97 protein-coding genes and 3 tRNA genes (1 of these 100 running past the window's edge) are annotated in these 115343 nt (G+C 63.0%); 43 read left to right on the top strand and 57 right to left on the bottom strand.

The annotated features are described in order from the left end of the window. The 8 genes from JAO73_RS12690 to pseC form a co-directional block, all read right to left on the bottom strand. Positions 1–793, bottom strand: the 5' end (the start) of a protein-coding gene (locus tag JAO73_RS12690; RefSeq protein ID WP_198977395.1) for an NAD-dependent epimerase/dehydratase family protein. It extends 1151 nt beyond the left edge of the window; 793 of the gene's 1944 nt are visible here — the first part of the coding sequence; the start codon lies at positions 791–793; the stop codon falls past the left edge of the window. Next, complete coding sequence (locus JAO73_RS12685; RefSeq protein ID WP_198977394.1) at positions 777–1367, bottom strand: GNAT family N-acetyltransferase; 591 nt, start codon at positions 1365–1367, stop codon at positions 777–779. Before JAO73_RS12685 ends, JAO73_RS12690 begins: the two co-directional genes overlap by 17 nt. A gap of 96 nt (positions 1368–1463) precedes the next feature. Continuing rightward, complete coding sequence (locus JAO73_RS12680) at positions 1464–2210, bottom strand: class I SAM-dependent methyltransferase (protein WP_190922072.1); 747 nt, start codon at positions 2208–2210, stop codon at positions 1464–1466. Between the two features lie 95 nt (positions 2211–2305). Further along, entirely contained in the window at positions 2306–3202 is an 897-nt protein-coding gene (locus tag JAO73_RS12675) for a class I SAM-dependent methyltransferase (protein WP_198977393.1), read from the bottom strand. Between the two features lie 14 nt (positions 3203–3216). Then, positions 3217–3966 (bottom strand): cytidylyltransferase domain-containing protein, encoded by a 750-nt coding sequence (locus JAO73_RS12670; RefSeq protein ID WP_198977392.1) that lies wholly within the window; start codon positions 3964–3966, stop codon positions 3217–3219. A gap of 6 nt (positions 3967–3972) precedes the next feature. Beyond that, positions 3973–4779 carry an SDR family NAD(P)-dependent oxidoreductase gene (locus tag JAO73_RS12665; RefSeq protein WP_198977391.1) on the bottom strand — a complete coding sequence of 269 codons (807 nt, stop codon included), beginning with the start codon at positions 4777–4779 and terminating at the stop codon, positions 3973–3975. After that, the gene (locus JAO73_RS12660) at positions 4761–5675 is read right to left on the bottom strand and encodes an aldo/keto reductase (protein WP_198977390.1); all 915 of its coding nucleotides are present in this window, start codon (positions 5673–5675) and stop codon (positions 4761–4763) included. Before JAO73_RS12660 ends, JAO73_RS12665 begins: the two co-directional genes overlap by 19 nt. Then, the gene (gene pseC, locus JAO73_RS12655) at positions 5665–6849 is read right to left on the bottom strand and encodes a UDP-4-amino-4,6-dideoxy-N-acetyl-beta-L-altrosamine transaminase (RefSeq protein ID WP_198977389.1); all 1185 of its coding nucleotides are present in this window, start codon (positions 6847–6849) and stop codon (positions 5665–5667) included. The genes JAO73_RS12660 and pseC overlap by 11 nt, the downstream gene beginning before the upstream one ends. 152 nt (positions 6850–7001) lie before the next feature. On the opposite strand from pseC, the gene JAO73_RS23380 reads away from it, so the two are divergent. After that, entirely contained in the window at positions 7002–8798 is a 1797-nt protein-coding gene (locus JAO73_RS23380; RefSeq protein ID WP_198977388.1) for a T9SS type B sorting domain-containing protein, read from the top strand. A 3-nt stretch (positions 8799–8801) separates the two neighbouring features. Here the strand turns inward: JAO73_RS23380 and pseB are convergent, their stop codons facing one another. Beyond that, positions 8802–9821 carry a UDP-N-acetylglucosamine 4,6-dehydratase (inverting) gene (pseB, locus tag JAO73_RS12645; RefSeq protein WP_198977387.1) on the bottom strand — a complete coding sequence of 340 codons (1020 nt, stop codon included), beginning with the start codon at positions 9819–9821 and terminating at the stop codon, positions 8802–8804. A 218-nt stretch (positions 9822–10039) separates the two neighbouring features. Between pseB and JAO73_RS12640 the strand changes: the two genes are divergently transcribed. Both JAO73_RS12640 and JAO73_RS12635 read left to right on the top strand, forming a co-directional pair. Continuing rightward, positions 10040–11512, top strand: coding sequence for an MBOAT family O-acyltransferase (locus JAO73_RS12640; RefSeq protein ID WP_198977386.1), 1473 nt, complete (start codon positions 10040–10042; stop codon positions 11510–11512). Then, the gene (locus JAO73_RS12635; RefSeq protein WP_198977385.1) at positions 11509–12441 is read left to right on the top strand and encodes an SGNH/GDSL hydrolase family protein; all 933 of its coding nucleotides are present in this window, start codon (positions 11509–11511) and stop codon (positions 12439–12441) included. The genes JAO73_RS12640 and JAO73_RS12635 overlap by 4 nt, the downstream gene beginning before the upstream one ends. 3 nt (positions 12442–12444) lie before the next feature. Here JAO73_RS12635 and JAO73_RS12630 read toward each other — a convergent pair whose 3' ends face one another. Together JAO73_RS12630 and JAO73_RS12625 are read right to left on the bottom strand one after the other, a co-directional pair. Further along, complete coding sequence (locus tag JAO73_RS12630) at positions 12445–14136, bottom strand: DUF6044 family protein (protein ID WP_198977384.1); 1692 nt, start codon at positions 14134–14136, stop codon at positions 12445–12447. Positions 14137–14189: 53 nt separating this feature from the next. Next, positions 14190–15518 (bottom strand): glycosyltransferase family 4 protein, encoded by a 1329-nt coding sequence (locus JAO73_RS12625; RefSeq protein ID WP_233169187.1) that lies wholly within the window; start codon positions 15516–15518, stop codon positions 14190–14192. Positions 15519–15653: 135 nt separating this feature from the next. Here JAO73_RS12625 and ffh point away from each other — a divergent pair, with 135 nt between their 5' ends. The 3 genes from ffh (at position 15654) to JAO73_RS12610 (ending at position 19034) form a co-directional block, all read left to right on the top strand. After that, entirely contained in the window at positions 15654–17021 is a 1368-nt protein-coding gene (gene ffh / locus JAO73_RS12620) for a signal recognition particle protein (RefSeq protein ID WP_198977383.1), read from the top strand. Between the two features lie 435 nt (positions 17022–17456). Further along, entirely contained in the window at positions 17457–18185 is a 729-nt protein-coding gene (locus tag JAO73_RS12615) for a cytochrome b/b6 domain-containing protein (RefSeq protein ID WP_198977382.1), read from the top strand. A gap of 15 nt (positions 18186–18200) precedes the next feature. Further along, on the top strand, positions 18201–19034 hold the full coding sequence (locus JAO73_RS12610; protein WP_198977381.1) for a molybdopterin-dependent oxidoreductase: 834 nt from the start codon (positions 18201–18203) through the stop codon (positions 19032–19034). Positions 19035–19096: 62 nt separating this feature from the next. Here JAO73_RS12610 and JAO73_RS12605 read toward each other — a convergent pair whose 3' ends face one another. Then, positions 19097–19420 carry a hypothetical protein gene (locus JAO73_RS12605; protein WP_198977380.1) on the bottom strand — a complete coding sequence of 108 codons (324 nt, stop codon included), beginning with the start codon at positions 19418–19420 and terminating at the stop codon, positions 19097–19099. A 78-nt stretch (positions 19421–19498) separates the two neighbouring features. Then, positions 19499–19672 carry a DUF2256 domain-containing protein gene (locus tag JAO73_RS12600; protein ID WP_198977379.1) on the bottom strand — a complete coding sequence of 58 codons (174 nt, stop codon included), beginning with the start codon at positions 19670–19672 and terminating at the stop codon, positions 19499–19501. A 133-nt stretch (positions 19673–19805) separates the two neighbouring features. On the opposite strand from JAO73_RS12600, the gene JAO73_RS12595 reads away from it, so the two are divergent. Further along, the gene (locus JAO73_RS12595; protein ID WP_198977378.1) at positions 19806–20558 is read left to right on the top strand and encodes a class I SAM-dependent methyltransferase; all 753 of its coding nucleotides are present in this window, start codon (positions 19806–19808) and stop codon (positions 20556–20558) included. Between the two features lie 15 nt (positions 20559–20573). Beyond that, positions 20574–21002, top strand: coding sequence for an acyl-CoA thioesterase (locus JAO73_RS12590; protein WP_198977377.1), 429 nt, complete (start codon positions 20574–20576; stop codon positions 21000–21002). Positions 21003–21009: 7 nt separating this feature from the next. On the opposite strand, the gene JAO73_RS12585 is transcribed toward JAO73_RS12590, so the two are convergent. Next, the gene (locus JAO73_RS12585) at positions 21010–21576 is read right to left on the bottom strand and encodes a DinB family protein (RefSeq protein ID WP_198977376.1); all 567 of its coding nucleotides are present in this window, start codon (positions 21574–21576) and stop codon (positions 21010–21012) included. Between the two features lie 91 nt (positions 21577–21667). Between JAO73_RS12585 and JAO73_RS12580 the strand changes: the two genes are divergently transcribed. Beyond that, entirely contained in the window at positions 21668–23119 is a 1452-nt protein-coding gene (locus tag JAO73_RS12580) for a hypothetical protein (protein WP_198977375.1), read from the top strand. Positions 23120–23269: 150 nt separating this feature from the next. Here the strand turns inward: JAO73_RS12580 and JAO73_RS12575 are convergent, their stop codons facing one another. Beyond that, complete coding sequence (locus tag JAO73_RS12575; RefSeq protein ID WP_190922105.1) at positions 23270–24253, bottom strand: pyruvate dehydrogenase complex E1 component subunit beta; 984 nt, start codon at positions 24251–24253, stop codon at positions 23270–23272. A gap of 72 nt (positions 24254–24325) precedes the next feature. Next, positions 24326–26137, bottom strand: coding sequence for a tetratricopeptide repeat protein (locus JAO73_RS12570; RefSeq protein ID WP_198977374.1), 1812 nt, complete (start codon positions 26135–26137; stop codon positions 24326–24328). Positions 26138–26299: 162 nt separating this feature from the next. On the opposite strand from JAO73_RS12570, the gene JAO73_RS12565 reads away from it, so the two are divergent. Beyond that, positions 26300–26518 (top strand): PspC domain-containing protein, encoded by a 219-nt coding sequence (locus tag JAO73_RS12565; protein WP_046242767.1) that lies wholly within the window; start codon positions 26300–26302, stop codon positions 26516–26518. Between the two features lie 50 nt (positions 26519–26568). On the opposite strand, the gene JAO73_RS12560 is transcribed toward JAO73_RS12565, so the two are convergent. The 5 genes from JAO73_RS12560 to hutH all read right to left on the bottom strand — a co-directional run bounded on the left by JAO73_RS12560 (position 26569) and on the right by hutH (position 32032). Then, on the bottom strand, positions 26569–26841 hold the full coding sequence (locus tag JAO73_RS12560) for a hypothetical protein (protein ID WP_198977373.1): 273 nt from the start codon (positions 26839–26841) through the stop codon (positions 26569–26571). A 72-nt stretch (positions 26842–26913) separates the two neighbouring features. After that, positions 26914–27951: a glycosyltransferase family 2 protein gene (locus JAO73_RS12555; RefSeq protein WP_317191226.1), complete on the bottom strand. Its 1038-nt coding sequence runs from the start codon at positions 27949–27951 to the stop codon at positions 26914–26916. 7 nt (positions 27952–27958) lie between these two features. Continuing rightward, a complete protein-coding gene (locus JAO73_RS12550) occupies positions 27959–28297 on the bottom strand; it encodes a YbaB/EbfC family nucleoid-associated protein (RefSeq protein ID WP_190922108.1) in 339 nt (112 codons plus the stop codon). A gap of 107 nt (positions 28298–28404) precedes the next feature. Continuing rightward, positions 28405–30096 (bottom strand): T9SS type B sorting domain-containing protein, encoded by a 1692-nt coding sequence (locus JAO73_RS12545; RefSeq protein WP_198977372.1) that lies wholly within the window; start codon positions 30094–30096, stop codon positions 28405–28407. A gap of 442 nt (positions 30097–30538) precedes the next feature. After that, positions 30539–32032, bottom strand: coding sequence for a histidine ammonia-lyase (gene hutH / locus JAO73_RS12540; RefSeq protein WP_198977371.1), 1494 nt, complete (start codon positions 32030–32032; stop codon positions 30539–30541). A 437-nt stretch (positions 32033–32469) separates the two neighbouring features. On the opposite strand from hutH, the gene JAO73_RS12535 reads away from it, so the two are divergent. Then, positions 32470–34170 (top strand): T9SS type A sorting domain-containing protein, encoded by a 1701-nt coding sequence (locus tag JAO73_RS12535; RefSeq protein ID WP_198977370.1) that lies wholly within the window; start codon positions 32470–32472, stop codon positions 34168–34170. Between the two features lie 92 nt (positions 34171–34262). Here the strand turns inward: JAO73_RS12535 and hisS are convergent, their stop codons facing one another. Further along, positions 34263–35696 carry a histidine--tRNA ligase gene (hisS, locus tag JAO73_RS12530; protein ID WP_198977369.1) on the bottom strand — a complete coding sequence of 478 codons (1434 nt, stop codon included), beginning with the start codon at positions 35694–35696 and terminating at the stop codon, positions 34263–34265. Positions 35697–35871: 175 nt separating this feature from the next. Between hisS and JAO73_RS12525 the strand changes: the two genes are divergently transcribed. Beyond that, a complete protein-coding gene (locus tag JAO73_RS12525) occupies positions 35872–36627 on the top strand; it encodes a helix-turn-helix domain-containing protein (RefSeq protein WP_198977368.1) in 756 nt (251 codons plus the stop codon). An 86-nt stretch (positions 36628–36713) separates the two neighbouring features. Continuing rightward, positions 36714–37085: a hypothetical protein gene (locus JAO73_RS12520; RefSeq protein WP_198977367.1), complete on the top strand. Its 372-nt coding sequence runs from the start codon at positions 36714–36716 to the stop codon at positions 37083–37085. Positions 37086–37176: 91 nt separating this feature from the next. On the opposite strand, the gene JAO73_RS12515 is transcribed toward JAO73_RS12520, so the two are convergent. The 6 genes from JAO73_RS12515 to JAO73_RS12490 form a co-directional block, all read right to left on the bottom strand. Beyond that, positions 37177–39123, bottom strand: coding sequence for a M28 family peptidase (locus JAO73_RS12515; RefSeq protein WP_198977366.1), 1947 nt, complete (start codon positions 39121–39123; stop codon positions 37177–37179). A 324-nt stretch (positions 39124–39447) separates the two neighbouring features. Further along, complete coding sequence (locus JAO73_RS12510; protein ID WP_198977365.1) at positions 39448–41982, bottom strand: outer membrane beta-barrel protein; 2535 nt, start codon at positions 41980–41982, stop codon at positions 39448–39450. 463 nt (positions 41983–42445) lie between these two features. Next, positions 42446–43894 (bottom strand): toxin-antitoxin system YwqK family antitoxin, encoded by a 1449-nt coding sequence (locus tag JAO73_RS12505; protein ID WP_198977364.1) that lies wholly within the window; start codon positions 43892–43894, stop codon positions 42446–42448. A 120-nt stretch (positions 43895–44014) separates the two neighbouring features. Next, the gene (locus JAO73_RS12500) at positions 44015–45199 is read right to left on the bottom strand and encodes an acetyl-CoA C-acyltransferase (RefSeq protein ID WP_198977363.1); all 1185 of its coding nucleotides are present in this window, start codon (positions 45197–45199) and stop codon (positions 44015–44017) included. A 138-nt stretch (positions 45200–45337) separates the two neighbouring features. Further along, positions 45338–46354 (bottom strand): hypothetical protein, encoded by a 1017-nt coding sequence (locus tag JAO73_RS12495; protein WP_198977362.1) that lies wholly within the window; start codon positions 46352–46354, stop codon positions 45338–45340. Continuing rightward, a complete protein-coding gene (locus JAO73_RS12490; RefSeq protein ID WP_198977361.1) occupies positions 46351–47316 on the bottom strand; it encodes a VWA domain-containing protein in 966 nt (321 codons plus the stop codon). The genes JAO73_RS12495 and JAO73_RS12490 overlap by 4 nt, the downstream gene beginning before the upstream one ends. 170 nt (positions 47317–47486) lie before the next feature. On the opposite strand from JAO73_RS12490, the gene JAO73_RS12485 reads away from it, so the two are divergent. From JAO73_RS12485 to ppk1, 11 genes are all read left to right on the top strand, one after another. Then, positions 47487–47574, top strand: a tRNA-Ser gene (locus JAO73_RS12485). 80 nt (positions 47575–47654) lie between these two features. Next, a tRNA-Pro gene (locus JAO73_RS12480) sits at positions 47655–47728 on the top strand. A gap of 21 nt (positions 47729–47749) precedes the next feature. Further along, positions 47750–47823, top strand: a tRNA-Arg gene (locus JAO73_RS12475). 287 nt (positions 47824–48110) lie between these two features. Further along, positions 48111–49556, top strand: coding sequence for a T9SS type A sorting domain-containing protein (locus JAO73_RS12470; RefSeq protein ID WP_198977360.1), 1446 nt, complete (start codon positions 48111–48113; stop codon positions 49554–49556). A gap of 227 nt (positions 49557–49783) precedes the next feature. Then, positions 49784–51778 carry a DNA topoisomerase (ATP-hydrolyzing) subunit B gene (gene gyrB / locus JAO73_RS12465; RefSeq protein ID WP_198977359.1) on the top strand — a complete coding sequence of 665 codons (1995 nt, stop codon included), beginning with the start codon at positions 49784–49786 and terminating at the stop codon, positions 51776–51778. 67 nt (positions 51779–51845) lie between these two features. Beyond that, positions 51846–52229, top strand: coding sequence for a RidA family protein (locus tag JAO73_RS12460; RefSeq protein WP_198977358.1), 384 nt, complete (start codon positions 51846–51848; stop codon positions 52227–52229). A 113-nt stretch (positions 52230–52342) separates the two neighbouring features. Further along, positions 52343–52939 carry a biliverdin-producing heme oxygenase gene (locus tag JAO73_RS12455; RefSeq protein WP_198977357.1) on the top strand — a complete coding sequence of 199 codons (597 nt, stop codon included), beginning with the start codon at positions 52343–52345 and terminating at the stop codon, positions 52937–52939. After that, positions 52921–55227 carry an ATP-binding protein gene (locus JAO73_RS12450; RefSeq protein ID WP_198977356.1) on the top strand — a complete coding sequence of 769 codons (2307 nt, stop codon included), beginning with the start codon at positions 52921–52923 and terminating at the stop codon, positions 55225–55227. The genes JAO73_RS12455 and JAO73_RS12450 overlap by 19 nt, the downstream gene beginning before the upstream one ends. 9 nt (positions 55228–55236) lie before the next feature. Further along, positions 55237–55683 (top strand): response regulator, encoded by a 447-nt coding sequence (locus JAO73_RS12445; protein WP_198977355.1) that lies wholly within the window; start codon positions 55237–55239, stop codon positions 55681–55683. A gap of 11 nt (positions 55684–55694) precedes the next feature. Continuing rightward, positions 55695–56915, top strand: coding sequence for a sensor histidine kinase (locus JAO73_RS12440; RefSeq protein WP_198977354.1), 1221 nt, complete (start codon positions 55695–55697; stop codon positions 56913–56915). A gap of 112 nt (positions 56916–57027) precedes the next feature. Then, positions 57028–59379: a polyphosphate kinase 1 gene (gene ppk1, locus JAO73_RS12435; protein ID WP_233169186.1), complete on the top strand. Its 2352-nt coding sequence runs from the start codon at positions 57028–57030 to the stop codon at positions 59377–59379. Positions 59380–59496: 117 nt separating this feature from the next. On the opposite strand, the gene JAO73_RS12430 is transcribed toward ppk1, so the two are convergent. The 5 genes from JAO73_RS12430 to JAO73_RS12410 form a co-directional block, all read right to left on the bottom strand. Beyond that, positions 59497–60483: a Ppx/GppA phosphatase family protein gene (locus JAO73_RS12430; protein ID WP_198977353.1), complete on the bottom strand. Its 987-nt coding sequence runs from the start codon at positions 60481–60483 to the stop codon at positions 59497–59499. A gap of 72 nt (positions 60484–60555) precedes the next feature. Further along, entirely contained in the window at positions 60556–64281 is a 3726-nt protein-coding gene (locus JAO73_RS12425; RefSeq protein ID WP_198977352.1) for a BamA/TamA family outer membrane protein, read from the bottom strand. 66 nt (positions 64282–64347) lie between these two features. Next, the gene (locus JAO73_RS12420) at positions 64348–64902 is read right to left on the bottom strand and encodes a metal-dependent hydrolase (protein ID WP_198977351.1); all 555 of its coding nucleotides are present in this window, start codon (positions 64900–64902) and stop codon (positions 64348–64350) included. Positions 64903–65068: 166 nt separating this feature from the next. After that, positions 65069–65317: a hypothetical protein gene (locus JAO73_RS12415; protein ID WP_198977350.1), complete on the bottom strand. Its 249-nt coding sequence runs from the start codon at positions 65315–65317 to the stop codon at positions 65069–65071. A 53-nt stretch (positions 65318–65370) separates the two neighbouring features. After that, positions 65371–66060, bottom strand: a complete 690-nt coding sequence (locus JAO73_RS12410) for an SIR2 family NAD-dependent protein deacylase (protein WP_198977349.1) — start codon at positions 66058–66060, stop codon at positions 65371–65373. A gap of 225 nt (positions 66061–66285) precedes the next feature. Between JAO73_RS12410 and JAO73_RS12405 the strand changes: the two genes are divergently transcribed. After that, complete coding sequence (locus JAO73_RS12405) at positions 66286–66666, top strand: SPW repeat domain-containing protein (RefSeq protein WP_198977348.1); 381 nt, start codon at positions 66286–66288, stop codon at positions 66664–66666. A 108-nt stretch (positions 66667–66774) separates the two neighbouring features. Here JAO73_RS12405 and JAO73_RS12400 read toward each other — a convergent pair whose 3' ends face one another. Both JAO73_RS12400 and JAO73_RS12395 read right to left on the bottom strand, forming a co-directional pair. After that, positions 66775–67368, bottom strand: a complete 594-nt coding sequence (locus tag JAO73_RS12400) for a nitroreductase family protein (RefSeq protein ID WP_198977347.1) — start codon at positions 67366–67368, stop codon at positions 66775–66777. A gap of 173 nt (positions 67369–67541) precedes the next feature. Continuing rightward, positions 67542–68258 carry a pirin family protein gene (locus JAO73_RS12395; RefSeq protein WP_198977346.1) on the bottom strand — a complete coding sequence of 239 codons (717 nt, stop codon included), beginning with the start codon at positions 68256–68258 and terminating at the stop codon, positions 67542–67544. 166 nt (positions 68259–68424) lie between these two features. Between JAO73_RS12395 and JAO73_RS12390 the strand changes: the two genes are divergently transcribed. Further along, a complete protein-coding gene (locus JAO73_RS12390; RefSeq protein WP_233169185.1) occupies positions 68425–69087 on the top strand; it encodes an HAD family hydrolase in 663 nt (220 codons plus the stop codon). A gap of 93 nt (positions 69088–69180) precedes the next feature. Here JAO73_RS12390 and JAO73_RS12385 read toward each other — a convergent pair whose 3' ends face one another. The 3 genes from JAO73_RS12385 to topA all read right to left on the bottom strand — a co-directional run bounded on the left by JAO73_RS12385 (position 69181) and on the right by topA (position 76733). Continuing rightward, a complete protein-coding gene (locus JAO73_RS12385) occupies positions 69181–72963 on the bottom strand; it encodes a M4 family metallopeptidase (RefSeq protein WP_198977345.1) in 3783 nt (1260 codons plus the stop codon). A 336-nt stretch (positions 72964–73299) separates the two neighbouring features. Next, positions 73300–74160, bottom strand: a complete 861-nt coding sequence (locus JAO73_RS12380; RefSeq protein ID WP_198977344.1) for a DUF4846 domain-containing protein — start codon at positions 74158–74160, stop codon at positions 73300–73302. 68 nt (positions 74161–74228) lie between these two features. Then, the gene (gene topA, locus JAO73_RS12375) at positions 74229–76733 is read right to left on the bottom strand and encodes a type I DNA topoisomerase (RefSeq protein ID WP_198977343.1); all 2505 of its coding nucleotides are present in this window, start codon (positions 76731–76733) and stop codon (positions 74229–74231) included. A gap of 279 nt (positions 76734–77012) precedes the next feature. Here topA and JAO73_RS12370 point away from each other — a divergent pair, with 279 nt between their 5' ends. The 7 genes from JAO73_RS12370 (at position 77013) to JAO73_RS12340 (ending at position 86559) form a co-directional block, all read left to right on the top strand. After that, positions 77013–81458, top strand: coding sequence for a methyl-accepting chemotaxis protein (locus JAO73_RS12370; RefSeq protein ID WP_233169184.1), 4446 nt, complete (start codon positions 77013–77015; stop codon positions 81456–81458). A 37-nt stretch (positions 81459–81495) separates the two neighbouring features. Next, the gene (locus JAO73_RS12365) at positions 81496–82023 is read left to right on the top strand and encodes a chemotaxis protein CheW (protein ID WP_198977342.1); all 528 of its coding nucleotides are present in this window, start codon (positions 81496–81498) and stop codon (positions 82021–82023) included. Between the two features lie 63 nt (positions 82024–82086). Further along, complete coding sequence (locus JAO73_RS12360; protein ID WP_223827426.1) at positions 82087–82488, top strand: response regulator; 402 nt, start codon at positions 82087–82089, stop codon at positions 82486–82488. 105 nt (positions 82489–82593) lie between these two features. Beyond that, complete coding sequence (locus JAO73_RS12355) at positions 82594–84234, top strand: chemotaxis protein CheA (protein ID WP_198977341.1); 1641 nt, start codon at positions 82594–82596, stop codon at positions 84232–84234. A 104-nt stretch (positions 84235–84338) separates the two neighbouring features. Continuing rightward, complete coding sequence (locus JAO73_RS12350; protein ID WP_233169183.1) at positions 84339–84923, top strand: chemotaxis protein CheC; 585 nt, start codon at positions 84339–84341, stop codon at positions 84921–84923. A gap of 175 nt (positions 84924–85098) precedes the next feature. After that, on the top strand, positions 85099–86193 hold the full coding sequence (locus tag JAO73_RS12345; RefSeq protein ID WP_190922141.1) for an agmatinase family protein: 1095 nt from the start codon (positions 85099–85101) through the stop codon (positions 86191–86193). Between the two features lie 27 nt (positions 86194–86220). After that, on the top strand, positions 86221–86559 hold the full coding sequence (locus JAO73_RS12340; RefSeq protein WP_233169182.1) for a phage holin family protein: 339 nt from the start codon (positions 86221–86223) through the stop codon (positions 86557–86559). A gap of 75 nt (positions 86560–86634) precedes the next feature. Here the strand turns inward: JAO73_RS12340 and JAO73_RS12335 are convergent, their stop codons facing one another. The 5 genes from JAO73_RS12335 to JAO73_RS12315 all read right to left on the bottom strand — a co-directional run bounded on the left by JAO73_RS12335 (position 86635) and on the right by JAO73_RS12315 (position 93192). Beyond that, complete coding sequence (locus JAO73_RS12335) at positions 86635–87501, bottom strand: DUF4349 domain-containing protein (protein ID WP_198977340.1); 867 nt, start codon at positions 87499–87501, stop codon at positions 86635–86637. A 131-nt stretch (positions 87502–87632) separates the two neighbouring features. After that, the gene (locus JAO73_RS12330; protein WP_198977339.1) at positions 87633–88496 is read right to left on the bottom strand and encodes a DUF4349 domain-containing protein; all 864 of its coding nucleotides are present in this window, start codon (positions 88494–88496) and stop codon (positions 87633–87635) included. Between the two features lie 160 nt (positions 88497–88656). Continuing rightward, positions 88657–89961 (bottom strand): UDP-N-acetylglucosamine 1-carboxyvinyltransferase, encoded by a 1305-nt coding sequence (murA, locus tag JAO73_RS12325; RefSeq protein WP_198977338.1) that lies wholly within the window; start codon positions 89959–89961, stop codon positions 88657–88659. A 147-nt stretch (positions 89962–90108) separates the two neighbouring features. Beyond that, the gene (locus JAO73_RS12320; RefSeq protein ID WP_198977337.1) at positions 90109–90822 is read right to left on the bottom strand and encodes a DUF4290 domain-containing protein; all 714 of its coding nucleotides are present in this window, start codon (positions 90820–90822) and stop codon (positions 90109–90111) included. A 126-nt stretch (positions 90823–90948) separates the two neighbouring features. Beyond that, the gene (locus JAO73_RS12315; RefSeq protein WP_190922146.1) at positions 90949–93192 is read right to left on the bottom strand and encodes an ATP-dependent helicase; all 2244 of its coding nucleotides are present in this window, start codon (positions 93190–93192) and stop codon (positions 90949–90951) included. Positions 93193–93294: 102 nt separating this feature from the next. On the opposite strand from JAO73_RS12315, the gene JAO73_RS12310 reads away from it, so the two are divergent. Continuing rightward, the gene (locus tag JAO73_RS12310; RefSeq protein WP_198977336.1) at positions 93295–93873 is read left to right on the top strand and encodes a DUF3109 family protein; all 579 of its coding nucleotides are present in this window, start codon (positions 93295–93297) and stop codon (positions 93871–93873) included. 113 nt (positions 93874–93986) lie between these two features. Here JAO73_RS12310 and JAO73_RS12305 read toward each other — a convergent pair whose 3' ends face one another. Beyond that, entirely contained in the window at positions 93987–94445 is a 459-nt protein-coding gene (locus JAO73_RS12305; RefSeq protein WP_190922148.1) for a peptidylprolyl isomerase, read from the bottom strand. Between the two features lie 174 nt (positions 94446–94619). On the opposite strand from JAO73_RS12305, the gene JAO73_RS12300 reads away from it, so the two are divergent. Further along, the gene (locus JAO73_RS12300) at positions 94620–95252 is read left to right on the top strand and encodes a fasciclin domain-containing protein (RefSeq protein ID WP_190922149.1); all 633 of its coding nucleotides are present in this window, start codon (positions 94620–94622) and stop codon (positions 95250–95252) included. 154 nt (positions 95253–95406) lie between these two features. On the opposite strand, the gene rsgA is transcribed toward JAO73_RS12300, so the two are convergent. The 5 genes from rsgA to JAO73_RS12275 all read right to left on the bottom strand — a co-directional run bounded on the left by rsgA (position 95407) and on the right by JAO73_RS12275 (position 100499). Next, entirely contained in the window at positions 95407–96366 is a 960-nt protein-coding gene (gene rsgA, locus JAO73_RS12295; protein ID WP_198977335.1) for a ribosome small subunit-dependent GTPase A, read from the bottom strand. Continuing rightward, on the bottom strand, positions 96363–97616 hold the full coding sequence (locus tag JAO73_RS12290; RefSeq protein ID WP_198977334.1) for a 3-deoxy-D-manno-octulosonic acid transferase: 1254 nt from the start codon (positions 97614–97616) through the stop codon (positions 96363–96365). Before JAO73_RS12290 ends, rsgA begins: the two co-directional genes overlap by 4 nt. A 46-nt stretch (positions 97617–97662) precedes the next feature. Continuing rightward, positions 97663–98247 carry a peroxiredoxin gene (locus JAO73_RS12285; RefSeq protein ID WP_190922152.1) on the bottom strand — a complete coding sequence of 195 codons (585 nt, stop codon included), beginning with the start codon at positions 98245–98247 and terminating at the stop codon, positions 97663–97665. A 158-nt stretch (positions 98248–98405) separates the two neighbouring features. Further along, positions 98406–99179 carry an enoyl-CoA hydratase-related protein gene (locus tag JAO73_RS12280; protein ID WP_198977333.1) on the bottom strand — a complete coding sequence of 258 codons (774 nt, stop codon included), beginning with the start codon at positions 99177–99179 and terminating at the stop codon, positions 98406–98408. 21 nt (positions 99180–99200) lie between these two features. Beyond that, positions 99201–100499, bottom strand: a complete 1299-nt coding sequence (locus JAO73_RS12275) for an aspartate kinase (RefSeq protein ID WP_198977332.1) — start codon at positions 100497–100499, stop codon at positions 99201–99203. 191 nt (positions 100500–100690) lie between these two features. Here JAO73_RS12275 and fbp point away from each other — a divergent pair, with 191 nt between their 5' ends. Then, on the top strand, positions 100691–101752 hold the full coding sequence (fbp, locus tag JAO73_RS12270) for a class 1 fructose-bisphosphatase (RefSeq protein ID WP_198977331.1): 1062 nt from the start codon (positions 100691–100693) through the stop codon (positions 101750–101752). Between the two features lie 71 nt (positions 101753–101823). Here the strand turns inward: fbp and JAO73_RS12265 are convergent, their stop codons facing one another. From JAO73_RS12265 to yihA, 3 genes are all read right to left on the bottom strand, one after another. Next, the gene (locus JAO73_RS12265; RefSeq protein ID WP_198977330.1) at positions 101824–102450 is read right to left on the bottom strand and encodes a DUF5606 family protein; all 627 of its coding nucleotides are present in this window, start codon (positions 102448–102450) and stop codon (positions 101824–101826) included. Between the two features lie 97 nt (positions 102451–102547). Further along, positions 102548–103009 (bottom strand): energy transducer TonB, encoded by a 462-nt coding sequence (locus JAO73_RS12260; protein WP_198977329.1) that lies wholly within the window; start codon positions 103007–103009, stop codon positions 102548–102550. A 79-nt stretch (positions 103010–103088) separates the two neighbouring features. Beyond that, positions 103089–103709, bottom strand: coding sequence for a ribosome biogenesis GTP-binding protein YihA/YsxC (gene yihA, locus JAO73_RS12255; RefSeq protein WP_198977328.1), 621 nt, complete (start codon positions 103707–103709; stop codon positions 103089–103091). 433 nt (positions 103710–104142) lie between these two features. On the opposite strand from yihA, the gene JAO73_RS12250 reads away from it, so the two are divergent. The 4 genes from JAO73_RS12250 (at position 104143) to JAO73_RS12235 (ending at position 108898) form a co-directional block, all read left to right on the top strand. Continuing rightward, positions 104143–106398 carry an OmpA family protein gene (locus JAO73_RS12250; RefSeq protein ID WP_198977327.1) on the top strand — a complete coding sequence of 752 codons (2256 nt, stop codon included), beginning with the start codon at positions 104143–104145 and terminating at the stop codon, positions 106396–106398. Positions 106399–106572: 174 nt separating this feature from the next. Next, complete coding sequence (gene ubiE / locus JAO73_RS12245; protein ID WP_190922160.1) at positions 106573–107301, top strand: bifunctional demethylmenaquinone methyltransferase/2-methoxy-6-polyprenyl-1,4-benzoquinol methylase UbiE; 729 nt, start codon at positions 106573–106575, stop codon at positions 107299–107301. After that, positions 107250–108053 carry a type IX secretion/gliding motility protein PorT/SprT gene (gene porT, locus JAO73_RS12240; protein ID WP_198977326.1) on the top strand — a complete coding sequence of 268 codons (804 nt, stop codon included), beginning with the start codon at positions 107250–107252 and terminating at the stop codon, positions 108051–108053. Before ubiE ends, porT begins: the two co-directional genes overlap by 52 nt. A 95-nt stretch (positions 108054–108148) precedes the next feature. Beyond that, positions 108149–108898, top strand: coding sequence for an SDR family NAD(P)-dependent oxidoreductase (locus JAO73_RS12235; protein WP_198977522.1), 750 nt, complete (start codon positions 108149–108151; stop codon positions 108896–108898). Between the two features lie 9 nt (positions 108899–108907). On the opposite strand, the gene JAO73_RS12230 is transcribed toward JAO73_RS12235, so the two are convergent. Both JAO73_RS12230 and cdd read right to left on the bottom strand, forming a co-directional pair. Beyond that, complete coding sequence (locus JAO73_RS12230) at positions 108908–109558, bottom strand: alpha/beta hydrolase (protein WP_198977325.1); 651 nt, start codon at positions 109556–109558, stop codon at positions 108908–108910. A 5-nt stretch (positions 109559–109563) separates the two neighbouring features. Next, positions 109564–110061, bottom strand: a complete 498-nt coding sequence (gene cdd, locus JAO73_RS12225) for a cytidine deaminase (protein ID WP_198977324.1) — start codon at positions 110059–110061, stop codon at positions 109564–109566. Positions 110062–110159: 98 nt separating this feature from the next. Here cdd and JAO73_RS12220 point away from each other — a divergent pair, with 98 nt between their 5' ends. From JAO73_RS12220 to JAO73_RS12210, 3 genes are all read left to right on the top strand, one after another. Continuing rightward, a complete protein-coding gene (locus JAO73_RS12220) occupies positions 110160–111503 on the top strand; it encodes a saccharopine dehydrogenase family protein (protein ID WP_198977323.1) in 1344 nt (447 codons plus the stop codon). 45 nt (positions 111504–111548) lie between these two features. Next, the gene (locus JAO73_RS12215; protein WP_198977322.1) at positions 111549–112502 is read left to right on the top strand and encodes a hypothetical protein; all 954 of its coding nucleotides are present in this window, start codon (positions 111549–111551) and stop codon (positions 112500–112502) included. Between the two features lie 66 nt (positions 112503–112568). Continuing rightward, positions 112569–113261 (top strand): ATP-binding cassette domain-containing protein, encoded by a 693-nt coding sequence (locus JAO73_RS12210; protein ID WP_198977321.1) that lies wholly within the window; start codon positions 112569–112571, stop codon positions 113259–113261. Positions 113262–113344: 83 nt separating this feature from the next. Here JAO73_RS12210 and JAO73_RS12205 read toward each other — a convergent pair whose 3' ends face one another. The 3 genes from JAO73_RS12205 to JAO73_RS12195 form a co-directional block, all read right to left on the bottom strand. Continuing rightward, positions 113345–114070 carry a tRNA1(Val) (adenine(37)-N6)-methyltransferase gene (locus tag JAO73_RS12205; RefSeq protein WP_317191225.1) on the bottom strand — a complete coding sequence of 242 codons (726 nt, stop codon included), beginning with the start codon at positions 114068–114070 and terminating at the stop codon, positions 113345–113347. A 12-nt stretch (positions 114071–114082) separates the two neighbouring features. Then, positions 114083–114547, bottom strand: coding sequence for a ribonuclease HI (rnhA, locus tag JAO73_RS12200; RefSeq protein ID WP_190922168.1), 465 nt, complete (start codon positions 114545–114547; stop codon positions 114083–114085). Between the two features lie 96 nt (positions 114548–114643). Beyond that, positions 114644–115204: a MarC family protein gene (locus JAO73_RS12195; protein ID WP_190922169.1), complete on the bottom strand. Its 561-nt coding sequence runs from the start codon at positions 115202–115204 to the stop codon at positions 114644–114646. Positions 115205–115343 lie beyond the last annotated feature (139 nt).

Genomic DNA, 115343 nt, shown 5'->3' with positions numbered 1-115343 from the left:
GGAAGTTCTGCTTCAGCACGTCCACAACGTCGGCCACGCGCCTAGCCCGGCCGGTACCGAGGTTGATGATGCCCGCCACGGTTTCGGCCGCCGCCAGGCGCAGCAGGCCCTCGGCAGTGTCGGCGGCGTAGAGGTAGTCGAAAAACGACTCGGCGCCATACACCGTGATTTCCTCGCCGGCCAGCAGCATGCGCACCCAGCGCGAGGTGATGTCGCGGCCGTTGCGCCCGTAGCCGCGGTAGATGCGCGGAATGGCCGTGCTGAACTGCGCGCCCCGGTAGGTTTGCAAAAAGCGCAGCTCAATTTCGTGGGCCAGCTTGGCCATGCCCGTCAGGTTGCGCGGCAGGATGGGGTCGGTTTCGCGCAGGCTGCGGGGCTGGGCCGGCACGTCGGCGAAGTTGTAGAGCGCCGGGTCGTAGATAAGGTAGCTGCTGGCAAACACCACGCGGCGCAGCGTGGGCAGGTCTTTCTGCACCGTCATGAGGTGGTGGCTCAGGCGCACGTTGTGCTGGAAATTCTCTTCCCAGAAGCCGTAGGTTTCGGTGGAGCGCTCAAACGTGGCGGCCAGGTGGATGAACACCTCGGGCGCAAACACGCCAATTTCCTGCTCGGTGAGGAAGTTGAGGTCGCCCTGCCGGTACTGAAAGCGGGCCGGAAAGTCGGCGGGCCGGGGTTTGAGGTCGCCCACCAGCACGTCGATGTTGGCGGGCAGCGCGGCCAGCAGGCGCACCATTTCCTGGCCGATGACGCCGGCGCCGCCACTGATGAAAATTCGTTTAAAAGGCAGAACCAAAGGCTGTGGCATAGTCGGCGGCCAGCTGGCCGTGCATCAGTGAGTCGGCAAAAGTACCCGGCGCAAGCTGCACGTGCTGCCGCAAACGCCCTTCGAGCCGGAAGCCCGCTTCTTCGAGAATGGCCACGTGCGCCGGGCGGATGTCGTAGGTCTCGGTAAACAAGCGGTTGAATTTTAAGCCTTCAAACGCCACCCGCCCCAGCAGCCGCAGGTGGGCCAGAAAATCCTGCCGGTACGTGGCCGCATCGGCCGCCCGGACGGGGTCGACCAAAAACGACACCTCCGCCCGCAAATCCGGCCAGGAAATGTGCACTAGGCCGCCGTAGGCAATCAATTGGCCGGCGTGCAACAGCGAAAACAGCAGCTGCCCAGGCCGCTCCTGCTCAAACAGCGGCAGCACCACGCGCTGAAAATAGGCTTCCTGCTGCTCGGCCGTGAGGGGCGCGGCCTGGCGCAGCACCGGCAGCTGGGCGTTGCGCCAAGCGCGGATGGACTCCCGGTCCTCGTAGCGAATGGGAATGAGCTGGTAGTCGTTCCAGCGGTAGTCGGCGGCAGGGAGGGGGCGGTAGGTCATGGTTAGTTGTCAGTTGCTCGTTGTTAGTTGTCGGGTCACAAATCAACCAGCTGACATGGCTCTGACAACTGACAACGAGCAACTGACAACTAAACCCTACACCACCAGATACGAAATCAGCGGGTTGAGCGGGCTGCGGCGCAGCGCGTAGTTGGCCACGCCGAACACCTCGTCAAACGCCAGCGTCTCGCCGGGAAATTCGGGGCAGTTCAGCTCGTCGAAGGCCACGATGGCGCCCTTGGTGAGGCGCGGCCGGATGGCTTCGAGGCAGGCCTTGGTGGGGGCGTAGATGTCGAAGTCGAAATAGGCGAAGGCGATGACGGTTTCGGGGTGGTCGCGCAGGTAGCGGGGCACGGTTTCGGAAGCGTCGCCGGCCACCAGCTCAAACTTGCGCTTGTGCGGAATGGGGCTGTCGGCCTCGTGCAGGGCCAGAATCTGGGTGAGGTAGTCCTGGTACTCGGGCGTCACGCCGTAGTCGCCTTCCTTCACCAGCTTGCCGTCCTTCTCGTCTACCGACGGAAAGCCGCCGAAGGTGTCGAACCCAATGATTTTGCGGTTGTAGTTGAACGGCTCGTAGATGCCGCGCAGCGCGTGCATCAGGGCCAGGTTCTGGCCCCAGCGCACGCCAAACTCCATGGCCACGCCGTGCACCGGAATGATTTGCTGGTAGAGCTCGGTGAAAAACAGCAGGCGCGAGAACGTCTGCCGGTTCAGGTACAGGCCCAGGTTGTTGAGCAGCTCGGTGTTGGGAATGGGCGACTCGCGCAGGCTTTGGGCGAAATTCTCGCGGCGTGTTTGCTCGGCTACGGGCGCGCCGCTGAGGACGCTGATGGGGGAGGACATGGGGAGTAGTTGTCAGTTGTTCGTTGTCAGTTGCTAGGGTTCGTTCGTCAACTCAAATCAAAAAGACCTGACAACTGACAACGAACAACTGACAACTAAACCGGCTGCAAAAATGCCACGATATTTCGGCCCAGCCCCACGCCGGCCATGGCTTCGTAGTAGGCCGCCACGGCCGGCAGCGGCGCCGTGCGCAGCAGCAGGTTGTCTTGTTCGAGCCGGGCGCGGTGGGCGCCCGGGCCGGCGGCGCGGTTCATCACGTAGTTCGTGGCGGGGTTGAGCAAGTTGAGGTCAATGGGCTGGTCGGCAAGGGTTTTAGCCACGCGCCAGCCCGTGGCCTGAGCCACGTTGCGCAGGCCGGTCTGGTTAAAGTAGGCCAGGTGGTCGGGCAGCACCACCCAGAAAGGCCGGTCGATGTAGCCCTGCTCCAACAGGTAGTTTTGCAGGGCCGAAAAATCGTTGGGTACCTCCACCACCAGCGTGCCGCCGGGCGCCACCAGCGCCCGGCATTGCTGCAGCAGCGCGGCCGGGTCGGGCACGTGCTCCAGCACATTGTCGAGCCATAGCACGTCGAACGTGCGGCCGTCGGCAATCAGCTGGGCCATCTGTTCCACAATATCACCGGTGCGCAGGTACGCCCGCAGCTCGGGCTGAAACCGCTCCACGCTGAAGCTGCTGTAGTCCAGCCCCAGCACGTCCCAGCCCTGCCGGTGGAAGTGGGCCAGCGCCCAGCCCTCGCCGCAGCCGATGTCCAGAAAAGACTTGGGCGCGGCATCCGCCGTTTCGGGCCGCAGCTGCTCCAGCACCCAGCGCCGCAGCCGCAGCTTGCCCTCGATGTGCTCCAGCTCCTCGGGCGGGTAGCTGGGCTGGTAGGTGGTCAGGCCTTCCTGGTAGTAGCGCCGGGCGTAGTAGTCGCTCAGCTCCGCCGGGCTGGGCTTGTCGATGACTTCGTAGAAACCGTATTCGTTGAGGCGCAGGGTGTTGGGTAGATTCATGGGAAAGCCGGGCGTTAGGGCTGAACCTGGGTGTTTTGGTCGTTGATGCGCGCCAGCCAGGGGAACCGTGCCAGCAGCGCGGGCAGGCCCATGGGCTCGGTGAGCGAGAAATCGGCCGGCAACTGCGAGTACAGCAGGTGCAAAAAGGCGTAGTCGCTGGGGTAATCCACGGTCAGACGTAGGCCGGCCACGGCCGCCGGCACCGCGCAGGGCAATTCCTCCAAGCGAAAAAGCTCGGGGTGGCGGCGCAGGTAAGGCGTCACGTGCTCGCGCTCTTCGGGGCGGGTGGCTTCGGCCGCGGCGCGGCGCAGGGCCGCGGCCGCAATGACTTCCACGTTGGTGCCCAGCGGCAGGCCGGTGGTCAGGGTGTAGTCGGCGCTGGTGGCGAGGTGGTGGGCCACAGCCGCCCGCACAAACGTTGGGTCAATGGCCGGGTTGTCGGCCGTAATGCGCACCACGGCCTCGGCTTCACGGCCGTCCAGCGCCCCCACGAACCGGCCGAGTACGTCGCTCTCATCGCCCCGAAATACCTCGGCTTGTAGTGCTCGTGCGGCGGCGGCCAGCGCATTGTCGGCCGCCAGGGTGGAAGTGGCAACTACTATCGGCTGGCCGGGCGCCACTAGCTTAGCCCGGGCCACCACATGGGCCAGGATGCTGGTGTCGCCATCCAGCGGCAGGGGCAGCAGCACTTTGCCCGGCAGCCGCGTGGAACTCATGCGGGCCTGAATGATGACGACGACGCGGGCAGAATGGGTCGGGGACATGGGGCGTTAGCGAATGGTCCAGCCGCCGTCGACTATTAGGTTGTGGCCCGTGACGAAATCGGACGCCGGGGCACTGAGATACACGAAAGCCCCCGCCAAGTCTTCGGGCCGGCCGATGCGGCCCAGCGGGTTGCGCCGTTCCAGCTCGGCCACAAAACCAGCCTGCTCCTGCACCCGCGCGCTCGGAAACGCCCCCGGCGACACGCAGTTCACCTGAATGTTTTCGGGGCCCAGATACGAAGCAAAATACTTGGTGAGCTGAATAACAGCAGCTTTGGCCGCGCCGTAGTGAGGCGGGTTCAGAAACTGCGGGTGCGCGTCGTAGGCGGCAAAGTCGGGCGCCACCATGCCGTACATGGAGGCCACGTTGATGATTTTGCCGCCGCCGTTTTCGCGCAGGTAGGGCATCACCTCGCGCAGGCAGCGGTAGGCGCTGCCCGCCGAGCCGTCGAGGCCAAGCGCAAACTGCTCGTCGGTCAGGGCATCGGGCTGCTGCCCGGCGCTGTACACGGCGTTGTTGATGAGCACGTGCGGCGCGCCGTGGTGTTCGCGTATAGCACGGAACGCGGCCTGTACCGAGGGCGTGGACGCCACGTCGCAGGCTTGAAAGTGCACGCGGCCGCCGGGAATTTCGGCGGCGAATTGCTCCGCAAAGCTGTTCTCATGGCGGGCCAGCACCACCACGCGGGCCCCATGCGCCAGCAGGCCCAGCACCATGGCCCGGCCCAGGTGGCCGTAGCCACCCGTCACGAGAACAAGTCGGTCTGTTAGGTCAAACAGCTTGGAATAATCGGCTAGGAGCGGGGCGGCCATGCGTAGGGCAAGATAAATTCGTCGGTGGTTTCGGCCAGTGCCAGCAGTTCGGGGCGCAGCTGCTCGGCGGGTAGCAAAAATGCGCCGGCCGCTACATTTTCCTGCAAATTAGCCGCCGAATCCACGCCCACCACCAAGCGCGCCACTCCCGGCGCGAAAGCTGCAAACTGCAGCAGCAAGGCCGGAAGCGGCACGTTTGCATCCTGGGCCAAGCGGCGCAGCCGGGTCAGCTTGGGGGCCAGCGGCGCAAAGAAGGGAGGCAGGGCAGCCGGGTCGCGCAACAGCAAGCCTTGCAAAAAAGCCGACCGCACGTGCACCTCCACGCCGCGCCGCGCCAGCGCTGGCAGCAGGGGGCCAAAGCGCTGGTCCAGCACGTTGAAAGGCACCTGCACCAAGTCGGCATCGAGCCCGGTTTCCAGCACCCACGCCGCCTCCTGCGGATGGTAAAGCGACAAACCGATGCGCTGCACTAGTCCCGCGTGTCGGGCTTCCTGCAACGCCTCCCAACCCGCTGGCTGCTCCCGAAAAGCATTGAAGCTGTGAAACATGACCCCATAGACGGCAGGCTGCCGCAGCCGCGCCAGTGACTCCTGCAGCTGATGCTGTACCTGGGCGGCCGAACCGGCGGCCAGCTTGGTCACAACTTGAAACGGCGTGGTCGCCGGGCTATGCTCGCCCAGCCAATGGCCCAGCCGGACTTCGCTGTCGCCGTAGGCCGCCGCGGTGTCGAGCAGCGTGATGCCCGCGGCTTGGGCGGTGCGCAATACGGCGTGCACGGCCGCGTCGGAGGGCCGGCCGGCGGTGTTGTTGATGCCGTAGTCGAGCCCAAACTGGACCGTGCCCAGCGCGAGCCGGCTCAGAAAATCAGCGGAAGTCGGGGGGCTGCTAACCGACATTATCAGCAGCCACAAACTCGGTGATGCACGCCACCACGTAGGCTTGTTCCTCGTCGGTGAGCGTGGGGAAAAGCGGGATGCTGAGGCAGTGGGCGTAATATTCTTCCACCAGCGGGAAGTCGCCGGTGTGCCAGCCCAGGCCTTCGTAGTAGGGCATGCGGTGCACCGGGATGTAGTGCACCTGCGCAAAAATCTGCCGCGTTTTCAGGAAGTCGTACAGCCCCTTCCGGTCGGCTACCTCGATGACGTAGAGGTGGTAGGCGTGTCCGGGGCGGCCGGGCGCCAGCACCGTCACGCCGGGCACTTGGGCAAAGGCGGCGTCGTACTGCGCGGCCAGTTGGCGGCGGCGGGCCAGGCCTTCGTCGGCGCGGGCGAGCTGGCTCAGGCCCAAGGCGCAGTTGAAATCGGGCAGGCGGTAGTTGTAGCCCAACTCCTGCATTTCCATATACCAGCCGCCGTCGGGCTCGCGCCGCAGGTCGGCCGGGTCGCGGGTGATGCCGTGGGTGCGCAGGCGCAGCAGGTGGTGGAACAGCTGCTCGGAATTGGTGGTAATCATGCCGCCCTCGCCGGTGGCAATGTGCTTCACGGGGTGAAAGCTGAAGATGGCCAGGTCGGCAAACTCGCCATTGCCGCAGCGCTGCTCCCGGCCCTGCGAATCGATGAAAAAGCCGCCCGGCGCGTGGCAGGAGTCCTCAATTATCCAGAGCCCAAACTCGTCGGCCAGCTGGCGGGCCTCCTCCAGGTTCACCGCCAGGCCGGCGAAATCCACCGGAATCAAGCCCGTGAAATAGCCTTTGGGATGCGCTTCCAGTAAGGCGCGCACCTTGGCTAAGTCAATCAGCCCGGTTTCCGGGTCGATGTCGGCAAAGTGCACCTTGCCGCCGCAGTAGCGCACGCAGTTGGCCGAAGCCGCGAAGGTGAGCGGCGTGGTGATGACGCGCTGGCCGGGCTGCACGTTCAGGGCCAGCGCGCAGAGGTGCAGGGCGGCCGTGCCGTTGGCCACGGCCACGGCGTACGTTGCGCCCACGTAGGCGGCAAACTGCTTCTCAAACTCGGCCACGGTGGGGCCCTGGGTGAGGTAGTCGGCGTGCAGGGCGGCCGTTACCGCGGCCACGTCGGCCTCGGTGATGTGCTGGCGGCCGTAAGGCAGGGGGCGGAAATCAGGGGCAGGCATAATGGGGCAAAGATAGTCGCGCCCGGGATGTGGTGCCGTCGCAGAAAATGCCTTTATTTAGGCCGATGATGCGGTGGATTCGACAATGGCGGCAGTGGGGTTGGGGGTGCCGACGGGGCCTCCTGTTACTGGCATGCCTGAACAGCCGCTTGGTGCAGGCCCAGCATGAGTTCGACGCGTGGCGGTTTGGCGAATACGCGGCGCTGCAATTTGACGCGGCTTCCCGGCAGCCCGTGGTGGTGGCGGGCAGCGCGCTTTCCAGCTTCGAAACGTGTGCTTCAGCTGCCGACGCGGCCGGCCGCCTGCGGTGCTACACCGACGGCACCACGGTGTGGGACCGGCTCAACCAGCCCATGCCCCACGGGCAGTTGAGCGGCTCGCACACATCGGCCTCCCAGGGCGCCCTGCTCGTGCCCGACCCCGGCTCCCCGAGCCGGCTCTACCTGTTCACGGTGGATGACGTGGAGCATTCCTTGGCGGGCGGCCTGCGTTTTTCCATAGTCGATATGAACCTGCACGGGGGCTTGGGTGACGTGCAAGTGCCCAATTCTCATGCCCTGCCCCTGCCCGGCCCGGCTTACCTGCTCACGGAAGCCCTCACGGCAGTCCGACACGCCAACGGTACCGATTTTTGGATAATTGTACACGGCTTCGGCACGGCCGATTTCCTGGTTTACCGCTTGCAGGCTTCGGGCATTGCTGCCGCGCCGCGCCGCATCACGGTGGGCAGTGTCCATGGCACGGGCAATGTTTCCACCTTCCCGATGCCAACGGTTTCGTTGCGGGCGTCTCCGGATGGCACCTTGCTGGCGGCCGGCGTGCCCGGCCAGGGCGTGGAACTGTTCCGTTTCGACGCGGCAACCGGCACCGTGGCCAGTGCCCGGCAGTTCCCGCTAACGTTGGTGCTGCCCAGCGGGCTGGAATTTTCCGACGACAACTCCCAACTTTATGTCGTCGACAACACCCAGCGACATCTGTACCAGTGGGACTTGGCCACCAACGCCACCACCCGGCTAGCCACGGATGTTATCGGGGGCATGCAGCGGGGGCCCGACGGCCGTATTTACCTCACCATAGCTCCTCGGGCCACCGCCCTGGGGATTATTGCCAGCCCCAACCGGAGCGGCGCTGCCTGTGGGTACCAGCCGGCGGCCGTGCCCCTGGGGACCGGAGCTAGCCGACTCGGGCTGCCAAACTTTCCCAATGCATGGGCGCGTCCTGGTCTGAACCTGACCGGGCCAGCCGCCAGTTGCAACGGCCAGTGGGCCACTTTTCAGGCCAGCAGCGCCTTGGCCGGGGCCACTTTCGCTTGGGATTTTGGCGACCCGGCGAGTGGGGCGGCCAACGCGGCCCAAGGCCCGCAAGCTCAGCACCGCTACACGCGGCCGGGTATCTACACGGTGCAAGTCACGGCTACCACGGGGGCCGGCAGCGTCAGCGTCAGGCAAACGGTGGAAGTGGAGGCCGAAGTCAGCCTCGTTTTTCTGCCCCTTGACACGGTTGCCTGCACCGGGGGCCAGGTGCTGGTGCGGCTAACCGGATACGTGCCCGGGTCGTCCTTTGCCTGGAGTGACGGCGGGGACGCATTCCCCGAGCACCCGGTGGAGCGCTCGGGCTCTTACACGGTGCGGGCAACCAGCCCGGGGGGCTGTGTGGCCGAGGCCACTCTGTCGGTACCGGAAAGCACTTGTCTGGCCAAAACCGGGTCTTTGCCTACCATTATCACGCCTAACGGTGACGCCGCCAACCAGCGCTTCGTGCTACGCGGCCTGTACGCGCGGGCCTGGGACCTGCACATTTTCAACCGTTGGGGCCGCGAAATCTACAATCAGCAGCAATACGACAACGCTTGGGCGGCTCAGGGCCAGCCCGACGGCGTGTATTACTACTACCTACTCAACCGCACCACTGGCCAGCGCATCAAAGGGTGGTTGGAAGTGCGCCGCTAATACCTAAACTGCAAATTCGGCATCCACGTGCAGGCGGATTTCCTCGCGAATCTGCTCCGCGTCCAGCCACTCCTCGTTGTTGGCCGAGTCGTAGTAGAAGCCCAGCGGCACGCGGCGGCCGTTGAAATTCTGGATGAACTTCTCCACGTCCCAGGTCGGCATCGAGGGCAGGATGACGTAGTAGCGGTCCAACTCCACGGTGCTCAGGGCGTCGGTTTCCGTAATCATGGCCTCGTGCAGCTTCTCGCCGGGCCGGATGCCCACGATTTTCTGCTCGCACTCCGGCCCGATGGCGCGGGCCACTTCCGTGATTTTATAGCTCGGGATTTTGGGCACGAAAATCTCGCCACCCCAGGCGTGCTCCAGCGCATAGAGCACCAGGTCCACGCCTTCTTCGAGCGAGATGTTGAAGCGCGTCATGTCGGGGTGGGTGATGGGCAGCACGCCCGTGTGGCGCTGCTGCAAAAAGAACGGCACCACCGAGCCGCGTGAGCCGATAACGTTGCCGTAGCGCACCACCGAGAAGCGCAGGTCGCGCGAGCCCTTCATGTTGTTGGCGGCCACAAATAGCTTGTCGGAGCACAGCTTGGTGGCGCCGTAGAGGTTGATGGGCGCGGCGGCTTTGTCGGTGCTCAGGGCCACCACGTCTTTCACGCCGGAGTCGAGGGCGGCGTTGATGACGTTTTCGGCGCCGAAAATGTTGGTTTTGATGCACTCCATCGGGTTGTACTCGGCGGCGGGCACCTGCTTGAGGGCGGCGGCGTGAATCACGATGTCGATGCCTTCGCAGGCGCGGTGCAGGCGCTGGGGGTCGCGCACGTCGCCAATGAAGTAGCGGATGGCCGGGTACTGGGCCGGGCTGAACTCCTGGCTCATTTCGTACTGCTTCAGCTCATCGCGCGAAAACACTACGAGTCGCTTCACCTGCGGGAATTTTTCGAAAACGGTGCGCACGAACTGCTTGCCGAACGAGCCGGTGCCCCCCGTGACGAGGATGGATTTGTGGTTGAGGTCGAGAGCCATGAAAAAGAGTAAGCCGAAACAGGAGGACAAAAGTAGTCGAATTAGGGTTGGCGCTATCGCAGTTTGTCATCCTGGGCACGGCGAAGGACCTGCTCGCGGCTGCATGATAGTGCGTGCAGCCGCGAGCAGGTCCTTCGCCGTGCCCAGGATGACCGTGGAGCGCACAAAGCGCCCGCTAGTCCCGACCTTTGGCCCGCCCAGCCGCTGCCGCGTCCCGAATGCTCTTCAACTCTCTCCATTTTCTGGTCTTTTTCCCGATAGTCGTCGGGCTCTACTTTGGCTTGCCGCCGCGCTGGCGCGGGGCGCTGCTGTTGCTGGCCAGCTATTATTTCTACATGAGCTGGCGGGCCGTGTACGCCCTGCTGCTGCTGGCCACCACGCTCGTGGACTACTACAGCGGCTACCGCATGAGCCAGCTGCCCACCAAGCAGGCGCGGCGGCCCTACCTCTACCTCAGCCTGGTGAGCAACTTGGGCACGCTGTTCGTTTTCAAGTACTTCAACTTCTTCCGCGATTCGGTGCTGCAGCTGGCCGAGGCCTTTCACCTGCCGCACGGCAGCGGGCCGGCGCTGGGGCTGCTGCTGCCGGTGGGCGTGTCGTTCTACACGTTTCAGTCGGTGGGCTACATCATCGATGTCTACCAGAGCCGGCTCGAGGCAGAACGGAATTTCGGGCGATTTGCCTTGTTCGTGGCGTTTTTTCCGCAGCTGGTGGCGGGGCCCATCGAGCGGGGCGGGCACATGCTGCCGCAGTTTCGGCGGGTGCACACCTTCGATTATGCCCGCGTGGTGAGCGGACTCCGGCTCATGGCCTGGGGCCTGTTCAAAAAAGTGGTGGTGGCCGACCGCCTGGCCCTGCTGGTGAACCCCGTGTTCAACAACCCGCGCCAGCACCCCGAGGGCCCGCTGTTGCTGCTGGCCACGCTGGCCTTTACGTTCCAGATTTACGGCGATTTTTCGGGCTACACCGACATGGCCCGGGGCGCGGCGCGCGTGCTGGGCTTCGACTTCAACCTCAATTTCCGCCAGCCCTACCTGTCGGCTTCGGTGCCCGAGTTCTGGCGGCGCTGGCACATTTCGCTGTCGAGCTGGTTTCGCGACTACGTGTACATCCCGCTGGGTGGCAGCCGGGTGCGGCCCGCCCGCGCCTACGCCAACCTGCTGGCCGTGTTCCTCATCAGTGGCCTGTGGCACGGCGCCAACTGGACGTTTCTGGTGTGGGGTGGCCTGCACGGGTTCTACCTCGTGCTCAGCACCTGGGCACGCCCGCTCAAGGAAAAGCTGGCGCACCTCACCGGCCTGGCCGGCCGCCCGCGGCTGCGGCGGGCCTGGGGCGTGCTGGTCACCTTCGGGCTGGTGGCCTACGCCTGGATTTTCTTCCGGGCCAACACTTTTGGCGATGCCGTTTTCATCAGCCGGCACCTGCTGAGCGGGTGGGACCAGCTGGGCGGGCGCGGCACGGTCACGCTGCTGCTCGAGTTCTCGCAGCATTACCGTCCCGAGCTGGCCGTAGCGGCCGTCAGCGTGTTGCTGATGCTGGGGCTGGAATACCTTGGGCGGGCGCGTAGCCTGCAGGCCTGGGTTTCGGCCCAAACGGCGGCCGTGCGTTGGTCGGGCTACGTGGGGCTGGCCTTGCTGATTCTGTATTTGGGCGTGTTCAACAGCACCTCGTTCATCTATTTCCAGTTTTGAAAACACCTCAGACTTCCGCGGTTTTGAAGCTGCTGGGGCGGCTGGCGCTGCTGGCGGGCGCGGTGTTGCTGGGGGCCATGGCCCTTGGGCCGGTGGTGCTGCGCGGGCGGGTCGATGCCTTTTACGGGCGCTTCACCGGCCCGCCGGCGGGCTCTCTTGTGTTGGGCACCTCGCGGGCGGCGCAGGGCATCCGGCCGGCGGTGCTGGCCGGGCAGCTGGGCAGTCGCTTCGAAGGGCCGCTGCTCAATTATGCTTTCACGCTCACCCACTCGCCCTATGGGCCGGCTTACCTGCGCAGCATCCAACGCAAGCTGCGGCCCGGGGTGAAGAACGGCCTCTTCATTGTGGCCGTCGACCCGTGGTCGCTGTCGCTCACCGGGCCCGAGGGCGTTTACCCCGAAGACAATTCCTTCATCGGCCAACTGCACCAAGTGAGCCAAAACCCCAACCTGGCCTACCTCACCACCTACCAAACCAAGCCGCTCTACCGCCTGCTGCTCGACTACGCCACCGCCACCGAGCGCCTGCACCCCGACGGCTGGCTGGAAGTCAACATCGGCACCGACAGCGCCCAGGTGCGCGCCCGCACCGCCCGCAAGCTGCAGGACTACCGCCTGCTGGCCGCCAGCCAGCATCTGTCGTCGGGCCGCCTGCAGGCCTTGCGGCAAACCATTCGGTTCCTGCAGCAGCACGGCCGGGTGGTGCTCGTGCGCCTGCCGGTGGGCGCAGCGCTGCTGGCGCTGGAGCAGCAATACCAGCCCGGTTTCGACGAGCAAATGCGCCAGCTGGCGGCGCAAGCAGCGGCCCCTTACCTCGATTACAGCAACGTCCCCTACGCCACCACCGACGGCAACCACTTGCAGCGTAGCGCCAGCGGGCCGTTTAGTCAGCAGCTAGCCAGTGATTTACAAAAGGCATTGCGTCGCTAGCCACTAGGGCGCAGGTTCCGCTACTTCGTATACGTAGATGTGCCAGTAAGCACGGGCGTCGGCAAAGTCGGCCACGGGGCGCAGGCCGCTGCGCGCCGGACTGGCCAGCCGGGCCGCGCTGAAAATGAAACGGCCTCCCATTTTGCGGAACGCAGCGGCATCCAGCGCCCAATCCTGCACGGTGCGGACAGGCATGGCCGGCACGAGAAAGTCACGGCCCAACTCGTGCGAAAAAAAGTAGCAGCGGTTGCCCCAGGCATCGAAGTAGGTACGCAGGGCCGGGTCTTTGGCCAGCTCGCCGGCGATGAGGGGGCGGAACTGGTGTTTGTAGCGGAGGGGGTAGCTGTTCTGGTTGCTGTCGAGGGTATAGAAGTCGTTGAGCTGCGCCACGGCCGGCGCGAAGCCGAGGCAGCCCACGCGGTAGCCGCTGGGTGCCAAGCCGGTGCGTCGGGTCAGGTAGGCTTCGATTTTTTCAAACAACGGAGCGGCCACGTATTGTGCGTAAGTGGGCTGGGCCTTTTTCGGATGCCCGGCCAGCTCGCGCAGGTTGGTGGTCCATTCGGCATTCATCAGCAGGCCGATGAAGAGCTGGGTGGCCACCAGCAACGCCGCTACCGTGTGGCGCCGGCCCGGCAGCAGCCGCAGGCTCAGGGCCAGCACGCCAAAGCTGGCCAGCGGCAGCAGAAAGCCCAGCCGGGTGAGGTTGAAGGCGTGCAGCAGCGGCAGGCGGTGCTGCACCACCGCCACGGCCTGCAGCACAAACCCACAGAAAAGGGCCACCGCCACCATGCCCACCAGCCAGGGCGCCAGGCGCCGCGCTGCCACCCGCCAACCACCCCGGCCCCAGGCCAGGGCCGCCAGCATGGCCAGCGCCATCGCCCCCCGAAAAAACTGGCTCGAATGGTACTGGCCCAGCAGCAAGAAGTTAGCCGCCGAGCGCAGACCAGGCCCCAGCCCGAACGCCACCGTCCGCTGCAAATCGTGCTCGACGCGGTGCGACACGAATTGCTGCGTCACCAGCAGGGAATAGAACAGCGGCCATTCCACCACCACGTACATCAGCGCCAGCAGGCCCGTGGCGGCCCCAACCCGCAGGGCAGCCGCCTGGCGCCCGCGCCAAGCGTCATACAGGGCCAGCCCCGCCATGGCCCCGCCAAGGAAAGGACCCACAAATACAAAAAAGGACCACACCGGAAAGGCCACCACCAGCAGCCACGGCCACCAGCCCCCGCGTCCCGCACGCAGGCGCAGCACCGCCAGCAGCAGGGCGGGTTGGCCCAGCACCGTTAGCCCATAAATGGAATAGATGGGCAGCGTGGCCCAGGCCACCGCCAGCCCCGCCGCCAGCCACCGCCGCCTCGGGCCCGGCAGCCAGCGCCGCCGCAGCAGCGCCCACATGCCCAGCAACCCCAACAGCCGCACCAGAACCTGATTAACGAGGTAAGCCGCCCACGGCGAAAATGCCCCAAACAGCCACACCGTCGGGTTCAGCCCCGAGCGCAGCGCGTTGCGCGGCAGCCCGTTCATGATGCTCGGAACGACGGCGCTGGGCCGGTAGTCGAGCACCACCCGGAATTTATTCAACAGGTACGGACTGCCGATTTCGGTGTCGAGGTTGTCGTGAATGATGAGGTAGCTGTGGCTCTGCAGCAGCAAAAAGGGCAGCAGAAACAACGCCAGGCCTGTCAATGCCAATGGCAAGGGCCGTAAAAAAAAGCTACCGCGCTTCATGGCTGCTCATCCATAATTTAGCTGGCGGCAATTTCGGCCAGCCGCGCCGTCAGGGCCTGGCGGGAGTAGCGGCTGTGGCTCACGGCCGGCAGGTCCAGGTTGGGATTCTGGCGCCACTGGGCTACCAAGGCCTCCAGCGTGGCCAGCATTAGGGCCGAGTTGCGGTAGGGCAGGGCCTGGCCGGCGTCGCACTCCTGCAGCAGGTTGTCGGCGTCGGACCCGGCTGGGCCCACGCACAGAATCGGTTTGTTCGCCGCCAGGTACTCAAAAATCTTCCCCGGCAGGATGCCAAAGTTGCGCGGCACATCCGGAATGGCCATTAGCAGCGCCGAGGCGCTGAGCAGGTATTCCACCGACTTATCGTGCGGCACAAACGGAATAAACTCGGTGGCTGCCAGCAGCCCCGCCTGCGCTATTTGCCCGCGCAGCTGCGCCGATACCTGCCCCACGAAACGCAGCCGCAGCGGCACGTCCGGGTGGCGCTTGGCACAAGTCGCCACGGCTTCCAGCAGACATTCAATATGGTACAGCTCCGTGATGGTGCCGGTGTGCGTGATGCGCAGGCAGTCCGTGGGCGGCTGCGAAGGCTTCTGAAAATCGGACTCGTCGTATCCGTTAGGCAGCACCTGGAATTTGCCGGAGGGCAATTCCGGCAGCTTGGCCAGAAATAGCCGCTTGGTTTCGGGCGAAGTCACCAGCACGGTATCGGCCTGCGTCAGCACCTGCCGCTCGTAGCGCGCATCGAGCCAGGACGCCAGCGGCGTGTGATGCAGGTCATTGTAGTAGTAAATGTCCGTCCAGGGGTCGCGCAAGTCGGCCAGCCAGCGCAGGCCGTGGCGTTTCTTTAGCGTCAGGCCGATGAGCTGGGTGGAGTGGGGCGGCGAGGACGTGAGCACGGCATCAAACTGCTCGCCCGCAGCCAGCAGTTGCTCCACGGCAGCCAGGGCGTGGCGGTTCCAGCCGCGCCGCGGGTCCGGGATGAACAGGTTGCCGCGCACGAAGCGCAGGGCCTTTTGCATCAGGCCAGGCTTGCCCTCGTTAGCAAAGCCGCCGTAAGGCACGGCGCGGCCCGTCAGTTTTTTATAGCTCTCGAAGGGCTCCGACGTTTTAGTTCTGATGACGCGCACGTTGGCCGGCACTTCGGCCAGCAGGCTTTCGTCGCGCACGGGGTAGGTGGCCTGGGCCGGGTCCACGGTTATCACGGTGGCTTCCACGCCAAACTGGCCCAGGTGCTTCACCCACTTGAGGCAGCGCTGCACGCCGGCCCCGCCCGAGGGCGGCCAATAATAGGTGATGACGAGCAGGCGCAGCGGACGGGTGGCGGGCACGGGAGCAGGGGAGAGCAAGCGGGGCGCGAAGGTACACGCTTTGCCGGTTTTCGGCCTTTTGTGGTTACTTTTGGGGTTCAATAACTGCCTGATTTTGCGCGGCTCGGTGCCGGCGGTCAGTGCGCCAGCTTCTCCCGCTCAACTCAGCGATTCATGTTCGATAATCTCTCCAACAAGCTCGACCGGGCCATTAAAACCCTGAAAGGTCAGGGAAGCATCTCGGAAATCAACGTCGCGGCCACCATCAAGGAAATTCGCCGCGCCCTGGTCGATGCCGACGTTAACTACAAGGTTGCCAAAGAGGTAACTGATAAAATCAAGGACGCCGCCATGGGCCGCGACGTGCTCACGGCCGTGTCGCCGGGCCAGCTCATGGTCAAAATCGTCTACGATGAGCTCACCGAGCTCATGGGCGGCGAGAAGAAGGACATCGTCATCAAAGGCGACCCGGCCGTGATTCTGCTCTCGGGCCTGCAGGGCTCGGGCAAAACCACCTTCGCCGGCAAGCTGGCCAGCTACGTGAAAAAACAGGGGCGCAACACCCTGCTGGTGGCCTGCGACGTGTACCGCCCGGCCGCTATCGACCAGCTGAAGGTGCTCGGCGAGCAAATCGGCGTGGAAGTGTACTCCGAAGTCGAGAACAAGAATCCCGTCGAAATCTCGCGCAATGCCATCGACTACGCCCGCAAAAACGGCAAGAAGGTGGTCATCATCGACACCGCCGGCCGCCTAGCCGTGGACGAGCAGATGATGCGCGAGATTGAGGCCGTGAAGTCGGCCATCAACCCCAGCGAAACGCTGTTCGTGGTGGACTCCATGACCGGCCAGGACGCCGTGAACACCGCCAAAACCTTCAACGACCGCCTGAATTTCGACGGCGTGGTGCTCACCAAGCTCGACGGTGACTCGCGCGGCGGTGCGGCCCTCTCGATTCGCGCGGTAGTCGAAAAGCCCATCAAGTTCATCTCGACGGGCGAGAAGATGGATGCCCTCGACCTGTTCTACCCCGACCGCATGGCCCAGCGCATCCTGGGCATGGGCGACGTGATTTCGCTGGTAGAGCGGGCGCAGCAGCAGTTCGACGAGGACGAGGCCAAGCGCATTGAGAAGAAAATCCGCAAAAACCAGTTCGACTTCAACGACTTCCTCGGCCAGCTCGAGCAAATCAAGAAGATGGGCAACATCAAGGATTTGATGGGCATGATTCCGGGCATGAGCAAGGCCATGAAGGACGTGGAAATCGACGATGACGCCTTCAAGCCGGTTGAGGCCATCATCCGCAGCATGACCAAGCAGGAGCGCGCCAACCCCGACCTGCTCAACGCCTCGCGCAAGCGCCGCCTGGCCAAAGGCTCGGGCACCGAACTTCAGCAGGTGAACGACCTGATGAAGCAGTTCGACCAGATGCGCCAGATGATGCGCAAAATGAACAAGCTCAGCCAAACCAAAGGCGGCCTGGCCCAGATGCAGAAGATGATGGGCGGCATGCGCGGCGGTGGCGGCGGCATGATGGGCCGCTAAGCCTAAGCCCGCCGGCCTACGGCCAGAACACAGCAAAGCCCGGGCGAAAGTCCGGGCTTTTTTGGCGCCGCTGCTTGCTGCGAAGCCGGAATGGCGGGGCGCTAAAAGGCACGCGTGAAACGACTTGCGGAAAAATTATGCCGCCCCGGAATCTTTTGGTGCAATTCTTGTTAGTCTCATCGTGAAAGAATAGTTTTTTAAGGTGTTTTGGTATGGATAGGCGGTGGGGTTTCCCTGCCGCCTATTTTTTATGGGGCTTTTTGGGAAGCGGGCTGCCGACTGGGGCAAAGGCAGGTGGAGCGGGGCTTGCCTCGCCCGACAAGAAAAAAGTGCGCGCCGCTGTAAGGCCGCGCCAACCGCCGCGTCCGCCGATTCGTAGGTCCCGGGCCAATGCGGAAGTACCTTGGGATTGGTTTACCCGCCACCTTGCCACTTATGAAGCAACTTGTTGAAAAGCACCCGCTGGCCATCCGCTGGTTTCACTGGGTCAACTTTCCCGTCCTGAGCCTGATGATTTGGAGCGGGCTGTGGATATACTGGGCCAACGACGTGTACCGCCTGGGCTGGGGCAACACCACGCTGCTCAAGTTCTTCCCGCAGTCGTTCTACGAGGCCTTCAACATCCCCTTCCAGCTCGCCAAAGGCATGAGCTGGCACTTCGTGCTGATGTGGGTCTTTTTCCTCAACGGACTGCTCTACGTGTTCTACACCATTTTCTCGGGCGAATGGCGCTACCTGCTGCCCACCCGGCACTCCTTCAAAGAAGCGGTGCAGGTGGTGCTGCACGACCTGGGCCTGTCGAAAAAACCGCTGCCGGTGCGCAAGTTCAACGGCGCCCAGCAGATAGCCTACACCAGCGTCATTCTGATGGGCGTGGGCTCGGTGCTCTCGGGGCTGGCCATTTACAAGCCGGTGCAGTTTGCTTGGCTCACGCAGCTGCTGGGCGGGTATGAGTATGCGCGCATCATTCACTTCGCCCTGACCATCGGCTACGTGCTGTTTTTCATCGTGCACATTGCCCAAGTGGTGCGCGCCGGCTGGAATAACTTCCGGGCCATGGTGGCCGGCTTTGAGGTGGTGGAGGTTAATCCCGCCACGCACGACGTCACGGCCGGCCCCACGGCCCTGCCAGCCGCCGATGCTTCCCTCTCCACCAACCACTAGCCGACCGCAGCAGCCATGTCTGAAGAATCACCCGTTCCGGCTCCGGCTGAGAACTCCCAGGCGCCCCTGCGCCCCGAAGCCGAGGTACTGGCCGAGGCCCGGCGCCGTTCGCGCCGGTCGTTTATCGGGCTGGGGCTGGCCGGCTTGGCGGGCCTGGGCGGCTGGAAATGGCTCATTTCGCAGCCCGAGGACGATGGCATTCCGCGCCCGCTGCGCCAGGTGCTCGACGCCAATGGCCGCCTCAGCCACGCCTATTATAAGCAAACGCGACTGGCGCCGGAGTTTGCCAGCACCCGCGCCCGCACCCCCCGCAAAAACGGCACCTACGGCCTCAAAACCGAGCTAGACCCTGCCACTTGGCGCATGCGCGTGCAGGGCTACGGCACTGAGAAAGTGCAGGAGTTCACCCTCGCTGATGTGCAGGCGCTGCCCAAAGTGGACATGGTGACCGAACTGAAATGCATCGAAGGCTGGAGCGTGGTGGTGCATTGGGCCGGCGCCCGCCTGTCCGATTTTCTGGCCAAATACCCGCTGGCCACCCGGAGCGGCCAACCCTTCGACCCGCGCAACCCGCCCGCCGACCTGGCGCCCTACGCCGGCCTCGCCACGCCCGACGGCAACTACTACGTGGGCCTCGACATGGACACCGTGCTGCACCCCCAAACGCTGCTTTGCTATGAGATGAACGGCAAGCCCCTCACGCCCGAACACGGCGCCCCGCTTCGCCTCGTCACCCCCCTTAAGTATGGCATCAAGCACCTCAAGCGCATCGGCACCATGACTTTTGCCGATGCCCGCCCCAAAGACCTGTGGGCCGAGATGGGGTACGACTGGGACTCGGGGCATTAGGCAAATGAGCGGATGGAAATGGCTTTGCGTCCTTGGCTATTGTTCACCCGCTTGCCACCTTCTCAGTGCACCACCCGCAGTTCGTAGCGCGCGGGGGAGGTGCCGGGTACGTGCCACGCGCCCACGCGGCTGGGCCCGTAGCCCAGGTTTACCTTCAGCCACTCGTCGCGGGTGGGCAGCATGCCGATGATTTCCTGTTCGAGGCGAGCCAGGTCCTGCCGCAGCTGTTGCACGCTGTGGGCGGGCTCGGCCGGGTTTTGGTGCGGCGCGCCGGCCTGCGGGGCGGCCATGGCGCGCTGAATGGCTTTCTCGGTTTCCAGGTAAGCATCTACTTTTTCCTCCAGAGGAACGAGGGCCGGGTCAAGATAGTCGAGGTTGGAAGCCATAAAAGGGAACTTGAAAGAACTGTTTCGGGAGCAAAACGGGCGCTTTGGCCAAAAAGATACAGCGAAGGCCGGCCGCCCTCAACTGGTGGGGGCTGTTGCACTGGCGGCTGGCCGGTTGCGCTGGCATTTTTCGCCGCAGTATTTCACGTCGTCCCAGGTGGCGCGCCATTTTTTGCGGTATTCGAACGGGCGCCCGCAGGTGACGCAGATTTTGGTGGGCAACTGCCCTTTACGAAGTTTGGCGGGTAGCATCGAATGCGAAAATGAGGCTATGTAAGGAGCAAACCCCCGGCGGGCCCGCGAAGTTTTGGGTACTTTTCGGTCCCGAAGCCGTAAAGGGCCGGCAGTCGTTGCCGCGCCGTCGGCTCCACGGCGCCTCTGCCTTATGACCACAACCACCGCTCCCGACATTCTGGGCCAGGCCCTGCTCGACTATCACCACGGCCAGGCCGGTGCCACCGTCACGGTGCACTGCAACGTGGCCGACGACGAGCCGCTGCCCGCTGCCTACTTCTTCCGCACCGTGCTGCAGATGCCGGAGCTGGAGCGCCAGGCCCTCGACGAAAGCCGCGGGCGCGTGCTCGACCTCGGGGCCGGCGCGGGCTGCCACTCGCTGGAGCTGCAAAACCGCGGCTTTGAAGTGAAAGCGGTGGACGTGTCGGCCGGCGCCGTGCAGGTAATGGCCGAGCGCGGCGTGCACAGCGTGGCCCGGCACGACCTGTTTGCCCCGCTGCCGCCCACCGAGCGGCCTTACGACACTATTTTGCTGCTCATGAACGGCCTGGGCCTGACCGGCACCCTCGAAGGCCTCGACAGGTTTCTGGCCCATGCGCGCACGCTGCTGGGGCCCGGCGGTCAGATTCTGGCCACCTCGTCCGACGTACGCTACCTCTACGAAGACGAGGACGGCGCCCTGCTCATCAACCTCAACGGCCCGTACTACGGCGAGGTGCAGTACACGCTCAGCTACCAAGACCAAACCGGCGAGCCTTTCCCGTGGCTGTTCATCGACGCGGCCCTGCTCAACGACGCCGCCGAAGCGGCCGGCTACACCGCCGACTTTATCGGCGAGGATGATAATGACCAATACCTGGTACGCCTCATGCCCGTGGGCAATGCGGAAAACCGGGCGCAATAACCAGTAACCAACCCAATGACCAACGCCGTCACCTACCGCACCCGCTGGGCCGACATGGACCCCAACGGCCACATGCGCCACTCCGCCTACGCCGATTTTGCCGCCGACCAGCGCGTGGCCCTGCTCGCCCAATGGGGCTACGATGTGAAACGCTTCGCCGAACTGCGCCTCGGGCCCATTCTGTTTCGGGAAGAAACCAAATACCTAAAGGAAGTCAACATCGGCGAGGAAATCCGGGTCGACGGCCACCTAGCTTCGGCCGCGCCCGACGGCTCGCGCTGGAGCATCGTACACACTATCTATAAGGCCGACGGCCGCGTGGCCGCCACCGTCACCGTCGAAGGGGCCTGGCTCGACCTCGACCGCCGCAAGCTCACCGTGCCGCCCGCTGAGCTGGCCGCAGCCTTCAGCGCCATGCCGGTCTACGAGGCGCCGGTGCGCTAGCCTCCGCCTACGCGGCCGTGGGCGTCGCCGGAGCAGGCCGCAGGGCTTTGGTGATGCGCCCCATTTGCTGCTGGTGGTGCAGCAGGTGGTCGAGCAGGAAATCCATCACCTGCCCGATGGTGATGCGCCCCGAACGCGGGTGCGGAAAAATGGCCCGGTTCATCAGCCGGCCCGGAAATTCATTGAGCAGCTGCTCAAACTGGCGGCGCGTGCCCGCCCAGGTCCGTCGCAGCTCCGCCAGCGTGGGCAGGTTGCCGGCATTGGTGAGGGTGGCCACGCCGCGCGGAGCCTTGTACTTGAAGCCGGGCAGGCGCAGCAGCAGGCGCACCACGCGGGCTCGCAGCCGCGTGAGCAGGCCCACCTTGGGCATTACTTCCTCGGCGTGCACCTTTTTCTGCACGTACTGCAGAATGTTGCTTTCGATGAACAGCAGGTGGTGCACCACCTGCGTGGCCGACCACTGCCCGGACCCCGGCGCCCGTTCCGCATCCGTCCCCAATGCCTCGGCCGAGGCCAGCAGCCGCTCAGTGGCGCGCTCCAGTTGTTCGAATTTGAGGTGAAGCCGGTGGTTCATGGCGGTGGGAGTGGGTGAGATGACGTAGCTTTAAATGCGAAAATGTGAAATGTACGGTGCTTTGACCGTATTGGCTCGCTACCTATTGAATATGACGAACGTTTCCCGGGTGATGCGATGGTGGAACAGGATTCGGCTACACCCCGCGTTGGCTGCTGTTGCGATAATTCTGCTGGTTTATTTATACTACCTGCCTACTACGCCCTACCAAAGGCAGTATTTCGACGCTGATGGCTATTGGCAGATGGGCAAAGAGTTTTACACCACTGGGAAGTTTGCCCTGCTCAGTTACGCTAATATTTCGAGGGGCTACCTATTACCGGTTCTGCTGGCCCCGTTCACTCAACTTGTAGAATCCCACAATTGGTCACCCTTGGAGGTGACGCACCGCCTTGGGGCCGCAGTGGCGGCGCTGTTGTTCGGCTGGGCAGGGCCGTCTTTGTGGCAGGCCTTGCGCGGCGGTCCGCCCGTGTCGCTGAGCCGACGTCTGATATTCGCAGGGTTAGGGTTTTTGATTTGGCGAGACTATTTCGTGTTTAGCCTGACTGATTTCCCAGCCCTGCTGGCGTTGGTTGCGTCATTGCTTGCGTTGTTGCGAGGCCGTGGCCTGGTCAGTGCCCTGCTGGCAGGGGTGGCAATGGCTGCTGCAACTAATTTTCGGCCGGTATATCAGGCTGCGCTGCCCGCTGTGGCGGTGCTTGCATTATTGCCGCCGCCAGCCCGTAGCCGCTGGATGGGCTTAGCGCGTGGCATGGCCTTGGTCCTAGGGGCCAGCCTTGTTTTGGTGCCGCAACTCCGCATCAATAACCACCTTGCGGGGGTAAGGTCACCTTGGGTACTCACCAATCGACCCGACGAGCCAAACTTGTTCTTACGGCAACTGGTCTGGGGGCTGCAAATGCAGAAATACGAAACCAGCATTGCGGGTGACTACCCCAAGGCCCAAATGGTTTTTGAGAATAAACGGGGCATTGAATTGTTCAATTCCACAGGGCTGGAGCAATTTGCCGACGTGGGCCAGTACGTGCGCATGTGTGCAGGCCAACCTATGCAAGCCGCCAGCGTTTTCATCCGCCATTTGTTTAATGGGCTTGATGTGCAGTATCCTACGCCATACATTACAGAGGTGTTCGTGCCCACTTGGCGCTTGGCTCTGCTGAATTATTCCTTGATATGGGGGGGGCTGGTAGTTCTATTGTGGCACCGGTGGTCGCGTCCCACTGTGCGCTGGGTGCGGCCTTCGGCAGTATTGATGGCGTTGTTGTTGCCTTGCCTTACTGCTCTGGTCACGGCTATCGAATGCCGGTTCCTTTTGCCGTTGCATCTACTACTCAGTGGAGCGGTTGCATTCGGCGCGTCGCCAGTAATTGCTTGGCGTAACTCTTCTTTCGGCAGCCGGATGGCGCTGTCCATGAGCTACCTTTTGGTGATAATTGGCTTTTTTTCTGCCTCAATCAGCGTCCAGAAGCATTTAGTGGACTCGCCACGATTGATTATGTATGACCTGCCGATACGGTTTATAAAGCCAGCGGAGCCATGGTAACATTTGCTGGTGACTTACAATAGGCAGTGCCCAGACTTACGCTTAAATAGGTATAGCGCAGGGCGCCAACCAAACGGCCCCGTTGGCATTGCCAACGGGGCCGTTTGGTTGGCGCCCTGCGTATGCGCCTGATAGGGTATTTCCGCTCCTCTACGCCTTGGCGTAAGTCACTTCCTTCACGGCCTTCACCACGCGGGCCACGTTGGGCAGCGAGGCTTCGATGAGGGTGGGCGCGTAGGGCAGGGGCACATCGGCGCAGGTAATGCGGATAACGGGGGCATCGAGGTAGTCGAAGGCGCGGCGCTGTACGATGTAGGCCAGTTCGCCCGAGATGCTGGCCAGCGGCCAGGCTTCTTCGATGACTACCATGCGGTTGGTTTTCTTCACCGAGTTCACCAACGTATCGTAGTCGATGGGGCGCACCGAGCGCAGGTCGATAACTTCGGCTTCGATGCCTTCCTTGAGGAGTTCGTCGGCGGCGGCGTAGGCCACTTTCATCATTTTGCCGAAGCTCACCAGGGTCACGTGCTTACCCTGGCGCACCACGTTGGCCTTGCCGATTTCGAGCAGGTACTCTTCCTCGGGCACTTCGCCCTTGTCGCCGTACATCAGCTCCGACTCCATGAAAATCACCGGGTCGGGGTCGCGGATGGCCGACTTCAATAAGCCTTTAGCGTCGTAGGGGTTCGAGGGCACCACCACTTTCAGGCCGGGGGTGTTGGCGTACCAGTTTTCGAAGTTCTGCGAGTGCTGGCTGCTGAGCATGCCGGCGTTGCCGGTGGGGCCACGGAAGACGATGGGGCAGGAGTATTGGCCGCCCGACATCGAATACAGCTTGGCAGCTGAGTTGATGACCTGGTCGATGGCCACCAGCGAGAAGTTGAAGGTCATGAATTCGATGACCGGAATCAGGCCGTTGGCAGCCGCGCCCACGCCGATGCCGGCGAAGCCCAACTCGGCAATCGGGGTGTCAATTACCCGCTCGGGCCCGAATTCGTCGAGCATGCCTTGGCTCACTTTGTAGGCGCCGTTGTATTCGGCCACCTCTTCGCCCATCAGGAACACCCGCGGGTCGCGGCGCATTTCCTCGGACAGGGCCTCGCGCAAGGCCTCACGAAATTGAATTTGACGCATGATTTTCTTTAGATAAACAGCGGTTTTGGGCCGTCAGGCAAAGCTACGACAGTAGGGGGCGTTGGGCCAAGCTTATCGCAACGCCTCCCGAAATACCTTGCCTTGGGCGTAGTCCTGAAATTCGAGGTCTTCCACGGCACGCTGGGCGTAGTTGCGGTCGAGGGCGACGGCTTGCTTCAGCAACTGGCCCATCTCGGCTTCGTTCTTTTGGCGGGCGGCCACCACGGCCATGCCGTAGACGGGCGCAGCCGCCGTGGGCCGCAGCGTTTGGGCCAGGCGGTACTGCTCCAACGCCAGGTCGTAGCCCTCGCGCCCCACCAGAATCAGGCCTTTGTTGAGGGCGTTCTGGTAGGAGGGGCCGGCGTATTGCAGGCTGCGCAGGGCTTCGTCGGGCTGGCCTACTTCGATTTCGAGCGCGGCGCGGTCGGAGAAAATCTTGCGCAGCAGCGGGCGCGGGCCGCCCAGCTTGATGGCGTAGTCGTAGTTCTGCAGGGCTTCGAGGCGGTCGCCGGCGCGGTGGTAAGCCGTGGCGGCGTGGTAGAAGAACTCGGCCGTGGGGTTGCGGTGGGCGGCCAGCGTGAAGTTGACGGCGGCGCGGTGGTAGTAAGCTTTCTGGGTTTTGAGCGTCGGCTCTTTCTCGCCGCGCTGCAGCAGCACCACGCCCAGGTTGTGAAAAGCCTCCCAGCTGTTGGGGTTGTTGGCAGCGGCCACCTCGTAAATGCGCTGCTTTTCGGCCAACAGGGGCGTGAGCGTGGCCGAGTAGCGCAATTCTTCGGGCGTGAGGGCTTCGGCTTCTAGCTGCTTCTCCACAATTTTCTTCGACAGCAAATACACCTCCGAGTCGTAGCGCTTGGGGGCGGTATACGTCACGGCCACGGTGCCGAAGCGTAGCACTGGGTAGATGTATTCTTCGATGTAGTCGAAATACGAAAGCTTGTGCAGCGCCTTTTCCTTTTGCTCGAACGTGCCGCGCGTGTCGTTGATGATGGACACCACGGAATCCATCTGCTCGGGCTTGAGGGCCGAGGAGGTGACCTTGCTGAGGAAGGTGTCCCACTTGCGCACGTAGGCCAGCGTATCGAAGCGAATGTTCTCGTTCTTATTGAGATACGAAAAGGTTTTGACGCGCTGCTTGTAATAGTACAGCAGCATGCGCACCCGCTTGCTGGCCAAGGCCCGGTTGTGCGCGTCGGTCGAGTCGGGCGAGTGGCCCGCAATGATGAGCACCTGCTTGGTGTGCTGGTTGGCGTCGATGAGGTCTTCGAGGGCCTGTACGTTGGTGCCCAGGTAGCCGCGGATGAACCACTTGTCCTCGTCGAAATAGAAGGGCAGCACGCGGGTGCCGCTCATGGTGTTGTTGGCGCGCTCGGGCAGCAGGGTCAGCACGGTGTCTTCGCGCGTCACCAGACGGGCCGGGTCGGCGATGCCGCGGGCCACCAGCAGGTCGTCGTTGGCGCGCAGCACTTTGCCGTGCTTCTTCAGCTCGCGCACCTGGCCGTGGGCCAGCAACTCGCCGGGGTTGCGGCCCGGGGTGTTGGGAATGCTGAATTTCTGGGTGGCCACCAGTTGCCCTTTGTGCTCGTCGTCGTACACGAAGTTGCCCACGGTGAAGGCCAGGCGGCCGAGGGTGTCTTCGCGCAGGCCGTGCTCGTAGCGGTAGCGCAGCAGCACTTCGTACGCGACGCCCTTGTGCAGGTGGTTGGCGGGCACGCGGGCGGTTACCTCAAAGGGCACGGCCTCGCCCGAGGCCAAGAGCGGAGCGGGGCGGGCCACCACGGTGCGCCCGGTTTCGGCCTGTTTCAGCACCCGCGGGAGGGCGCAGGCCGAGAATAGCAGGGGGGCTGCCAGCAGCCATTGGGCCACGGGCCGCAAAAAATACCTCATCGAAATGTGCAACGTCGGAAAACGAAAACCTGCCCTTCAAACGTAAAAGACCCAAAATTAGTCGGGTCGGGGCCGGCGAATTTACGCGGACGAGCTTGCCCTCGCCCCCGTAAGGCCTTATCTTAGCCCAGACAATCTGTATTTCGTTAGCCGCTACCGCCCATGAAACGCTTCACCGACTACCTCGAAACACAGTCTTTTGGTTTGTGCTCGGCCCTGGCCCAAAAGTGGGGCTTTAGCACGCGCAGCGTCCGGCTGTCGTTCGTCTACGCGTCGTTTTTCACGTTTGGTTCGCCCATCGTGCTGTATTTCGCCGGGGCATTCTGGATGAACGTGCGCCGGGCCATGCGTCAGCAGCGCAGCACCGTGTGGGACCTGTAACCCCCGGTTTCGTCCCCAAAAACTTTTGCAACCGCTGACTAGCGCCCGCGCTATTCCTTCTCGGCGTCGTATTCCTTGGCCTCGCGGTTCAGCTGCTGTTGTTTGGCCTGCTTGTGGCGTCGCTTTTCGCCGTTGTCGGGCTTGTGCTTCTTGACTTTCTTGGTTTTGTCGCGGTGCTTAACGTGCTTGCTTGAATGCTCTTTCTTCTTGGTGAGCGAGCGGTTGGCATGGCCAAAGCGGTGGAACCCCTGCGCCGCCACCGGGCCCAGCGAAATCAAGAACAGCAGCACCGAGGCCAGCGTCAGAAGGAGCACTTTTTTCATCGAAATCAGAAAAGAAAAAGGGCCGTGGCTGAACGGCAAAGGCCAAATATAGCGGCCGCCGGGGTGCGCCACCTAGCGCAGGCCCAAATCGCTGAACTTGCGCTTGCCTTGGGCAAAGTAGGCCCACACCACGCTGCCGTTGTACACGCCCTGGCGCTGGGCCACGCGCAGGTGCGGCCGGGCTTCGCGCCGCTTCCGGCGCCAGTAGCCCAGCTTGCCATAAAAGCTGAAGTGCGCGCGCAGCACCGCCCAAAAGTTACCAAGCTCGCCGCTTACCAGAAACTTCACTCCAGCCACGCCGTCGAGCACCAGCCGCTGCCACATGGCCCAGAGCAGCTCGCCCGGCGCGGCGTTTTTGTAGAGCAGCGCCAGGCCGTTGCGGAAGTTGAGGTAGGTTTTGCGGGGGTGGGTTTTGGGCAGGGTGCCGCCGCCCACGTGGTGCACGGCGCTGCCGCCGTGGTACCACACTTCGTGCCCGGCGTTTTGCAGGCGCCAGCAGAAGTCGATTTCTTCCATGTGCGCAAAAAACGCCGGTTCTAGGCCGCCCATGGCTTGCCAGGCGCTGCGGCGCACCAGCAGGCAGGCGCCGCTGGCCCAGGCCACGGGGCGCGAGTCGTCGTACTGGCCCTGGTCTTTTTCGAGGGTGTCGAAGAGCCGGCCGCGGCAGAAGGGGTAGGCCAGCCGGTCGAGGTAGCCGCCGCCGCCGCCCGCGTATTCAAAGTAGGTGGGGTCGGCGTGGGCCAGGATTTTGGGCTGCACGGCGGCAATGCGCGGGCTGGCTTCGAGCAGCGCGCGCAGGGGGCGCAACCAGCCCAGGGTCACTTCCACGTCGGAATTCAGGAGCACGAAAAAGTCGCTGTTCACCTGGGCCAGCGCCTGGTTGTAGCCTTCGCAGAAACCAAAGTTGCGCTCCAGCAGCAGCAGCTCCACCAGCGGAAAATCGCGCGAGAGCATTTCCACCGAGTCGTCGGTCGAGGCGTTGTCGGCCACGATGACGCGGGCGCCGTCGGCGTGGGTGAGCACGCCGGGCAAAAACCGGCGCAGAAAACCGGCGCCGTTCCAGTTCAGGATGACAATGGCCACGTCGGCGCAGGCGCCAACGTTTGGCACCGCGGCACTAGGCGCCAAAACCGCTCAAATCGAGGCCGGGCACGTTGGGCATCAGGCCGCTGGTTTTGCGTTGGAGTTCCTGGCGGGCCAGCTCGGCGGCTTCGTCCAGGGCTTTGTTCACGGCCGCCACCACCAGGTCGGCCAGCATGTCGCGGTCCTGCGGAGTCAGCAGCGTTTCGTCGATTTCGAGCTTAATGACCTTGCGGTGGCCGCTGGCGGTGGCGCGCACGAGGCCGCCGCCGGCTTCGCCCGTGGCGGTGATGTGTTGTATTTCCTGCTGGGCCTGCTGCATTTTGTCCTGCAGCTCTTTCACTTTGCCCATCATGCCGGTGAGGTCGAATGCCATGGTATCAGTTTTCGGTTTTCAAGTAGCGTAAACAAGCGAAGCCGGCAAAAGTGAGCCGCTTGCTGGTGCAAAGACGCCGGAACCCGCCCCAGGGTTCGCCGCGGGGCTTATTTTAAAATCGTGACCGAGCCCGAAGCCGTGAAGGGCGTGCCATCCTCGTTGTTTTGCTGGAAGCGCCACACGTAGCCGCCCAGCACCGGGGCGTGCCCCTTGATGCGGCCGTCCCACACGTCGGCGCGCTGCGAGCCCCGGAATACTTCCTGCCCGTTGCGGTCCACCACCACGAAGGTGTAGTCCTTCAGATACTTGCCTTTTACTTCGAGCACATCGTTCAGCCCGTCGCCGTTGGGCGTGAAGGCCGTGGGAATGGTGAGGAACAGCCGCCGCGTTACGGTGGCAATGTTGGAGTAGCTGACCGTGCCCGCCGGCAGTCCCGCCCCGCTGATGCGGAGGCGGTAGCGCAGCACCTGTTGCGTGGTGTTGGGCGACAGGTCGGTGTAGCTGTTGCCGCTCACGGCAATGTTGTCTAGCACCTGGTTGTCGGAGCTGAGGCGTTCGAGCACGTAGCTGGCCGCCGCGCCGGGAGTAGGGCCGGTGAAGGCCGACCAGGACAGGCTGGCCGTGGTGCCGTCGGCATCGGCCGGGCTGGCGCTCAGCAGGCTGGGGCAGGTAGCCGCGCTTTCGGAGGAGGTGTTGCCGCACACGTCCGTGACGCGCACCGAGTAGCAGGGCGGGTTTTTGCGCAGGTCTTCCAGCGCGGTAGAGTCGCGGCGGGGGCGCAGGGTGGTGGCACTGCCAAAATCGGCGGGGCCACCACCCGCCGCGCGACGGTAGAACAGCGTGCTGCCGGCGGGCAGGGTGCCGCCCGCCAGCACCGGCCGCAGCTCCACCACGTTGCGCACATTGAAGCTAGGCACCAGCAGCGGCTGCTGGGGCGGCAGGTTCGAGGTGGTGAGAATGGTGACGGCGTTGGAAACCGACTTCGTGCCGTTGGGATAAGTGGCCGTCACGGTGTAGGAGTAGCTGGTGCCGCATTGCACGTCGCTGTCTTCCAGGCCGCCCGAGATTGAAGCAATGCCCGTCGTGAGCACCTTGCCGTCGCGGCTCACAGTGTATACCGCGCCCGAACCACCAGCGTCGCTGAACAGCAGTTGGTTGCGGTTTTGCGTGGAATTGCCCGTGAGGTTGAGCGTGCATATCAAGTCGGAGGCCGCGGTGCTGAGCTGGCAGGCGTCGGTGCGCAGCAGGCGGTAGCAGCCGGGCGCGGCGCCGGGCACGGCGAAGGACGTGCTGCCGGCGGGCACCGTGGCCACCGTGGCAAAGCCGCCGGGCGCGCTGGCATCGGCCCGCTGCAGGGTGTAGAAGTAGCCGGCCGGCAGCTGGCCAATGGCCAGCGTGGCCGTGCCACCGGGCAGGGCGCCCTGCAGCGTGAGCGTGGTGAGGAGCGGCGTTTGGGGCGGCAGCAGCGGCGCTACGGGCTGCGTGGCCTGCTGGCTTTCGCAGATGTTGGGCGCGGTGTAGTGGCCCACCACCGTGACCGAAGTGGCCCCACTGGCGAGTGGCACCACCGCGCTGCGCTGCCCGGGGTTGAGATTGAGCGGGGCACCCGAGCCGGATTGCACCGAATAGTAGTCGTACACCAGGTCGGTGATGGTAATCAACGCGTTGCCACTGGGGCAGGGGGCCACCGTAAAGGTTGGGGCGGTGTTGTCGTAGACGCGAAAGGTGCGGATGTAGTAGGTTGAGCCGTTGGGCTGCCCGGGCACCGGAGGTATACTTGCCAGTTCCGCTACGGTCACGAGGCCTATTTCCGCGCGGGTCGGGGTATAGGTATATGGAAGTGCATTGGGCGGAGCGCAGCCAGGATAGTCGGCAGCCGCAGCCCCGGTACCTGGTTTAACGCCGTAGTAGAGTTGAGTAGTTGGAATATTCCGACCTGGGCATTGTTCAAATCGTACGGAGCGCCCAACGCAAAAGGCATCTACAACTTGGGAGGTTTGGATGTCGACCGCCAGAAAGGAGCAAGCTGGTTGGGGCGTGGATGCGCATACAGAGGTTTGGGCCCACGCTGCGCACGTAGGCGCCAGCACCACAGCAACAAACAAGCAAAAACGGTACACCAACTTCATCATCAGCGTTCAGTACGCGGGGTAAGCACAGCGGTATTTGCCGCGCGCAAAATTCAGGCCGGGTCCGTATAGTACATGCCTGGGCAGCAGCACTACAAAAAAAGCCCCCGGCTTATTGCCAGTCAAACTTACGGACGAAGGCGGCGGCTTTGTGTAAGTCGGGGTAGAGCACCCGGTCCTGGCCCACGAATTTCACTTCCTGCTGGAAGGCGGCCACCACCCGCTCCAGCTCCTGCGAGGTGCGGCCGGGGCGCCGGAACGCCAGGGCCTGCACCGCCGTCATCAGCTCGATGCCCAGCACCTGCTCCACGTTGTACAACACGCGGCGCGATTTGGTGGCGGCGTTGGCCCCCATGCTCACGTGGTCTTCCTGGCCGTTGCTGCTCACAATGCTGTCGACCGAAGCCGGAGTGCACAGTTGCTTGGTCTGGCTCACGATGCTGGCCGCGGTGTACTGCGGTATCATCAGGCCGGAGTTCAGGCCGGGTTCGGCCACCAGGTAGGTGGGCAGGCCGCGCTGGCCGGAAATGAGCTGGTAGGTGCGGCGCTCCGAAATGCTGCCCAGCTCGGCCACGGCAATGGCGAGATGGTCGAGGGCCAGGGCCAGGGGCTGGCCGTGGAAGTTGCCGCCGCTCAGAATCAGGTCTTCGTCGGGGAAGATGTTGGGGTTGTCGGTCACGGAGTTGCACTCGGTTTCCACCACCTGGGCCACGTAGGCCAACGCGTCGCGCGAGGCGCCGTGCACCTGCGGCTGGCAGCGGAAAGAGTAGGGGTCCTGCACGGCGTGGCGCGGCTGGGTTTGCAGCTCCGAGCCGGCCAGCAGCTCCGAGAGGCGCCGGGCCACCAGCACCTGCCCGGCGTGCGGCCGGATGCGGTGCAGGTTGGCATTAAACGGGTCGGTGCAGCCGCCAAAAGCCTCCGTCGAAAGCGCTCCAATCACATCGGCCGCGTCGGCCAGGCGCTGGGCGCGCAGCACGCCGTCCACGGCGTAGGCCAGCATAAACTGGGTGCCATTCAGCAGGGCCAGGCCTTCCTTGGCCTGCAACGCCAGCGGGTCCCAGCTGAAGAGGCTCATGGCATCGGCGGCGCTCAGGCGGTAGCCTTGGTAGTTCACTTCGCCCAGGCCCAGCAGCGGCAGGCAGAGATGGGCCAGCGGGGCCAAATCGCCGCTGGCGCCCAAGGAGCCCTGCTCGTACACCACGGGCAGCAGCTCGCGGTTGTACATGGCCACGAGGCGCTCGGCGGTGGCCACTTGCACGCCGCTGTGGCCGTAGCTCAGGCTCTGGGCCTTGAGGAAGAGCATGAGGCGCACGAGGGGCTGCGGCACTTCGGCGCCGGTACCGCAGGCGTGCGACATCATCAGGTTGACCTGCAGCTGGGCGCGTTGCTCGGGCGCAATGCTCACATTATACAAGGAGCCAAAGCCGGTGTTGATGCCGTAAATCGGCTGGTCATCGTGCGTCAGGCGCTGGTGCAGGTATTCGTGGCAGGTGGCGATTTGCGTTTTGGCGTCGTCGCCAAGTTGCACGGGCCGGCCGTCGGCCAGCACGGTGGCCAGCGCGGCCAGGGTGAGGGGCTGCGCGGGCGAAATGGTATGGGTGGGCATTCGGGGGTGGGTGAGGAACCAAAGGGGGTGACCGCAAAAATAGAGTTATTTCCACGGAAGCCGCCCTTGCGCAGTTGGGCCACGCCCACGCCGCGCGGCCCAGCGACTGGAACGCCGAAACCAACCTCACCACCCACAACTACACCGCCGTGCGTTTCTAAGATGCGCAAGACGCGCTGGTGCACCAAGCACCTGCGCCCACCCACTGCTGCAACAGGTGCTGAGCGACCCAACCGCCGCCCAAGCCCATGCGCTGCTCGCCCAACAAATGGCCCCGCGTTACCATAAGCCGCGCGTACGCGCCCTCTGCTGAGTAGATTGTGTAACAACTGCTTATCGAAAAACAACTCGTCTTATATAAAATTTACTATATTTATCTGGTTGGCGTATTTGCCGATTGACACTTACTCAAGGCACTTTACCTAATTGTACCTGCGATGAAACATGCTACGCTGCTCTTGCTCAATCTACTGACGAGTTCTTTGTTGCTTACGGTGGTCCTCCCGGCGCGGGCGCAATTTTCTACCACGCCTGCGCAAACCCAGTTCGTGTGCAATGTGCCCAACTACCAACTCGGCGTGCAAGCCTTCGCCGACGGTGCAGGCGGCTCCTACGTTGTCTGGATTGACAAGCGCAACGGGAACAACTCCGGCCTGGGCACCGGCATTTATGCCCAGCGCCTCAACGCGGCCGGGGTGCCGTTGCTGCCCACAAATGGCCTGCGCTTGTTCCAGGCGGGCAGTCGCGACATCTTCGGCCTGCGGGCCATTCCCTGGCAAAGCGGGATGCTGGTGGCCTGGGTGCAAGGCGCCTTTGGCGTGGGCGGCGACACCGTGCGCTGCCAATACTACAGCGCGGCCGGCGTGCCGCAGTGGTCCACGCCCACCGTGGTGGCCTACCGCACCCTGCCCACGGTTATTTACGAAAGCGAACAGGGACTCAACATCATTCCCACCAGCACGGGCGCCACCATCACCCACGCCCTGGCCCTGAACGGGGGCAGCGCCCGCTTTACCTTCAATAAGGTAGGGCCGACGGGCGTGCTGAGCTTCCCCAATAACGACCGGCAGGTGCAAGTGCTGCCCGTCGGCATTTTTGCTTCGGACTACTATCACACCGTGGGCGACGGGGCCGATGGCTTCTACCTGGTGGCCAGCGCCGGTGGCTTGTCTTCGCCCATTTATGCCCAGCGCTTTACCGCAGCCGGCGGGGCGGCTTGGGCCACTTACACCACCATCTCGGCGGGCGGCGCCTCGGGGCGCGGTTCGGACTGGCAACTCCTCACCGACCCGGCCAACAATCTCTACGTGGCCTGGACGTCGAACGGCGGCGACCCGCTGGCATCGAAGGTGTTACCAAGTGGTGCGCTGGGCTGGGCCAGCCCCGGCTACGTGGCCCTGAGCACCGACCCCGCGTACCAAACCAACCCCCACGCCATTTGGCACGATAACGCGCTTTGGATGATATGGGAAGACGCCCGCGGAGGCAGCGGCAACTTCGATTATAAGTGTTATGCCCAAAAGATTGACGCCGCCGGCACGCTGGCTTGGGCGGCCGGCGGGGTGCCCGTATACTCGTTATCCGCGGGGTATCCGCGCCCCAAGCTGGCGCCATCCGACAACGGCGCGGTGATGGCTTTTTACAGCACCGATGCCAACGCGGCCAACTTCCGCGCCCAGAAAATCTTGCCGACGGGCGCCGTGGCTTTTGCCGCCCCGGGCCTAGTGCTGCACTCGGTGGCCGATAATCGGCCTTACGAGTTGGACTACGTGCCCGTGGGGCAGCCCAATGGCTCGGTGCAGGTGTTTTGGTCGTCGCCGGGGCCAGCGCCTACGGGGCGCGACATCTGCGCGGGCCGCATACAGAGCTCGGGCTCGCTGCTCAGCTCCACCGAGCGCCTGGCCGCGGCGCTTGGGGTGGAGGCGTATCCCAACCCTGCCACTACGGAGTTGCACCTCCGCTTTCCTGCTGCTGCCAAGCCTAACAGCCTGCGTCTTTATAACGGGTGCGGCGACTTGGTGCGGGTTTTCACCGACGCCGCTCAGCCGCTGTCGGTGCGGGGGTTGCCGGTAGGCTTGTATGTGCTGCGAGCCACTGTGGCCGGGCAGCCGGTGAGCCAGCGCGTAGCAGTAGAATAGGCGAGGGAGAGTTGCCGAACAAAGAAACCCAGCCCGTCGTGCTGCGCCTTGGTGCAGCACGACGGGCTGGGTTTCTTTCTCTGACGACAGCCTTACTCCGCCGTAAGCGCGGTCACCACCTCACCCATGGGCAGCACGCGCTCCACGCCGGTTTGCATGATTTTGATTTTCACGACGCCGGCCGCCGCTTCTTCCGGACCCATGATGATGACCAGCGGAATGCCCTTGGCGTCGGCGTACTTGAACTGCTTCTGCAGCTTGCTGGCGTCGGGGTACAGCTCGCTGGGGATGCCGGCGGCGCGCAGCTCGGTCAGCAGGGGCAGCGCGGCCCGGCCGCTGGCCACGTCGAAGTGCGTGATAAGGCACCGCGTGGGGGTTTCCGAGGTCACCGTGAACAAGTCCAGCGCTTCGAGGCAGTCGTAAAGCCGGTCGACGCCGAACGAAAAGCCCACGCCCGACACGCCCGGCAGCCCAAACGAGCCGGTGAGGTTGTCGTAGCGCCCGCCGCCGCTCACGCTGCCCATCTGCACGTTGTTGATTTTGACTTCGAAAATGCAGCCCGTGTAATAGGAGAGGCCCCGCGCCAGCGTGGGGTCAAATTCCAGCCGGTCGAACTGCTTGAAGCCGGAGGCCCGCAGAATATCCAGCACCTGGGCCAGCTCGGTGAGGCCGCGGTAGTTGGCCAGCGGCTCGGGCGAGTCGGCTTCCACGTCGGGGGTGGTGGGGCGCACGCCGTCGGGCTCCACGCCGGCCGTCACGAAGCCGGCCAGCAGGCGCTGCAGCTTCTCTTCGTAGCTGCCCTCCACCGTCAGCAGCTCAAACAGCGTCTCGATGGTGGCTGCCGAGAAGCCGCGTTCGAGCAGCTCCTTGCTCACGCCGTCGCGCCCGATTTTATCGAGCTTGTCGATGGCCACGAACAAGTCCGTTTCGCGGCCCTCGCCGCCCAGCGCCTGGTAGATGTTGCGCAGCACGCCGCGGTGGTTGATTTTGATGGTGAAGTCGTGCAGGCCCAAGCCGCTCAGCACTTGCGCCATCATCAGCACGATTTCGGCTTCGCAGAGCAGCGAGTCGGTGCCCACCACGTCGGCGTCGCATTGGTAAAACTCGCGGTAGCGGCCGCGCTGGGGGCGGTCGGCGCGCCACACGGGCTGCATCTGGTAGCGCTTGAAGGGAAAAGTGAGCGTGCCGCGGTTCATGGCCACGTAGCGGGCAAAGGGCACGGTGAGGTCGTAGCGCAGGCCTTTTTCGGCCACTTTGGGCAGCAGGGCCTTGCTGCCGGCGGCCAGGTCTTCGGCCGTCACGTCTTTGGCAAAGTCGCCGGAGTTCAACACTTTAAACAGCAGCTGGTCGCCTTCGTCGCCGTACTTGCCGGTGAGCACGGATAGGTTTTCCAGCGTCGGCGTTTCGAGCGGCGCGAAGCCAAACGACTCGAAGGTGCGGCGGATGACATTGAAAATGTGCTGGCGGCGCGCCACCTGGGCGGGGCCAAAATCGCGGGTGCCCTTGGGAATACTCGGTTTTTGCATAACGCCGGCAAAGTTAGGTCGTGGCCAATGCGAAGTCACCCTCACCACAAAATCGAGCAATGTCGCATTTGTACAATATTCAATGTTTTTAATATTATAAATTTGTCTTGAGTTGTCGCAAGGGCCGGGTTGGAGCGGCATGTGGTTGAAACTGGGCAAGGCCCCGCAGACAGATATGCACATCACGGCATTTTCACCTTCGCCGGAGCTGAGCGGCTTCGTGGAGTGCTACGGGCTGTGGCACAACGACCCCGAACCCGGGCCGCCGGCCGCCGCCACGGCCCATAGCCCCCCCGCCGACCTGCCCCCCTTTTCTGCCCAAGACCCGCTGGGTTTTGCCCGGCGAATGCTATGGCTGCGGCTGCCGGACCGAGACGAGGGCCTGAGCATTTTCTTTCGGCCGGCCGGCTTGTATCATCTGTTTGGCGTGTCACCGGCCAAGGGGCGAACTGCCCGGGCCGAGCCGGGCGAGGCCGCGCTGGCGTTCGTCGATGCCCTGCTGCACCGCATGCAGGAGGCCGGCAGCCACGTGGCGTGGCCGGCGGCGGCCGACGAGCTGCTGCTGGCCCACGCGGCCCACACCACTGCGCTGCCCGACGCCGTTGATGCCGTGGCCGGCAGCATTTTACGGCAAGAGGGCCGGGTCAGCATCGAAGCGCTGGCCCAGGGCGTGGGCCTGAGCCGCCGGCAGCTCGAACGCCGCTTTCTGGCCGAAGTAGGCACGGCGCCCAAGCTGTACGCCAGCTTGGTGCGGTTCAACCACGCGTTTCGGCTGCTGGCCGCCAGCCCGGCCCCCAATTGGCAGGACGTGGCCTACGCCTGTGGCTACTACGACCAAGCCCACCTGATTCGCGAGTTCCGGCGGTTTACCGGGCAAGCGCCCAGCGCCTTTTTCAAGGCAAACCCCGAGCAGCCCATTCCTGCCGCCTAAGGCGCGGTGCGGGCAGAGCGGGCCGCATCGGCCGCCGCCGAGTCCACGCGTCATCGTTTCTTCTCACCTTTTTTCCTTGCCTGGCTATGAAAAAACCCTTGTTTTCTCAATTCTTTGGGCTGGCGCTGCTCCTGGCAGGCGCAGCGACTGCCAACGCCCAGTCGGCGGCCGTGACCACGGCGGGCTACTGGAACCTCGAAACCAACCTCACCACCCGCGACTTCACCATCGTGCGCTTCTACAACGCGCAAGACCAACTCGTGTACCAGGAGCGCATCGACGGCCTGTGCCTCAACCTGAACAGCGCCCGCCCGCTGTGCCGCAAAACGGCCGCCAAGCTCAACCTGGCCCTGCAGCGGGTGCTCGACGACCCAGGCCTGGGCCAGGTAAATACCGCGCTGGTGGCCCAGCAGCTCAGCGCCGACCGCCGCGTGCAGCGCGTGTACGCCGTGCGCTGACGCACCGCCTCCAATCGGATACCCACCAAAAAGCCCCGCCGCCGGACCAAACCGACGACGGGGCTTTGCTTGCAGAAAGGAAGGCGAGAAACTACTCTTTCTTGAATTCAAATTCGCCGCCGCCCTGCTTCAGCTTGAAGGTGGGCTGCTCGGGCGAAAACTCTACGCGCAACTGGGCCGGGTCGAACTTGAACACGCCCGGGCTCACGGCTTCCAGCGTGAAGGCCGGCTGGCCGGTGGCTTGGGCCTTGAGGGCGCTGCCCTCGCGGGTGAAGGTGATTTTGAGCGGAATCTGGGGGCTGGCGTAGGTGCCGGCGTAGCGGTCGAGGTCAGCGGATGTGGGCGCAAAGTTGGTTTTCACAAACTCGGGCTTCAGGGCCACGCGGGCGTCGCGCTCGGCCAGGGCCCAGGCCGTGTGGAAGATGAGCTGGTCGCGCCGGGCCATGGCCGGGAAGTCGATGAACTCCACGTCGTCCGTGGCCTTGTGGTACTGCGGGTGCAAGCCGCTGGTGTAGAAGATGATGGGTACGTTGTGCTTGGCGAAGTTGTAGTGGTCGGAGCGGTAGTAAATCTGCTCGGGGTCGGCCGGGTCGTTGTATTTGTAGTCGAGGGCCAGCGGGTTGTACTGCTGGTTGGTGGCCTCGCTCAGGGCGTTGAGCTCGGTGCTGAGGCGGTCGGCACCCACCAGGTACACGTAGTCGCCCTTGCCCTGGTGCAGGCTGTCGACGCGGCCCACCATGTCGATGTTGAGGTCGGTCACCGTCTTTTCGAGCGGGAACACGGGGTGGTCGGTGTAGTACTGCGAGCCGAGCAGGCCCTCTTCCTCGCCGGTGTTGGCCAGAAACAGGATGCTGCGGCGCGGGCCGTGGCCTTCTTTCTTGGCCTGCGAAAAGGCGCGGGCCATGGCCAGCACGCTCACCGTGCCCGAACCGTCGTCGTCGGCCCCGTTGAACACCACGCCGTCCTTCACGCCGAGGTGGTCGTAGTGGGCCGACACCACGAGGAGTTCGTCCTTTTTGTCGCCGCCTTCGAGGTAGCCCAGCACGTTTTCGGTGGTGAAGGGCTCGGTGTTTAGTTTGGCCTGGGCGGTGGCGGTGGCCACGGGCTTAAAGGGGGCGGCCACCGCCTTGCCGGCCTTGGCCACGCTTTGGCGGTACTTGTCGAGGCCGGCCGGGGTGGTGCCGAGCAGCTTGGCGCCCAGCTCAGGCGACACCACGAGGATGTTGAACCCCTGCTTTTTCTTCTCTTCGCCATCGAAGGTGAGGTCTTCGTGGCCCATAATCTGCTCGAAGGTTTTGGGTACGGCCGCATAGGCCGCTGCCGTTGGCATTACAACGAAAATAGTGCGCGCCCCGAGCGGGAAGATGGATTTGCGGCGGGCCGCCAAGCCCTCCAGCGACGCCGGCGCGTAGGCGCTGGGCTTGCCCTCGGCCCCGAGCAGCGACTTGCCTTGCGCATTCAACGGCTCGCCGGCCAGCAGAATAATGTCTTTGCCTTTGTAGTCGGCCGGGGCCGCGAAGTCCGAATATTTTTCTTCCTTGATGCCATAGCCCACAAACACCGGCTGCAGGGGAGCCGCAGTCGCGAAGTCGTCGGTCATCACGCCGTAGAAGTCGCGTTTGCCCTGAAAGGTCTGGCCGCCCACCTTCACGGTGCTGCCGGCCAGGTCGAGGGAGGTGCGCTTCATGCCGAAGTGCTGGATGTAGGGGTTGTCGGAGCCCGCGACCGGGCCGGCCAAGCCGTCGGCCGCAAAGGCTTTGGCTATGTAGTCGGCGGCCATCTTCTGGCCTTTCTTGCCGGTTTCGCGGCCCTCGTAGGCATCCGAGGCCAGCACATCGAGGTCGGACTTTAAGCCTGCCGGGGTGATGGTTTGGGCGTAGGTCACCGACCAGTCGGTGGGGGCTGCGGCGGGCGCCGGCGCGGCAGTTGGAGCGTTGCGGCCCGGCTTGGTTTTGATTTTGACTTTGCCCGGCGTTTGGCCGGTGGCGGCCCCGGCGGCCAGCAGCAGTGCCAGGGTAAGGGGGAGAGGTGTTTTCATGAAAACGGGTCTTGCAGGTGTAAAAAGGTGAAAAATCAAGCGGCAGCAAAGAAAGCACCGCCCGCCGCAAACCGCCGGTACCGTCTGGCTGATGGCGGCAGGCCGGGTGGTAAATCTCCGAAAGTGCCAGGGCATTACACCAGCCAGCCAGCCAGCCAGCCAGAAAAGCGGCGGGCACCCGGTGCCTGCCCATGGCCTCGAAGGCGCAGGGGCGACTCGCCGGTAACGACAAGCCCCGCCGCCGGACCCAACCGACGACGGGGCTGTTTGCAGAAAGAAGGAGAGAAAAGCGGGGTGGTATCAGGGAAGGGAAAACGGGGTAACTCAGCCGCCGAAGCCGCCACCGCCCTGGGGCGCGGCCTCGATGCGGCCCGGCTTGGCCTTGCTGGCGCCGATGTACCAGGTGAAGCCCAGCCAGCCCACGCGGGTTTCGTCTTTGGCGTAGCGGGTGCTGGTCAGGGCGTCGGTTTCGATTTCGGTGCGGTAGGAGCTGGTGTTCAGCACGTCCGACACGCGCAGGGTGAGGGCGGCGCGGTCCGAGAACAGGCGCTGGCGCAGGGCGATGTCCATCTGGCCCCAGGCCAGCTGCCGGCCCTGGGCCGTGAGCGAGGCCGAGCGCACGTTGCCGCTCAGCTGCACGTCGAGGGTGGGGCGCAGGGTGAAATTGTTGGCGAGGCGGGCGGTGCCCACCAGGGCCGTGCGGTTGTTGCCGATGCCGTTGCCCGCAATCTGGGCGCGGTAGAGGCTGGTGCTGGCGTTCAGGCGCCACCACTTGGCCAAGGGCTGGTTGAGGCTAATTTCGGCGCCAAGGTTGGTGGTGGTGCCCAGGTTGTCGTAGGTTTCGGCCGTCACGAGGCCGGCGCCGGGGCCGGCGAGGCGGGTGGCGGTGGTGTCCACGAAGCGCAGGCGCTGGATGCTGTTGGTGGTGATGCGGGCAAACACGGTGCTGGTGATGGTGGCCTGGCCCAAGTTCAATTGGTGGCCCAGCTCGATGTTGTGGCTAAATTCGGCCCGCAAGCGCGGGTTGCCGAGGCGGTAGCTGCGCGGGTCCTGGTAAATGGCCAGCGGCAACTGCTGCATGAAGTTGGGCCGGTTGAGGCGGCGGGCGTAGCTCAGCTGCAGGCGGTTCTGGCCGGGCTCCTTGCCAAATTCGCGGTTGAGGGTGGCCGAGGGGAAGAAGTTGAGGTAGTCCTGGGCCAAGCTGCCGCGCTGCTGGATGCCCACGCCGCCCTGGATGGTGCCGCTCAGGATGGTGTACTCCGAGCGGAGGCCGGCCTGCGCGCTCCACTTGGCGCCGAGGGGCCGCTGGTAGGTGACGTACGCGGCCGGAATGAGTTGGTCGGAGGTGTAGTCGAGCGAGCGGTTGGGGTCGTCCACGAAGTCGTCGGGGCGGCTTTCGCTGGTGGCGTAGCCGAATTTGTTGGCGCCGCGGTTGGTCTGGTGTTCGATTTTGGCGCCCAGTTCGAGGCGGCCTTTGCCGGTTGCAAGCGGCCGGGTGTAGTCCACCTGCGCAAACTGCACGGTGCCGAGCAGGCTCAGCAGCTGGCGGGTGCCGGGCTGCGGGGCGCCGCTTGAGCCGGCCTCCACGTACTGGCGCTGCACCACCGGCACGTTGGCGTCAATCACCACGCCGCCGAAGTTGGCGCTCAGCTCGCGGCCCTTGTGCTCGGCCCAGGTGCGGCGGTAGTTGCCGTCGAAGTTCAGGATGTTTACCCGCACGTCGAGGTCTTGGCGGCCGCGGGCGCGCTGCACGGCGCCGTTGTTGGTTTGCTGGGTCAGGTCCTGGCTTTCGCCTTCGAGGTTCACTTCCGAGCCGGGGGCCACGTTCAGGCTCAGGCTTTGGTCTTTGGGCAGGGCCAGTTCCACGCCCACCCGCACGTTGTGGTTGCGGTGCGTTTCGATGCCGGTAGCCACTTGGGTGGTGCGCACCGTTTCGGTGCCGAGCAAAGCGGTTTGTTCGGAGTGACCTTTGCTGCGGTAGCTCACGTCGCGGCCGTTGTAGCCGGCGCTCCAAGTGGCTTTGCCCTGCTTGCGGCTCAGATTGAGGTTGCCGCTATACTTGTCGGCGGTGCCGAGGTTGAGCGCGGCCGTGCCATTGGTGCCGTTCTTGGTTTCTTTCTTGGTAATGAGGTTGATGACCCCGCCGCCGCCGGCCGCATCGTACTTAGCCGAGGGGTTGGTGATGACCTCCACCTGGGCAATGCGCGAGGCCGGAATCTGGTCGAGGCGCTGGCCGCCGGTACCGCCGTTGCTCACGCCAGCGGGCTTGCCGTCGATGAGGATGGTGACGTTGGAGGTGCCGCGCATGCTCACGGTGCCGTTCACGTCCACGCTCACTGAGGGCACGTTTTGCAGCACGTTGGCCGCCGTGCCGCCCACGCTGCCCAGGTCTTTTTCTACGTTTATCACGCGTTTGCCCAACTCTTCCACCACGGTGGCTTTTTGGGCCGTCACCACCACTTCGCTGAGCTTTGTGGCGGTAGCAGCTATCATTTTCAGGCCCGGGAACTGCGCCGCGGGTGCCGCCTCGGTCAAAGTGAAGCGGCGGCGCAACACTTTGTAGTTCAGGTCCTGCACTCGCATCAGGTAGGTGCCCAACGGCAGGCCGGCGGCCCGGAAAGCGCCCTGCTCCGTGGTCTGAGCGGCCGTAACAAACGTGGAATCGGCTGAGCGCAGCAGCACGACGTCGGAGAATGGCACGGGCTTGCCCGAGCCGTCTTCTAGCAGGCTGCCGCTCACGCTGCCCGGGCCGCCCGTCTGGGCCGCCGCCCCCAAGGGCAGCAACAGCGAAACCAGGGCCGCGCCACGCAGCACGCGGCCGGCAAGGGAGAGGGCAGAAGCGGTGAAAAAAGTTTTCATGGTGCAGAAAATGGAAGGTGAGGTGGGTGGGGGAGTTGCCCGGCGCAGGCAGCGGCCGCGGTTCCGCTGGGTGATGGGCAATTCGGCCGCCCAAACTTCGGTGAGTGGAAGCAGCGGGCTAGCGGGTCATCTTGGGTACCCGCTTAGCTCAGCTACTGGGCTAAGAACAGAACAAATGTAAAGCAGGTACTTTGTAACGCAAGGTACTAAAGCAATAATTTTTCGTTAAGCAAAAGCAGTGCTGTGATGAACTTCTGAAAATCAATTAGTAAGCCGCAATAAATTTTTGCTGCTTCTTCCGGCTACCTGCAGGGAGCGGTGCGGAACTGAGGATACAGATGCAAGTTGCCCCACCAGGGTTGCCCGATATTTTCACCTTTTTCCGAGTAAAAGCAAAAAGCCCCAACCAGACGGCCGGGGCTTTTCACTGCACGGGTATTCATTTTTAGCCGCCGCGCCGGCCTCAGTGCCGCTTCACCGGAGCCTTGGGCTTGGGTTTGGGCTGGTGCACGGGGTCCGTCACCTGCTGGCCGTTGCGGTAGGTCACGGTGCGGTCCACGGTTTTGCCGTCTTCCTTGTAATAGGTCCACACGCCGCTCTGCTTGCTGTTGCGGTACAGGCCGTTCACGGCCAGCGTGCCGTCCTCGCGGTATTCCTTAAACGGGCCCTGAATCATGCTGCGCACGTAGGTGGTTTCCTTGCGCACCTTGCCCGAGGGAAAGTACTCCTGCGCCACGCCCGCCATGAAGCCGTTTAGGTAAGGCTGCCGGCTTTGCACCGTGCCGTTCTCGTAGTAAGTGAGGCGTTCGCCCACCAGCTTGCCCTGCGGGCCGTAGGTTTCCACCTTGCGGGGCGTCTTGCCATCGGGGTAAAACTCGCGCCAGGTGCCGGCCGGCCGGCCGCTTTTGTATTGCTCCTCGGCCTGCTTCAGCTGCCCGGCCACGTCGTGGTAGCGCGTGATTTTGCGGTCCTTGCCGCCGTTGGCGTAGTCGGTTTCCTCGCGTGGGTGGCCGTTTTCGAAGTACTCGATGCCGTGCCCAATGAGCACGCCGTTGCGGTACGTCATCTTCGATTTCACCTGCCCGCTCTCGTAGTAGCTGGTGGCCGGGCCGTCGAGGTTGGCCGTGCCGCTCACGGGCGCCGCGCGCTTGGTCAGGTCGTCGCCCAGCGGGTTTTTCACGGCGCGCTGCACCAGCGGGGCCGGGGCGTAGGTGCTCTCCGTTTGGAGTTTGCCGCTCATGTAGTAGCTGCGGTAGCGCCCGCGGCCGTTTTTGTCGGCCAGCACTTCCACCTCAATCTGGCTATTCGGGTAATACGTTTTGTAAGGGCCCGACAGCAGGCCTTTCGAGAAGCTGCCCTCGCTCTGCACCACGCCGTTGGGGTAGTAGAATTTCACCGCGCCGTTGGGCTGGCCGTCCACGTAGCTGATTTCGGCCTGGGTCTTGCCGTCGGGGTACAGGGCTTTGAGGGCGCCGTTGGGCTGGCCTTTGGCGAGGGTGGTGCGCAGCTTCACCGAGCCGTCGGGGTGGTAGTAGGTGATTTCGCCGTTGGGCTCGTCGTTTTCAAAGAAGCCGGCCTGGGCCACGTGGCCGTCGTCGTAATACGTTTTGAACGGGCCCTGCCGGATGCCGTCCTTATAAGTAGCCTCCAGCCGCCGGGTGCCCGTGGGGTGAAATTCCACGTAGGCCGAATCGCGCTTGCCCTGCGTGAAGCTGGTTTGCTGCTCCAGCTTGCCGTTGCGATAAAAGCGCTTGTACGTGCCCTGCGGCACGGTATCGGCGGCCACCAGGGCCGTGTACACCTCCCGCTTGTTGGTTTTCAGCGAGTCGTAGTAGGAAATAAACCGCTTCAGCCGCTGGCCGTGCGAGGGCAGGGCCAGCAGCAAAAAGAAAAAAGGAACCAAATATTTCATAGGCGCAAGAACGCAGAAAAGGGATTTTCCGTGCGATGGGAAATAGTCTCTAAAAGTCGGGCCAAAAAAAGCCCCACCGAATTTTCGGTGGGGCTCTTCGATTGTCAAAGACAGAAACAATTACAGCGCTTCCACCACAATGGCGCTGGCGCCGCCGCCGCCGTTGCAGATGCCCGTCACGCCGATTTTGCCGCCCTCGTTCTTGAGCACGTTCATCAGCGTGGTCACAATGCGCGCGCCCGAGGCGCCCAGCGGGTGGCCCAGGCTCACGGCGCCGCCGTATTTGTTCACCTTGGTGCCTTCCAGGTTCAACAGCTTGTTGTTGGCCAGGCTCACCACCGAGAAAGCTTCGTTGATTTCGTAGAAATCCACGTCGGCGGCGGTTTTGCCGGCGTTTTTCAGGGCTTTGGGGATGGCCAGCGAGGGCGACGTGGTGAACCACTCCGGCGCCTGCTCGGCATCGGCGAAGCCCAGAATGCGGCCGATGGGCGTGAGGCCCAGGGCGTCGGCCTTCTCGCGGCTCATCAGCAGCACGGCGGCGGCGCCGTCGTTCAGCGTGGAGGCATTAGCGGCCGTCACGGTGCCGTTTTCCTTGATGAAGGCAGGCTTCAGGCCGGGCACTTTGGCGAAGTCTACTTTCAGGTATTCCTCGTCGTCTTCAATGACGGTGGTCTTGCCGCGGCTCTCGATGGTCACGGGCACAATTTCGTCTTTCTTCTTGCCAGCTTTAGCGGCGGCGGCGCTGCGGGTGTAGCTCTCGATGGCGAAAGCGTCCTGCTCCTCGCGGGTGATGCCCATTTCCTTGGCCGTGTTTTCGGCCGCGTTGCCCATGGCGTAGTCGTGGTAGGGGTCCCAGAGGCCGTCGCGCACCAGGCCGTCAATCATCTGGCCGTGGCCGTACTTGGCACCGAAGCGGGCCTTGTCGAGGTAGTAGGGCACGTTGCTCATGCTCTCCATGCCGCCGGCCAGAATCACGTCGGCCTGCCCCAGCATGATGGCCTGGGCGGCAAACATGATGGCCTTCGAGCCCGAGGCGCACACTTTGTTTACGGTGGTGCATTCCACGGTGTCGGGCAGGCCGGCTTTCTTGGCGGCTTGGCGGGCGGGGGCCTGGCCGAGATTAGCTGAAATCACGTTGCCCATAATCACCTGCTCGACTTCTGCGGGCGCCACGCCGGCTTTGTCGAGGGCACCCTTCAGGGCAATGGCGCCCAGCTCGGTGGCCGACAACGACGCCAGCGCCCCGCCAAAAGACCCAATGGGCGTGCGGACAGCGGAAATAATGACAACTTCTTTGGTTTGCATACCGAAATGTTTGAAGTGGGGTGGGAGGATGAATCTGGCCGCAAAAGTACGGATTTAGAACCCCCAAACGCGACAACTGCCTAACAGGCGTTAGTCGGATTTAGTTGGTGGCGCAAGTTGCTTGCGCTTAGGACGTAATTACCAGGTCGGCTTATTGGGGTCGGGCTTGCGCTCGGTCGGTCGCGCCAACTGCTGTAGGTACTGCTGCTCCTGCGCGCGCAGGGTTTCGAGCAACTGGCGGGCTTGGGCGGGGCTCAGGTTCATGGCTTGCAGGCGTTCGCGCTGGGTTTGGAGCTGCACGTCGGCCGGGGCGGCGGCTTCGGTGCCCGGGCGGTTGCTGCGGCCCTGGCCAGATTCGGCTGAGGAACCGGCGCTGCGGTCCAGCCCGCGCTGCTGGCCGGGCGTTTCGCCCGTGGGCAGGGGCGCGGCGGGGCCGGAGCCGGGCGCCTGCCCCCCCGTTGCCGCCGCGCCCGGGGCGGGGGAGGGCCGCTGGTTGTCGGGTTGGCCGTTGGGGGCCGCGCGGCTTTGGGGCGGGCTGGTGGGTGGCGCGGGGCTCGGCTGCTGGTCGTTGGTTTCGCCTTTGCGGTCCGTTCCTTCCTTGGTGGCCGACTGGTTGGGGGCGCTGCCGTTTTTCTCGGGGGCCGACTTGTCCGGCTTGTTCTTTGGTTGATTGGGCTCGGCCGGGGGCGGCGCTATTTGGGGGCTGTTGGGCCGCCGGGCCAGGTAATCGGTCAGCACTTCGTAGTTGTAGCGGGCGCTTTCATTGCGCGGGTCCAGCAGCAAGGCCTGGCGCAGCAGGCCCACGGCCTGGGCCAGCTCGCCCCGCTGCGCTGCCAGCACCGCCAACTGCTGCCGGGCCACGCTGCTCAAGGCCGGGGGCGTGGCGGTCAGGAGCCGGCTATAGGTGCTGGCAGCGGGCGCCAGCTGTCCGGCCCGGGTTTGGGCGTGGGCCAGGTTCAGCACCAGGCGCGGGTCGGGCTTGGCGCGGGCGTTGGCGTTCAGCGCCGCGGCAAATGCGTGGGCCGCACGCGCCGCCGCGCCGCGCTGGTAAGCCACGGTGCCGCGCCGCACGGCCACGTTGCGGTCGCGCACGCCGGTGAGCAGCGCCCAGCCCGGTCCACCAATCAGCAAAAGCACCAGCGCAACGTATTTCACGGGCGAATAATGGTTAGGGTCAGGGCCACGTCGAGGGCCAGCAGCAGCAGGGCCACCGCCAGCGGGTAGCGGTAGCGGTTGTCGGCCACGGCCACGGTGCGCACTTGCTCGGCCACGCCGGGCATGTTGCGCAGCAAGCGCAGCAACGGCTCGAAGCCGTTTTGCTGGTTGCTAAGTTCCACGTACTGGCCGCCGGTTTGGGCCGAAAGCTGTAGCAGCGGAGCTTCGCGGAGGCGGCTTTGCACCAGTTGGCCTTTGCCGTCGCGCACCAGGCCCCCGCCCGGTTTGGGAATGGTGCTGCCTTTTTCCGTGCCCACGCCCACCGTGTATACCCGCGCCCCGGCCCGCGCTAGTTCGCGCAGCACGGGCTCCAGGTTTTCGCCAAAGTCTTCGCCGTCGCTCACCAACACCAGGGCCGTGGCGCGGGGCGTGCCGGCCTGAGGACTCAGCCGTTTCAGCACCAGTTCCAGGGGCTCGCGCAGGGTAGTGGGCCCGGCCGGTAGCAGGCTCGTGCGCAACGTGCGAATGAATACCTGCACGGCTGCTTGGTCGTAAGTGAGCGGGCATTGCACCACGGCTTCGGCCCCAAACACCACCAGCCCCAGCCGGTCGGCCGGAAACTGCGCCACCAGCGTTTCCAACTCGGCCTGCGCCCGCAGCAGGCGGGAAGGAGCAACGTCGGGGGCGTCCATCGAGCGCGATACGTCTACCAGCAGCCACACGTCTTTGCCGGCGGTGCGCACCGGGCGTTGGCTCACGCCCAGCGACGGCCCCAGCGCCGCCGCCAGCAGCGCCGCGCCGGTGAGCAGGCGCAGCGTCAGCTTCCACCCGCGGTGGCGGGCCCGGGTGCCCAGTGCCCGCCCGGCGCGGCCCGCTCGCTGCCAGTGCCGCGCCAGCAGCCCCAGCGCCAGCAACAACGCCAGGCCGGCCGCCACAAAATCAGGATACGCCCAGGTTAGCAAACGGGAATTAGTAAAAGATTCGGAAGGGGCGGGGCCACGTGCCTCACCGGCAAAGGTGGCAGCGTGGGAACTCTTAAATCGTCCCAAAGATAAATTTTTCGCTCAGGGTATGGCTAATTCAGTTCCGCCCGTATATTTGCACCCGCTTCGGACGGAAGCGAAACCAGCCTGGAGAAGTGGGTGAGTGGCTGAAACCAGTAGTTTGCTAAACTGCCGTAGCTCTAAAGGTTACCGGGGGTTCGAATCCCCCCTTCTCCACTGATAATGTTGGGTTGCGAAAGCGTCCCATTGGGGCTCCACCCAGTAGGAAACTTTCTAAACTCAACATTATTTTTTTTCGGGGTGTAGCGTAGCCCGGTATCGCGCCTGCTTTGGGAGCAGGAGGTCGTAGGTTCGAATCCTGCCACCCCGACATTTTTCCCGCCCCGTTTTCGACCCCGTAGCTCAGCTGGATAGAGCAACTACCTTCTAAGTAGTCGGTCTTTGGTTCGAATCCAAACGGGGCCACTCAAAAGCCCCTCACCGCAACGTGAGGGGCTTTTTTGCGCTTCAGCGGTTGCGTAGTCCCGTAGTGGTGCCTGCTATCAGGCTCATACTGAGCCGTGTGGTGGTCCGGATGCCCTGTCGCCAAGCGCAACACTCCTTCGCGCTGCCACGTTCTGCCACTGTGAGAATGGGTCAATATGCTTATCTTGGCCCGCAAACGCGGCTGCCTTCACCTGAGCAGCCGTCGTAATTGCACGGGTTCTTTTTCATTTCCTCTCTTTTCGCCACCCCTTAAATAACTTTTAACCATGAAGAAATTCTTACTTTCTCTGGGTTTGCTCGGTGCCGCCGTTGGCGCGCACGCCCAGACAACTCCCAACTTGGGCCCGTGGGTGCAGGTGAACACCGTAAACTCCGGCGCCTTCGCGCCGGGCTACCGTGTTGTTCACGTGAGCACCGTTTCGCCCACTGTGGCGTGGGCCACGGCCGAGGAAAACTCGACTTCGGGCGTCGCTAACTTTTTCTTCCGCACCAACAACGCTGCGGGCGACCAGTTTGACTTCGATGCTATTACCGCAGTGGGCGCCAATGCTTCGTATGAGTCGGCCAACATTTCGGGCGTATCGGCTACTACCGCAGTGGTGGGCAAATACGGCTCGACCGGTGGCGGCGACATCCTGCGCACCACTAATGGTGGCTTGAGCTGGACCCGCACCTCCACCAACGCGCAGTTTCCGCAAGCCAACGGCGGCTTCCTCGACTTTGTGCACATGTTCGACGCCAGCGTGGGCGTGGCCGTGGGCGACCCCGTGGGCGGCTACTTTGAAATCTACCGCACCATCGACGGCGGTGCTACCTGGAACCGCATCCCCCAAACCGCCGTGCTGACGCCCTTTACCGGCGAAGCCGCGCTGGTGCGTTCGTACTTCGCGCTGGGCAACACCATCTGGTTTGGCGGCGCTTCGCTGGGTACCAACGACCAGGAGTACGTTTACAAGTCGACGGACCGCGGCATAACCTGGACCAAGAGCGCGCCGACGCCCCTCACCGAAACCATCTCCAAAATCGCGTTTAAAGACGCCAACAACGGCATCGCTTACAACGTGAAAGTTACCGGTTCCGACGTAACCGCCGTGAACGTGATTCGCACCAGCGACGGTGGCGCCACCTGGCAGACCATCACTCCGGTGAACAACGCCACGGGCAGCTTCTTCCGCTACGACATTGACGCCGTGAACGGCCGCTACTACAGCGTGGGCCAGCGCTTCCCCGCTTCCTCGCCCGCCGTGGCCGCCGACTTCGGCTCGTCGTACAGCACCGACGGCATCAACTGGATTAATCTGAACAACAGCCAGGGCTTCTTTGCCGTGGATTTGATTCCTGGCACGGGCACCGCTGTTGCGCAAGGCTACGCTGGCGCTGCCACCGACGCTGCTGGCTCGGGTGGCCTTTACAAAGGCACCATCCTCAACTCTGCCACCCGCGACGCTGCCCTGCAAAACGCCCTGACGGTGTTCCCCAACCCCAGCAATACCGGCGTGTTCAACGTGGACCTGGGCTCGACGCTGAAAGGCAGCGCTCAGCTGACCGTGGTGGACGCCATGGGCCGCCAAGTGAAGTCGCAAACCGTGAACCCCACCGCGGTGGGCTCGAAGGCTTTCAACGTTGACCTGAGCAACGAAAAAGCTGGCGTGTACACGTTGCAGTTCCGCACCGACGCTGGCATTGCCACGCAGAAAGTGGTTATCAACTAAAGGCAATTTTTTGCCTTTGGCAAAAGGCTTCTCCCATGCCGGGAGGGGCCTTTTTTTGTGCCTGCGGGGCTGGACTCTAGCGGCATCGTTTGGCCTGGTGCGAAATGAAAAAATCCGGGGAGTAAAACCGCGAAAATTCCTGAAAATGGGATTAAATATGTACTTTTGAGTGTTCAGTACCTAGCCGCCCGTTGGACGGTTTTACGACCTGATTTAATCCCGCCCTCATGAGCGAAACAACCGAAAAAATCGTTCAGCCGGAATACACGGCTGACAGCATTCAAGTACTCGAAGGTTTGGAGGCCGTGCGCAAGCGGCCCAGCATGTACATCGGCGACACCGGCCTGAAGGGCCTGCACCACTTGGTGTGGGAGGTGGTCGACAACTCCATTGACGAAGCCCTCGCCGGGCACTGCGACCTGATTAACGTCACCATCAACGAAAACAACTCCATCACCGTGCGCGACAACGGCCGCGGCATCCCGGTGGGCTACCACGCCAAGGAAGGCAAGTCGGCCCTGGAGGTGGTGCTCACCGTGCTGCACGCCGGCGGCAAGTTCGACAAAGGCTCCTACAAAGTGTCGGGGGGCCTGCACGGCGTGGGCGTGAGCTGCGTGAACGCGCTTAGCACGGATTTGAAAGTGACCGTCCGCTCCAAAGGCCACGTGTATCAGCAGGAATACAAGATTGGCTTCCCGCAGTACGACGTGAAGCAGATTGGCGACACCGACGAGCACGGCACCGAAGTACAGTTCCTGCCCGACCCGACCATCTTCTCCGAAACCGAGTACCGCTACGACACCATTGCCTCGCGCCTGCGCGACTTGTCGTACCTGAACAAGGGCATCCGCATCACGCTCACCGACCGCCGCGAGAAAGTGGAGGGTGGCGAGTTCCGCTACGAAGAGTTTTACTCGACCGGTGGCCTGCGCGACTTTGTGCAGTACCTCGACGGTGAGCAACGGCCGTCGCTGCTCGCCGAACCCATTTACGTGGAAAGCGAAAAGGGAGGCACGCCCGTGGAAGTGGCCCTGCAGTACAACACCTCGTACCAGGAAAACGTCTATTCCTACGTCAACAACATCAACACCATCGAAGGGGGCACGCACGTGGGCGGTTTCCGTTCGGCGGTGACGCGGGTGCTGAAAAACTACGGCGACAAAAACAAGCTGTTTGAGAAAGCCAAGGTGGAAATCACCGGCGACGACTTCCGCGAGGGCCTCACGGCCGTGATTTCGGTGAAAGTGGCCGAGCCGCAGTTTGAAGGCCAGACCAAAACCAAGCTCGGCAACTCCGAAGTGAGCGGCGCCGTGAACTCGGTGGTGGGCGAAATCCTGACGCAGTACCTGGACGAGAACCCCAACCAGGCCAACAAAATCATGGAGAAGGTGATTCTGGCCGCCAAGGCCCGCATTGCCGCCCGCAAGGCCAAGGACATGGTGCAGCGCAAGGGCGTGCTCTCCTCAAACAGCCTGCCGGGCAAACTGGCCGACTGCTCGGAGTCGGACCCCGAAATCTGCGAGCTGTACCTGGTAGAGGGTGACTCGGCCGGTGGCACCGCCAAACAGGGACGCAACCGCGCGTTCCAGGCCATTCTGCCGCTGCGCGGCAAAATCCTGAACGTGGAGAAAGCGCAGGAGCACCGCATTCTGGAAAACGAGGAAATCAAGAACATGATTACCGCGCTGGGCGTGAGCTTCAACGAGCGGAAGTCGCTGGCGTTTGGCACCGACGACGCCGGCAACGAAACCGGCCCGCTGAACTTCGACAAGCTGCGCTACCACAAGGTCATCATCATGACCGACGCCGACATCGACGGTTCGCACATCCGCACGCTGATTCTGACCTTCTTCTTCCGCTACATGCGCGAGCTGGTGGACCGCGGCTACATCTACATCGCCCTGCCGCCGCTCTACCTCGTGAAGCGCGGCAAAGAAGAGCGCTACTGCTGGACCGAAGAGGAGCGCAGCCAAGCGCAGGAAGACCTCGGCCGCGGCAAGCCCGAAACGGTGAACGTGCAGCGCTACAAAGGCCTGGGCGAAATGAACGCCGAGCAGCTCTGGACCACCACCATGCAGCCCATGACCCGCACCTTGAAGCAGGTAACGGTAGAATCGGCCGCGGAGGCCGACCACCTGTTCTCGATGCTGATGGGCGACGAAGTGGCGCCGCGCCGCGATTTCATCGAACGCAATTCCAAGTACGCCAAGCTGGACGTATAGCCCATCTTACGTGGAGAGGCCCGCTGCAAAGCGGGCCTTTCTTGTTTAATAGCAGTTCGTTACAACCATGCGACAACTTATTTCTTCGGGAGCTCCCTGGGAGCCGCTGGTGGGCTACTCCCGCGCCGTGCGCGTGGGCAACGTGGTGGAAGTGGCCGGCACCACTGCGCAGGACGGCGACGCGGTTACGGGCGGTCCCGATGTGTATGCGCAAACCAAGCGTGCGCTGGAAAAAATTGGCGAAGCGCTGGCGGCAGCCGGAGCCTCTTTTGCCGACGTGGTGCGTACCCGCATCTTCCTGACCGACATCTCGCAGTGGGAAGCCGCGGGCCGCGCCCACGGCGAAGTGTTTGGCGAGATTCGTCCGGCTTCCTCCATGCTCGAAGTGAAAGCCCTGATTAGGCAAGAGTTGTTGGTGGAAATTGAGGCCACGGCCATCGTTTCGGAGTAAGTCGCGGCGCGGCCCTTGGCCAGTTGTGGCCCGCCCAAGAAAGAGCGGCAACAAGCTCGTGCCTAATTTTGGTGACGATATGTTCCCAATTGCTTTACGCTAGTCCGCTATTGATGTCCACAGTGCCAAGCACCCCCGAAACCCCGGTCGTGCCCACCATTCTTGCCCGCCTGCGCGCCGAAACCCGCCCGTACCACGACGCGCTGGAAGCGGGGGCTTTCAACGAAGCCCTGCGGGCGGGCGCCCCCACGCCCACCGGTACGGCGCAGTTTCTGGAGCGGATGTATGGGTTTTTGCAGCCCTACGAAGCTGCCCTGCGAGCGCACGCCGCGGAATTGGGACCCGCCTGGGAATTGCCACAGCGCTACCGTGCCCATTTAATTCTGGAAGATTTGGGCCGGCCGGCCGCCGACCCCGGCCTGCCGCTGTGCCCGGCCATGCCGCCGCTGCGCACCGTGCCCCAGCTGCTGGGAGCCCTCTACGTGATGGAAGGCTCGACGCTGGGCGGGCAGGTGATTGCCCGGCAACTGGAACGGGCGGGCATCCCGCTGCGGCGGTATTTTTCGGGCTATGGCGAGCGAACCGGACGCCTGTGGAAGACGTTTGGCCAGCTATTGACCGTGGCCGCTACGCCGGCTACGGCCGATGACATTGTGGCCTCGGCCGCGCTTACTTTTCAACACCTTGCTGCGTGGATAAACCAACCGTGAGCTATTCCGACGAGCGCCTGCTCGGCACCCCCATCACCCTGACCAACTGCGACCGCGAGCCGATTCACATCCCCGGCGCCATTCAGCCCTACGGCTGCCTGCTCTGCCTCGACGAGTACACCCGGCGCATCGTGCAGGCCAGCGCCAACACCGAAACCTACCTCGGCCAGTCGGCCGAAAGCTTGATTGGGGCCGACCTCTCCCAAGCGCTGGCCCCCGACCAGCGGGCCAAAGTGGAAGCGTTGTTCGACACGCTTGGCGCCGCGCCCCAGCTGCTGGGCGTCCGGCTCGACCCCGTGGCCGGGCGGCCCTACTTCAAAATCATCCTGCACCGCTACGACGGGGTGCTGTGGCTGGAGTTTGAGCCCGTGGACCAGCCCGAGGCCTCGCCGCCCGACCTGCCCTTTCTGAACGCGGCCATGGGCCAGATGCTGGCCGCGAGCACGGTGCTGGAGTTTTGCCAGCACACCGTGGACCAAGTGCGCGCCATCACGGGCTTCGACCGGGTGGCCATCTACCGCTTCGCGGCCGATGAGAGCGGCGAAGTCATTGCCGAAGCCAAGCGCGACGACCTCGCCCCCTGGCTGGGCATTCATTACCCTGCCTCCGACATTCCGCAGCAGGCGCGGGCTATGTACCTCAAAAACTGGCTGCGCTTCATTCCCGACGCCGGGTATGCGCCCGTGCCGCTGGTGCCGGTGCGCAACCCCGTGACGGGCCGCCCGCCCGACATGACGTACGCCGTGCTCCGCAGCGTGTCGCCCATCCACCTGGAGTACCTGCGCAACATGGGGTCGGCGGCCACCATGACCATTTCGCTCATTCAGAACGGCAAGCTCTGGGGCATGGTGACCTGCCACCACCTCAGCCCCCGGCTGATAAGCTACGAGCTGCGCGACCTGTGCCAGTTCATCGGCAAAACGTTTTCGGCCCTGCTCAGCAGCAAAGAGCAACTCGACGACACAGAGTACCAGTTGCGCATCACCGAGCGGCAGAGCGAACTGTTTGAACACGTCACGGTGTCGGGCCAAACCCGTTTTGTGGACGGCCTGTGCCAGCATTTTCCCACGCTCCAGGACGTGTTTGACTGCGGTGGGGCCGCGGTGTGCTTCAACGACGAAATCACCACCTTGGGCGCTACGCCCGCGCCTGAGCAAATTCGGGAGCTGCTGGCTTGGTTGCAGGCGCACGTGGCAGAGGACGTGTTTTCGACGACTTCTTACGCCGCCCTCAACCCGGCGGGGCTGGAGATTCGGTCCACGGCCAGCGGCATCATCGCGGCTTCACTGGCCGATGCGCCCGGCAATTACCTGCTGTGGTTTCGGCCCGAGCAGGTGCGGACCGTGACCTGGGCCGGCCAGAACGAAAAGCCGCAGGCTCTGGCCGACGGCCAGATTTTCCTCTCGCCCCGCCAGTCCTTTGAGGCTTGGAAGCAGCTGGTGGAAAACACTTCGGCCCCGTGGCGCCCCGTGGAGCTGGAAGCCGCCAAGGAAATCCGGCTGCGCATTTCCGACATTCGCCTCAAAGTGTTTAACGAGTTGCAGGCCCGGGCCCGAAGCCTCACCCGCCTCAACGCCGAGCTGGCCCGCAGCAACGACGACCTCGACTCGTTTGCGTACGTGGCCTCGCACGATTTGAAAGAGCCCTTGCGCGGCATTCACAACTACTCGCTGTTTCTGCTCGAAGACTACGCCGACCAGCTCGACGAGGAAGGCGTGCACCGCCTCCGCACCCTGGTGCGCCTGAGCCAGCGCATGGAGTCCCTGATTGAGTCGTTGCTGCAACTTTCGCGCGTGGGCCGCGCCGAGCTGGAACTGGAAAGCGTTGACCTCAACGAGGTGCTGGACGAGGTGCGCGACCTGCTGCAGCTGCGCTTTGAGGAAACGCACACCCAGCTGGTGGTGCGCGACCGGCTGCCCACCGTCTTGGGCGACCGGATTCGGCTGCAGGAGGTGATTAGCAACCTGTTTTCGAACGCCATGAAGTACAACGACCTGCCGGAAAAGGTCATTCGCATGGGGGAGGCCGCCGTTGACACTTTTCCGGACATAAACCGTGGCAAGTTTTACGTGTTTTACGTACAAGACAACGGCATCGGCATCGACCCGCGCCACCAGACCAATATTTTCAAACTGTTTAAGCGTCTGCATACTCCCGAGAAATACGGAGGGGGCACCGGCGCTGGTCTGGCCATTGCCAAAAAGATGGTTGAAAAACACGGCGGCGCCTTGTGGGTTGATTCGCAACCCGGCCAAGGGGCCACTTTTTACTTTACCATACCTAAATAGCCGGTACTCGTGCTTTTATCGCCACTCAAACCCATCCTCGTTGTGGAAGACAGCGCCGAAGACTTCATGGCCCTGAGCCGGGTGTTTCGGAAACACGCGCTGCAAAACCCGGTGTTGCGCTGCGAAGACGGCGACCAAGCCCTGGACTACCTGCAGGGCTACGGCAAGGCGGCGGGCTGGCCCCAAACCCTGCCCGCCTTCGTGCTGCTCGACCTGAACATGCCCGGCACCGACGGACGCGCCGTGCTCGAAATCATGAAGCGCGACCCCAAGCTGCTGTCCATTCCGGTCATTGTGTTCAGCACCTCCACCAGCGCCGGCGACATTTCGGACTGCTACCAAATGGGGGCCAACAGCTACCTGACCAAGCCCATTGAGTACGCCGCGCTGGAAGAAAAGGTCCGGCACGCCATTCAGTACTGGCTGGAAACCGCAGAGTTGCCGAAGGCATTGTAGGAAAGACGGGCATGAAAAAGATTTTACTCGTTGACGACAACGAGCAAGACCGCGCCATGTACCGGCGATTTCTGGGCCGGCACCTGGGGTTCGAAAGCATCAGTTTTGAGGAAGCCACCACGAGCGAAGAAGCCCGGACGCAGTTTTTGGCTTACCGGCCCGACTGCGTGTTGCTCGACTACAACCTGCCCGATGCCGATGGCCTCGACATTCTGGCCGACCTGAAAGCCCTGACGCCGCCCGAAAGCCTGTGCGTGGTGATGGTGACCGGCGGCGGCAGCGAGGAATTGGCCGTGCGCGCCCTCAACGGCGGGGCCCTTGACTATCTGGTGAAGCGACAATTCGACCAGGAACTGCTGGCTAAGACGGTGCTGCACGCCATCGAGAAAAACGAATGGCGGCAGTACGTGGCCCGCTACCACGAGGAGCTGCACGCCGTGAACCAACAGCTGCGCGACTCGCTGGATGCCCTGACGGAAACGCGCCACGAAATCACCCTCAAAAACGCGCAGCTCACGGCCGCCAACACCGACTTGGCCCGCGCCAACCTCGATTTGGACAACTTCGTGTATGCGGCCTCGCACGACCTCAAGCAGCCCGTCGACAACCTGCGGGGCCTGTTCGAGGAATTGCGCGGGGCGGCCACGTTTCGCGACGCGGAAGCGGCCACCGTGCTGCGGCTGGTCGATTCCTCGCTGCAGGAACTGAGCAAAACCATTCACGACCTCTCGGCCGTGGTGCAAGCCGAACGCCTCACGGGCGGCCAACCCGCCGAAAAGGTGGTGCTGGCCGACCTTGCCAACGAGGTGCTCACGCTGCTCCAGCCCCAAGTGACGGCGGCGCAGGGTGTTGTCCGCACCGATTTTGATGCGCTGCCGTCCTTGCAGTTTGAGCGGAGCAGCCTGCGCACCATCTTGCTCAACCTGCTAAGCAACGCCTTGAAATACCGGCATCCCGAGCGCCCGGCGCAGGTGGAGGTGCGCACCGGCTACGAAGCCGGCCAGCCGGTGCTGGACGTGCGCGACAACGGCTTGGGCATCGACATGGAGCGGCACGGGGCAGAGCTATTCCAGTTGTTCCGGCGCTTTCACCCGCAGGCGTCGGCCGGCACGGGGGTGGGCCTGTTCCTGGTCAACCGGCTGGTGCAGGCGCAGGGCGGCCACATCGAGGTAGCGAGCACGCTGGGCGAGGGCACGCGGTTTCGGCTTTATTTGGGGCCGGCCGCTGGTTAAGGCCCAATTCGTGCGGGATTGATACATTGCCTGGCGTTAATTTGTCCGTTGGCGGTGGCGTGCAAGCCTAAAAATCCGTTTAAGCCGTTAACATCTGTCCAATCCGTGGTCCATGAAACTATTTAAGTCCGCCGACCTTATCCGCAAAAGCAAGTACATCAGCCGCGACCTCAGCTGGCTGCGCTTTAATTACCGCGTACTCGACCAAGTGCAGGATGCCAGCCGCGGCTTGTTTGATAAGCTCAAGTTTCTGGCCATCACCAGCTCGAACCTCGACGAATTTTTCATGATTCGCGTGGGCTCGCTCTACAACTACCTCGACTACGGCAAGGAGCGGATTGACTACTCGGGCCTGCGGGAGCTCCCGTTTCGGCGCAAGCTGCTGGACTTCGCGCACCGCTTCGTGAACGACCAGAGCCTGACCTACCTCAACGAGCTCAAGCCCAACTTTGAAAAGCACGGCTTCAACATCCTCAAGATGGCCGACCTCACGGAGCTGGAAGTGAAGAAGGCCGACGGCTACTTCAAAAACACCGTGTTTCCGTTGCTCACGCCGATGGTGTACGACTCGTACCACGGCTTCCCGCTGATGATGAACCAGATGCTCATCTTCGGTGTGGTGACGCGCATCGGCAACGGCATTGCGGTGGGCCTCGACGGCGAGGCCGAGAAAGGGCAGGAACGCCTCACCTTCGTGCAGATTCCGCAGAACCTGACGCGCTTCTTCGAGCTCACGCGCAAAGACAAAGTCATTTTTGTGCCCATCGAGGAAGTGGTGCGCGAGTTTCTGCCGCGCCTGTTCCGCAACGTCGAGATTGTATCGGCCAACCTGTTTCGCATCACCCGCAACGGCGACTTCACGCTGGAAGAGTCGGACGACATCGACAACGACTTCATCAAGGAAATTCAGGTGGGCCTCAAAACCCGCAAGCGCGGCCGCGTGGTGCGCGTGGAAGTGGAGCCCAATGCCTCGCCGGTGCTCATGCAGGTGCTGCGCGAGCGGTGGAACATCGACAACGGCAACGTCTTCGTCATCAATTCGCTGATTGACCTGAAAGGCCTGTGGCAGATAGTGCGCCACCCGAACTTTCGGGGCAAAACGGCCAAGATGCCCGCGCCGGTGCAGCCCCTCAGCCTGCCCGAAGGCGCCGAGGAAAACCTCTTCGAGTACCTCAAAACGCACGATGTGCTGCTGCACCACCCCTACAACAGCATCGAGCCCATGGTGCGCTTGCTCGAGCAGGCGGCCGTGGACCCGCACGTGCTGGGCATCAAGCAAACCATCTACCGCCTGGCCGACGACTCCCGCGTGAGCGCCGCCCTGCTGAAAGCGGCCGAAAACGGCAAGCACGTGTCGGTGCTGTTTGAGGTGAAAGCCCGCTTCGACGAGGAGAAAAACATCCGTGAAGGCGCCCGGCTGGAGAAGGCCGGCTGCTTCGTGATTTACGGCGTGAGCAAGTACAAGACGCACACCAAGCTCCTCATGATTATCCGCAAGGAAGGGGAGAAGGTGACGCGCTACGTGCACATCGGCTCGGGCAACTACAACGAGCAGACCGCCCGCCTCTACACCGACGTGAGCCTGCTCACCACCAACGACACCTACGGGCACGACGTGTCGGAATTCTTCAACGTTATCACGGGCCACTCGCAGCCCGATGACTACGAGTACCTCATCACGGCGCCCAAGGACATGCGCCAGCAGCTCATTCACCTCATTCGGGAGGAAGTGAAGCAGGCCAAGAAGGGACTGCCCAGCGGCATCGTGATGAAGATGAACTCGCTTGAGGACAAAGAACTCATCGACGAGTTTTACCGCGCCGCCAAGGCGGGCGTACCCATTCGGTTTGTGGTGCGGGGCATCTGCTGCCTGCGCCCGGGGCGGCCCGGCCTGAGCGACAACATCGAAGTGCGCAGCATCGTGGGCGAGTATTTGGAGCACACCCGCCTGTTTTATTTCCACAACGGGGGCGACGCCAAGGTGTACGCCGGCTCGGCCGACATCATGGTGCGCAGCTTCGACCGCCGCATCGAAGCACTGTTTCTGATTGTTAATCCGCAGCTTAAGCGCGAGGCCATTAATATTCTCATGCTGAATATGATGGATAACCAGAACAGCTATGTCATGCGTGAAGATGGCGCGTACATCCGGCAGCAGCCCGCCCCGGGCGAACCGGTGGTGAACGTGCACCGCGACTTCTTCAAACGCGACGAAGCCCTGTTGTCGACGGCTACCCCAGAAGGCATGTTGGCCCTGCTCGAAGTGCAGGCGCAGCGCCGCCTCGACGTGGCCACCGCGCAGCGGGAAGCCGAGCAGACCGCCGCCCTGGCCGCCGAAGCCCTCGAAGCCGGCACCGACGATGCCTTTGGCGAAGGCGAGCACGACGAGGCCTGTGAAGACGATGCCACGCCCGTGGGCCACGCCGACGAAGAGGGCGTGAGCGCCGGTGCAGTGAACGCCTAACGGCCATCTGCGTATTACGCAAAAGCCCCGGCGCTGCCTATGCAGCGTCGGGGCTTTTGTCGTAAAAACCGGTTTTAGTACATGATGACTCGGGCCGTGCCGCGCCAGAGCAGGGCGTTATTCCAACTCCGCGGGCATGTTTTGCAGGTCAGGCACCGGGAGCTTGGCGGGGTGGCCGGCTTCGGGGTTCATCTCGTCGAAAAAGTCTTCGAAGAGGGCCTGGAGCATGCCGTCTTTGAGGCCGATGTCGGGCACCACCATGCTGCTGACGTTGGCCCACTGCATGGCCGAGAGGTAGATGTGGCCGGCGGGCACGATGACGTCGGCGCGGTCGGGGTTGAGCATGGCCACGTTCACGCGCTCGTCCATGCTCAGATTGGCCAGGCGGGCCAGCGTGGTTTCGAGGCTGCGGCGCGTCACGGCCTTGTTGGGAGCAGCAGAGGTGAGGCTGTAGAGCTTGTTGATGTTGCCGCCCGTGCCGATGGCGCGCGTCACGTGATACTGACGGGCGTTGTGGCGCACCCATTCTTCCATGCGGGCCCAGAGCTCGGCCTGGCCGGCGGTGTGCTGGCCGCTTTCCTCTTCCTGCATGCGGCGGATGGAGCCGATTTCGAACGACTGGGCGGCCACCTTGCGGCGGTCGTGGTAGATGTTGAACTCGGTGCTGCCGCCGCCCACGTCGATGTGCAGGTAATGGCGCTTGTCTTCCAGCACGTGCTCGATGACGCGGTTGATGTAGAAGGCCTCGTCCTGGCCGTCGATGACCTTGATTTCCATGCCGAGCTCCTCGCGCACGCGGGCCACGATGGCGGCGCCATTAGCGGCCGAGCGCATGGCCGAGGTGGCGCACACCAGGTAGTGGGCCACGTCGTGCACTTCCATCAGCAGGCGCAGCGAGTGCAGGAACTTGACGAACTGGTCTTCCTTGGGCTTTGAAATGTGGCCGGTGGCGAAGACGTCTTCGCCCAGGCGCATGGGAAAGCGCACGTACTCGACGCGCTTGAGGCGATAGCGCCCTTCGTAGTGCAGCACCGCCGAAATCTGACACCGAACGGCGTTGGACCCAATGTCGATGGCGGCGAGCTTACGCAGGGGAAAATGCATGCAGGAGAATCAGGTTAATCGAAAAGGCAAAGGTACGCGGAGGGCTTGGTGTTGGCCGAATCAGGGCCGGTTCTACTTGTCGATGCGGAAACCCAGGCCAAACTGCAGCAGGCTCACCTCTTCGGAAATCTGGTAGGAAATGGCAAAGGCCAGGGTTTCGACCACTGGCGCGATGTAGACGCCGCCGCCGTAGCCCGTGTGCAGGCCGCCGGGCGAGGCGCCCTGGTAATACACCTTGCCCTGGTCGTAGAAGCCAAACACGCCGTAGTAAAACGGCAGGAAGCCGTTTTTGACCTGGCCCAGCGCCAGGCGCAGCTCGGTGTTGTAATAGAGGCTGGCGTCGCCGCTGAAGCGGTTGCGGTAGTAGCCGCGCAGGCCCTCGCGCAGGCCCAGCGAAGCGAATTTGTAGAAGGGGATGTCGGCGTCGGGGCCGTAGTTTTTGGCGCCGCCGCCCTTCACCACCAGCGTCACCGGAATGCCGATTATGGCCGTGCCGTAATATTCGGCAAAGCCTTGGGTGAGGCCGAAGGTTGTTTCGTTGCCGGACAGCTGGCGGTACGTGTCGTGCTGGGCGCGCAGGCGCACCCCGCGCCGGGCAAACGACTGCCGGTCGCGCAGGTCGAGGTCGAACACGGCGTTGACGCCCAGCAGGCGCTGGGTGCTCGAATTGGGGCGAATGTCGGAGCTGCCCGGCGTCTGGTTCAGCACGCCGAGGTAGCTGTTGGCAGCAAAATCGGTGACGTAGTACTCGAAGGTGGGGCCCACCCGCAGCACACTGCGCTGCAGAAACACGCGCTCCAGGAAGCCGTTGAGGGTGACGCCGCGGTAGCGGGCGCGGTAGAAGTTGTTGTCGTACAGGTCCTGGCTAAACGCCGTGTTGTTGCCCAGCCCAAAGAAGTTGTAGAAGGGGAAGTAATTGCCGTAGCTGGCCGTGGCCCCCGCGTCAATCTTGCCGATGGCGTAGCGGTGGCGCGTGCTGAGCGTGAGCTGCCGCTGCCCGCCCGTGCTCACTTCGCCCAGGATGGAATACTGGTTTTTGAACCCCGGCTTGCGGAAGCCCTGGGTGATGAACGTGACCCCGGCGCTGGCCGTGAAGCCGTCGTTGCGGTTGTAGCCGAGCCCGATGCTGGGGCGGTAGGTGTTGTACTCAAACTGTTCCCGGTCGTAGGCATTCACGCCCACGCGGGGGCTGGTGCGGTTGTCCGATTCCGAGCCTAGCTTGAGTTCGGTGTCGGGCACGTCGTACACTTTGGTGAGGGTGCGCAGGCCGGCCGCGCGAGAGTCGTCGGCAATCTTGTCCTTGCCGTCGCCGCCAATCACGCGCACCAGAATGCTGTGCCGGCCGCCGTCGCCGGTCACGGTGAACACGTCTTTGCCGCCCAGGCCGTAGAGGCAAACTTCCTCGGTTTCGGCGGGCTTGAAGGTGCGGTCGAACAGGGCCGCACCCTGGGCGTTGTCGGTGTCGCCGGCCCGGTCAAACATCTGCACGCGCACCTGCCCATCGGGCTGGCGGTTTACCTGAAATACCTCGCCCTTGTTCGAGCCCACGACGTCGACGCGCTTGGCCAGCAGCAGGTAATACTCGTCAATGGCCTTCGGTAATTTCTGAATTCGAAGCTTCAACTTGCGGTTGATGTCATTGCCGGATAGGCTCTGAATTTCAGCGGGAAATTTAGCCGTGGCCTGGTCAATCACAGCCGGCGTCAGCTTGCCCTGCAGGTAGGTGGCGGCCTCCTGCCACTGCTCGCGGCTGAGGCTTTGCAGCAGGTAGCGGTCGAGGTGCCGGGCGGGCCAGTTGAGGCTCTTGAGGTCGTCGAAGTCCTCGCCAAAATTCTCGATGCTGGGCACGGCCCACTCGCGGTTGGCGAGGTAGGTGAGCAGGCCGTTCCAGAGGGTGAAGCTTTGGTCCCGGTCGCGCGGAATGGGGCGGTAGAGCACGCCGCCGTTGGCCTGCTTGTAGCCGGCCCACTTCCAGTTGTCTTCGTGCTTGCCGAAGTCGGCCACCAGCATGTCGAAGGCGCGGGCGCGGGCCAGCTGCGGCGCGTCGACCCGGTTGTCGTGGTCTTTGTATAGCTTGCGGAAGAGGCCGAAGCTGCGCGTCACCTCATCCGAATTGCCGAAGCCGGGTAGGTTGGGCTTGGGGTCTTTGGGCGAGTCTTCGAGGGTGCCGAGCAGGCCGGCGTACTGCTCGCGGTAGGGGCCGAGCTGCTGGTTGTCGGGCAGGCGGAACAGGCGGGGCCGGGCGTGCAGAATGTCCGTCTGGTCCAGCATGTATCCAATGGGTAGGTTGGAGTAGGGGTTGGCCGTGGCGGTGATGTCGCGCAGCACATCGGCCGCCACCGAGTTGCGCAGCTCCGGCGGCAAGATGCGGGTCACGTCTTTGTCGACGGACCGGAAAACGTACTCCGAGCTGTCGGCGGCAATGAGCTTGAGCGAGGTGGTTTGGCGGCCACCGCCTTTGCCGGTGGGGCGCAGGCCGCCTTTCTCCGTGCCCAGGTCCAGGGTGGGCACCGTCACGGGTTGCAGCCACGACGAGCGGTAGATTTTGCCAATGAAAAAATTGCGACTGGCGGTGGGCTTGTATTCCGGGCCGGGCACCACGGTGGTGCTGGCCTGGAACGGCGCGTCGGCCTTGGCCTCCGCCACGGTTTTGGCCGTGCCGGGGCAGTCGGTGATAAAAGGGTTTTGCGGCGCCTGCGAAGCTGCGCCACCAGCGCAGGCCGACCGAAACAGGGTAGCGGTATACGCGTCTTTGGCCGGCTGGTCGTTGCTGCCAAAGGTAAACACGTGCGTTTTCACGATACCATCGGCGAAGTACTCGAGGGTGGTGTAGCCTTCCTCGCTTTTGCTGTACAGCGACTGTCCTTTGGCGCCCACGTGCTCGCTCTCCACCACGCTGCCGCTCACAATGTGGTAGTTGCCTTGGAAGGGCGTCACCTGCAGGCTGTAGTCGTGGGCGGCGGCGTACACCACGCCGGGGTTGCTTTGCAGGGTATTCAGCAGTTCCTTGCGCAGGTCCTGGTATCCGGGGTAGGCCAGGTCGCGGGGCGAGCCCACGTTTTGGCGATAAGCGGCGTACACCGTGCCCAGCACGGGCGGACTGAGGTGGCGCGACAGCGGCTCGTGGCCGCCGTACACGCCGTTGGTCACCACGGGGTGGTGGCCCAGCAGCAGTACGTTCTTGTTCTTGGTGCCGTCGATTAGGTCCTGCAATTGCTCCCGGAACTCCTCCTTCGTGAGGGTTTTGCAATCGGTGTCGGGCGCTTCGGGGCGGTCGAAGGGGTGCGTGAACCAGGGCGTGTTGAGGGCCACCAGGCGCACGAGCGGGGCCACGTCCACCACTTCGGGGCCGGGGCAGCCGTTGGTGGGCACGAAGGCATTTTGGCCGGGCAGCTGCTTTTCAATGTATTTCTCCAGCCGGCGCACGGCCTTGAGGCCGTCGGGGCCGGAGTTGGCCCAGTCCTTGTCGCCGGGCAGAAAGTAGATTTTGCCCTGCGGCAGACCTTTGACGAGGGCAATGAGGGCGTCGGCGCGGGTGCGCTCGGCTTGGGCAAGGGCGGTATCACCTTTAGAAACCAGGCCGGTATTGCCCACGATGTCGCCGAGGTGAACCACCGTGAAAGGCCCGGTTTGCTGCTCCAGCGCGCGGCGCAATTGCTGGAGGCGGGCGGGCGGCAGGTCCTTCTGAGCAGTGTTTCCCAGCAGGAAAACGGTGTGCGCCGGCGGCGCAGTTTGGGCAGAAGCCGTGCCCGTGGCAAGCCCGAGCGCGGCCAGCGCGGAGAGAAATAGTTGGCGCATAAAGAATGAGTATGCACCGGAATACGCAAAACGCGGGGCAAAGTATGCGCGCCTGCTGGTGGGCAGCTAGTTTTCTGCGGGAGCCAGGCGGCGCGGCCGGGCCAGGCGCTGCAGCAGCAGGAGTAGCAGGCACGGCAGCCCTACCCAGCGGGCTTCGCTGGCCAGCACCCGCAAGCCTTTCAATCCCAGAAAAGCCCGGATGCTGATGGGCGAAACCCGAATGGGCCGGAAAGGGAAAAAGTGCCGCTCCGGATGCCAGGGACTGAAGAACGCCACGCCCAGGCCGCCCGTCGTCAGGGCATCGAGCAGGCCGTGCGAGGCCGTGGCCAGAAACAGCAGCAGCGCCAGCCGCCCGGGCGCGGGCCGCCGGCCGGGCCGTGCCAACTGCCCCAGCAGCGTGCCCACGGCCGCCACCACGGCCGCTGCCAGCAGCGAATGCGTAAGGCCGCGGTGGCCCCAGAGGCTGTCGTAGGGCACGCCGAGGCGGTAGCCCACCGAGTCGACATCGGGCAGGGCGGCGCATAGGGCGGCGGCCACCCAGTAGGGCCAGTGGCGGCGGTGGGGGAGCAGGAGCTTGCCGAGGGTGGCGCCCAGGGCGACGTGGCCAAAAGCGGATGCCATCAGAAAAAAATAAGAACCTCGGGCCCGCCGACCGGAGCCGGCAGGCCCGACGCATACCGATAGTTACCAGCGATGAATCAGGCCGTAGTGCTCAAGCAGCCACAGCGCTGCAATGAGGGCCCCAATGATGAGGGCTTTGGGCCAGAACTCGCGCCAAAAAGGGTGTTTAGACCACCGGGGCATCTTCCTCGGGCCGCCAGGTCAGAACCATGTGATGCACGGGCAGCACCACGAACTCGCGGTAGCGGCGCATGTCTTCGTGGTTGTTGAGGGCCCAATCGAGAGCGGCCTGTTCGGTGTCAAAGTCATGCGGCACGCCGGGCAGGGGCTTCAATGCCATGTGATGGGTATGGTTGACGGGGTCGGTTTCGTCTCGGAAACCAACGAGGGTGTATTTGGTGACAATTCTGTACATAGGGCGAAGAAAAAAAGAGGAAAATGAGCTTAGAATGAAAGCCGGCCCCGGCTTCAGGCCGTGAGTTCGCGCAGCACGCGGGGCACGCCCGTGCTGGCGGGCTCGGCCACGTAGCGCACGCCGCGGCGGCCGGCCTCGGGCTGGTGCGGGTCGATGACGAAAACCGGGCAGCTGGCAGGGGCATAGTGCAGCAGGCCGGCCGCCGGATACACTTGCAGCGACGTGCCCACCACGAGCAGCACATCGGCCGTGCCCACGATTTCGGCGGCTTCCTCAATGGCCGGCACCATCTCGCCAAACCACACAATGTGCGGCCGCAGCTGCTGGCCGTCGGGCGCCAGGTCGCCCAGCCGGATGTCGCCGGGGCAGTCGTACACGGCCGTGTCGTTGGCCACCGAGCGCATCTGGTTCAGCATGCCGTGCAGGTGCAGCACGTGGCTGGAGCCGGCGCGCTCGTGCAGGTCGTCCACGTTTTGGGTGATGATGCTGACGCGCCAGCCGGGCACTTCTTCGAAGCCGGCCAGCGCCAGGTGGGCGGCGTTGGGCTGCACGGTGCGGGCCTGGGCGCGGCGCTGGTTGTAGAACTCCAGCACCAGCGAGGGGTTGCGGGCAAAGCCCTCGGGCGAGGCTACGTCCTCGACGCGGTGCTCTTCCCAAAGGCCGTTGGTGTCGCGAAACGTGCGGATGCCGGACTCGGCCGAGACGCCGGCACCGGTGAGTACCACAAGGTGTTGGATGGCCATAAGCGGGAGGGGAATGGCGCGGCAAGGTGCCGTGCGGGGGCGTTCAAATATACCCTGTCGCCTCCAACCGGGTTGCCCGCGCCGGGCGCTTTGGCCACTTTTTTGGCCGTTAGTGGACGGTTGGGGCAGGTGGCGGCGCGCTTTGGAAAGAAAGCTGGGCCATATCCTTTGGCAATAGGCGGCCGTTAGCTTTTCACCGCATCACCTTCCTTTCCACCCCAGTTTATGAGCAAGCCCATTTCCCGCCAGCTTCATGGCATCCTCGATTATTCGGCCGCGCCGCTCGTGGCGGCGGCGCCCGCCCTCATCGGCTTCAGCCACTCCAAAACGCCCTCGGTGCTGAGCTACGTGCTGGGCAGCGGCATCCTGGCCCTCACCGCCTGCACCCGCGCCGAGTGGGGCCTGATAAAAACCGTGCCCTTCAAGACTCATCTCACCCTCGACGTGGTAACCGCCCTCACCAGCCTCAGCGCCCCTTGGCTGCTCGGGTTTTCCAGGAATCAGAAGGCCCGCAACACCTTCCTGGCCATTGGGGCTACGCTGCTGGCCTCCGGCCTGCTTTCCGAACCGGAGGAAATGCCCAAATACCGCGAGCTGGGCGAGTAATAGAGCTATGCCTGCTAACCAAAAAGCCTTTCTGCCGTGGCGGAAAGGCTTTTTGGTTGCGGCTTCATACTGGTAGGATGGTGCCGGTTGTGGGCCGTCCGGTTGGCGCTACACGGCCACCACGGCCTCAGGCAGCTCGTTCCGAAAGGCAAACTCGGCCACCGGCTTGCGGCTGCGGGCGGCTTTTTCGCGGCTCAGGAAAGGCTCCTCCAGTTGCTCGGCCGCGCCCAGGTAGCCCAGGCCAATGACCACGGCCGGTTCCAGGCCCTCGGGCAGGTGGAAGTCGCGGCGGGCCTTTTCGCGGTCGAAGCCGCCCATCACGTGGCCATGCAGGCCCAGGGCGGTGGCCTCCAGGAACAGGGTGGCGTTGGCGGCGCCCAGGTCGTGCAGGGCGGCGCCGTTGGGTTGGCCGTTGTCGTACTGCGTTTTGGCGAGGGCAATGATGAGCACGGCGGCGTTTTGGGCCCAAGGCTGGTTGCCGGGCATCAGCGTGTCCAGGATTTTTTGGAAGGCTTCGGTATCGGCCTTGTGGGCGTAGATGTATTGCCAGGGCTGCGCGTTCATGGCGCTGAAGGCCCAGGAAGCGGCTTCAAAAACCTGATTCAGGGTTTCCTGCGCCACCGGCTGGGCCGCAAAGGAGCGCGGGCTCCAGCGGCTGCGGATGAGGTCGTGAACGGGGTAAGTGGTGGGAGCGGGTTTCATGGTTTGGTGGGCGCCTCCCCCCGGCACCCTCTCCCGGGGGAGAGGGGGAGCCGAGGTGGTACGGCTGCCTCGTTTACTTAGTGATTTATATCAAAGAAGATGGTGAAATATTTGACTGACTACCCCTCTCTCCGGGGAGAGGGGGCCGGGGGGTGAGGCGCCCACCAGCACAATTAAAACTCCATCGGCACTTCCATCAGCAGCAGTTCGGCGTTGCTGTCGGCGCTGATTTCCAGCTTGTCGGTTTCCCAGATGCCGAAGCCGTCGCGGCGGTGCAGGGCCTGGCCGTTGATGGTCACATCGCCTTCCAATACAAAGGCGTACACGCCGTTGCCGGCTTTTTTCACGGCGTAGTCGGCCTTAAAGCCTTGGTCCAGATTGCCGAGGTGGAACCAGGCATCCTGGTGGATGTGGGGGTTGTCCCCGTCGCCCACCGGCGACACCACCTGCAGCAGCTGGTTGTGGCGGGCTTCCGGGGCAAACGTCTGCTGGCCGTAGTTGGGCTTGATGCCGCGCTCGTTCGGGAACACCCAGATTTGCAGGAATTTCACTTCCTGGTTGGCGTTGTGGTTTTTTTCGGAGTGGGCCACGCCGGTGCCGGCGCTCATCACCTGCACGTCGTGCTGGCGGATGACCGTTTTGTTGCCCATCGAATCCTGGTGCTCCAAATCGCCGGAGAGCGGTATGGAGATGATTTCCATGTTGTCGTGCGGGTGCTTGCCGAAGCCCATGCCGCCGGCCACGGTGTCGTCGTTCAGCACGCGCAGGGCGCCGAAGTGCACGCGGCTGGGGTTGTTGTAGCCGGCGAAACTAAAAGTATGATAAGAGTTGAGCCAGCCGTGGTTAGCGTGGCCGCGGGTATTGGCGAGGTGAAGGACGGTGCGAGCCATAAGAAGGGGGTAAAGTCAGATGTGATGGATATGACAAATGTACATACATTTAATGTTTATACATTGTTTATTTGAAAAAAGTTTACGCCCTTCCAATTAGGTTGGGCAGCCTTACCCGCAAGCCAGCCGGTACCTTTGCCGGCCACCATCTTCGGCCTCCGCCCACATGATTCGTACGGTAATCTTCGACATGGACGGCGTCATCATCGACACCGAGCCCATTCACCACCACGCCTTTTTCTCCTTATTTGCCGAGCTGGGCATTCCGGTTTCCGATGCCGAGTACGCCACGTTCCTGGGCAAATCGACCCGCAACGTGTTTGAGCTGCTCAAGCACAAATACCAGCTGGCGCCCGCTGTGGAAACCATGGTCATGCGCAAGCGCGAGCTGTTCAACGCCACCTTCGACCACGATGCCGACCTCGACCTGCTGCCCGGCGTGCGCACCCTCATCGAAGACCTGCGGCGGCACGACGTGCAGCTGGTGGTGGCTTCCTCGGCCTCCAAGGCCACCATTGCGCGGGTATTCGACCGGTTCGGGTTGGCCGATTATTTCACCCACCGCATCAGCGGCGAGGATTTCGAACGCTCCAAGCCCGACCCGGCCATCTTTCTGCGCGCCGCCGAGCTGGCCCACACGCCCGTCGGCGAGTGCATCGTCATTGAAGACTCGGCCAACGGCGTGACGGCGGCCAAGGCGGCCGGCATCTACTGCATCGGCTACGCCAGCGAGCACTCGGCCGGGCAAGACCTGCACCACGCCGACCGCATCATCCGGCATTTCGACGAGCTCACGGCCCCCGAAATCGAAGCCATCACGCCGGCTTAATGCTGCTCAAACGGTCAAAGGGCCGCTTTCATATGCAGCAAAAAGCCCCGCACCAGAAGTGGTGCGGGGCTTTTTGGCATCAGGCGGTTTCGCTTACTCCTTCAGCAGGCGGTGCGTTTCGACGACGGTCCCGTCGGTGAGCTGGAGCACGTAGGCGCCCGCGGGCAGGTGGGCAATGGGCAGGGCCTGCGGGGCCTCGCCGGGGTTGTGCAAGCGCTGCTGCCAGAGGGTGCGGCCATCCAGGCCAAACAGGGTGAGCGTGACCTGCCCGGGTTTGCCCGCAAAGGTCAGGAACGCCTGGTCCTTGGCGGGGGTGGGGTGCAGGGTGGCCAGGGGGCCGGCCTTGCCGGTGGCCCGCAGGCTTACAACCGGGCTGTAAGTGGCTTGGCCGTCGTGGTCCAGCTGCCGGAGGCGGTAATAGAACGTGACGTTGGGCTCCAGCTTGCGGTCGATGAACTGGTAGGCAACGCTGCGCGAGGAAATGCCCTGGCCCGCCACAAAGCCCAGCTGCTCAAAGGTTTTGCCGTTGCGGCTGCGCTCCACCTGAAAACCGGTGTTGTTGTGCTCCTGCGCCGTTTCCCAGCTCAGCAAGCCGTCGGAGCCCTGCAGCGCCGCCGCAAAGCGCGTCAGCGTCACCGGCAGCGAGGTATTGCCGTCGACCACGGTGTACTGCCCAAAGCCCGTGAAGGTGGCCGTGTAGGCAATTACGCCGGTGGTGGCGCTGTTGTCGACGACGGACGTGGGCGCCACGATGCGCGCCCCGCCCGAGTTCACGGTGCCCGCCAGGCTCACGCCGTTGTCGGCCTGCAGAATCTTCAGGGTGGTTTTGTTGGCGAAGCCGGCCAACTCGGCCGCCGTGAAGTAGAACGTGGTGGTGTGCGTGGCGGTGGCATTGGCCGGCGACGGGCTCAGCAACATCACCTTCTGCGCCCGGAAATACGTGCCTTTGGGGGTGGTCAGGGTGCTCTGGCCCGTGCCGGCCTGCGCCACGCTGGCCGTCAGGCACGCCACGGGCTGGCTGAGGTTGCTCACGCGGGCCAGCAACTGGTACTCGTTGTTTTTGAAAAACATCTCGCCGGGAGTGGCCGGGGCGGGCGCCGAAACGGACAGGCCCGCCTGCGTGGCCACCTGGGCGCCTTTGCGGCGGCCCGTCACCACCACGTCGTCAATCAGCAGGGGCACGCCGGCCCCGTCCAGGTTGTCGTTGAACCAGACGAAAGACGGCCGGAAGCTGGTGGCCGTGCCCAGCAGGGCGCTCAGGTCCAGCCCGCTCACGGTCACCACGGCACTGCCGTTGGCATAATAGGCGTAGGGATTGAGGCGGTCAGAGCCCAGGTAATAGATGGAAGAGCCGATGATGAGGCCCACGCGGCCGTAGTCGTACAGCGCCGGGCCACCCGGCGTAACGAGGTAATATTCGCCTTCCACCTTGTATTTAAAGCTCAGCCGCAAGTCGGTATAGTCGGTTATGTCGAGCGTCGGGGCGGCCAGGATGCGCGCGGCGGTGCGGGTGTTGGTGTAGGCGTAGGGTTTGGTGGTGGCGTTGTTGGTAATGTAGGCCGCGTTGCCGGACACGCCGGTGCCGCCGTTGGCGCCCACCGCCCACGTGTTCGTGCCTTGGTCGCCGCTCAGCACCAATTGGCTCCAGCCCGTGGGCAGCGCGGCGGCGGCGTCGAAGTTCTCCGACAGCAGCGTGACCGTTGAAATGGCCGTGGTGCCGATGGGGGCGGGCACGGCGTCGTTGTCCACGATTGAGAGGGTATGGGTTTGGTTGTTGACGCCCGCCGTGGCCGTGCCGCCGTTGGCGTTCACGGTGAAGCCCAGCACGACGGTTTCGGTGCTTTCCGTCAGCAGGTCGTCGGTCAGCGTCACAAGCACGCTTTGCGTGCCCGACTGCCCGGCCGCAAACGTGAGCGAGGCCGGCAAAATCGTGTAGTCCTGGCCCTGCGCGGCCGTGCCGCTCAGCGTGAACGTGATGGTTGTGGCCGCGGTCGAGGCCGTTCCCAGCCGCAGGTCCACCGCCACGGTCCGGGTGGCGGTGCAGCCGCTGCCCAGCGTGGCCGCCTCCAACTCGGCGCTCTGGCCGAGGGCAAACTCCACCGTGGGCCGGCACCCCGAAGAAGTGCCCACGCCCACGCCAAACCAAGCGTTGGTGACCTGCTGCACTTCGTTGGAGCACGCGCCGTACAGCGTGATGGCGGCATTGATGGAGGCCGCGCGGGTGGCAGCGTAGTCGGAGTTGGCCGTCAGACTCAGCTCGGTCAGGTAGGCAATGGCCTGCGATTTCAGGAAGCCCAAGCCCGTCACGCTGTAGGCATTGCCCTTGTCGTTGACGCCCGACTCGCCCTGGGTTATCAGAAAAAACCATTTGTTCAGCACGCCGCTGTTGTAGTGCACGCCGCAATTGTCGTTGATGGTGGAGTTGGGGAAAGGGCAGCCCGCTATCGACGTGCTTTGCCAGAAGTTGCCTTCGTACGTGTCGGGGTCGCCGGCTAGGTTGGGGGCTTGCATGCTGCGCAGGAAGCCGCCCGGCTGCGCGGCGATTTCTTCGCCCATCAGAAAGTAGCTTTTCGGCAAGCCGGAATAATTTTCCACGCAAGCCGCCCAGATGTCGCTGAAGCCCTCGTTGAGGCCACCCGACTCGCGGGCGTACACCAGCGCGGCCGTGGCCTGGCACACGCCGTGGCCCAGCTCGTGGGCGCACACGTCCAGCGAGGTCAGCGGCCGGAAGCCGTTGGCGTTTGCCAGGGTGAGGTAGCTGCCGTCGCCGTAGTACATCGCCGAGCCCGACCAAAAGGCGTTGTCGTAGTTCTGGTTCACGTGCACGAAGCTTTTCATGTCGCCGTTGGCGTTGTTCCAACTGCTGCGCCCGTGGATGTTTTTCCAGTAGTCGCTCACCAACTCGGTGCCAAACTGCACGTCCACGGCGGCGTTGTCGAAGTTGGCGTTGTTGAATTCGGCACTGCTCCAGTTGTTGTCGGCATCGGTAAATTCCACGGCTCCCGCGTCGTTGGCCGTGCTGCGGGTAAGCCGGCGGTAGTTGAGCGTGATGATGTTGTGCCCGTTGCGGGTTTCGCGCAGGCGAAAGCTCGTGCCGGTATTGTCGGTGGTGATGTTGACCCGGCCCGAATAGCGCGAGTCGCCCGCCCCGGGGGCGTTCACGTGCTTGATGATGGCGTCGCGCAACAGCACCGCGCCGGTGGCGGCGTCCACGTACACGTAGTCGCGCGCGAGCGGCTCGTCGGCGTACACGTCAAATTTCCAGGCTAGGTGCAGGCCGCCCCGCTTGTGCAGCACGTCCTCCACGATGACCAGTTCGCCGCGGGGCTTCTGAAATTCGGGGTTGCTGCCCGTGTAGCCCTGCCACACGTACTTGCGGGCGCCCACGTGGGCCATGGCCTGCTGCAGGGCGGCGGGCTCGCCCAGGCGGGCGGCGGTGGCCACGTTGTCGACGGCGTAAAACTCCAGCTGCATGCTCGCTACCTGCCCGCCACTGGAAACGATGCGCGCCGACCCGTGCTCCACCTTGATGCCCCGGTAGTATTGCTGCACGCGCTGCACCGCCACGCCCGGTCCGGCAGCGGTGGTGCCGGCCGGGCGCAGCTGGTCGATGCCGCTTCGCAGCTGCAGCTGCTGGCCCAGCCAGCCCACCGCGTTGTCGGCCGGCAGCCCCCGCGCGCCGAAATGGATGGCGGCCTGGGCGGGTTGGCGCGGGTTGAGTTCCACCTGAGCGCCCAGCGTCTGGTTTGGCGCCTGGCGAAGGGCGGCCTGCAGCCGAACCAGCGAAGGCGCGGGTGCGCGGTCGGCCGGCTGTTGGGCCCAGGCCCCGGCACTTAGAAATAGGGGAATGAAGGCGTGGTAAAAGTGTTGTTTCATGGCCAGCTCTTAAGATTTCGGAAAAGGGCGTGGCTGCTTGCGAGGCAGGCCCGCGCAAGCCACTGGCTACTCCAGTAGAGGAAGTAGGACAAGTATAGTAATTTCCGAATTTAAGAATATAATCTGGTAGTGATGCTAATCGATAATAAATAAAGTATATTATTTTGTAAATGTTTATGTTATTAAGTATTTTTTCTGTGACTTTCAGTGTGTTATGTGCTTGTTTTTAGCGGTTCAGCCTCTGTCATCAAGTACGCTGCGTCTGCCATCCCAGGCGTAGAGTGCATTGTTGGGTAAGAAAAGCGCGATGACGCAATCAGCCCAGGACAAAGCCGGTTAGAAGCGTCCTAGCTCCCGGTAGCCAAACGTCCATTCCGGCGTGTCAAACGCGGCCTCCGCCGGCCCCGGCACGGCAAACCAGGCGCCCAGCTTAGGGGCGTCCACGTTGCGCAGCAGGTGAATGCTCTGGGCGGGCATGTAGCTCTGGGCCAGCAGCACGTACCGCTGATGCGTGGCCGGGTTTTCGGCCACGTCGACCACCAGCACGGCGTGGCCCGGCGCCCCGCCGTGAATCAGCACATCGCCGGGCTGCACGGCCGCCAGGGGCGTGGGCCGCAGCTCCCGGCTGAGCGACAGCGTGCCCGCGTAGCCAAAGGTGGGCAGCAGGTAGCGGGCCAGGGCCGCGTGCGTCGGGGCCTCGGCGGGCCGGGCGGCGGGCAGCACCTGCTCGTTTGCCACCCGAAAGGTTTTGCCGGCCACGAAGTCCGAAAACCAGAAGTCGTAACCCGTGGTGAGGTGGAAGTGCACCCGGTTGGGGTCTTGGCTGAACAGGTATTCGGCTCGCAGGCGAATCACGGCATCGGCGCACTGCTGCAGGTCTTTGGCGCCCACGTCGATGTCGAGCACGGCGGCCACCACGTCCTGCCGGTTTTTCAGGGCGCCGGTGTAGAGGCGCGCTTTCGTGCCCGCCGGCTTCAGCGGCAGGTAGCGCAGCCACTCGCCCCAGGAGCCGGCCGCTACCGGCGCCCGGCGGCACCCCGCCGGGGCCGGAAACCGCGCCGCGAGCGACTGCGACGCCGCGCCCGGTGCGGCAAGCCACGGGTAGGAGAGGCCCACCGGACGCTCAGCCGGCGCGGGGCCCGCTTCCATCAGCAGAAAAGGCAGTGCCAGGGGCAGCAGCAAACGACTAAGCAGCATACGCGAAAGCCAAAAAAGCCCGCAACGTGCGGGCTTTTCGGTAGCATGTCAACGCGGCTATAGAGCAATTATTTTGCCTTCGCCGTAGCTTTTTTTGCGGGAGCCTTCTTGGTTGCCGGTTTCTTGGTTGCCGGTTTCTTGGCGGCGGTTTTCTTCGCGGCGGGCTTTTTGGAGGCAGCGGCTTTCTTGGCCGGGGCGTCGGCGTCTTTTTCCTCCTTGGCCGGCGCGGCTTTCTTGCCGAAGCGGCCGCCTTTGGCCGGCTTGTCGGGGGTGGCGTCGGCCAACTCCACGCAGCGCGCCAGGGTCAGCTCGGCCGGGTCTTCGCCTTTGGGAATCTTCACGTTTTTCTTGCCCGCCACGATGTACGGACCAAAACGGCCGTTCAGCACCTGAATGTCGGGGTTTTCGGGGAAGGACTTGATGAGGCGCTCGGCATCGGCTTTGCGCTTGCCCTCAATCAGGGCCACGGCTTCCTCGGCGTTGATGGTGTGAGGGTCCTGCTCCTTGGTGAGGGAGTAGAACTTGCCATCGTGGCGCACATAAGGACCAAAGCGGCCCAGGTTGGCGGTCATGTCCTTGCCTTCGAACTCGCCCACCACGCGCGGCAGCTTGAACAGCTCCAGGGCCTCCTCCAGCGTGATGCTTTCCAGAAACTGCCCCTTGCGCAGGTTGGCGTAGGCCGGCTTCACGTTGGGGTCCGACACGTCGCCCAGGGCCACGTAGGGGCCGTATTTGCCCAGACGGGCCGTGATTTTCTCGCCCGTTTCGGGGTGCACGCCCAGGTCGCGGGCGCCGCTCACGGTGCTGCGCTCAATGTCCTGCCCGGCCTCCACGGTGGCGTGGAACTTGTCGTAGAAGCCGGTCAGCATCTGCGTCCAGTTTTCGTGGCCGTTGGCAATCTGGTCGAACTCGTCCTCGACTTTGGCCGTGAACTGGTAGTCAATCACCGTGGGGAAGTGCGCCACCAGAAAGTCGTTTACCACCATGGCCGTGTCCGTCGGAAACAGCTTGGCTTTTTCGGCGCCGTAATTCTCCGTTTTTACTTCGGTTTTCACCTCAATGCCTTCCAGCGTCAGCACGTGGAACTTACGCTCCTTGCCCTCGCGGGTGTCTTTTTCCACGTAGCCGCGCTTCTGCACCGTGCTGATGGTGGGCGCATAGGTTGAAGGCCGGCCGATGCCCATTTCCTCCAGCTTCTTTACCAGCGACGCTTCAGTGTAGCGGGGCGGAGGCGAAGAGAACCGCTCGGTGGCGCTCAGCCGCTGTAGCGGCAGCACCTGGCCCACGCTCAGCGGCGGCAGCCCGCGCGAGAAGCTCGATTCGCCGTCTTGGGCTGCCTCTTCCTCGTCGTCGTCTTTGCTTTCGGCATACACTTTCAGAAAGCCCTCGAAGGTGATGACCTCGCCCGTGGCCGAAAACGTGGTGCCCGGCTGCGTGCTGATGCCGATAACCGCCGTGGTGCGCTCAATCACGGCCTCGGCCATCTGCGAAGCCATGGCCCGCTTGCGGATGAGGTCGTACAGCCGCTGCTCCGACGCATCGGAACCTGCCTTCACCGCGCCAAAATCGGTGGGGCGAATGGCTTCGTGGGCCTCCTGGGCCGAGGCCGACTTGGTTTTGAAGTTGCGCTGCTGGTGGTACTCGGCGCCATAAGCTGCCGTGATGGCGGCCTGCGCGCCAGCCTGGGCCTCCTGCGAGAGGTTCACCGAGTCGGTTCGCATGTAGCTGATTTTGCCGGCCTCGTACAGCTTCTGGGCCACGCTCATGGTCTGGGCCACCGAGTAGCCCAGCTTGCGCGAAGCCTCCTGCTGCAAAGTCGACGTGGTAAACGGCGCGGCGGGGCTACGCTTGCCGGGCTTCTTGTCGAGGCTTTCAATCTGATACTTGGCACCCACGCACCGGCCCAAAAACGCTTCGGCTTCTTCGCGGGTCTTGTAGCGGGTGGGCAGCTCAGCTTCGAGCACGGCGCCGCGGCCGGCATCGAAGCGGGCCACCACGCGGTAAGCGCTGGCGCTCAGAAAGCTAGCTACTTCACGCTCGCGCTCCACCACCAGCCGCACGGCCACGCTTTGCACGCGGCCGGCGCTCAGGCCCGGCTTCACTTTCTTCCACAACACGGGGCTCAGCTCGAAGCCCACGAGGCGGTCGAGCACGCGGCGGGCCTGCTGGGCGTTCACCAGGTCCTGGTTCACTTCGCGCGGGTTGGCAATGGCGCCGAGGATGGCGTTTTTGGTGATTTCGCGGAAGACGATGCGCTTGGTTTTGGCCAGGGGCAGGTTCAGCGTTTCGGCCAAGTGCCACGAAATGGCTTCGCCCTCGCGGTCATCGTCACTCGCCAACCACACCATTTCGGCCTCTTTGGAAAGTTTTTTTAGCTGCGCAATCAGCTCGCGCTTGTCGGCCGACACCACGTACGTGGGCTTAAATCCGTTGGCGATGTCGATGGCGTTGTTGTCCTTCGGCAGGTCGCGCACGTGGCCGTAGCTGGAGCGCACCACGAAATCCTGGCCGAGATAGCCTTCAATGGTTTTGGCCTTGGCCGGCGACTCGACGATAACTAAATTCTTGACCATGTGGGCGGGTAAGGGGAACGACAAGCCGGTGCGGGTAGTCGGAAACTGAAACGGCCAGTCGTAGCGAAATGTTAAAATTGGCCGCAAAGATGCCGGAATATTCCTGGCCGATGCATACCTAGCAATAATCTGGCCGCGTCCGGACCGATTCAACACCCCAACCGACCGCCTGAGTTCATTGCATTTTTCGCCGAATCCGGCCTTTGCGTATTGCGGCCGAAGACGCGTAACTTCGCCTCCCGTTTTGTCCTTCTTTCCTTCGATTGATACCTATACTATATGGCTTCCCCCAAGTCTCCGCAAGCTAAGCCCCGCCGCACCCCCGAAGTGGAGGCCCCAGACGTTGACTCCGGCGGGAAGCCGGACGCCGGCGCGGTGTCGGCGCTCGACGTGGTGCGCACCAACAACGACCTGACCCGCAAAAAAGGCGGCTCGCGCGGCTCCATCGACACGCAGGACCCCGGCTACGTCAACGACCAGCTGAACCGGGTGCTTTACGCGCTCGACGCCTTTAAGAAAGGCGACGTGTCGGTGCGCCTCACCAAGCAAAACGACGACATCTTCGCCGAAATCGCGGAGGCGTACAACTCGATGGTGGACATGATTGCGGGGGTGGGCGGCGAAGTGTCGCGCATCTCAAAAGTGGCCGGCGTGGAGGGCAACCTCAAAGCCCGCGCCTCCTCCGACGGCGCCGCCGGTTTTTGGCGCGACATGGTGAACAACATCAACGGCCTCGTCGACAGCATTGCCGTGCCGGTACTCGAAGTGGGCAAGGTATTGAAAAACATCAGCCGCGGCAACCTGGACGAAAGCTTCCAGATTCCGGTATCGGGCGACTTCAAGCTGATGGCCGAAACCATTAACAAAACGATTGACAACCTAAACATCTTCGCCGGCGAAGTAACCCGCGTGGCGCAGGAAGTAGGCACCGAAGGCAAACTCGGTGGCCAGGCCTCGGTACCAAACGTAGGCGGTATCTGGAAAGACCTGACTGACAACGTGAACAACATGGCCTCGAACCTCACCGTGCAGGTGCGGGACATTGCCAACGTAGCCACCGCAGTAGCTAAAGGAGACCTCTCGCAGAAAATCACGGTAGACGTAAAGGGTGAGTTCCTGCAGCTGAAGCAGAACCTGAACCAGATGGTGGACTCGCTGAACCTGTTTGCCGGCGAGGTAACCCGCGTGGCCCAGGAAGTGGGTACCGAAGGAAAGCTCGGCGGCCAGGCCTCCGTGCCGAACGTGGCCGGTGTGTGGAAAGACCTGACGGACAACGTAAACAACATGGCTGGTAACCTGACCAGCCAAGTGCGAGACATTGCCAACGTAGCTACGGCCGTAGCCAAAGGCGACCTGAGCCAGAAGGTAACGGTAGACGTGAAAGGCGAGCTGCTCCAACTGAAGCAGAACCTGAACCAGATGGTGGACTCGCTGAACCTGTTCGCCGGCGAAGTGACCCGCGTGGCCCAGGAAGTGGGCACGGAAGGCCGCCTTGGTGGCCAGGCCGTGGTTCCGAACGTGGCCGGCGTATGGAAGGACCTGACCGACAACGTAAACTACATGGCTAGTAACCTGACCAGCCAGGTGCGGGACATTGCCAACGTAGCCACGGCCGTAGCCAAAGGCGACTTGACCCAGACGGTTACCGTCGATGTAAAAGGCGAGTTCTTGCAGCTCAAGCAGAACCTAAACCAGATGGTGGCGTCGCTTAACCTGTTTGCCGGCGAGGTAACCCGTGTGGCCCAGGAAGTAGGCACCGAAGGAAAGCTCGGCGGCCAGGCCAGCGTGCCAAACGTGGCTGGTGTGTGGAAAGCCCTCACCGACAACGTAAACGACATGGCTGCGGCCTTGACCTCGCAGGTACGTGACATTGCCAACGTGGCAACCGCCGTAGCCCGCGGCGACTTGAGCCAGAAGATGACGGTGAACGTAAAGGGTGAAATCCTGGAGCTGAAGAACATCCTCAACCAGATGGTGGACTCGCTCAACATCTTCGGTGACGAAGTAACCCGCGTGGCCCGGGAAGTGGGCACCGAAGGTAAACTCGGCGGCCAGGCCGTGGTGCCCCGCGTAGGCGGCACCTGGAAGGAGCTGACGGACAACGTAAACACGATGGCCTCGAACCTGACCTCACAGGTGCGGGACATTGCCAACGTGGCCACCGCCGTATCGAAAGGTGACCTTTCGCAGAAGATTACTGTAGACGTAAAAGGCGAGCTGCTGGACCTGAAGGACAACCTGAACCAGATGGTGGACTCGCTCAACATCTTCGCCGGCGAAGTAACCCGCGTGGCCCGCGAAGTGGGCACCGAAGGTATCCTCGGCGGCCAAGCCAACGTGCCGAAGGTATCGGGCACCTGGAAGGATTTGACGGACAACGTGAATACGATGGCCTCGAACCTGACCTCGCAGATGCGGGACATTGCCAACGTGGCCACCGCCGTAGCAAAAGGCGACTTGAGCCAGAAAATCACGGTAAATGTGCGCGGCGAGCTTCTCCAGTTGAAGGAGAACCTCAACGAAATGGTGGACTCGCTCAACACCTTCGGCGACGAAGTAACCCGCGTGGCCCGCGAAGTGGGCACCGAAGGCAAGCTTGGCGGCCAGGCTAAAGTGCCCAACGTGCGCGGTACCTGGAAAGACCTGACGGACAACGTAAACACGATGGCCAGCAACCTGACCTCGCAGGTGCGGGACATTGCTAACGTAGCCACCGCCGTATCGCGCGGCGACTTGAGCCAGAAGGTATCGGTAAACGTCAACGGCGAGCTGCTCGACCTGAAGGACAACCTGAACCGAATGGTGGACTCGCTCAACATCTTCGCCGGCGAGGTAACCCGCGTGGCGCAGGAAGTGGGCCCCGAAGGCAAGCTGGGCGGTCAGGCCTCCGTACCCGGCGTGGCCGGCGTGTGGAAGGAACTCACTGACAACGTAAACTACATGGCCTCCAACCTCACCACGCAGGTGCGGGGCCTGGTGAAAGTAGTAACCGCCGTATCGAAAGGCGACTTGACCCAGAAGCTGACGCTGCAAGCCAAAGGCGAAGTAGCCGACCTGGCCGACACCATCAACAGCATGGTGGATGACCTGAACCGTCTGGCCTCGGAAGTAAGCCGCGTGGCCAAAGTAGCCGGGGTGGAAGGCAAGCTGACCGAACGCGCCACCGTAGGCGGCGTGTCGGGCTCCTGGAAAGAACTGGTGGACACGCTCAACCAGCTCATCGAAAGCATCGCCTCGCCGGTGCTCGAAGTGAGCCGCGTGGTGCGCGCCATCTCGGAAGGCGACCTGACCCAGCGCGTGGAAGTGCCCACCACCGGCGACATCCTCGCCATGGCCAACGCGCTTAACCTCGCCGTGGAAAACCTGAACGAGCTGCTCGGCGAAATCAACGATTCGTCGCAGATTGTGGGTACTTCTTCGGAAGAAATGGCCGGCAAAGGTCAGGAAATGAGCCGCGTAACCGTCGATGTGGCCCTGGCCATGCAGCAAATGGCCGAAGGCGCTCAGAACCAAGCTTTGAAAACCGACCAGGCCTTTAAGCTGATTGAGGAAATCATGCAGGCCACCAAGGAAACGGCCAACAAGGCCGACGTGGTGAACAAATCGGCTATCCTCGGTGAGCAAACCTCGCAGCTCGGTCTGAAAACGGTGGCCGAGGTGGTGAAAAACATGGAAGAAATATCCAGCGCCGCTTCGCAAACCTCGCGCACCATTGAAGTACTGAGCACCCGCTCGGGGGAAATCAGCAAGTCGCTGGGCGTGATTACCGACATCGCCTCGCAAACCAACCTGCTGGCCCTGAACGCCGCCATCGAAGCTGCCCGCGCTGGGGAAGCCGGCCGTGGTTTCGCCGTTGTAGCCGAGGAAATCCGCAAGCTGGCCGAAGGCTCCCGCAAGTCGGCCAACGAAATTGCCACGCTGGTAGAAGACGTGAAAAAAGACACGTCTTCGGCCGCCACCGCTATTTCGACCATGGAAAACCGAGTGCTCAAGGGCAAGAACGCCACGTTCGAAGCCAGCTCGGCCTTTAAGAACATTGCCACTAGCTCCGGCGAAACGCTCCGCACCTCGCGCGACATTCTCACGGCTACCGAGGTGCAGAAAACCTCGATTGGCGACGTGGTGAAGTACGTGGAAGAAGTAGTAGCCATTGCCGAGCAAACCGCCACCGGCACCCAACAGGTGGCTGGCACCGCCAAGCAACTCTCGACGGCCATGCAGGAGCTGACCACCAGCTCGCAGCGCCTCACCGACATTGCCGACGACCTGCAGGCCGGCCTCGAAACCTTCCAGCTCAGCTCTTACACCTACGAGCCGGAACCCGAGCCCCAGCCCGTGCGCCGCCCCATTGCCCGCGACAGCTACCGCACCCGCGAAACCACGTACGCCGCCGAGCCGCAAAATGGCATGGCGCCTCGCCGCCGTGGCCAGCAAGTCGAGCAGGAGGCACCGACCGCCAGCAACGGCCGTCAGAACGGTATAGCCCGCCGGATGCCCCGCCACGAGGCAGAAGCCCAAACTGCCGCGCCGGCAGCGCGGCGGTCGGCGCGTCCGGCACGGGCCGAAGCACCTGCCGCCCCCGCCAACAACCCAAACCAGGCTTCCGTTGCGCGGCGTGAGGCACGGGCAGCAGCTAAGCCCGCCCCCGAGCAGCCCAGAAACGGTCAGGACAACGGCAACGGCGCAGCCAAAAAAAACGCTCCTAAGGCCAAAGCCAAGAAATAATCGTCAATCCACTGCCTAGCTTTTTATTGTTTTCCGCATGGCCGAGATTGAATTAGCCGCCGTACCCAAACCCGAACGCGCCAAACCCGCTGAGCTGGTCCAACTCATCGTGTTTCGGCTTGGCGACGAGGATTACGGCATCCGCATCGAGCAAGTGAAGGAAGTCACCGTGACTCCGGAAGTGGCTCGAATGCCCAAAACGCCGCCTTTCATCAAAGGCATTGCCAACCTGCGGGGCGATATCATCGCCATTCTGGACCTGGAAGAGCGGTTTCGGCTACGGCCGGCTGGCCGTCCCATTCCCGAGCGCAGCTATACGGTGGCGGTGGAGGCCGCCGACTACACGCTCGGACTGATGGTGCGCGAAGTGCCGCGCCCGTTCACGTTGCCACTGAGCCAGATAGAGCCCGCGCCAGAGTTTGTGCAGGACGCCAACACCCGCGACAAATACCTCGAGGGCATCGCCAAGCTGCCGGAGGGCGGCATCATTATCGTGTTGGACATGCGCAAGCTGCTCACGCCCAGCGAGGTGATGCGATTGCCTGGCAAAGCGGCATCTTCGTAGCCGCTGAGCCGTACAACGCCGGGCCGGGCTATGTAGCCTCGGCCGTTTCCCCGTTACATTTCCATGTCACCCAACTCCATGAATAAGCGCATCCTCATCGTCGACGACTCTTTTTACATGCGCACGATGCTCAAAAACATGCTCACCGATGCCGGGTACGAGGTGGTGGGCGAAGCCGCCAATGGCGCGCAAGCCCTGGAAATGGCCACCGCCACTACCCCCGATTTAATCACCCTCGACGTGATTTTGCCCGATAACACCGGGCTCGACGTGCTCAAGAGCCTGCGTCAGTCGCAGCCTTCGGCCAAGGTGGTGATGTGCAGCGCCGTGGGCCAAGAAGTTATCGTGAACGAAGCCATCGAGAACGGCGCCCTCGCCTACATCGTGAAGCCGTTCTCGGAAGAGAAAGTGTTGGAAATTGTGGGGGCGGCGCTGAAAAGCGACTCTCCGGAACAGGCTGCCTAAGGTGCTCTTCTTCTGCCTCGTCGCATCGCCGCAACTCACCCGAAAGGGTGGGGCAGGGTTGCGCGTGGCGCAGTGTGCGCAGGCCATTTCATTGACCGACGGCCTATGAAAACGCGCGACCAAGAATACCGGGAGATGTTTATGGCGGAGGCTCTGGAGTACTACGACTCCATGAGCCGACACCTGAGCGAGCTCGAACGCAACCCCAACGCGGGCCCGGCGCTCAATGAGCTTTTCCGGCTCATGCACAACCTCAAGGCCAACGCCCGGGCCATGGGCTTCAATGACCTGGGAGAAGTGGCCCACCACTTGGAAACGCTGTTCGGCCTCATCCGGGACCAGGAACGGAAGTTCAGCGGGTCGCTCATTCGGGTAGTGTTTGCCGGCGTAGATGCTTTGGGCAACATGATTCGGGCCGTGGGCGCCAACCAGCCCTTGCCCGATGCCACCGCCTTGCTCGAAAACCTCGACCGGCTGGTGCGCGGCGAAGAGCCCATCCTCGACGAAACCGAAGCGGCTGAAACCGAAGAGGAATCCAACAAAAAAATGGAGTTGTCTGACCTGGTGTACATCCAGGTGAAGAAGCTCGACAACCTGCTCAACCTGGTGGGCGAACTGGTGATTGACCGCGACCGGATAATGACCCTGGCGCAGGAACTCGACAATCCCGCCCTGCTGGCCACGGCCCAGCACCTGTTCCGCATTTCCGACGACCTGCAGTACAGCGTGATGGACGCCCGCCTGGTAGGTGTGGGCGTGCTACTTAACAAGTTTCCTCGTGTAGTGCGCGATGTGGCCTCGGCCGAAGACAAGGAAGTAGAGCTCATCCTGAGCGGGCAGGATGTGCAGATTGACCGCAATATTCTGCAAATCATCACCGACGCGTTGCTGCACCTTGTGCGCAACGCCGTCAGCCATGGCCTCGAAACCAAAGAGCAGCGCGCCAAAGCCGGCAAGCCGCCCGTGGGCCGGCTCACGCTTTCGGCCCTGACTGAACGCGACGACGTGCTCATTCAGGTGCGCGACGACGGCCGCGGCATCGACACCGAATCGGTGCGGCGCAAGGCCGTGGAGCGTGGCCTGACCACGGCCAGCGCAGCGGCCGGCCTGAGCGAGCAGGCCGTATGGGCCTTTCTGTTTGAGCCGGGCTTTTCGATGGCGCAGCAGGTGACCGACATCTCGGGCCGCGGCGTGGGCCTCGACGTGGTAAAGCTGGCCCTCGATTCGCTGGGCGGCCAGCTCCGCGTGGAATCGCAGTTGGGCGTGGGCACCACGTTCACGCTGGTGCTGCCCACGTCCATTGCCGTGAAAGGCGCGTTGCTGGTGGAAGTGGAGGAGCGGCCCTATGCCGTGCCCCTGCTGCACACCGACACGGTGCTGTCGCTGCACCCCGGCCAGATTTCGGTGGTGGGCGGCGTGATGGTTACGCATTTCCAGGAGCAGTCGGTGCCGCTGGTGCCCCTGCGCCAGCTGCTGTACGACGAAGGCGACGGACCCCTGCCCCTGGCCACGCGCGACGACATCGTGGGCCCCCAGCAGGTGCTGGTGGTCAATTACAATAACCGCCGGCTGGGCTTGGTGGTTGACCGGTTTATCCGGCAGCAAAACATTGTCATTAAACCCCTGAGCAAGCCGCTGGACACCATCGACCTGTTTGGGGGAGTTACCCTGCTGGGCAGCGGGCAGGTGTGCCTGGTGCTGGACGTGCCCGCCCTGACCCGGTTGTTCCTGAACAAACGCCCCTAAGTTTTCCTTTTTTCACCTTCAGTCCTCGCTGCTGCACTTTCCCTTTCTTCGACGCTATGGATTTATCGATGACAGATTTAGAGCGAGATATAATCCGCGAGATTTTGAACATCGGCTTGGCGCGCGCCGCCGATTCGTTCGCCGTCATTGCCCAGGAGCGCGTGTTGTTGGAAGTGCCCAACATCGACCTGCTGATGAGCGAGGACATCATGCGCAAAGTGCGTGAGTACCAGTCGCGGCACGTAGCCATTCAGTCCGACATTCGCGGCGACTTCAACGGCACCACGCTCATGTTTTTCTCGGGGCAGCACATTCAGCGCCTGTCGCGGGTGTGCCTGCGGATGAACGCGCCCGAAGCGCTGGAAGTCAATGAGCTGCAGGAGTCGCTGCTGCTCGAAATCAGCAACATCATTACCGGGGCCTTGGTCACGCAATTGGCCAATATTCTGAAAGCCAATATCTATGGCGCGCCGCCCACGGCGCCGCGCGGCGACATTGCCGACATGATGCAGAACCTCCTGCCCCAGCAACAGCTGCAGCCGCTGATTTTTTCGGTTATCACGCAGTTTTCTGATAAAGACAACATGGTGGAATTGCCGCTCATGTTGTTTTTTGACCGCGTGACGTTTGCCAAAATTCTCGAAATCATTCGCAGCTACGATTTCCTGGGCAGCCAGATGTCGGCGTAAAGTAGAGTAGCGCCTTTTTTGCATGTGAACGTCATGCTGAGCTTGCCGAAGCAGCTCTACCGCAGCAGTATGTAGGTACTTGCGTGGTAGAGCTGCTTCGGCAGGCTCAGCATGACGTTCTGCTTTGGCGTATTGCACGCCCCAATCTCAATCAAACCAATTCAGCCCTTTTCTCATGTCTAAAAACGACGCGGCCTTGGCCCAAAAAATAGCTTCTTTCGACCCCAACGCACCCGGCGACGTGGCCGGCGGGCTGTTTGGCTTGCCTTTCACCCCGGAAGAGGCCCGGGTGGTGGTGGTGCCCGTGCCGTGGGAAGTAACGGTGAGCTACCGCGCCGGCACCGCCGAAGGCCCCGCCGCCATCCACGAGGCTTCCCTGCAGGTTGACCTCTACGACCCCGACCTGCCCGAGGCCTGGAAGCTGGGCCTGGCCATGGAGGCGGAAGACGAAGCCATTGCCGCCGCGAGCCGCCAGCTGCGCCCCAAGGCCGCCGACTACATCGAATGGATAGAAGCCGGCGAGCCCGAAGAGGGCCTGAAAAAGCACGGCGGCGTGCCCGGCCAGGTGACGGTGGAAGGCGAAAAAATGCTGAACTGGCTCAAGGACAAAACCGGCGCCCTGCTCGACGCTGGCAAGAGCGTGGTGGTGCTGGGCGGCGACCACAGCACGCCCCTGGGCTACCTGCACGCGCTGGCCGAGCGCCACGAGGAGTTTGCCATTCTGCAGTTTGACGCGCACTGCGACTTGCGCCCGGCTTACGAAGGTTTTAAGTACTCGCACGCCAGCATAATGTACAACGCGCTGGAGCTGCCGCAAGTGAAAAAGCTGGTGCAGGTGGGCATCCGCGACTACTGCCAGCAGGAGGCCGAACTCATTGAGACGTCAAACGGCCGCGTGGCCTTGTTTGGGCAGCGCTTTCTGAGCGACGAGAAGTTTGCCAAGAAGTCCTGGAAGAAAGTGTGCGGCAAAATCATCGCCCAACTGCCCAAAAAGGTATACATCAGCTTTGATATCGACGGGCTGGACCCCAAGCTGTGCCCCGGCACCGGCACGCCCGTGCCCGGCGGCCTGGAGTATGAGGAAGCCACTTACCTGCTGCGCGCCATCGTGCGCGAGGGCATCCAAATCATCGGGTGCGACCTCAACGAAGTAGCCCCCGGCGACACCGAGTGGAACGCCATCGTGGGGGCGCGCTTGCTCTACCAACTTTGCAACTGGATGGCCGTATCTCAGGGCAAACTGGCGGCCAAGGGCGTGGCCGCCGAGTAAGCTTCTTTCACCTCAACCGACGTTTTTATGCTGGGTTTTATTCTCAAAATTGTGCTCACGGCTGGGCTGGTGTATGGCCTGAGCATGGTGCTGCCGGGCGTGGCCCTGGGCGGTTTTGGCAGCGCCATCATCCTGGTGCTGGTGCTGGGCGTGCTCAACGCCGTGGTCAAGCCCATTCTCAAAATCCTGGGCTTTCCCATTACCGTGCTCACGCTGGGCCTGTTCCTGCTGGTCATCAACGTCATCATCGTGAAGCTGGCAGATTTCCTCATGACGAGCTTCGACGTGCACGGCTTTTTGAATGCGCTGATATTCAGCTTGGCGCTGTCGGTGGTGAATGCCCTGGTTGACTTGGTGGTCGACTAGCGACGCGCACCATTGCAATTGAAAAGCCCCGACTGCAACCGCGGTCGGGGCTTTTTTATGACTGGTCCGCTAGCTTCAGGCCAGACGGCGGCGCCAGCGCCGCACCGCCAGCCAAGACAGCGCTGCCACCACCAGCAGCGGCCAGATGCTGACGAGCCCGATGAGCAAGCTCGTGAGCAAAGTCCAGCCGGAATAGAAAGAATCGACCAAACGGCTGGCAAACGACACCACTGGCGCGTCGTGCACCGGCTGCACCAACGGTTGGTAGCAAATGAGCGAAATGGTGGAATAAGCCACTTCGTCGTTGAGCGTTTTGAGGCGGCTCTCGGTGCTTTCGATTTCTTCGCGCACTTCGCCAATCTTGCCTTCAATCTCCAGGATTTCGCTGATTTTACGGGCGCGGCTCAGCAGGTCGACGTACCGCTTCTCGACGGCGCGCTTGGTGGCGAGGCGGGCCGCCACGTCGGCGTGCTGGGCCGTGACGTCGTCGGTGGTGAGCTTCTTTTCTTCCACCGTGCCCAGGCCACCGAGGGCTGCCATCAGGGCCTGAAAGCGCGACGGCGCCACCCGGATGGTCATGGCCTGCCGCCACTCGCCGTCGGTGCGGGCCTCGGTGGCGGCGCTGAGGTAGCCGCCGGTGCGCCGCACCAAGCTGTCGAGGCTGGCACTGGCGCGGGGCAGGCTGACCACCTTCAAGCGCAAATCGGCGTGGTAGATGAGCAGGCGGGCCGGAACAACGGCCGCGGTGGGCACTGGGGGCGCTTGCACGTCGGCGGTGGCGCTCTCGCTCCGCTGGTCGGGGCTAGCGGCGTCCAGAGATGGTGCCATCATCACGTTTGCCTGAACGGAGTCAGCAACCGCGTCGCCGGGCTCTTTTTGCGCGTGGCTGCAGCCGCACAACCAGGCGGCCAGCCCGAGGGTAATCCCAAAGGTGTAGTTCATGTTTTTTCAGCAAGTGGTGAAAACCGGACCAGTAGCCGCGCGCCTTTCGGACCAACGCACCACGAACAAAATTTAATATAGCCGTCAAGCAAGAAACTGTTTCTGCGACTGCGAGTCCTCCGCACGGCTGGTCACGCCGGCGTCTGGTGCCGCAAGCGCCACCACCGAACGCCCCCCGTCACCACGCCTGCCACCAGCAGCAGGGGCCATAAATTGGTGAGCAGCACCAAAAAGCTCATCACCACCGACCACCCTTGGCCGAACGCCTCCCGGAACTGCGGCGCAAAAGCCGGCACCGGCGCGCTGGGCACCGCGGAAGGCAGCAACTGCCGCACGTGCAGCGTGAGCGTGGCCCACCGGCCTTGCGCGCCAAACTGCTGCAAGCGGGTTCGCGCGTCGGCCACGTCGGCTTGCGCTCGGTGCTGCGCCGCCACCAAGCGCTTCACTTCGGCCGCGTTCGTCGTTTTGGCCAGCAGTTGCTGGTATTTGGTTTGGGCCGTTTGCTGGTTGGCGAGGGCCGTGGTGGCCGCCAATATATCGGCCGTGACGTCGGCCGACGTCACGTCTTTGTTTTCGACGTGGCCCAGCTTGCCCAAGGCGGCTACCAGCCGCACAAATCTGGTTGGCGGCACTTTGATGGTCATCACCTGCCGGATTTGGCCGTCGGTGCGGGTTTCGTGGGCGGTGGCCAGGTAGGCGCCGTGCTCTTCCAGCAGGCTGTCGATGCGAGGGCTGGCCGTTTCAAAATCATCCACGGCCAGGTCCAGCTTGCCTTCGTACACCACGAGGCGAGCAGCGCTGGCGGCCGTAGCAACGGATGGGTCGGGGCCCGTTGCTAGCTCGGCCGTATCGGTCATCGCCCTGAGAGGCGCGGTGTTGGCCGAAGGGGCCACGGTAGCGGTTTGCGAGTCGGGCGTGGCGGCTTGTTCCTTGGCGGATTGGCTGCACCCCGCCAGTCCGAGCCCTATGAGGGCCGGAAAAATCAGGTATTTCATCGGAAATTTTTGGGGAAAGCTGAAAGTGAAAACAACCAGCGGCGCAGCTGTCCCTTTATCCTGCCAGCCCCGTGGGGGTAACCCACGGACATCAAAAAAGCCCGCCATGTGAATGGCGGGCTTTTTTGATGCAACCTGATACTGATTGACGAGCAAGTAATTACACCCGGCGAATTTCGGCGCCCAGCGCGTTCAGGCGTTGGTCGATGAACTGGTAGCCGCGGTCAATCTGCTCCACGTTGAGGATGGTGCTCTTGCCTTCGGCCGACAGTGCGGCGATGAGCAGGGCCACCCCGGCCCGGATGTCGGGCGAAGTCATGGTGATGCCGTGCAGCTGCTTTTGCTGGTCGAGCCCGATGACGGTGGCGCGGTGCGGGTCGCAGAGAATAATCTGGGCGCCCATGTCGATGAGCTTATCCACGAAAAACAACCGCGACTCAAACATCTTCTGGTGAATGAGCACCGTGCCCTTGGCCTGGCAGGCCACCACCAGCACAATGCTCAGCAAATCGGGCGTGAAGCCCGGCCACGTGTGGTCCGACACCGTGAGGATGGAGCCGTCGAGGTAGGTGGCGATTTCGTAGTGTTCCTGGGCCGGGATGTGAATGTCGTCGCCCCGGAATTCGAGCTGAATGCCCAGCTTGCGGAACGTGTCGGGAATCAGGCCCAACTCCGGAATCTGGCAGTCTTTGATGGTGATTTCCGAACCCGTCATGGCGGCCAGGCCGATGAAGGAGCCGATTTCAATCATGTCGGGGAGCATGCGGTGCTCGGTGCCACCCAGGCTTTCCACGCCTTCAATGGTGAGCAGGTTGGAGCCAATGCCCTGAATCTTGGCACCCATGCGCACCAGCATGCGGCACAGCTGCTGCAGGTAGGGTTCGCAGGCGGCGTTGTAGATGGTGGTGATGCCCTCAGCCAGCACGGCCGCCATCAGGATGTTGGCAGTGCCGGTCACGGAGGCTTCGTCGAGCAGCATGTGCGTGCCGGTCAGCTTGCCATCTACCTTGATGCGGTAGAAGTCTTTGCCTTCGAGGGTGAGCTTGCCGCCCAGCTTTTCGAGGCCCAGAAAGTGGGTGTCCATGGGCCGGCGGCCGATTTTGTCGCCGCCCGGCTTGGGCAGCTGGCAGCGGCCGTAGCGCCCCAGCATGGGACCCAGAATCATGACGGAGCCGCGCAGCGCGCCAGCCTGGGCCACAAACTCCGGCGTGTCCAGATAGTCCAGGTTCACGTTTTCGGCCTGAAACACGTAGGTGTCGGTGGCCAGCTTGCCCACTTTCACGCCCATGTCGCGCAGCAGCTCGATGAGCTTGTTGACGTCGCGGATGTCGGGGATGTTGCTGATGGTGACGGGCTCAGGAGTGAGCAGTACCGCGCAGAGAATCTGGAGGGCTTCGTTCTTGGCGCCCTGGGGCGTGATTTCGCCGCGCAGCTTTTTGCCGCCGCGTACTTCAAATGCAGCCATGGAATAGGGTATTTGGTGTTCTGGGGTAATACAGAACGTCATGTCGAGCGCAGCCGAGACATCTCGCTTGTGGGCGTAAATCCAAGGGAATGATTTACTGCTGCACGCGAGATGTCTCGGCTGCGCTCGACATGACGTTCAAAAAAGTTATTGGGGCGGCTGCTGCGGCTCCTGGCTGCGGCCTTTCTTCCGTTTTTTGCCATTCTTGCCCCCAAAGCCGTTGCCGCGGTTGTCGCGGCCCTCGCGCCGGTCGCGCTGCTGCGAGGGCTGCGGCACAATGAAAGCCGGCGTGCGGCCCACCGGCATTTCAAACAGATTCTCGGCGTCCACCACGGCCGGGTCGAGGCGCAGTTGCCCGCCCGATAGCTCGCTCAAATGCCGCAGAATGGTCACGTCCTTGGCGTTTTCCTTGTTGTGCTGGCGGTACAGGAACTTCATGGTGCGGCCAATCTGCACGGTGGCCTGCTCGCGCTCGGTGGCGTCCTCGATGGTGAGGGCCTTGGCAATCAGGGCTTCAATGCCGGCGCCGTAGGCCCGCAGCTTGGGCAATGTGCGGGGGTAGGGTACGCGGGCGGGCTTCTCGGTGCGCACCGTGAGGCTGCGCAGGGGCACGGGCGCTTCCAGCGTCACTTCTTCGCCCGCCATGGCGTGCAGGTGGTTCCAGAGGCGGGTTTGCACTTCCGGCAACTCGCGCAGCGCGGGCTGCAGGCGCAGCATGAGCTGCACAATTTGCCCGGCGCGCTTGGTGCGCTCGGCCACGTCTTCAATCTGAGCCAGGCCCTGAATGAGCTGGTAGGTGCTGTGCCCGTATTCGCGCACCAGCAGCTGCAGGTGGAAGGGCAAAGAATTGATATCGGTCATAAAAAACAAGAGGGGAGGCCGCCAGGGGCAGGGCTCAGGCCAAAGATAAGGCGTGTGCGTGCATGGCGGAGGTACTGGCCCGTCGGGCATTGGCCGTGCCCGGCCCGACGAGCAACCCAACAAGCGCTAGTGCACCCGCAGCTTGGCAAAGCTCAGCAGCAGCACCTTTTCGCCCACTTCCTCAAATTGAATAGTGGCTTTGGTGGTGCCTTGCTGGGTTTCGAGCTGGCTCACCACGCCAAACCCGAACTTGGCGTGCTCCACGCGCTGACCGGTTTGGAGTTTGGACGTGTCCGATGGCGTAAAATCAGCCGGGGCCACGTACTTCGTGGCCTGCACTTTACGGGGAGCGGTCGGAATGAGGTTCGAGCGACGCTCAAATACGTGCTGAAAGGGCGAAGCTTCGCCCGGCCCGGCCGAAAACTTGAAGTTGACGTACTGCGGGTCGATTTCGTCCAGAAAGCGGCTTTTCTCGCAGCTGCGCAGGTTGCCCCACTGGTAGCGCGAAGTGGCGTAGCTCAACGTCAGCTTCTTCTCGGCCCGCGTGATGGCCACGTAAAACAGGCGGCGCTCTTCTTCGAGGTCGGCCCGCGAGGTAATCATCATCTGGCTGGGAAAGAGGTTTTCCTCCATGCCCACGATGTACACGTTGCGGAATTCCAGGCCCTTGGCCGAGTGAATGGTCATCAGCGTCACGGCTTCGCCGTCCTGCTGGGCGTCTTTCACGTCGGAATCGGTGACGAGGGCAATGTCCTGCAGGAAAGCCGCCAGGCTCTTGTCCTCGCGCTCGGGGTCGTCCACGTACTCCTTGATGCCGTTGAGCAGCTCCTGCATGTTTTCGTAGCGGGAGAGGCCTTCAATGCTCTTGTCGGCGTACAACTCTTCCAGCATGCCGGAGTTTTTGGCAATGAACTTGGCCGCTTCAAAAGCGTCCTCTTTGCCAGCTACTACGATGTAGCTCTTGATTTTCTCAGCAAAGCCCACCACCGGGTTGGCCACGCGGGCGGGCATGAACTGGTCGGCATTCGCCACCACTTCCCAGAGCGTGTGGTTGGCTTCCTCGGCCGTTGTAATCAGCTTGCTGATGGTGGTGTCGCCGATGCCGCGCTTGGGGTAGTTGATGACCCGGCGCAGCGCCTGCTCGTCGTTCTGGTTCACCGTCAGGCGCAGGTAAGCCACCAGGTCCTTGATTTCCTTGCGTTGGTAAAAGCTCAGGCCGCCAACAATCTTGTACTTGATGTTTAGCTTCCGCAGGGCTTCTTCCATCGCGCGGCTCTGCGCGTTGGTGCGGTAAAGAATGGCAAAATTGTCGTACGACAAATGCCCGTTCATCTTGTCCTCGAAGATGGAGTTTGCCACCAATTTACCTTCTTCGTTGTCGGAGGCGGCTTTGATGACTTCAATCAGCGTCCCGTCTTCGTTCTCCGAGAAAACGTCCTTGCGCAGCTGCGCTTGATTGTTTTTAATCACCGAATTGGCGGCCCACACGATATTTTTCGTGGAGCGGTAATTCTGCTCCAATTTAAATACCTGCAATTCCGGGTAGTCCTTCTCAAAATTGAGAATGTTGGTGATATCGGCGCCGCGGAAGGCGTAAATACTCTGCGCGTCATCGCCCACCACGCAGATATTCCGCTCTTTGGCCGCCAGCTTGCGCGTGATGAGGTACTGCGAGTAGTTGGTGTCCTGGTACTCGTCCACCATCACAAACCGGAACATATTCTGGTACTTATTCAGAATATCGGCGTGCTCCTTAAACAGCACGTTGGTGTTGAACAGCAGGTCGTCGAAGTCCATGGCGCCGGCCTTGAAGCAGCGCTGCTGGTACTGCTGGTAGAGCACCCCGATTTTGGGCCGGAGCGCGGCTTCGTCGTCGGCCTTGATGTTGGGGTCGTGCAGGTATTGATTGACCGAAATCAGCTTGTTCTTGGCGGCCGAGATGCGGCCCAGCACCAGGCTTGGCTTGTAGAGCTTGTCGTCGAGCTCCAGTTCTTTCACAATCTGGCCAATCAGGGTTTTGGAATCCTGCGTGTCGTAGATGGTGAAGCTGCGCGGGTAGCCGATTTTGTCGGCTTCGGAGCGCAGGATTTTGGCGAACACCGAGTGAAAGGTGCCCATCCAGAGGTTGCGGGCGGCGGGGCCCACCACCTTCTCCACGCGGGCGCGCATCTCCTTGGCGGCCTTGTTGGTGAAAGTGAGGGCGAGGATGTTAAACGGGTCGACGCCCTTTTCGAGCAAGTTGGCGATGCGGTAGGTGAGCACCCGGGTTTTGCCCGAGCCGGCACCCGCGATAATCATGCACGGGCCTTCGGTTTGCATCACCGCGGCCGCCTGTGAGCCATTGAGGAGGGATAAATAATCTAGTGCCATCAGCGAATTAAGCCGCCTAGGGGGCGGTTTACAAAGATACGGCCCACCGGGGAGGGGGCCCAACGAATTTCAGGCCCCGTAGCCGGGGTTATCTTTGTACTAATGATTATTATTCAAGAAACGGTCATCTCCGACGACATCGCCGACAACTTTTTTGTCTGCAACCTCGAAGCCTGCAAAGGCGCCTGCTGCGTGGAGGGCGACCTCGGCGCGCCGCTGGAAGAAGCCGAGCTGCGCATTTTGGAGCAGGAATACGCCAACATCCAACCCTTTCTCACCGAAGCCGGCAAGGCCGCCATCAAAGCCCAGGGCCTCTACATCAAGGATTGGGAAGGAGACTTCAGCACAACAACGATTGACGACAAGGAGTGCGCTTACGCGCTCTACGACGAGCGCGGCATTCTGAAATGCGGCATCGAGCAGGCCTACCTGGCCGGCGCCACCACGTTCAAAAAGCCCATCAGCTGCCACCTGTACCCCATCCGCATCACCAAATACGACGGGTTCGACGCCCTGAACTACGACCGGTGGGGCATCTGCAACCCGGCCTGCTCGTTTGGCGGCTCGCTGGGCGTGAAGGTGTACCAGTTCCTGAAAGAGCCGCTGATTCGCAAGTACGGCGAAAGCTGGTACGGGGAGTTGGTGCGCGAGATTGAGAGCCCGAACCCGGAAAAGAAATAAAAACACCTGTCATCCTGAACGCAGTGAAGGACCTTCTCACGCCCGAACATTGCGTTTGAGCGTGAGAAGGTCCTTCACTGCGTTCAGGATGACAGGACCGGAAAAGGCGAAGCCTATTCCTCCTTCACCACAATTTTCTCGATTTCGTCGTTGGCCTGAATCTGGTCGATGACGTCGAGGCCATCGACCACTTTGCCAAACACGGTGTGCACGCGGTCGAGGTGGGCGGTGTTTTGGCGGTCGTGCACGATGAAGAACTGCGAGCCGCCGGTGTTTTTGCCGGCGTGGGCCATGCTCAGGGCGCCGCGCTCGTGGTACTGGTGGCCGCCGCTGGTTTCGCAGTCGATTTTGTAGCCGGGGCCGCCGGTGCCGGGCATGCCTTTGGCGCCGGCGCGGGTGTTGGGGCAGCCGCCCTGAATGACGAAGTTCGGGATGACGCGGTGGAATTTCAGGCCGTCGTAGTAGCCTTTCTGGGCGAGGTCGGTGAAGTTTTTCACGGTGTTCGGAGCGTCCTGCTCGTAGAACTCAACCTTCATCACGCCCTTTTTGGTGTGAATTTCTGCGGTTTTCATGAGAATGCGGATTTAGCGGGTAAACTTGGGTGAAGCCGCCAGGGTGTTGGCCGGCGGGGCCGCGAAGGTAAGAAAACCGGCCAGTACCGAAACAACCGGGTGGGGTAGTTTCTTCGTAAGCGCAAACGCCACATTGGCATATACCCTTCCTGCTTTTTTCACACAACCGTTTTCATGAAAAGACATTTTGCTCCTCTGCTGGCTGCTCTGGCCACTTCGCTCCTGATGGCCAGCTGCGGCAACGACAAGCCTGCCACCACCGAAACGGCCGCCAGCAACGTCAACCCCGCCGACTCGCTCGCGGCCCTGGCCGGCGACTCGGCCCGCATGGCCAAGCCCGGCGGCGTGATGGTGGACGGCGTGGCCATGACGGCCGACAAAGACATTGTGGATAATGCCTCGGCCGCCAAAAGCGTGAGCACGCTCGTGTCGGCCGTGAAACAGGCCGGCCTGGTGGAAACCCTGAAAGGCGCTGGTCCCTTCACCGTATTTGCCCCCACCAACGCGGCCTTCGACAAGCTGCCCAAAGGCGCCCTGGCCGGCCTGATGGACCCCGCCAGCAAAGAAAATCTCAAGGGCGTGCTCACCTACCACGTCATCCCCGGCCGTCTGGTGGCCGCCGACCTCAAGGACGGCCAGGAACTCACCACCGTGAACGGCGAAAAGCTGCACATCTCGGTGAAAGACGGCAAGGTGATGGTAAGCAACGGCAAAGACGCGCCCGCTACCGTGCAAATTGCCGACGTGATTTCCAGCAACGGCGTCACGCACGTGATTGACGGCGTGGTGCTGCCACTGGCCAAGTAAGCGCCCGTTATTGCGAGCGCAGCGACTGACCAAATAATAAAAAAAGCCCCGGCTCTGGATGGAGTCGGGGCTTTTTTATGAGTTTATCGTACTTCAGAGGCTGGTCGCAAAGTGAGGAAGGCTGCGTCGCTGCGCTCGCAATGACAATGCACGCCTAATGCCGATTGTCCTCGCCGGCCAGCATGCTGAGGTAGCTGTCGTAGCGCGGGAGGGCAATGCGGCCCTGGTCCACGGCCTCGCGCACGGCGCAGCCGGGCTCGTGGGTGTGCTGGCAGTTGTGGTAGCGGCACTGGCCCAGCAGGGCGCGCATTTCGGGAAAGTAGCCGGCCAGCTCGGCGGGCGGCAGGTCTACCAGGCCGAGCTCCTTGATGCCGGGCGTGTCGATGATGAAGGTGCCGGGGCGCACTTCCAGCATTTCGGCAAAGGTGGTGGTGTGCACGCCCTTGTCGGAAAACTCGCTGATTTCGGCGGTTTTCAAGTCGAGGTCGGGCACCAGGGCGTTGATGAGCGTGCTTTTGCCCACGCCCGAATGGCCCGCCAGCAAGCTCACTTTGCCATTGAGCAGCTGGTCGATTTCGGCCACGCCCTCACCGATGCTGGCGGCGCAGGTGCGGCTGGGGTAGCCCAGGCTGGCGTACATGCCCGCAATTTCGGCCTGGTATTCAGCCCCCTCCTCGTCGTACAAATCGGTTTTGTTGAACAGCAGCGTGACGGGAATGTGGTAGGCTTCGGCCGTGACCAGAAACCGGTCGATGAACCCGAACGACGTGGCCGGCGACACCAGCGTGACCACCAGCAGGGCCTGGTCCAGATTGGCCGCCACGATGTGCACGTGGCCGGTTTTGTGCACCGAGCGGCGCACGATGTAGTTGCGGCGGGGCTCGATGTGCGAGATGACGCCCGCGCCTTCGGCCTGGGCCTCCACGCTGAAATCGACCTGGTCGCCCACGGCCAGTGGGTTGCTGGCTTTCAGCCCCTTCATCTTGAATTTGCCCCGCAGCCGGCAGCGGTAGAGCTGGCCCGTGGCGCCGCGCACGAGGTACCACGAGCCCGTCGATTTGATGACGGTGCCGCGCTGCAGCGGGCTGGCGTCGGAAGAATGCGCTGGGGTCATGGGGCAGGGGTGAGGCCGGGCAGGGCGGCCATGATGGTGCGGGTGGCGCCGGCCTGGCCGTGCACGTAGTCGAGCAGTTGGTCTTGCAGAGTCAGGCGGAGCTTTTCGCTGTTCCAAACGGGCGCAAACCGGGCGGCCAGCTCCTCGGCGTTGGCCACCGGAAAGGCCAAGCCCAGCTCCGCCAAATCGACGGCTTCCTGAAACCGCTTGTAATTCGGCCCAAAAAAGAGGGGCAGGCCAAAGGCAGCAGCCTCCAGGGTATTGTGCAGGCCCTTGCCGAAAGCGCCGCCGATGTAGGCATAATGCCCAAACCGGTAGAGTTGGCTCAGCAGGCCGATGTTGTCGATGAGCAAAACCCGGGCTTGGGCAACGGACGCGGGTTGCGCCTGGGAATACCGCACCACCAAGCCAGGAAACGCGTTTTCCACGGCCAGCAGCGTGGCCTCGTCGATTTCGTGGGTGGCCACGATGGTGCGCAGCCGCCCGGCGTAGTCGCGCAGGAGCGGGGCCAGCGTCGGCAAATCATCGGGCCAGAGGCTGCCGGCCACCAGCACCGGTGCACCATCGGCCACGAATGCTTCCACGACGGGCAGGGCGCGCGGCGTGGCGGCGGCCGTGGCCGTCACCGTATCGAAGCGGGTGTCGCCGGCCACGCTCACCTGGCTGATGCCGTGCTGGCGCAACAGCGCCGCCGAGGTTTCGGTCTGAGTGAAAATGTGGGCGAAGCGCGCAAGGATTTGCCGGAAGAAGCCGCCCCAGGGCTTGAAAAAAACCTGCTCGGGCCGGAAAATGGCCGATACCACCACGGCCGGAACGCCCCGCCGGTGGGTTTCGGTGAGGAAGTGGTACCAAAACTCGTACTTCACAAACACCGCCAGCCGGGGCTGCACCGCGTCGAGAAACGCGCGGGCGTTGCTGCGCGTGTCGAGCGGTAGGTAGAAAATGTAGTCGGCCCCCGGCCAGTTCTTTCGGATTTCGTAACCCGAAGGCGAGAAGAAGGTGAGCACCAGCTTCACCTCGGGGTGGGCCAGGCGGTAAGCTTCGAGCAGCGGGCGGCCCTGTTCGAACTCGCCCAAAGAGGCACAGTGAAACCACACCCGCGGCGCCGCCTCGGCGCTCAGCTCGTGGCGAATGCGGGCCAGCAGGCCGCGGCGGCCGGCCACCCACGCCGCCGCCTTGGGCACCAACGGCGCCAGCAGGCGCAGCAGCAGGCCATACAGGCCCAGGGCTATGTTATAGAGAAACAGCAAGCCTCAAAATTACGCAAATGTGCCCAAGGTCATGGCCCGGCTCGGTTCAGGCTTCCGTGGTTTGCTCCCAATCGGCGGGGCAGGATTCGCCGTTTTTCTCGAAATGCTGCAGCGCATCAATCATGCGCAGGGCCTCGGTGAGGCTGCGGCCGAGGGGCCGGTCGTTCACGAGCTGATGCCGCACAATGCCGTCGCGGTCGATGAGGAACAGGCCGCGGTAGGCCAGGGGCGAGCCCACGTACACCATTTCGCCCTGCTCGGTGTAGTCGTAGTGGCCGCCCAGCACGTCGTAGTTGGCCGAAATGGTTTTGGTGGCGTCGGCCACCAGCGGATACTTCACGCCGAAAATGCCGCCCCGCTCGCGCGGCGTCAGCTGCCAGGCCAGGTGGGCGTATTGGGTATCGGTAGAGCAGCCCACCACGGCCACGCCGCGCTTTTCAAACTCGTCGAGCCGGTCCTGAAAAGCCAGGATTTCGGTGGGGCACACCCGGCTGAAATCGGCCGGGTAGAAGTAAAACAGGACGTGCTTCTTGCCCAGGTAGCGGTCCAGCGAAAATTCTTCTTCGAAGGTGCCGTCTATCACGGCCGTGGCTTTAAAAGAGGGGGCGCGCTTGCCCACGAGTACTGCCATTTATAAAAGGTTTGTTGGGATGTAGGGGCTTGTACGGAATTGAAACCAGAACGTCAGGCGGAGCGAAATCCAAGCATCTTACGTGCAGCAGTACGCACGTTACTTGCGCGGGAGAGATGCTTGGGCTGTGCTCCGACTGACGTTTTGATTCTACGCGTTTAGCGTCCCTTGAACTCTGGCTGGCGCTTCTCGACGAAGGCAGCCATGCCTTCTTTCTGGTCGTCGGAGGCGAAGGTGAGGTAGAAGTTTTTGCGCTCGAAGTGCAAGCCTTCTTCCAAGTGGGTCTCGAACACGCGGTTGATGGATTCTTTGGCCAGGCGGGCCGCCACGGGGCTTTTGGCCGCAATGCTGGCCGCTAAGCGGAAGGCTTCTTCCAGGTACTGGCCCACGGGCACCACGCGGTTCACGAGGCCCACGCGGTGCGCTTCCTGGGCTGAGATAAACTCGCCGGTCAGCACCATTTCCATGGCTTTGGCCTTGCCCACGGCCCGGGCCAGGCGCTGGGTGCCGCCTGCGCCGGGCATGGTGCCCAGCCGGATTTCGGGCTGCCCAAACTGGGCCGTTTCCGATGCCACCAGCATGTCGCAGGTCATGGCCAGCTCGCAGCCGCCGCCCAGCGCAAAACCCGAAACGGCCCCAATCAGCGGCTTCCGAAACCGCCGGATTTGCTCCAGCGTGGCAAATCGGTCGTCCAGAAACATATCCACGGCCGTTTTGCCCGCCATTTCTTTGATGTCGGCCCCGGCCGCAAACGCCCGCTCATTGCCTGTGATAATAACCACGCGTACCGCTTCATCGGCGTCAAGCGCCTGCAGGGCGTCGCGGATTTCGCGAACGAGTTGCCCGTTCAGGGCATTGAGCTCTTTGGGGCGGTTGAGTTGGATGAGGGCCACGCCGGGCCGCGCTTGAGGCGTTACAAGGAGGAAGTCCATGGGAGAAGGATAAGCAAAAAATCAGGCTTGGCACACAAACTGAAACGTGCTGCGAGTGCGCTGCTCCAGCAGCAGGCGCTTGCCCTCGGTGAGGCGCGCGATGCTGGCCGCATCGTAGTTTTTGATGGTGAAGAGCTGCAGGCCGGTATTATAGTGCAGCGTGAACTGCTCGCGCAGCAAATCGAGCAAGTGGTGCACGCGGCGCTCCGAAAAATCGGTGCACACCGAAAAGCTGATGGCCGAGTTCTGCATTACGTTAATCTTGAGCTTGGCCTGCGCCAGCGCGCCGAAAATCACGGCCAGGTTTTCTTCCGAGATAAACGAAAAGTCCTTGCTGGCGAAGGAGAGCAGGCATTGGTCGGTTTTGCGAATGAAGGCGGGTGCCAGCGTCGGGTGCTGGCAGTCATGAATGAGGGTGCCCTCAGCAGCCGGGTCCAAAAACGACTTCACGCGCAACGGAATGCCTCGGTCAGCCAGCGGCTTCAGCGTCTTCGGGTGAATAACGGAGGCGCCGTAATACGCCATTTCAATGGTTTCGCGGTAGCTGATTTCGGGGTAGCGCACCGTGTCCGGGAAGATTTTGGGGTCGGCGTTGAGCAGGCCGGCCACGTCTTTCCAGATGGTCACCGACTCGGCCCGCAGGCAGTAGGCCAGGATGGCGGCGGTGTAGTCGGAGCCCTCGCGGCCGAGGGTGGTAGTGCGCTCCTTATAAATCGTCTTGGCTGGGTCCTGCGTCGTGCCCACGCCGTAGCTGGTACCGCCCAGAAAACCTTGGGTAACGACCGGACCTGCCAGTAGTAATTGGGTAAAACTATAACGAACATTCTCTGCCGTCTTCTGCCAGTCTACCCGCGCCTCACGCCAGGAAGTATCGGTGCTAATCAATTGCTGGCTGTTGAAGCTCTGAGCGCCGAGCGCATGGGCTACTAACTGCGACGCGAGCATTTCGCCAAAGCTGACTACTTGGTCATAATACTCGTCATAATCATCAGTAGCCTTGATTTTTGCCAGACGCTGCCGCAGTTGTAACAGCAGCTTATTGAAATACCAGCCTATCGACGATTCCGAAGTCAAGCCCAATTCGGTTGCGGTTTGCTGATGAAACTGCTCCAATTTCAGCAACGGCGCCTCGTAGCTCTGCTGCTTGTGCGCCAAGTCATAAATCTCCTCCAGCGCGTTGGTCGTCTTGCCCATCGCCGACACCACAACCACCAGCGGCCCCTGCGGCCCAAAGTCCCGCACGATGCGGCAAAGGTTGAGAATGGCCGCCGCGTCCTTCACCGACGCGCCCCCGAATTTATACACCTGCAAATGTTCCATCGGCGGCAAAGGTAGGCGCGGCACTAGGCTAAACCGAAAGCCCTTACCTTCATCGGAAAGGCGCTGACAACCGCGTTTTGTGCCCCTAGGGCAAACGTATGCGCTTAAAAAAGGGCAACTTCCTACAAAAAACTACGCGGCTTGGGGAGTAGCTTTGTTGTCCGTTCCCGCCACCATTTTTTAGGATTGATATGGACCACAACAAGCTGGCGTTGCCCGTCGGCACTACCCTCGACCGTTTCATCATGCGCAAGCAGGAAGATTTCCCCTACGCCACGGGGGAGCTTTCGCAGCTGCTGCGCGACATCGCCTTGGCGGCTAAAATCGTTAACCGCGAAATCAACCGCTCGGGCCTCATCGACATTGCCGGGGCCTACGGCAGCCAGAACGTGCAGGGCGAAGACCAGCAGAAACTCGACGTTATTGCCAACATCCGCTTCATCCGCGCCCTGCGCAACGGCGGCGAGGTGTGCACCATCATTTCGGAAGAAGACGACGAGATGATTCAGACCGGCAACAACCAGGGCAAGTACGTGGTGGCCATCGACCCGCTCGACGGGTCGAGCAACATCGACGTGAACGTGAGCATCGGCACCATCTTCAGCATCTACCGCCGCGTGTCGCCCACCGGCCGCGAAGGCACCGCCGCCGACTGCCTGCAGCCCGGCACCCACCAGGTGGCCGCCGGATACGTCATCTACGGCTCCAGCACCATGCTGGTGTACACCACCGGCAACGGCGTCAACGGCTTCACCTACGAGCATTCGTTGGGCGAATTCTTCCTCTCGCACCCCGACATCATCACCCCCAAAACCGGCGCCATCTACTCCATCAACGAAGGCAGCTCGGACTCCTTCTCGCCCGGCGTGGCCGCCTTCGTGCAATACTGCAAAGACCAGCAGTTCTCGGCGCGCTACATCGGCTCGCTGGTGGCCGACTTCCACCGCAACCTGCTCAAGGGCGGCATCTACGTGTACCCCGCCACCGCCAAAAACAAGAGCGGCAAGCTGCGCCTCATGTACGAGTGCAACCCGCTGGCCTTCATCGTGGAGCAAGCCGGCGGCAAGAGCTCCAACGGCACGCGCCGCACCATGGAAATCGAGCCTCAGATTCCGCACGAGCGCTGCCCTTTCTTCATCGGCAGCAAAGAGTTGGTCGAAAAAGCCGAAAGCTTCATCGCCAACGACAAGGAAGCTTGCGACCACAAACCGGCGCCGGAGCCTACCCCCAAGAAAGCAACCACCGTCAAATAAACCCGCTTTCTCTTCAACAAAAAGGCCGCTCCTGATTCGGGAGCGGCCTTTTTGTTGGGGAATGCTGTGTACTACTCCGCTTTTTTGCGGCTTTTCTTGGCGGGCGTAGTTGCTTCCGGGTTGCCGGCAGCCGTCGGGGCCGCGTCGGTTGCACCAATCACGCCGCCCGTGCTCAGGGGCTCGCTGGCGGTGGGCTCCTCGGCGGCTTTGGCCGATTTGCGCTTGGCTTTGGGGGCCGGAGCCGCGTCGGCGGTAGGCGTTTCAGCAGTGGTTTCAGTGGCCGGTGCTTCGGCAGCGGGGGCGGCCTGGTAGGGGCGGTGTTTGCTCACGATGCCGTACCAAGTGGCCAGCTTTTTAATGTCGGACAGGTACACCCGGTCGCGGTCGTAGTCGGGAATCACGCCGGCCAGGAAATCGGTCAGCTCGCCTTCGCTCGACTTGGCCGTGACGGGCGATGCCGCGCCGTGCTTCTGGTAAATGCGCTCAAATACCTCGGTCAGCGGCACGGTTTGGTCGGGGTCCTGGGTGTAGATGGAGATTTCCGACAGCAGCGACACTTTGTTGCGAGCTGGGGCCAGCGTCCGGGTGGCTTTTTCGTCGAGGCTTTCAACCAGGACGCCGTGGCGCGCGGCGCGCACCAAGCGGTACAGGCCGGGCATGCCGCTGATGGCGGCCAACTCTTGCAATTCGTAGGGCATTTTTGGGAAGTATGAATGGGAAAATGACCAATGAGGCAGAAAAAGCCGACGCAGGCGCCGGCTTCTCCTTTTCTCATTGGTCATCCAAAATTACGAACTATTGCGCATCCGTCGCGTTCGAGGCCGTTTGGCCCAGCTTGAACACGATGGGCAAGCTGGCCCGAATGGGCAGCTCGGGCTTCTTGAACTTGAGCAGCCGCACCACGCGCAGGGCTTCTTCGCCGGTGCCACCGCCCAACTGCTTCACAATGCGCATGTCCTGCATGGTGCCGTCGGCGTTCAGCTGGAAGCTGATGATGCACTGGCCCTGGATGCGGTTGCGCTTGGCCATCACGGGGTACTTCAGCTCCTTGCCGATGAACTCGTACATGGCGGCCTGGCCGCCTTCGTAGTACTCGGCCACGGGAATGCTTTTGCCCACCGAGCCGATGCCGGTGCCCTTCTCGCCGGGCGCCTGGCCCGCGGGAGTGGTGTTGGGGGTGGTTTGGGCCAGGGCCGGGGCGGCCGCGGCCAGCAGCAGGCCCAGGGCCAGCTGCGAAACGGAATGTGCTTTCGTCATGATGAATAAATGGGGCGGGGAAACAAGAGGAGTGAGGCCCACCGCGGGCCCGAGCCCCGATGGCAATTTAGGGGCCAATCTACGCATCGGGCGCCGCATCGGCCACCCATTGCTGGTTGACTTCGGCAATAAAATCCAGTAGCTCGTCGCGCCCCAGCCCGGTTTCGGCCGAGGTGAGGAAGTGGCGCGGCAACTCGTCCCAGATTTCGCTCATCTTCTTGAGGTAATCGGCCAGCAGGGCCTTGGTCTGGGCCGTCGACTGCTTGTCGGCCTTCGTGAACACCATTACGAAGGGAATGCCTTCTTCGCCCAATTTTTCCATGAAGGCCAGGTCGGCGGCCTGCGGAGAGTGGCGCGAGTCAATCAGCACGCACACGCACATGAGGTTGGGGCGGTGGCGCAGGTAATAGTTTATCATGCGCGTCCACTCGGCGCGCGATGTTTTGCTCACTTTGGCGTAGCCGTAGCCCGGCAAATCGACCAGGTACCATTTCTCGTTGATGATGAAATGGTTAATCAATTGCGTCTTGCCCGGCGACGACGACGTTTTGGCCAACCCTTTGCGCTCGGTTAGCATATTAATAAGAGAGGACTTGCCCACGTTGGAGCGCCCGATGAAGGCGTATTCGGGCAGCGTGGGGGCCGGGCACAACTCCGCCCGCGAATTACTCGTGAGAAATTGGGCGTCGTGAATAATCATGGAAAGCAAGGAAATAGGAAATTGTCAGGAAACCCAAAATTACGACTGAATGCGGGCGCGCTTCGAATAAATAAAAGGAGTTGAATGAATTGCTATTTCCTTGGTGCGTCTATATTTGCGCGGCATGCCTGCCTTCCAAGTGGGCCGCTGCCGTAGCACTCGACCGCTGTTGGATGGCCGTTATTTCGCCGAGAACCGCTTTTAGCAAGCAAAAAACCTATCTTTGCCCGCCAGCAAGCCCTCGGGTTTTGGGATTTTGGGCGGTAGGCCCGGCGGTTGGCAACGGTTACCTTATTCGCATTTGCGGATTAAAGCCTAACCCTGCCGTGGTTTTTCAGTATAAGCCCAAAATATAGTTTGCTCCGCGGCCCTTCTGGGGCTCGTTTCCTCGTACAACCCCTTCAGAAATTCTTTTTTTCAAACCTCTCCTCCAATGGACAACTTATCCAGAAGGTTACTGCAAGCGTCGTGCGCCGTTGCCCTTTCCGCCACAGTAGCCGCTCCGGCCCAGGCACAAAGCACGCGTAAGGACCTCAAGACCGGCAACAAGTTCTTCGAGCAGGAAAACTACCGCGCTGCACTGCCTTACTACGAGAAGGTGCTTGCCAAAGACCCGAACAACGCCAAAGCGCTGTTCAACGCCGGTATTTCCTACATGTCCTTCGACAAGGAGAAAGCCAGCGACTACATCTACAAGGCGCAGAAGCTGAAGCCGAAGGTGTCGAAAGACGTGGAATACTGGCTGGGCCGGGTAGACCACCTCAACTACAACTTCGACGAGGCCGTGGCCCACTTCCAGGCTTACAACGCCACGCTGAAGAAGAACGACCAGCGCAAGGAAGAACTCGCGCAGCTCATTCAGCACAGCAAAAATGCCAAGGTGCAGTTCAACTCGCCCAAGGACATTTTTGTGAAGAACCTGGGCCCCACCATCAACACGCAGTATTCGGAGCACAGCCCGGTTATTTCGTCCGATGACAAGCTGCTCATCTTCACCTCGCGCGGCGAAAACGTGACCGGTGCGGCCGGCAAGCCCAGCGACAAGAAAAACAAAGCCATTGCCGCCGACGGCGAGTATTACGAAGACATCTTCGAAGCCCGCCGCATCGACGACGAAAACTGGGAGAAGCCCCGCTCGCTGAGCGGCGTGCTCAACGGCAAAGGCCACGACGCCTCGACGCAGCTGTTCGACAACGACACCAAGCTGCTGATGTACCGCAACGACAACAACGGCGACATTTTCGTGTCGGACAAGACGGGCGGCGACTGGTCGGCCCCGAAACCGCTGGACAGCAACATCAACTCGAAGTCGTACGAAGGCGACGCTTACATCACGCCAGACGGCAAAACCCTGTACTTCGCTACGGGCCGCTACTCCGAAGATGGTACGCTGGACCTGTACTACAGCACCCGTGCTGAAGGCGGTGACTTTGGCCCGGCCAAGTCGCTTGGTGCCAACATCAACACCAAGTACGACGACGACAGCCCGTACCTGAGCAAAGACGGCAAGACGCTGTACTTCTCGTCGCGTGGCCACAACACGATGGGCGGCTACGACATCTTCAAGTCGGAGTGGGACAGCGTGGGCCGCAAGTGGGGCGCCGCCCAGAACATGGGCTACCCCGTGAACACCCCGGACGATGACTCCTACTACCGCCTGAGCCCCGATGGCTCGTATGCCTACCTCAGCTCGTACCGCATTGGCGGCTACGGTGAGAAGGACATCTACACCATCAACTACATCAAGAACGCCAACATCCGCGGCAAGGTATTCTCGGCTAAGGACAGCACGACCGTGATTCCGGGCGTGGAGCTGGTGTTCAGCGGTGCACAGGCCGACAAAACGGCTCTGAGCTTCCGCGACATCACCAAGCCCGACGGCTCCTACCAAGTGGCCGTGCTTTCGGGCCGCACCTACCAGGTGGCCGTGAGCAAGGATGGCAAAAACATCGAAACGCAGGAATTCCCAGTGCCGGTGTCGACGAACGATTCGACGACCATCACCAAGAATTTCTACGTGAACTACGTGGACACGACGTCGACCTCGATGTTTGCCACGAAGAACATTTACTTCGATACCGACAAGTACAAGCTGCGTCCGGAGTCGATTACGACCCTGAACGAAATCAGCTCGATTCTGACGGCTAACCCCGGCATCATCATCTCGATTGAGGGCCACTGCGACTCGCGCAACACCGACGAGTACAACATGGTGCTCGGCGACAACCGCGCCAAGGCTGCCTTCAACTACCTGAAGAAGCAGGGCATCACCGAAACCCGCATGAGCACCGTGAGCTACGGCGAGCGTCGTCCGGCTGCGCCGAACGATTCGCCCGAAAACATGCAGCTCAACCGTCGTGACGAGTTCAAGGTAGTGGGCGGCATGCCGACCACCGGCACCATGAACAACGGCACGGGCGGTGCTACCGGCACCGGCATGGGTTCGACCACGACCACCGGCACTTCGACCACCACCACGGCTGCTCCGCTGTCGCCTGGCAAGAGCAAGGTGAAGATGGCCGACGGCACCAAGGTGAAAACCAAAGTGGACGAGGATTCGGACAAGGTGAAAGTGAAGACCAAAGGCCCCAGTGGCGAAACCAAAACCACCACCAAAAACGGTGAACTGGAAGGCAAAGCCAAGGACGCCAACGGCGAAAAGACGAAAATCAAAGCCAAAAACGAGTAGTCGTTGACGCCAAGAAATTTGGGAAGCGGGCCGGGCACATTGCCTGGCCCGCTTTTTTATGGGCGCTTGGCACTCATTGCCACCGAATTGCCGGCCACGGCCCCAACAAACCCGGCCCCTTGGGCGTTGGGAGAAAACAATTTTCCCGCAACCTTACCGTTCTTTGCGCCCCTCATGGCCGTATTACCTTACAAAGACAACTCCGCCGACAAGAAATCGCAGGTGGCCCAGATGTTTAACTCCATCGCGGGCAAATACGATTTCCTCAACCACTTCCTCAGCGCGGGCACCGACATTTACTGGCGGCGCAAGGCGGTGGACGAGTTGAAGGCCCTGCGCCCGGCGCGCATTCTCGACATTGCCACCGGTACGGCCGATTTCGCCATTGAAACGCTGCGAACCGCCGCGCCCGACGCGCAAGTAACCGGCGTGGACATTTCGGAAGGCATGCTGGAAGTGGGGCGGCGCAAGCTGGCGGCCAAAGGCCTGGGTAACCGCATTCAGCTGGAATTGGGCGACTCCGAGAACCTGCCGTTTCAGGACGGCGAGTTTGACGCCGTGACGGCGTCGTTTGGCGTGCGCAACTTTGCCCACCTCGAAGCCGGCTTGGCCGAGATGCGGCGGGTGCTGCGGCCCGGCGGCAAGCTCGTGATTCTGGAATTCAGCAAACCCACCGCGTTTCCGCTCAAGCAAGCGTATAATTTTTACTTCCGCCGGGTGCTGCCGGTTTTTGGCAAGCTTATTTCCAAAGACCAATCGGCCTACACCTACCTGCCCGCTTCGGTGCAGGCATTCCCCGACGGCCCCGATTTTTTGGCCATCCTCACCAAAGTCGGCTTTAAAGAACCTGCATGGCAACCCCTCACTTTCGGTATCAGCTCCATATACACGGCGCACAACTAAAGCGCCTGGCCCTGCTGGGCCTGTTGCTGCTGCTATTGCCCTCGCTGGCCCACGCGCAGCGCCGGGCCCGCTCCAAAGCCAACCGCGGCAAGAATGGCACGCTGAAATCCATCACCACCCAAAACCTGCCTTCTTACGACGAGCGGTGGTTTCACCCGGGCATGTACGTGGCCCTCGCGGCAACGCGCTTCGACATTGAGCAGTCGCAGTACTACATCGCCACCCAAAACGTGACGGCCAACTCCATTGTGAGCCCCACGCTGGGGGTGGGCTTTATCGGCGATGCGCGCATCGGTGGGCCGAATTCGCCGTTTATCTTTCGGTTTGCGCCGGGGGTGAGCTTTCTCACGCGCAAGGTGGAGTTCAAGCCGCGCAACTACCCGGTGCCCGACTCTATTGTGACGCAGGAGGTGTCGTCGACGGTGGTGCAGTTTCCCATCATGCTGAAGTACCAGTCGGACCGTCGGCGCAACGCCCGCATGTACATGATTGCCGGCATCAGCCCCAGCATTGCGGTGAGCAACCGGCGCAACGACCCCCTGCGCAACATGCTGCGGACCGCCAACAGCGACCTGACCCTGGAGTATGGCGTGGGCCTCGACCTGTTTTACCCGCTGTTTAAGCTGGCGCCGGAGCTGCGCTTTTCGCATGGCCTGCGCAATCTGCTGGAACCGCATAACGACGTGTTCAGCCGCAGCCTGCAAAGCATGAGCACCAACGCGGTGACGCTTTACATCAATATCCAGAACTAGGGTTTGGCGGTAAGTTGCTCGTGGTGATTTGTTTGTGCCCCATTGTTCGCTGACTACACGTAACTGCCAACCAACACCCGGAAACCGATAACAACATTATGCGCACTGCCTTCATCACGGGAGCATCATCGGGAATTGGCCGGGCCACGGCTGTGGCACTGGCGGGGGCGGGGTTTCAGCTGGTGGTAGCGGGGCGGCGGCGCGAGCGGCTAGATGAGCTGGCCGCGCAGCTGGCCCCGGTGCCGGTGCACGTGCTGGAATTTGACGTGCGCGACCGGGCGGCCGTGAACGCGGCGGTGGCCTCGCTGCCCCAGGAGCTGCAGGCGCCCGACGTGCTGGTGAACAATGCCGGCGGCGCGCACGGGCTGGCCCCCATTCAGGCCGGCGACCCTGCCGACTGGGACCAGATGCTGGACGCCAACGTGCGCGGCCTGCTGAACGTGACGCACGCGCTGCTGCCGGGCATGACGGCCCGCCAGACCGGCTTTATCCTCAACGTGGGGTCCATTGCCGGACAGGAGGCGTACGCCAACGGCAACGTGTACTGCGCCAGCAAAGCCGCCGTGCAGATGCTGACCAAAACCATGCGCCTCGACCTGCTGCCCACGGGCGTGCGCGTGGCCGAAGTGAACCCCGGCGCTGTAGAAACCGAGTTTTCGCAGGTGCGCTTTAAGGGCGACGAGGCGCGGGCGGCCAAGGTGTACGAGGGTTTCGAGCCGCTGCGCGCCGAGGATGTGGCCGACATCATCGTGTTCATGGTGACGCGGCCGCCGCACGTCACCATTGCCGAGGTGCTGGTGCTGGCGGGGGCACAGGGCGCCGCCACCACCATCGTGCGCAAGTAAACAAGCCGCTTATTCGGCGGCCAGGCGGGCCAGCAGCTCGCGGTTGAGCTCGTGCCGCCCGGCAAACGTGGCCACGATGGGGGAGCCGCCCAGCTGCCGCAGCTGCTCGAGCTGGGCTTGCAGCTTTTCGGCGTCGATGTATTCGTCTGCGGTGCCGGCCACTACCGACACGCGCAGGCCGTGTAGCAGGGCGTGGGCGGCATCGGCCGGCAGCTCTGGGGGAAAGCCGCCGGCCCACAGAATGAGGTGCGCTGGCCGGAACGTGGCCTGCGCCAGCCAGCGCGAAACGGTGGCCGTGCCCTGCGAAAATCCAAGCACCGTGATTTCAACCTCGGGCGGACATGCGGTCAGTATCTGCTCGGCGAGCTGGTTGAGGAAGTTGACGTGGTCCTCAATTTCGTGCAGGCGGTCGTCGCGCGTCATCCAGCTGGCGCCCACGCGGCCGCTGGTGCCGTTGAGGTAAAACCGGGAAAGCCCCTCCGGCGCCACCACCACTGTATCGGGGTCAGCCTCGGCGAGAAAGGCGAAGTGGCGAATGAAATACTGCGCCAGCTGCCCGTAGCCGTGGCACACCAGCCACACGCGCCGGGTGCGCGCCGACAGCTGGCCCAATTGGTGGTAGCGGGCGCGGCGCGCCACGAGAAGGTGATGCTCGGCCATCTTCGCTACAGCGTGGGCAGGTCGTCGGGCGAAAAGTTGAAGGGCATGAGGTCGGTGACGGAGGCAAACCGCAGGATGGTGCCGGCCCGGCTGGGCAGCAGCAGCGGGATGGCCCGCGACTGGCGGGCTTCGTACTCCAGCATCACCTGCCGGCAGGCGCCGCAGGGCAGCGCCGGGCCGTACTCGCCCCCGGCGGGCCGGGCGGCCACCGCCATGCCCACAATGGGCGCGTGGCCGGGGCGGCTGGCGGCCAGGCCAAACAGCGCCGTGCGCTCGGCGCACAGGCCGGAGGGGTAGGCCGCGTTTTCCTGGTTGGTGCCCCGAAACACGGTGCCATCGGCCAGCAGCAGCGCGGCCCCCACCTGGAAGCCCGAATAGGGAGCGTAGGCGTGGGCCGTGGCCTCGCGCGCGGCTTGCCAGGTGGCTTGCTCGTCGGCAGTTAAGTCGGTGGGAAAATCCAGCTCTTCGTAGGCAATGAGCTGCTGGCGGGAATTGCGGGCCATGCGGATTTAGTGAGGGGGCGCGAAGGTAATAATATTGCTGTGAATGAATGGCGCCGGCGTTCCGCGCCGGGCGCGGCGGCGCGTCCTACTTTTGCGGCATGAATTCCCGCCTTCTGCTCCTTGGCGCGGGCCGCTCGGCCTCGTCGCTTATTCAATACCTGCTGCGCCACACGCCCACCGAGGGCTGGTTTCTGACCGTGGCCGATGCCAACCCCGCCCACCTGGCGCCGGTGCTGGCCGCGCACTCGCAATACGCCCGGGCCGTGCCCTTCGACGCGGCCGACGAAGACCTGCTGGAAGACTTGGTGGCCCAGGCCGACGTGGTGATTTCGATGTTGCCGGCTTTGCTGCACCCGGTGGTGGCGCGGGCCTGCGTGCGGCACGGCCGGCACCTGGCCACGGCCAGCTACGTTAGCCCGGCCATTGGCGAGCTGCAGGAGGAGGCGGTGGCCGCGGGCGTCACGCTGCTCATGGAATGCGGCCTCGACCCCGGCCTCGACCACATGTCGGCCATGCGGGCCATTGCCCACATTCGGGCGCAGGGCGGCGCGATTACGAGTTTCAAGAGCTACTGCGGGGGGCTGCTGGCGCCCGCGGCCGAGGCCGACAACCCCTGGAAATACAAATTCACCTGGAACCCGCGCAACGTGGTGCTGGCCGGCCAGAGCACGGCCAAATTCCTCGAAAACGGCCGGCCGCGCTTCATTCCCTACCAGCAGCTCTTTGCCCGCACCGAAAAGCTCACGCTGCCCGAGTACGGCGACTTTGAGGGCTACGCCAACCGCGACTCGCTCAGCTACCGCGCGCCCTACGGGCTCGACGACATCCCGACCATCCTGCGCGGCACCCTGCGGCGGCCGGGCTACTGCGCCGCCTGGCACGCCCTGGTGCGCCTGGGCCTGACCGACGACGCCGTAAACCTCGACAACCCCGAAACCATGACCTGGGCCGAACTGGTGGCGGCCTACCTGCCCGCGCCGCACGTGCCCGGCCTGGCGGTGGCCACGCGCGCGGCGCAGTACCTGGGGCTGGCGCCCGAAAGCGAGGAAATGGGCCGCCTGCACTGGCTGGGCCTGTTCTCAGACCGGCCGGTGGGCCACGCCCACGCCACGCCGGCCCAGCTGCTGGAGCGCCTGCTGAGCGAAAAGTGGCAGCTGCAGCCCCACGACCACGACCTGATTGTGATGCAGCACCTCTTCGAATACGAGCTGAATGGGGCTACCCACCGCCTCACGTCGTCGCTGGCCGTTGAGGGCGACGACGCCACCCACACCGCCATGGCCAAAACCGTGGGCCTGCCGCTGGGCATGGCCGTGCGCCGGCTGGTGCGCGGCGAAATCGCCCAGCGCGGCGTGGTCATCCCGGTGGCGGCCGACTTGTACGAACCCATTCTGCAGGAGCTGGCGGCGGAATACGGCATCCGCTTTCAGGAAGAAGAATAGTAGGCCGCTACAATCTGCCCCCTGGCTCACGCGTTAGGCCCGTCCATGTCTGCGTTGCTCGCTTACCTGTGCCTTCGTGGCCGTCTGTCCTGGCGCCTTTTGGTGGAGGTGGGGTGGCTGCGCATGGCCGTGCTGGGGCCCGTGGTGCTGATTTTGGTGAGCCGGGCGCTTGTGCTGGCCGCACCCCACCGGCAGGCGCAGTGGCTCGTGCCCGTAGCGCTGCCGCTGCTGCTGGCCTCGGCCCACCGGCAGCGGGCCGACCTGCGGTTTCTGGCCACCAGCGCGCCGGACTACCGGCGCTGGCTGGCCGTGGAATATGGCGTGGTGGCCCTGCCCGCGGCCTTGGTGCTGGCGTGCTTCCAGGACTGGGGCGCGGCGGCTCTGCTACTGGCGGCGGCTTCGGCCGTGGCGGCCCTGCCGGCCGCCCGCGAAGACCGCAGCACCCGGCACCGGGCGCGCAGCCTGTTTCGCAGCGAGGCGTTTGAGTGGGTGGGGGGGCTGCGGGGCGGCGGGCAGTGGCTGTGGCCGCTGCTGGTGGCGGGGGCCTGCTGGTGGCACGCCTATCCGCTGGCACCGGCGGTGGCGCTGGCCATCTGGCTGCTGCTGCTTGCGGGGTGTTTCGGCACGCCGGAGCCGATGACCATGCTCACGCTGGCGGGGCAACCCTCGCGGGCCTGGCTGGGCCGCCGGCTGCTGCTGAGCCTGGGCTATGCCGCCCTGACGGCCGCACCGCTGCTGTGGGTGCTGGGCAGCGGGCCGGCGGGCGCGGGCGGCGCGGTGGCCGTGGGCACGGCCTGGCTGGGCCTAGTGGGCCTGCTCATTCTCGCCAAATACGCCTTTTACCCCAATGCCACCCACATTCGCACCACCCAGGCGCTGGTGCTGGGCGTGGCTTTTCTGCTGCCCGGCCACCCGTTGTACCCGGTGCTGCTGCTGGTGGCGGTGGGCGGCCTCATTTGGCAAAGCCAGCGGCGCCTACGCTCCGTGCTGGGCAGCTGAAAGCAAAGCAGTCAGAATTGATATCCTTTTAACTGAGCATTCTTAACGGGTTCTCCATCACAGTACATGCTTAAAATCCTGGACCTGCGCAAAGCTTATGGCCCGCACGAGGTGCTGCAGGGCGTGAGTCTGGCCTTGCGCCCCGGTACCATTCACGGCCTGGTGGGGGCCAACGGCGCCGGCAAAACCACCCTGATAAACTGCTTATATGGCTTGGAAACGAGCTTTGGCGGAAGCGTGCGGGACACGGCCGGCGTGCCCGTGCGCCACAGCACCGGGCTGCTGCCCTACGAGCCCTATTTTTACCCGCGCCTGACCGGCCGCGAGTACCTGGAGTTCTGCCTGCAGGCGCGGGGCCGCCGGCTGTTGGACTTTGCGGGCTGGAACCAGCTGCTGGAGCTGCCACTCGACCAATACGCCGACGAATACTCGGCGGGCATGCGCAAGAAGCTGGCCCTGCTGGCCTTGCTGGTGCAGCAGTTCGATTACCTCGTCCTCGACGAGCCCTTCAACGGCCTCGACCTTGAAGCCAACCTGCTGCTGAAATCCATCCTCAAGCGCCTGCGCGACCGCGGCACGGGCATTTTGCTCACCTCGCACATCCTGGGCGCCCTCACCGAAACCTGCGACGAAATATCGGTGCTGGTGGCCGGGCGCATCCAGCGGCACTACCCGGCGGCCGAGTTTGGCACCCTGGAACACGACTTGCTCGACAGCCTGCACCGCGAGAAGCTGAGGCTGCTGGACGGCCTGGTCTAGCGACGCATATTCGCATCTCGCCGCGGAGCGAAGATGTACTCCAAACGCAAACGGCGCACACGCTGAGGCGCAACAATGCGCCCTTACAGCGCCAGGTAAAACCCGGCCAGCAGCGCCCGGAACTCGGCCGAATACGCTCCGTCATCCGTGGCGCTGCGGATGACCAGCTCGGTTTCGGCTACTTGCGCCGCCTCCCGCCGGAAGCCGACGATGTGCCGCAGTGGCCGGCTGCCGGGCCGGTGCCGCACCACCAGCTGCGTGGCCGGGTGCAGGCCCAGGCCGGCCGCTTCGTGCGCAAAGACCTGCATTTCGGGCGGGGGCAGCAGCACGGTGAGCAGGCCGCCGGGCCGCAGAAACGCCGCTGCAAAAGCCGCCAATGCTTCGAAAGAAAGCGTATCGGCGGCTTCGTGGCGGGCGGTGGTGCGGGCTGCATCCGGCGAGCGCAACGACTGCCGAAAGAAGGGCGGGTTGCAGATGATGTGGCTGAAGGGGGCTGGTTGCGTGGCCGCAAATTCGGCCAGGCCCAGCGCGTGGATGCAAATGCGCCCGGGCCACGGACTGGCCGCGGCATTGGCCGTGGCCTGCGCCGCCGCGGCCGCCTCAATTTCCACGGCTTCAATCTGCACGGTGGGGTGGCGCTGGGCGGCCATGAGGGCCAGCAGGCCGGTGCCGGTGCCAATGTCCAGCAGCCGCGTGGCCCCGCGGAGGTCGGCGGCCGCGCCCAGCAGGCAGGCGTCGGTGCTCACCTTCATGGCGCAGGCGCTTTGCTCAATGCGGAACTGCTGAAATTGGAAGTAGTCGTTGGGCACGGCGGCGAGTACTTAACCAGCCGCCACGATGGCCTCGTAGCCCTCATCCACCAACAGGCCCTTTCCCGTGGCGCTTTGCACGGCCAGCACGTCGCAGCGCTCGTTTTCGGGGTGGCCGGCGTGGCCTTTTATCCAGTGAAAGGTGACCTTGCGCTGCTTGTAGATGCGCAGGAAACGGCGCCACAGGTCCTCGTTGGCTTTCTTGCCAAAATCGGGCTTGGCGGCCCAGCCAAACACCCATTTCTTCTCCACGGCGTCGACCACGTATTTCGAATCGGACACCACGCGGATGGGCAGCTCGGGCCGCGTCACGGCTTCGAGGCCCACGATGACGGCCAGCAGCTCCATGCGGTTGTTGGTGGTGAGGCGGAAGCCCTGGGTGAGCTCTTTTTCGTGAGGGCCGTAGCGCAGAATGGCGCCGTAGCCGCCCGGGCCGGGGTTGCCGCGGGCCGAGCCGTCGGTGAACAGGTGAATCAAGTTCGTTATCAGTTGTTCGTTGTTCGTTGTTCGTTGTTAGGTTGTTCAGGATGAAGTTCTAGACCAACAACTGACAACGAACAACGGACAACAAAATTAAAAATTGGTTTTAAACAGCTTGATGGCAATGGCCAGCAGAATCACGCCAAACACGCGGCGCAGCACGTCCTCGCCGCCTTTGCCGAGTTTGCGCTCTATCCAGGGGCTGGTTTTGAGCACCGCGTACACAAACAGCAGATTCAGCAGGATGCCCACCAGGATGTTGGGCAGCGAGTAGGCGGCCCGCAGCGAGAGCAGCGTGGTCATGGTGCCGGCGCCCACAATGAGCGGAAACGCCAGCGGCACAATGGAGCCCGTGCTGCCCGACAAATCGGACTTGAACAGCTCGATGCCGAGTATCATCTCCAGGCCAATGAGGAAAATGACCACCGCGCCGGCCAGGGCAAAGCTCTGGTTGTCGACGCCCAGCAGCCGGAGCAGGCTTTGCCCCACAAACAAAAACGTGACCATGAGGCAGCCCGCCACAAAAGTGGCCAGCTCGGCCTTGATGGCGCCTTCGCGCTGCCGAATCTGGATAATCACCGGGATGGACCCGATGATGTCGATGACGGCAAACAGCGTGAGCGTGACCGAAAAGATGTGCTGGAGGTTGAACATGGACCTTGCAGTGTGCTGGGGAACGTCGTGCAGCGCGCAGCGAAGCATCCCGTGTGCTTTCACTGATTACTTTCTGCGAGCGAGGTGCTTCGCTGCGCGCTGCATGACCGTCAATTAGCCTGGGTATTCCTTCGCAAAA

Origin of the sequence: Hymenobacter miniatus (assembly GCF_016427455.1) — a bacterium.
In the GTDB taxonomy this organism is placed as follows: domain Bacteria; phylum Bacteroidota; class Bacteroidia; order Cytophagales; family Hymenobacteraceae; genus Hymenobacter; species Hymenobacter armeniacus.
This window is presented reverse-complemented; position numbering and strand designations above follow the sequence as displayed.

Bases quoted from the DNA above. Each gene is read 5' to 3' on its own strand.
- JAO73_RS12685 (WP_198977394.1), bottom strand. From the start codon at position 1,367: ATGACCTACCGCCCCCTCCCTGCCGCCGACTACCGCTGGAACGACTAC.
- JAO73_RS12680 (WP_190922072.1), bottom strand. From the start codon at position 2,210: ATGTCCTCCCCCATCAGCGTCCTCAGCGGCGCGCCCGTAGCCGAGCAA.
- JAO73_RS12675 (WP_198977393.1), bottom strand. From the start codon at position 3,202: ATGAATCTACCCAACACCCTGCGCCTCAACGAATACGGTTTCTACGAA.
- JAO73_RS12670 (WP_198977392.1), bottom strand. From the start codon at position 3,966: ATGTCCCCGACCCATTCTGCCCGCGTCGTCGTCATCATTCAGGCCCGC.
- JAO73_RS12665 (WP_198977391.1), bottom strand. From the start codon at position 4,779: ATGGCCGCCCCGCTCCTAGCCGATTATTCCAAGCTGTTTGACCTAACA.
- JAO73_RS12660 (WP_198977390.1), bottom strand. From the start codon at position 5,675: ATGTCGGTTAGCAGCCCCCCGACTTCCGCTGATTTTCTGAGCCGGCTC.
- pseC (WP_198977389.1), bottom strand. From the start codon at position 6,849: ATGCCTGCCCCTGATTTCCGCCCCCTGCCTTACGGCCGCCAGCACATC.
- pseB (WP_198977387.1), bottom strand. From the start codon at position 9,821: ATGGCTCTCGACCTCAACCACAAATCCATCCTCGTCACGGGGGGCACC.
- JAO73_RS12640 (WP_198977386.1), top strand. From the start codon at position 10,040: ATGCTCTTCAACTCTCTCCATTTTCTGGTCTTTTTCCCGATAGTCGTC.
- ffh (WP_198977383.1), top strand. From the start codon at position 15,654: ATGTTCGATAATCTCTCCAACAAGCTCGACCGGGCCATTAAAACCCTG.
- JAO73_RS12615 (WP_198977382.1), top strand. From the start codon at position 17,457: ATGAAGCAACTTGTTGAAAAGCACCCGCTGGCCATCCGCTGGTTTCAC.
- JAO73_RS12610 (WP_198977381.1), top strand. From the start codon at position 18,201: ATGTCTGAAGAATCACCCGTTCCGGCTCCGGCTGAGAACTCCCAGGCG.
- JAO73_RS12605 (WP_198977380.1), bottom strand. From the start codon at position 19,420: ATGGCTTCCAACCTCGACTATCTTGACCCGGCCCTCGTTCCTCTGGAG.
- JAO73_RS12600 (WP_198977379.1), bottom strand. From the start codon at position 19,672: ATGCTACCCGCCAAACTTCGTAAAGGGCAGTTGCCCACCAAAATCTGC.
- JAO73_RS12595 (WP_198977378.1), top strand. From the start codon at position 19,806: ATGACCACAACCACCGCTCCCGACATTCTGGGCCAGGCCCTGCTCGAC.
- JAO73_RS12590 (WP_198977377.1), top strand. From the start codon at position 20,574: ATGACCAACGCCGTCACCTACCGCACCCGCTGGGCCGACATGGACCCC.
- JAO73_RS12585 (WP_198977376.1), bottom strand. From the start codon at position 21,576: ATGAACCACCGGCTTCACCTCAAATTCGAACAACTGGAGCGCGCCACT.
- JAO73_RS12580 (WP_198977375.1), top strand. From the start codon at position 21,668: ATGACGAACGTTTCCCGGGTGATGCGATGGTGGAACAGGATTCGGCTA.
- JAO73_RS12575 (WP_190922105.1), bottom strand. From the start codon at position 24,253: ATGCGTCAAATTCAATTTCGTGAGGCCTTGCGCGAGGCCCTGTCCGAG.
- JAO73_RS12570 (WP_198977374.1), bottom strand. From the start codon at position 26,137: ATGAGGTATTTTTTGCGGCCCGTGGCCCAATGGCTGCTGGCAGCCCCC.
- JAO73_RS12565 (WP_046242767.1), top strand. From the start codon at position 26,300: ATGAAACGCTTCACCGACTACCTCGAAACACAGTCTTTTGGTTTGTGC.
- JAO73_RS12560 (WP_198977373.1), bottom strand. From the start codon at position 26,841: ATGAAAAAAGTGCTCCTTCTGACGCTGGCCTCGGTGCTGCTGTTCTTG.
- JAO73_RS12550 (WP_190922108.1), bottom strand. From the start codon at position 28,297: ATGGCATTCGACCTCACCGGCATGATGGGCAAAGTGAAAGAGCTGCAG.
- hutH (WP_198977371.1), bottom strand. From the start codon at position 32,032: ATGCCCACCCATACCATTTCGCCCGCGCAGCCCCTCACCCTGGCCGCG.
- JAO73_RS12535 (WP_198977370.1), top strand. From the start codon at position 32,470: ATGAAACATGCTACGCTGCTCTTGCTCAATCTACTGACGAGTTCTTTG.
- hisS (WP_198977369.1), bottom strand. From the start codon at position 35,696: ATGCAAAAACCGAGTATTCCCAAGGGCACCCGCGATTTTGGCCCCGCC.
- JAO73_RS12525 (WP_198977368.1), top strand. From the start codon at position 35,872: ATGCACATCACGGCATTTTCACCTTCGCCGGAGCTGAGCGGCTTCGTG.
- JAO73_RS12520 (WP_198977367.1), top strand. From the start codon at position 36,714: ATGAAAAAACCCTTGTTTTCTCAATTCTTTGGGCTGGCGCTGCTCCTG.
- JAO73_RS12515 (WP_198977366.1), bottom strand. From the start codon at position 39,123: ATGAAAACACCTCTCCCCCTTACCCTGGCACTGCTGCTGGCCGCCGGG.
- JAO73_RS12510 (WP_198977365.1), bottom strand. From the start codon at position 41,982: ATGAAAACTTTTTTCACCGCTTCTGCCCTCTCCCTTGCCGGCCGCGTG.
- JAO73_RS12505 (WP_198977364.1), bottom strand. From the start codon at position 43,894: ATGAAATATTTGGTTCCTTTTTTCTTTTTGCTGCTGGCCCTGCCCTCG.
- JAO73_RS12500 (WP_198977363.1), bottom strand. From the start codon at position 45,199: ATGCAAACCAAAGAAGTTGTCATTATTTCCGCTGTCCGCACGCCCATT.
- JAO73_RS12470 (WP_198977360.1), top strand. From the start codon at position 48,111: ATGAAGAAATTCTTACTTTCTCTGGGTTTGCTCGGTGCCGCCGTTGGC.
- gyrB (WP_198977359.1), top strand. From the start codon at position 49,784: ATGAGCGAAACAACCGAAAAAATCGTTCAGCCGGAATACACGGCTGAC.
- JAO73_RS12460 (WP_198977358.1), top strand. From the start codon at position 51,846: ATGCGACAACTTATTTCTTCGGGAGCTCCCTGGGAGCCGCTGGTGGGC.
- JAO73_RS12455 (WP_198977357.1), top strand. From the start codon at position 52,343: ATGTCCACAGTGCCAAGCACCCCCGAAACCCCGGTCGTGCCCACCATT.
- JAO73_RS12440 (WP_198977354.1), top strand. From the start codon at position 55,695: ATGAAAAAGATTTTACTCGTTGACGACAACGAGCAAGACCGCGCCATG.
- ppk1 (WP_233169186.1), top strand. From the start codon at position 57,028: ATGAAACTATTTAAGTCCGCCGACCTTATCCGCAAAAGCAAGTACATC.
- JAO73_RS12430 (WP_198977353.1), bottom strand. From the start codon at position 60,483: ATGCATTTTCCCCTGCGTAAGCTCGCCGCCATCGACATTGGGTCCAAC.
- JAO73_RS12425 (WP_198977352.1), bottom strand. From the start codon at position 64,281: ATGCGCCAACTATTTCTCTCCGCGCTGGCCGCGCTCGGGCTTGCCACG.
- JAO73_RS12420 (WP_198977351.1), bottom strand. From the start codon at position 64,902: ATGGCATCCGCTTTTGGCCACGTCGCCCTGGGCGCCACCCTCGGCAAG.
- JAO73_RS12415 (WP_198977350.1), bottom strand. From the start codon at position 65,317: ATGTACAGAATTGTCACCAAATACACCCTCGTTGGTTTCCGAGACGAA.
- JAO73_RS12410 (WP_198977349.1), bottom strand. From the start codon at position 66,060: ATGGCCATCCAACACCTTGTGGTACTCACCGGTGCCGGCGTCTCGGCC.
- JAO73_RS12405 (WP_198977348.1), top strand. From the start codon at position 66,286: ATGAGCAAGCCCATTTCCCGCCAGCTTCATGGCATCCTCGATTATTCG.
- JAO73_RS12400 (WP_198977347.1), bottom strand. From the start codon at position 67,368: ATGAAACCCGCTCCCACCACTTACCCCGTTCACGACCTCATCCGCAGC.
- JAO73_RS12395 (WP_198977346.1), bottom strand. From the start codon at position 68,258: ATGGCTCGCACCGTCCTTCACCTCGCCAATACCCGCGGCCACGCTAAC.
- JAO73_RS12390 (WP_233169185.1), top strand. From the start codon at position 68,425: ATGATTCGTACGGTAATCTTCGACATGGACGGCGTCATCATCGACACC.
- JAO73_RS12385 (WP_198977345.1), bottom strand. From the start codon at position 72,963: ATGAAACAACACTTTTACCACGCCTTCATTCCCCTATTTCTAAGTGCC.
- JAO73_RS12380 (WP_198977344.1), bottom strand. From the start codon at position 74,160: ATGCTGCTTAGTCGTTTGCTGCTGCCCCTGGCACTGCCTTTTCTGCTG.
- topA (WP_198977343.1), bottom strand. From the start codon at position 76,733: ATGGTCAAGAATTTAGTTATCGTCGAGTCGCCGGCCAAGGCCAAAACC.
- JAO73_RS12370 (WP_233169184.1), top strand. From the start codon at position 77,013: ATGGCTTCCCCCAAGTCTCCGCAAGCTAAGCCCCGCCGCACCCCCGAA.
- JAO73_RS12365 (WP_198977342.1), top strand. From the start codon at position 81,496: ATGGCCGAGATTGAATTAGCCGCCGTACCCAAACCCGAACGCGCCAAA.
- JAO73_RS12360 (WP_223827426.1), top strand. From the start codon at position 82,087: ATGTCACCCAACTCCATGAATAAGCGCATCCTCATCGTCGACGACTCT.
- JAO73_RS12355 (WP_198977341.1), top strand. From the start codon at position 82,594: ATGAAAACGCGCGACCAAGAATACCGGGAGATGTTTATGGCGGAGGCT.
- JAO73_RS12345 (WP_190922141.1), top strand. From the start codon at position 85,099: ATGTCTAAAAACGACGCGGCCTTGGCCCAAAAAATAGCTTCTTTCGAC.
- JAO73_RS12340 (WP_233169182.1), top strand. From the start codon at position 86,221: ATGCTGGGTTTTATTCTCAAAATTGTGCTCACGGCTGGGCTGGTGTAT.
- JAO73_RS12335 (WP_198977340.1), bottom strand. From the start codon at position 87,501: ATGAACTACACCTTTGGGATTACCCTCGGGCTGGCCGCCTGGTTGTGC.
- JAO73_RS12330 (WP_198977339.1), bottom strand. From the start codon at position 88,496: ATGAAATACCTGATTTTTCCGGCCCTCATAGGGCTCGGACTGGCGGGG.
- murA (WP_198977338.1), bottom strand. From the start codon at position 89,961: ATGGCTGCATTTGAAGTACGCGGCGGCAAAAAGCTGCGCGGCGAAATC.
- JAO73_RS12320 (WP_198977337.1), bottom strand. From the start codon at position 90,822: ATGACCGATATCAATTCTTTGCCCTTCCACCTGCAGCTGCTGGTGCGC.
- JAO73_RS12315 (WP_190922146.1), bottom strand. From the start codon at position 93,192: ATGGCACTAGATTATTTATCCCTCCTCAATGGCTCACAGGCGGCCGCG.
- JAO73_RS12310 (WP_198977336.1), top strand. From the start codon at position 93,295: ATGATTATTATTCAAGAAACGGTCATCTCCGACGACATCGCCGACAAC.
- JAO73_RS12305 (WP_190922148.1), bottom strand. From the start codon at position 94,445: ATGAAAACCGCAGAAATTCACACCAAAAAGGGCGTGATGAAGGTTGAG.
- JAO73_RS12300 (WP_190922149.1), top strand. From the start codon at position 94,620: ATGAAAAGACATTTTGCTCCTCTGCTGGCTGCTCTGGCCACTTCGCTC.
- rsgA (WP_198977335.1), bottom strand. From the start codon at position 96,366: ATGACCCCAGCGCATTCTTCCGACGCCAGCCCGCTGCAGCGCGGCACC.
- JAO73_RS12285 (WP_190922152.1), bottom strand. From the start codon at position 98,247: ATGGCAGTACTCGTGGGCAAGCGCGCCCCCTCTTTTAAAGCCACGGCC.
- JAO73_RS12280 (WP_198977333.1), bottom strand. From the start codon at position 99,179: ATGGACTTCCTCCTTGTAACGCCTCAAGCGCGGCCCGGCGTGGCCCTC.
- JAO73_RS12275 (WP_198977332.1), bottom strand. From the start codon at position 100,499: ATGGAACATTTGCAGGTGTATAAATTCGGGGGCGCGTCGGTGAAGGAC.
- fbp (WP_198977331.1), top strand. From the start codon at position 100,691: ATGGACCACAACAAGCTGGCGTTGCCCGTCGGCACTACCCTCGACCGT.
- JAO73_RS12265 (WP_198977330.1), bottom strand. From the start codon at position 102,450: ATGCCCTACGAATTGCAAGAGTTGGCCGCCATCAGCGGCATGCCCGGC.
- JAO73_RS12260 (WP_198977329.1), bottom strand. From the start codon at position 103,009: ATGACGAAAGCACATTCCGTTTCGCAGCTGGCCCTGGGCCTGCTGCTG.
- yihA (WP_198977328.1), bottom strand. From the start codon at position 103,709: ATGATTATTCACGACGCCCAATTTCTCACGAGTAATTCGCGGGCGGAG.
- JAO73_RS12250 (WP_198977327.1), top strand. From the start codon at position 104,143: ATGGACAACTTATCCAGAAGGTTACTGCAAGCGTCGTGCGCCGTTGCC.
- ubiE (WP_190922160.1), top strand. From the start codon at position 106,573: ATGGCCGTATTACCTTACAAAGACAACTCCGCCGACAAGAAATCGCAG.
- porT (WP_198977326.1), top strand. From the start codon at position 107,250: ATGGCAACCCCTCACTTTCGGTATCAGCTCCATATACACGGCGCACAA.
- JAO73_RS12230 (WP_198977325.1), bottom strand. From the start codon at position 109,558: ATGGCCGAGCATCACCTTCTCGTGGCGCGCCGCGCCCGCTACCACCAA.
- cdd (WP_198977324.1), bottom strand. From the start codon at position 110,061: ATGGCCCGCAATTCCCGCCAGCAGCTCATTGCCTACGAAGAGCTGGAT.
- JAO73_RS12220 (WP_198977323.1), top strand. From the start codon at position 110,160: ATGAATTCCCGCCTTCTGCTCCTTGGCGCGGGCCGCTCGGCCTCGTCG.
- JAO73_RS12215 (WP_198977322.1), top strand. From the start codon at position 111,549: ATGTCTGCGTTGCTCGCTTACCTGTGCCTTCGTGGCCGTCTGTCCTGG.
- JAO73_RS12210 (WP_198977321.1), top strand. From the start codon at position 112,569: ATGCTTAAAATCCTGGACCTGCGCAAAGCTTATGGCCCGCACGAGGTG.
- JAO73_RS12195 (WP_190922169.1), bottom strand. From the start codon at position 115,204: ATGTTCAACCTCCAGCACATCTTTTCGGTCACGCTCACGCTGTTTGCC.